The organism is Streptomyces sp. CNX435 (assembly GCF_059570575.1).
On record NZ_JCANTA010000001.1, the window covers coordinates 1 to 115,343 of the forward strand.

82 protein-coding genes and 2 rRNA genes (1 of these 84 running past the window's edge) are annotated in these 115,343 nt (G+C 74.0%); 55 read left to right on the forward strand and 29 right to left on the reverse strand.

Translation table 11 applies throughout. From position 1 onward, the window contains the following. The 3 genes from T328_RS00005 to T328_RS00015 form a co-directional block, all read left to right on the forward strand. A 23S ribosomal RNA gene (locus T328_RS00005) occupies positions 1 to 140 on the forward strand; the annotation flags it as partial. Between the two features lie 76 nt (positions 141 to 216). Further along, positions 217 to 333, forward strand: a 5S ribosomal RNA gene (rrf, locus tag T328_RS00010). Positions 334 to 417: 84 nt separating this feature from the next. Next, entirely contained in the window at positions 418 to 1,092 is a 675-nt protein-coding gene (locus T328_RS00015) for a cytidylate kinase family protein (protein ID WP_496493676.1), read from the forward strand. 61 nt (positions 1,093 to 1,153) lie between these two features. Here the strand turns inward: T328_RS00015 and T328_RS00020 are convergent, their stop codons facing one another. After that, positions 1,154 to 3,793 carry a SpoIIE family protein phosphatase gene (locus tag T328_RS00020; protein WP_496493677.1) on the reverse strand — a complete coding sequence of 880 codons (2,640 nt, stop codon included), beginning with the start codon at positions 3,791 to 3,793 and terminating at the stop codon, positions 1,154 to 1,156. Positions 3,794 to 4,013: 220 nt separating this feature from the next. Between T328_RS00020 and T328_RS00025 the strand changes: the two genes are divergently transcribed. From T328_RS00025 to T328_RS00060, 8 genes are all read left to right on the forward strand, one after another. Beyond that, positions 4,014 to 9,542: a HAMP domain-containing protein gene (locus T328_RS00025; protein ID WP_496493678.1), complete on the forward strand. Its 5,529-nt coding sequence runs from the start codon at positions 4,014 to 4,016 to the stop codon at positions 9,540 to 9,542. Between the two features lie 243 nt (positions 9,543 to 9,785). Then, a complete protein-coding gene (locus T328_RS00030) occupies positions 9,786 to 10,448 on the forward strand; it encodes a response regulator (RefSeq protein WP_496493679.1) in 663 nt (220 codons plus the stop codon). A 92-nt stretch (positions 10,449 to 10,540) separates the two neighbouring features. Then, positions 10,541 to 13,279: a DNA translocase FtsK gene (locus T328_RS00035; RefSeq protein ID WP_496493680.1), complete on the forward strand. Its 2,739-nt coding sequence runs from the start codon at positions 10,541 to 10,543 to the stop codon at positions 13,277 to 13,279. A 183-nt stretch (positions 13,280 to 13,462) separates the two neighbouring features. Further along, entirely contained in the window at positions 13,463 to 14,275 is an 813-nt protein-coding gene (locus T328_RS00040; protein ID WP_496493681.1) for a helix-turn-helix domain-containing protein, read from the forward strand. 144 nt (positions 14,276 to 14,419) lie between these two features. Next, positions 14,420 to 16,015 carry a 30S ribosomal protein S12 methylthiotransferase RimO gene (gene rimO, locus T328_RS00045; RefSeq protein ID WP_496493682.1) on the forward strand — a complete coding sequence of 532 codons (1,596 nt, stop codon included), beginning with the start codon at positions 14,420 to 14,422 and terminating at the stop codon, positions 16,013 to 16,015. After that, positions 16,012 to 16,614, forward strand: a complete 603-nt coding sequence (gene pgsA / locus T328_RS00050; protein ID WP_496493683.1) for a CDP-diacylglycerol--glycerol-3-phosphate 3-phosphatidyltransferase — start codon at positions 16,012 to 16,014, stop codon at positions 16,612 to 16,614. Before rimO ends, pgsA begins: the two co-directional genes overlap by 4 nt. Further along, a complete protein-coding gene (locus tag T328_RS00055) occupies positions 16,611 to 17,177 on the forward strand; it encodes a CinA family protein (RefSeq protein WP_496493684.1) in 567 nt (188 codons plus the stop codon). Before pgsA ends, T328_RS00055 begins: the two co-directional genes overlap by 4 nt. 90 nt (positions 17,178 to 17,267) lie before the next feature. Next, positions 17,268 to 17,639 carry a helix-turn-helix domain-containing protein gene (locus T328_RS00060; RefSeq protein ID WP_496493685.1) on the forward strand — a complete coding sequence of 124 codons (372 nt, stop codon included), beginning with the start codon at positions 17,268 to 17,270 and terminating at the stop codon, positions 17,637 to 17,639. Between the two features lie 102 nt (positions 17,640 to 17,741). Here T328_RS00060 and T328_RS00065 read toward each other — a convergent pair whose 3' ends face one another. Further along, positions 17,742 to 18,530: an Fpg/Nei family DNA glycosylase gene (locus T328_RS00065; protein WP_496493686.1), complete on the reverse strand. Its 789-nt coding sequence runs from the start codon at positions 18,528 to 18,530 to the stop codon at positions 17,742 to 17,744. A 149-nt stretch (positions 18,531 to 18,679) separates the two neighbouring features. On the opposite strand from T328_RS00065, the gene T328_RS00070 reads away from it, so the two are divergent. Both T328_RS00070 and T328_RS00075 read left to right on the forward strand, forming a co-directional pair. Then, a complete protein-coding gene (locus T328_RS00070) occupies positions 18,680 to 20,305 on the forward strand; it encodes a sensor histidine kinase (protein WP_496493687.1) in 1,626 nt (541 codons plus the stop codon). Between the two features lie 50 nt (positions 20,306 to 20,355). After that, entirely contained in the window at positions 20,356 to 21,009 is a 654-nt protein-coding gene (locus T328_RS00075; RefSeq protein WP_496493688.1) for a response regulator transcription factor, read from the forward strand. Between the two features lie 536 nt (positions 21,010 to 21,545). Here the strand turns inward: T328_RS00075 and T328_RS00080 are convergent. Then, a complete protein-coding gene (locus T328_RS00080) occupies positions 21,546 to 26,405 on the reverse strand; it encodes an ATP-dependent helicase (RefSeq protein ID WP_496493689.1) in 4,860 nt (1,619 codons plus the stop codon). Between the two features lie 47 nt (positions 26,406 to 26,452). Here T328_RS00080 and T328_RS00085 point away from each other — a divergent pair, with 47 nt between their 5' ends. The 3 genes from T328_RS00085 to T328_RS00095 all read left to right on the forward strand — a co-directional run bounded on the left by T328_RS00085 (position 26,453) and on the right by T328_RS00095 (position 28,524). Then, a complete protein-coding gene (locus tag T328_RS00085) occupies positions 26,453 to 27,304 on the forward strand; it encodes an AraC family transcriptional regulator (RefSeq protein WP_496493690.1) in 852 nt (283 codons plus the stop codon). 117 nt (positions 27,305 to 27,421) lie between these two features. After that, positions 27,422 to 28,219 (forward strand): AzlC family ABC transporter permease, encoded by a 798-nt coding sequence (locus tag T328_RS00090; protein ID WP_496493691.1) that lies wholly within the window; start codon positions 27,422 to 27,424, stop codon positions 28,217 to 28,219. Next, positions 28,216 to 28,524, forward strand: a complete 309-nt coding sequence (locus tag T328_RS00095) for an AzlD domain-containing protein (RefSeq protein WP_496493692.1) — start codon at positions 28,216 to 28,218, stop codon at positions 28,522 to 28,524. Before T328_RS00090 ends, T328_RS00095 begins: the two co-directional genes overlap by 4 nt. A gap of 119 nt (positions 28,525 to 28,643) precedes the next feature. Here T328_RS00095 and T328_RS00100 read toward each other — a convergent pair whose 3' ends face one another. Further along, positions 28,644 to 29,549: a hypothetical protein gene (locus T328_RS00100; RefSeq protein WP_496493693.1), complete on the reverse strand. Its 906-nt coding sequence runs from the start codon at positions 29,547 to 29,549 to the stop codon at positions 28,644 to 28,646. 90 nt (positions 29,550 to 29,639) lie between these two features. Between T328_RS00100 and T328_RS00105 the strand changes: the two genes are divergently transcribed. Both T328_RS00105 and T328_RS00110 read left to right on the forward strand, forming a co-directional pair. After that, positions 29,640 to 29,834, forward strand: coding sequence for a DUF3046 domain-containing protein (locus T328_RS00105; RefSeq protein WP_027752675.1), 195 nt, complete (start codon positions 29,640 to 29,642; stop codon positions 29,832 to 29,834). A gap of 162 nt (positions 29,835 to 29,996) precedes the next feature. After that, positions 29,997 to 31,202, forward strand: coding sequence for an AI-2E family transporter (locus tag T328_RS00110; RefSeq protein ID WP_496494278.1), 1,206 nt, complete (start codon positions 29,997 to 29,999; stop codon positions 31,200 to 31,202). On the opposite strand, the gene T328_RS00115 is transcribed toward T328_RS00110, so the two are convergent. Together T328_RS00115 and T328_RS00120 are read right to left on the reverse strand one after the other, a co-directional pair. Beyond that, positions 31,199 to 32,680, reverse strand: coding sequence for a HAMP domain-containing sensor histidine kinase (locus T328_RS00115; RefSeq protein WP_496493694.1), 1,482 nt, complete (start codon positions 32,678 to 32,680; stop codon positions 31,199 to 31,201). The genes T328_RS00110 and T328_RS00115 overlap by 4 nt on opposite strands. Positions 32,681 to 32,692: 12 nt before the next feature. Beyond that, entirely contained in the window at positions 32,693 to 33,448 is a 756-nt protein-coding gene (locus T328_RS00120) for a response regulator transcription factor (protein ID WP_496493695.1), read from the reverse strand. A 259-nt stretch (positions 33,449 to 33,707) separates the two neighbouring features. On the opposite strand from T328_RS00120, the gene T328_RS00125 reads away from it, so the two are divergent. The 5 genes from T328_RS00125 to T328_RS00145 all read left to right on the forward strand — a co-directional run bounded on the left by T328_RS00125 (position 33,708) and on the right by T328_RS00145 (position 38,858). Next, positions 33,708 to 34,487 carry an amino acid ABC transporter ATP-binding protein gene (locus T328_RS00125; protein ID WP_496493696.1) on the forward strand — a complete coding sequence of 260 codons (780 nt, stop codon included), beginning with the start codon at positions 33,708 to 33,710 and terminating at the stop codon, positions 34,485 to 34,487. Positions 34,488 to 34,523: 36 nt separating this feature from the next. After that, positions 34,524 to 35,369, forward strand: coding sequence for a glutamate ABC transporter substrate-binding protein (locus T328_RS00130; RefSeq protein ID WP_496493697.1), 846 nt, complete (start codon positions 34,524 to 34,526; stop codon positions 35,367 to 35,369). Positions 35,370 to 35,487: 118 nt separating this feature from the next. Then, positions 35,488 to 36,159 (forward strand): amino acid ABC transporter permease, encoded by a 672-nt coding sequence (locus T328_RS00135; protein ID WP_496493698.1) that lies wholly within the window; start codon positions 35,488 to 35,490, stop codon positions 36,157 to 36,159. Next, entirely contained in the window at positions 36,156 to 37,142 is a 987-nt protein-coding gene (locus tag T328_RS00140; protein WP_496493699.1) for an amino acid ABC transporter permease, read from the forward strand. The genes T328_RS00135 and T328_RS00140 overlap by 4 nt, the downstream gene beginning before the upstream one ends. A 129-nt stretch (positions 37,143 to 37,271) precedes the next feature. After that, positions 37,272 to 38,858: an FAD-dependent monooxygenase gene (locus T328_RS00145; protein ID WP_496493700.1), complete on the forward strand. Its 1,587-nt coding sequence runs from the start codon at positions 37,272 to 37,274 to the stop codon at positions 38,856 to 38,858. A gap of 26 nt (positions 38,859 to 38,884) precedes the next feature. On the opposite strand, the gene dapF is transcribed toward T328_RS00145, so the two are convergent. From dapF to miaA, 3 genes are all read right to left on the reverse strand, one after another. Beyond that, positions 38,885 to 39,751, reverse strand: a complete 867-nt coding sequence (dapF, locus tag T328_RS00150) for a diaminopimelate epimerase (protein WP_496493701.1) — start codon at positions 39,749 to 39,751, stop codon at positions 38,885 to 38,887. Between the two features lie 79 nt (positions 39,752 to 39,830). Continuing rightward, positions 39,831 to 40,289, reverse strand: coding sequence for a hypothetical protein (locus tag T328_RS00155; RefSeq protein WP_496494279.1), 459 nt, complete (start codon positions 40,287 to 40,289; stop codon positions 39,831 to 39,833). A 113-nt stretch (positions 40,290 to 40,402) separates the two neighbouring features. Beyond that, positions 40,403 to 41,341 (reverse strand): tRNA (adenosine(37)-N6)-dimethylallyltransferase MiaA, encoded by a 939-nt coding sequence (miaA, locus tag T328_RS00160; RefSeq protein WP_496493702.1) that lies wholly within the window; start codon positions 41,339 to 41,341, stop codon positions 40,403 to 40,405. A gap of 180 nt (positions 41,342 to 41,521) precedes the next feature. On the opposite strand from miaA, the gene T328_RS00165 reads away from it, so the two are divergent. After that, a complete protein-coding gene (locus T328_RS00165; protein ID WP_496493703.1) occupies positions 41,522 to 41,803 on the forward strand; it encodes a hypothetical protein in 282 nt (93 codons plus the stop codon). 88 nt (positions 41,804 to 41,891) lie between these two features. On the opposite strand, the gene T328_RS00170 is transcribed toward T328_RS00165, so the two are convergent. The 9 genes from T328_RS00170 to T328_RS00210 form a co-directional block, all read right to left on the reverse strand. Continuing rightward, positions 41,892 to 42,632 (reverse strand): class III extradiol dioxygenase subunit B-like domain-containing protein, encoded by a 741-nt coding sequence (locus tag T328_RS00170; protein ID WP_496493704.1) that lies wholly within the window; start codon positions 42,630 to 42,632, stop codon positions 41,892 to 41,894. A 342-nt stretch (positions 42,633 to 42,974) separates the two neighbouring features. Further along, complete coding sequence (gene miaB / locus T328_RS00175; RefSeq protein ID WP_496493705.1) at positions 42,975 to 44,504, reverse strand: tRNA (N6-isopentenyl adenosine(37)-C2)-methylthiotransferase MiaB; 1,530 nt, start codon at positions 44,502 to 44,504, stop codon at positions 42,975 to 42,977. Positions 44,505 to 44,596: 92 nt separating this feature from the next. Then, entirely contained in the window at positions 44,597 to 46,093 is a 1,497-nt protein-coding gene (hflX, locus tag T328_RS00180; protein WP_496493706.1) for a GTPase HflX, read from the reverse strand. Between the two features lie 182 nt (positions 46,094 to 46,275). Continuing rightward, complete coding sequence (locus tag T328_RS00185; protein WP_496493707.1) at positions 46,276 to 47,787, reverse strand: M1 family metallopeptidase; 1,512 nt, start codon at positions 47,785 to 47,787, stop codon at positions 46,276 to 46,278. Positions 47,788 to 47,844: 57 nt separating this feature from the next. Beyond that, on the reverse strand, positions 47,845 to 50,160 hold the full coding sequence (locus T328_RS00190) for a RelA/SpoT family protein (RefSeq protein ID WP_496493708.1): 2,316 nt from the start codon (positions 50,158 to 50,160) through the stop codon (positions 47,845 to 47,847). A gap of 97 nt (positions 50,161 to 50,257) precedes the next feature. Further along, positions 50,258 to 52,375, reverse strand: coding sequence for an ATP-dependent DNA helicase (locus T328_RS00195; protein WP_496493709.1), 2,118 nt, complete (start codon positions 52,373 to 52,375; stop codon positions 50,258 to 50,260). Positions 52,376 to 52,415: 40 nt separating this feature from the next. Next, positions 52,416 to 54,254: an IucA/IucC family protein gene (locus T328_RS00200; RefSeq protein ID WP_496493710.1), complete on the reverse strand. Its 1,839-nt coding sequence runs from the start codon at positions 54,252 to 54,254 to the stop codon at positions 52,416 to 52,418. A gap of 21 nt (positions 54,255 to 54,275) precedes the next feature. Further along, positions 54,276 to 55,001 (reverse strand): GNAT family N-acetyltransferase, encoded by a 726-nt coding sequence (locus T328_RS00205; protein WP_496493711.1) that lies wholly within the window; start codon positions 54,999 to 55,001, stop codon positions 54,276 to 54,278. A 40-nt stretch (positions 55,002 to 55,041) separates the two neighbouring features. Continuing rightward, on the reverse strand, positions 55,042 to 57,000 hold the full coding sequence (locus T328_RS00210; protein ID WP_496493712.1) for an IucA/IucC family protein: 1,959 nt from the start codon (positions 56,998 to 57,000) through the stop codon (positions 55,042 to 55,044). 363 nt (positions 57,001 to 57,363) lie between these two features. Here T328_RS00210 and T328_RS00215 point away from each other — a divergent pair, with 363 nt between their 5' ends. The 4 genes from T328_RS00215 to recX all read left to right on the forward strand — a co-directional run bounded on the left by T328_RS00215 (position 57,364) and on the right by recX (position 61,716). After that, positions 57,364 to 58,545, forward strand: a complete 1,182-nt coding sequence (locus T328_RS00215; RefSeq protein ID WP_496493713.1) for a trypsin-like serine peptidase — start codon at positions 57,364 to 57,366, stop codon at positions 58,543 to 58,545. Positions 58,546 to 58,707: 162 nt separating this feature from the next. After that, complete coding sequence (locus T328_RS00220) at positions 58,708 to 59,709, forward strand: TAXI family TRAP transporter solute-binding subunit (protein WP_496493714.1); 1,002 nt, start codon at positions 58,708 to 58,710, stop codon at positions 59,707 to 59,709. 210 nt (positions 59,710 to 59,919) lie between these two features. Further along, entirely contained in the window at positions 59,920 to 61,065 is a 1,146-nt protein-coding gene (recA, locus tag T328_RS00225) for a recombinase RecA (RefSeq protein WP_496493715.1), read from the forward strand. 3 nt (positions 61,066 to 61,068) lie between these two features. Continuing rightward, positions 61,069 to 61,716, forward strand: a complete 648-nt coding sequence (gene recX, locus T328_RS00230) for a recombination regulator RecX (RefSeq protein WP_496493716.1) — start codon at positions 61,069 to 61,071, stop codon at positions 61,714 to 61,716. 212 nt (positions 61,717 to 61,928) lie between these two features. On the opposite strand, the gene lexA is transcribed toward recX, so the two are convergent. Further along, positions 61,929 to 62,720 carry a transcriptional repressor LexA gene (gene lexA / locus T328_RS00235; RefSeq protein WP_496493717.1) on the reverse strand — a complete coding sequence of 264 codons (792 nt, stop codon included), beginning with the start codon at positions 62,718 to 62,720 and terminating at the stop codon, positions 61,929 to 61,931. Between the two features lie 508 nt (positions 62,721 to 63,228). Between lexA and nrdR the strand changes: the two genes are divergently transcribed. The 4 genes from nrdR to T328_RS00255 all read left to right on the forward strand — a co-directional run bounded on the left by nrdR (position 63,229) and on the right by T328_RS00255 (position 68,891). Further along, complete coding sequence (gene nrdR / locus T328_RS00240) at positions 63,229 to 63,822, forward strand: transcriptional regulator NrdR (RefSeq protein WP_496493718.1); 594 nt, start codon at positions 63,229 to 63,231, stop codon at positions 63,820 to 63,822. 147 nt (positions 63,823 to 63,969) lie between these two features. Continuing rightward, a complete protein-coding gene (locus T328_RS00245; protein ID WP_496493719.1) occupies positions 63,970 to 66,852 on the forward strand; it encodes a vitamin B12-dependent ribonucleotide reductase in 2,883 nt (960 codons plus the stop codon). Positions 66,853 to 67,137: 285 nt separating this feature from the next. After that, complete coding sequence (locus T328_RS00250; protein ID WP_496493720.1) at positions 67,138 to 67,743, forward strand: YdbC family protein; 606 nt, start codon at positions 67,138 to 67,140, stop codon at positions 67,741 to 67,743. 23 nt (positions 67,744 to 67,766) lie between these two features. After that, positions 67,767 to 68,891, forward strand: a complete 1,125-nt coding sequence (locus tag T328_RS00255) for an ADP-ribosylglycohydrolase family protein (RefSeq protein WP_496493721.1) — start codon at positions 67,767 to 67,769, stop codon at positions 68,889 to 68,891. A 245-nt stretch (positions 68,892 to 69,136) separates the two neighbouring features. Here the strand turns inward: T328_RS00255 and T328_RS00260 are convergent, their stop codons facing one another. Then, positions 69,137 to 70,684: an MFS transporter gene (locus tag T328_RS00260; RefSeq protein WP_496494280.1), complete on the reverse strand. Its 1,548-nt coding sequence runs from the start codon at positions 70,682 to 70,684 to the stop codon at positions 69,137 to 69,139. Positions 70,685 to 70,799: 115 nt separating this feature from the next. Between T328_RS00260 and T328_RS00265 the strand changes: the two genes are divergently transcribed. The 3 genes from T328_RS00265 (at position 70,800) to T328_RS00275 (ending at position 72,969) form a co-directional block, all read left to right on the forward strand. Further along, positions 70,800 to 71,438: a TetR/AcrR family transcriptional regulator gene (locus tag T328_RS00265; protein WP_496493722.1), complete on the forward strand. Its 639-nt coding sequence runs from the start codon at positions 70,800 to 70,802 to the stop codon at positions 71,436 to 71,438. Positions 71,439 to 71,523: 85 nt separating this feature from the next. After that, positions 71,524 to 72,237 (forward strand): ribonuclease HII, encoded by a 714-nt coding sequence (gene rnhB / locus T328_RS00270; protein ID WP_496493723.1) that lies wholly within the window; start codon positions 71,524 to 71,526, stop codon positions 72,235 to 72,237. 144 nt (positions 72,238 to 72,381) lie between these two features. Continuing rightward, a complete protein-coding gene (locus T328_RS00275) occupies positions 72,382 to 72,969 on the forward strand; it encodes a hypothetical protein (protein ID WP_496493724.1) in 588 nt (195 codons plus the stop codon). Between the two features lie 93 nt (positions 72,970 to 73,062). Here the strand turns inward: T328_RS00275 and T328_RS00280 are convergent, their stop codons facing one another. Further along, on the reverse strand, positions 73,063 to 73,743 hold the full coding sequence (locus T328_RS00280; RefSeq protein WP_496493725.1) for a hypothetical protein: 681 nt from the start codon (positions 73,741 to 73,743) through the stop codon (positions 73,063 to 73,065). Between the two features lie 354 nt (positions 73,744 to 74,097). On the opposite strand from T328_RS00280, the gene T328_RS00285 reads away from it, so the two are divergent. The 10 genes from T328_RS00285 to T328_RS00330 all read left to right on the forward strand — a co-directional run bounded on the left by T328_RS00285 (position 74,098) and on the right by T328_RS00330 (position 91,013). Beyond that, complete coding sequence (locus T328_RS00285) at positions 74,098 to 76,257, forward strand: RecQ family ATP-dependent DNA helicase (protein WP_496493726.1); 2,160 nt, start codon at positions 74,098 to 74,100, stop codon at positions 76,255 to 76,257. Positions 76,258 to 76,397: 140 nt separating this feature from the next. Then, entirely contained in the window at positions 76,398 to 77,702 is a 1,305-nt protein-coding gene (locus T328_RS00290) for a DUF4192 domain-containing protein (protein ID WP_496493727.1), read from the forward strand. 210 nt (positions 77,703 to 77,912) lie between these two features. Next, a complete protein-coding gene (locus T328_RS00295) occupies positions 77,913 to 80,210 on the forward strand; it encodes an amylo-alpha-1,6-glucosidase (RefSeq protein WP_496494281.1) in 2,298 nt (765 codons plus the stop codon). A gap of 78 nt (positions 80,211 to 80,288) precedes the next feature. After that, positions 80,289 to 81,047, forward strand: a complete 759-nt coding sequence (locus T328_RS00300; protein ID WP_496493728.1) for an NUDIX hydrolase — start codon at positions 80,289 to 80,291, stop codon at positions 81,045 to 81,047. 209 nt (positions 81,048 to 81,256) lie between these two features. After that, positions 81,257 to 83,242, forward strand: a complete 1,986-nt coding sequence (locus tag T328_RS00305; protein WP_496493729.1) for an ATP-binding cassette domain-containing protein — start codon at positions 81,257 to 81,259, stop codon at positions 83,240 to 83,242. A 67-nt stretch (positions 83,243 to 83,309) separates the two neighbouring features. Then, positions 83,310 to 84,308, forward strand: coding sequence for a FadR/GntR family transcriptional regulator (locus tag T328_RS00310; protein WP_496493730.1), 999 nt, complete (start codon positions 83,310 to 83,312; stop codon positions 84,306 to 84,308). Between the two features lie 498 nt (positions 84,309 to 84,806). Continuing rightward, entirely contained in the window at positions 84,807 to 86,393 is a 1,587-nt protein-coding gene (locus tag T328_RS00315; RefSeq protein ID WP_496493731.1) for an RNA polymerase sigma factor, read from the forward strand. Positions 86,394 to 86,669: 276 nt separating this feature from the next. Beyond that, on the forward strand, positions 86,670 to 87,623 hold the full coding sequence (locus T328_RS00320) for a patatin-like phospholipase family protein (protein ID WP_496493732.1): 954 nt from the start codon (positions 86,670 to 86,672) through the stop codon (positions 87,621 to 87,623). After that, positions 87,598 to 89,991: a protein kinase family protein gene (locus T328_RS00325; protein ID WP_496493733.1), complete on the forward strand. Its 2,394-nt coding sequence runs from the start codon at positions 87,598 to 87,600 to the stop codon at positions 89,989 to 89,991. Before T328_RS00320 ends, T328_RS00325 begins: the two co-directional genes overlap by 26 nt. Before the next feature lie 182 nt (positions 89,992 to 90,173). Then, positions 90,174 to 91,013, forward strand: coding sequence for a S1 family peptidase (locus tag T328_RS00330; RefSeq protein ID WP_496493734.1), 840 nt, complete (start codon positions 90,174 to 90,176; stop codon positions 91,011 to 91,013). A gap of 157 nt (positions 91,014 to 91,170) precedes the next feature. Here the strand turns inward: T328_RS00330 and T328_RS00335 are convergent, their stop codons facing one another. Further along, positions 91,171 to 91,401 (reverse strand): DUF7455 domain-containing protein, encoded by a 231-nt coding sequence (locus tag T328_RS00335; protein WP_496493735.1) that lies wholly within the window; start codon positions 91,399 to 91,401, stop codon positions 91,171 to 91,173. A 432-nt stretch (positions 91,402 to 91,833) separates the two neighbouring features. On the opposite strand from T328_RS00335, the gene T328_RS00340 reads away from it, so the two are divergent. From T328_RS00340 to T328_RS00350, 3 genes are all read left to right on the forward strand, one after another. Next, positions 91,834 to 93,948, forward strand: a complete 2,115-nt coding sequence (locus tag T328_RS00340) for a DNA gyrase/topoisomerase IV subunit B (RefSeq protein WP_496493736.1) — start codon at positions 91,834 to 91,836, stop codon at positions 93,946 to 93,948. A 294-nt stretch (positions 93,949 to 94,242) separates the two neighbouring features. After that, positions 94,243 to 95,202, forward strand: coding sequence for a ferredoxin family protein (locus tag T328_RS00345; protein ID WP_496493737.1), 960 nt, complete (start codon positions 94,243 to 94,245; stop codon positions 95,200 to 95,202). Positions 95,203 to 95,377: 175 nt separating this feature from the next. After that, a complete protein-coding gene (locus tag T328_RS00350) occupies positions 95,378 to 97,042 on the forward strand; it encodes an ATP-binding protein (protein ID WP_496493738.1) in 1,665 nt (554 codons plus the stop codon). Positions 97,043 to 97,131: 89 nt separating this feature from the next. Here T328_RS00350 and T328_RS00355 read toward each other — a convergent pair whose 3' ends face one another. The 3 genes from T328_RS00355 to T328_RS00365 form a co-directional block, all read right to left on the reverse strand. Continuing rightward, a complete protein-coding gene (locus tag T328_RS00355; protein ID WP_496493739.1) occupies positions 97,132 to 97,791 on the reverse strand; it encodes a DUF485 domain-containing protein in 660 nt (219 codons plus the stop codon). Between the two features lie 84 nt (positions 97,792 to 97,875). Next, positions 97,876 to 98,838, reverse strand: a complete 963-nt coding sequence (locus T328_RS00360; protein ID WP_496493740.1) for a threonine ammonia-lyase — start codon at positions 98,836 to 98,838, stop codon at positions 97,876 to 97,878. A gap of 184 nt (positions 98,839 to 99,022) precedes the next feature. Further along, positions 99,023 to 101,476, reverse strand: coding sequence for a DNA gyrase/topoisomerase IV subunit A (locus tag T328_RS00365; RefSeq protein WP_496493741.1), 2,454 nt, complete (start codon positions 101,474 to 101,476; stop codon positions 99,023 to 99,025). Positions 101,477 to 101,653: 177 nt separating this feature from the next. Here T328_RS00365 and T328_RS00370 point away from each other — a divergent pair, with 177 nt between their 5' ends. The 3 genes from T328_RS00370 to T328_RS00380 all read left to right on the forward strand — a co-directional run bounded on the left by T328_RS00370 (position 101,654) and on the right by T328_RS00380 (position 105,355). Continuing rightward, positions 101,654 to 103,042, forward strand: a complete 1,389-nt coding sequence (locus T328_RS00370) for a M16 family metallopeptidase (RefSeq protein ID WP_496493742.1) — start codon at positions 101,654 to 101,656, stop codon at positions 103,040 to 103,042. A 32-nt stretch (positions 103,043 to 103,074) separates the two neighbouring features. Continuing rightward, a complete protein-coding gene (locus tag T328_RS00375) occupies positions 103,075 to 104,439 on the forward strand; it encodes a M16 family metallopeptidase (RefSeq protein WP_496494282.1) in 1,365 nt (454 codons plus the stop codon). A 226-nt stretch (positions 104,440 to 104,665) separates the two neighbouring features. Then, the gene (locus T328_RS00380) at positions 104,666 to 105,355 is read left to right on the forward strand and encodes a GntR family transcriptional regulator (protein WP_496493743.1); all 690 of its coding nucleotides are present in this window, start codon (positions 104,666 to 104,668) and stop codon (positions 105,353 to 105,355) included. Between the two features lie 117 nt (positions 105,356 to 105,472). Here the strand turns inward: T328_RS00380 and T328_RS00385 are convergent, their stop codons facing one another. Next, on the reverse strand, positions 105,473 to 105,757 hold the full coding sequence (locus tag T328_RS00385; RefSeq protein WP_496493744.1) for an HPr family phosphocarrier protein: 285 nt from the start codon (positions 105,755 to 105,757) through the stop codon (positions 105,473 to 105,475). A gap of 223 nt (positions 105,758 to 105,980) precedes the next feature. On the opposite strand from T328_RS00385, the gene T328_RS00390 reads away from it, so the two are divergent. The 3 genes from T328_RS00390 to T328_RS00400 all read left to right on the forward strand — a co-directional run bounded on the left by T328_RS00390 (position 105,981) and on the right by T328_RS00400 (position 110,644). After that, positions 105,981 to 108,749, forward strand: a complete 2,769-nt coding sequence (locus T328_RS00390; RefSeq protein ID WP_496493745.1) for a bifunctional acetate--CoA ligase family protein/GNAT family N-acetyltransferase — start codon at positions 105,981 to 105,983, stop codon at positions 108,747 to 108,749. 87 nt (positions 108,750 to 108,836) lie between these two features. After that, complete coding sequence (locus tag T328_RS00395) at positions 108,837 to 109,427, forward strand: DUF5998 family protein (protein WP_496493746.1); 591 nt, start codon at positions 108,837 to 108,839, stop codon at positions 109,425 to 109,427. Beyond that, positions 109,427 to 110,644, forward strand: coding sequence for an alkaline phosphatase family protein (locus T328_RS00400; RefSeq protein WP_496493747.1), 1,218 nt, complete (start codon positions 109,427 to 109,429; stop codon positions 110,642 to 110,644). The genes T328_RS00395 and T328_RS00400 overlap by 1 nt, the downstream gene beginning before the upstream one ends. A gap of 203 nt (positions 110,645 to 110,847) precedes the next feature. Here T328_RS00400 and T328_RS00405 read toward each other — a convergent pair whose 3' ends face one another. Then, positions 110,848 to 111,609 (reverse strand): VOC family protein, encoded by a 762-nt coding sequence (locus T328_RS00405; RefSeq protein WP_496493748.1) that lies wholly within the window; start codon positions 111,607 to 111,609, stop codon positions 110,848 to 110,850. 186 nt (positions 111,610 to 111,795) lie between these two features. Here T328_RS00405 and T328_RS00410 point away from each other — a divergent pair, with 186 nt between their 5' ends. Next, on the forward strand, positions 111,796 to 112,632 hold the full coding sequence (locus T328_RS00410; protein ID WP_496493749.1) for a sulfurtransferase: 837 nt from the start codon (positions 111,796 to 111,798) through the stop codon (positions 112,630 to 112,632). 156 nt (positions 112,633 to 112,788) lie between these two features. Here the strand turns inward: T328_RS00410 and sepH are convergent, their stop codons facing one another. Then, positions 112,789 to 113,886, reverse strand: coding sequence for a septation protein SepH (sepH, locus tag T328_RS00415; RefSeq protein WP_496493750.1), 1,098 nt, complete (start codon positions 113,884 to 113,886; stop codon positions 112,789 to 112,791). A 496-nt stretch (positions 113,887 to 114,382) separates the two neighbouring features. Next, a protein-coding gene (locus T328_RS00420) for a D-arabinono-1,4-lactone oxidase (protein ID WP_496493751.1) crosses the window boundary here: on the reverse strand, positions 114,383 to 115,343 show its 3' portion. The gene runs 371 nt beyond the window's last position; the window shows 961 of its 1,332 coding nt (coding positions 372–1,332); its start codon lies beyond the right edge, outside the window; its stop codon occupies positions 114,383 to 114,385.

Consider the following 115,343-nt stretch of genomic DNA (forward strand, 5'->3'; position numbering starts at 1 on the left):
GGAAGCCTGCTTCGAGATGAGGACTCCCACCCCCTTGTAGGGGTTAAGGCCCCCTGTAGACGACGGGGTTGATAGGCCGGATCTGGAAGCCCTGTGAGGGGTGGAGGTGACCGGTACTAATAGGCCGAGGGCTTGTCCATAGCTGCTTGCGTCCACTGTGTTGGTTCTGAGACAACAACCCGCTTTGTTTGTTGCTGGTTGTTTGTTTCATTGTGTTTCGGTGGTCATAGCGTTGGGGAAACGCCCGGTCTCATTCCGAACCCGGAAGCTAAGCCTGACCGCGCCGATGGTACTGCATGGGGGACCGTGTGGGAGAGTAGGTCACCGCCGAACAATCTTTAGAACTCAACCCCCGGACACCGTCCGGGGGTTGAGTCATTTCCGGATCCCGTGCAACCTGAAGTAGGACGACAGGACATGGACCAAGGCACCCGCGACCAGGTGCTCGGCCGTCTGGCCGGGGCAGTCGGGTCTGTTACGGCCGCACACCCGACGCGAGTCGCCGTCGACGGGCCGCCCGCCGCCGGCAAGACCACGCTCGCCGATGAGCTGGCCGTCGTCCTGCGTGCGCAGGGCCGCGACGTCATCCGCGCGACGATCGACGATTTCCTCTCCCCCCGGGCGCGGCGGTATCGGCGCGGCGAGTACTCGGCCGAAGGCTGCTACTTCGACACCCACGACACCGAGGCGCTGAAGCGGGTTCTGCTCGATCCGCTCGGCCCGGGCGGAGACCGGCGTTTCCAGCACACGGTCTACGACCACACCTCGGATAGTGCGCTGTCCCCGCCGGTCACGACTGCCCCCGCCGACGCCGTGCTGGTCGTCGACGGCGTCTTCCTCATGCGTCCGGAACTGATTGATCGGTGGGACCTGCGCATCTTCGTGTCGACCGCACTTGAGAAGACCGTGAGTCGTGCCGTGAGTCGAGAGGGTCGGGTGTCATCTCCGGCGGAGGTCGAGCGGCGCTGGCGTGAGCGTTACATCCCCTCCCAGCAGTACTACTTCGCTGCGGTCCGCCCGACCGAGCGCGCCGACATCATCGTGCACAATGACGAGCCCCGGCGGCCGGTCTGGGAGGTGCGAACGCGTTGAACGCAGAGTTCCGGCGAGAGCGCGTATGGAAGAGCGGGCCCTCGGTCCCGGGCCTGCAGCCCTACTCCCCGTTTGCGTTCATCTGACCCGGTACCCGCATCGTCAGGATTGCCATGTCGTCCGACGCCGGCTCCGCCGCGAAGCGCTCCACGGTGCGCAGTACGCGGGCCGCCACCGCGCCCGCCGTGAGGCCCGTGCACGTGGTGAGGACGTCGACCAGGCCCTCGTCGCCGAGCATCCGGGTGCCTTCGCGGCGTTCGGTGACGCCGTCCGTGACGCACAGGAGGACGTCGCCCGGGTCGAGGACCAATTCTTCGCTGTGCAGCTCCAGGTCGTCCATGACGCCCAGCAGCGGCTGGGACTCCGTGGCCTGTTCCACCGTGCCGTCGGGGCGCAGGCGGAGCGGCGGCGGGTGGCCGGCGCAGACGGTTTTGAGGACGGCGCTGCCGTCCGGCTGGGGCCAGAGTTCGCCGTAGAGGAGGGTCAGGAAGCGGCCGCGCGCGCCCTCGTCGAGGATGGCGGCGTTGAGGCGCTCCAGTACCGCCGGGCCGCCGAAGCCCTCGCGGGCCAGCAGGCGGATGGCCGTGCGGGCGAGGCCCGTGACGGCGGCGGCTTCCGGGCCCGTACCGCAGACGTCTCCGATCGCGAAGCCGTATGTGCCGTCCCGGATTTCGAAGAGGTCGTAGAAGTCGCCGCCGACCTCGTTGCCCTCGCCCGCCGGGCGGTAGATGACCTCGACCTCGACCCCGGGGACGTCCGGCAGGCCCGGGGGCAGGAGGCTGCGCTGCAGGGACTGGCTAATGGTGGTGCGCTCGGAGTAGAGGCGCGCGTTGTCGAGCGCGAGGGCTGCCCGGCGGGAGAGGTCCTCGGCGAGTTCGAGGATTTCCTGGCGGAAGTGCTCGTCGGTCGGCTTGCCCAGGACGAGCATGCCGATGACGCGGTTGCGGGCGACGAGCGGCAGCACAACGGTTTCACCACCGACGGTGGAGGCCGTGGCCAGGGATGTCTCGGCGTCCTCGGCGAGGGTCGTGTTGCCGGCGATGCTGAGGCTGAGGAACGAGCTGCGCATCGCCAGCGTGTGCGCCGCGTCGCCGGGGCCGCGCCAGAGGCGGGCGCCGGGGACGAGGACGGCGTCCGGCGGGTCGATGCGGGAGAGCAGGGCGCGCAGGTCGTCGATGCGCTCCTCGTCCTCGTGCAGGACGTAGCTGAGTTCGGGCTCGGCCTGCTCGGGGAGGGTGTAGACGGCGCACCAGGTGGCCAGCGTGGGGACGATCATCTGGGCCATGAGAGCCAGTGTCTGGTCTCGGTCGAGGGTGCCGGCGAGCAGGTCGGACGCCTCGACGAGGAAGGACAGCGAGCCGCGGCGCAGCCGCTCCAGCTCGCCGAGGCGGGCGGATTCGACGGCGAGCGCGATGCGGTCGGCGGCGAACTGCAGCCGCAGCGCCTCCTCGTTGGTATAGCGGCCGGGCACCTCGGCGGCGACGCCGAGGGATCCGGTGAGCCGGCCCTCGACCTTCAGCGGTACGGAGACGACGGACCGCATGCCGGTGGCGGCCAGCAGGGGGACGGCGTCGGCGTCCGCCATGAGGTCCTCGTGGACGGCCGGGAGGCGGGCAGAGCCGTAGCGTCCGGCGCCGGTCTCGACGGGGACGCGGGCGAACCGCTGGCGGGCGGACGGCAGGCCGGTGGAGGCGCGTACTTCGAGCTCGGTCTCGTCGTCGGTGGCGAGCAGCAGGTACGCGGCGTCGCCGGCGAGCATGTCGCGGGCGCGCTCGACGGTGCGCTGCAGCAGGCCGTCGAGGTCGTCGGGGGAGGGGGTGCCGATGAACGCCTCGAAGGAGTCGCCACCGGGGAAGGCGTTGGTACGGCCCTCGCCGCCGGCGGTGTCGCCGGCGGAGGTGCGCAGCGGGCTCTGCAGGACGGCGCGTTCGCGGTCGCGGACCATGAGGCAGATCGTGGACGGGTCGCCGGCGGAGTTGCGCAGGCGCATGTGCGAGGCGTAGACGGGGGTGACGCGCCCGTCGTTGCAGCGGATGCCGTACGAGCCCTCCCAGCGGGACAGCCGGAGCGCCTCGACGAGCCCGGTGCCGGTGCCGGGGGTGTGGGGCCAGGCGGCGAGGTCGCCGAGGGGCTTGCCGACGACCTTCTCCGGTTCGTACCCGAAGAGGTCGCGGGCGTCGTCGTTCCACTCGCTGACGAGGCCGCCGCGGTCGATGCGGACGACCGCGACGCGGATGCGCTCCTCGGCCAGCGGCAGCTCGTCGACGGGCAGTTCGGGGCCGGCGGCGCGGGTGCCGGCGGGCGGCTCGGCGACGGAGAGCTGGAACCAGACGCGCTTGTGCTCCGCGGTGTAGTCGACGCCCCAGCGGCTGGCGAGGGCGGCGCAGAGCATCAGGCCGCGACCGCCTTCGCGGTCGAGGGGGGCGGGCTGCAGTGCGGGGCTGTGCAGGGGCAACTCGCGCTCGGCGTGCCGGTCCGCGACCTCGACCCGTACCGCGTCGGCCATCCGGATACACAGGACATCAACCGCCGTACCCGCATGAACTATGGCGTTTGTGACAAGCTCACTGGTCAGCACGACGGCGTCGTCTGTAGCCTCGGGATAGCCCCAGCCCTGGAGGGTGTCGCGGACGAAGGTCCTGGCCGCGGCGACGGAGCGCCCGACCGGCTCGAAGGTGGCCGCAGCCCGCGCGGTGGTCACCAGCTCTCCTCTCGATGTGCCACTCTCCCGGCTGAAGGGATGGACGGCGGATGCCAGGGTACTTACCTTCACCCTGCGGACAGATGCCGGATCCTTCTCTTAACACTCGGAAAGTGCGTCTTAGCCGCCGAACTGTTATGGCCTGCCAGGGCAGGGGTGAAACACTGGGAAGGCTTCGGAGGGAGCCCGAGGTGAACGTCGACCCTGCGGGAGGGACACAGTGGAGTCTGACGCGAGCGCGACGGGCGTGAGTCCGCGCACGAGGGGCGGACGCTCCCGGACGCCCTCCGGGACGACACAGGTCGATACGGCCTCGCTCTACCGCCTGCTGGGCGCGCTGGAGTCCATGCGCGACGGCAACTTCCGCAAGCGGCTCCGGGCGGGCGGCGACGGTCTGATGTCCGAGATCGCCGAGGTCTACAACGAGGTCGCGGAGCGCAACCTGCACGTCACCGGCGAGCTGTCGCGGGTGCGGCGCATGGTCGGGCGGGAGGGCAAGCTGGCGGAGCGGCTGGCCGCGGGGCCCTGCGAGGGGTCGTGGGCGGCGGCGGTCGACGCGTCGAACGCGCTGGTCGACGATCTCGTACGCCCCCTCGCGGACGTCGGCCGGGTGCTGACCGCCGTGGCGGACGGCGACCTGCAGCAGCGCATGGACCTGCGGCCGCAGGGCCAGGACGGCGCCCCGCACCCGCTCCGCGGCGAAGTGCTGAAGATGGGCCGTACGGTCAACGGGCTGGTGGACCAGCTCTCCGTGTTCACGGACGAGGTGACCCGGGTCGCCAGCGAGGTCGGCACCGAGGGCAAGCTCGGCGGGCAGGCGAAGGTGCGCGGGATGTCCGGGTCCTGGAAGGACCTCACGGACTCCGTGAACACCATGGCGTACCGGCTGACCGCCCAGGTCCGCGACATCGCCCTGGTCACCACGGCGGTCGCCAAGGGCGACCTGTCGCGCAAGGTCACCGTCCACGTCGACGGCGAGATGCTGGCGCTGAAGAACACCGTCAACACGATGGTCGACCAGCTCTCCGCGTTCTCCTCCGAGGTGACCCGGGTGGCCCGCGAGGTGGGCACCGAGGGCGAGTTGGGCGGGCAGGCGCAGGTCGAGGGCGTCGGCGGGGTGTGGAAGGACCTCACGGACAGCGTGAACCTGATGGCGGGCAACCTCACCGCCCAGGTGCGCGGCATCGCGCAGGTCACCACCGCGGTCGCCAACGGCGACCTGTCGCAGAAGGTGACCGTGAGTGCACGCGGCGAGGTCGCCCAGCTCGCGGACACGATCAACACCATGACCGAGACGCTGCGCACCTTCGCCGGCGAGGTCACGCGCGTGGCCAGCGAGGTCGGCGCGGAGGGGCGGCTCGGCGGGCAGGCGCAGGTGCCGGGCGCCGCGGGGACCTGGAAGGACCTCACCGACTCGGTGAACACCGCCTTCTCCGACCTCACCCGGCAGGTGCGCGAATTCGCGCAGGTGACGACGGCGGTGGCCAACGGCGACCTGTCGCAGAAGGTCACCGTGGACGTCTCCGGCGAGATGCTGGAGCTGAAGAACACCGTGAACACGATGGTCGATCAGCTGTCGGCCTTCGGCGCCGAGGTCACGCGGGTCGCCCGCGAGGTCGGCGCGGAGGGCGAACTCGGCGGCCAGGCGCAGGTGCCCGGCGCCGCGGGCACCTGGAAGGACCTCGTCGACTCGGTCAACACGGCCTTCCATAACCTGACCGGCCAGGTGCGCAACATCGCGCAGGTGACGACGGCCGTCGCGAACGGCGACCTGTCGCAGAAGGTCACCGTGGACGTCTCCGGCGAGATGCTCCAGCTGAAGAACACCGTGAACACGATGGTGGACCAGTTGTCCTCCTTCGCCGACCAGGTCACGCGGATGGCGCGGGACGTGGGCACGGAGGGCCGGCTCGGCGGGCAGGCGCGCGTCGAGGGGGTCTCGGGTACGTGGAAGGACCTGACCGACTCCGTCAACTACATGGCGAGCAACCTGACGCTCCAGGTGCGCAACATCGCGCAGGTGACGACGGCCGTGGCGCGCGGCGACCTGTCGCAGAAGATCGAGGTCGACGCGCGCGGCGAGATCCTGGAGCTGAAGAACACCATCAACACGATGGTCGATCAGCTCTCGTCGTTCGCCGAGCAGGTGACGCGGGTGGCGCGCGAGGTCGGCACCGACGGCCGGCTCGGCGGGCAGGCCCGGGTGCAGGGCGTGGCCGGCGTCTGGCGTGACCTGACGGACTCGGTCAACTTCATGGCCGGCAACCTGACCGGCCAGGTCCGCAGCATCGCCCAGGTCGCGACGGCCGTGGCGCGCGGCGATCTGTCGCAGAAGATCCATGTGGACGCGCGCGGCGAGATCCTGGAGCTGAAGAACACTCTGAACACGATGGTCGATCAGCTCTCGTCGTTCGCCGACCAGGTCACCCGGGTCGCCAGCGAGGTCGGCACCGAGGGCAAGCTCGGCGGCCAGGCGGAGGTCCAGGGCGTCTCCGGTACGTGGAAGGACCTCACCCAGTCCGTCAACTCGATGGCGAACAACCTGACCTCGCAGGTGCGCAGCATCGCCGAGGTCACCACCGCGGTGGCGCGCGGCGACCTCTCCAAGAAGATCACCGTCGACGCGCGGGGCGAGATCCTCGAACTCGTGACGACGGTGAACACGATGGTGGACCAGTTGTCGTCGTTCGCCGAGCAGGTCACGCGGGTGGCGCGCGAGGTGGGTACGGAGGGCCAGCTCGGCGGGCAGGCCCGGGTGCGCGGAGTCTCCGGCATCTGGAAGGACCTCACCGACAACGTGAACCAGATGGCGGTCAACCTGACCAGCCAGGTGCGCAACATCTCCCAGGTCGCCACCGCCGTCGCCAACGGCGACCTGACCCGTACGGTCACCGTCGAGGCCCGCGGCGAGGTCCAGCAGCTCGCCGCCACCGTCAACACCATGGTCAAAACGCTGTCGTCGTTCGCCGACGAGGTCACCCGCGTCGCCCGCGAGGTCGGCACCGACGGCCGGCTCGGCGGCCAGGCCCGGGTGCCCGGCGTCTCGGGTACGTGGAAGGACCTCACCGAGTCCGTGAACTCGATGGCCTCCAACCTCACCAACCAGGTGCGCAACATCGCCATGGTGACCACCGCCGTGGCCAGCGGCGACCTGTCGAAGAAGATCGACGTGGCCGCGCAGGGCGAGATCCTGGAGCTGAAGACCACGATCAACACGATGGTCGACCAGCTGTCGTCCTTCGGCGACGAGGTCACCCGGGTCTCCCGCGAGGTGGGCACGGAGGGCCGCCTCGGCGGGCAGGCGCGGGTGCCGGGGGTCTCCGGCATCTGGAAGGACCTCACGGAGTCCGTGAACCTGATGGCGAACAACCTGACCAGCCAGGTGCGGCAGATCGCCCAGGTGGCCACGGCGGTGACCCGCGGCGACCTCAACCTCAAGATCGACGTGGACGCCTCCGGCGAGATCCTGGAGCTGCAGGACCACATCAACACGATGATCGTGAAGCTCCGCGAGACGACCACCGCCAACAAGGAGCAGGACTGGCTCAAGGGCAACCTCGCCCGCATCTCCGGCCTGCTGCAGGGCCGCCGCGACCTCGCCGACGTCGCGCGGCTCATCATGAGCGAGCTGACGCCGGTGGTGGCCGCGCAGCACGGGGCGTTCTTCCTGGTGCAGCGCTCCGGCGCCGAGGCCGTCGTCGAGATCGGCGCGGCCAGCGGGGACGACGCGTACGAGCTGCGCATGATCCGTTCGTACGGGCACTCCGGCAGCGAGCTGCCGTACGTGCTGCGCCCCGGCGAGACCCTGGTGGGCACGGCCGCGCAGGAGCGGCGACCGATCGTCGTCGAGAACGTCCCCAGGGGTTATCTGAAGATCGCCTCGGGGCTCGGCGAGGCGCCGCCGGCCCACGTGATCGTGCTCCCGCTGATCTTCGAGGGCCGGGTGCTGGGCGTGGTGGAGCTGGCGTCGTTCCAGCCGTTCACCCAGATCCAGAAGGACTTCCTGGGCCAGATCGCCGAGGTCATCGCGACCAGCGTCAACACCATCAGCGTCAACTCCAAGACGGAGGTGCTGCTGAGCCAGTCCCAGGAGCTGGCGGCGCAGCTGCGCGACCGCCAGGGCGAGCTGGAGGTGCGGCAGAAGGCGCTGCAGGAGTCGAACGCCGAGCTGGAGGAGAAGGCCGAGCTGCTGGCCCGGCAGAACCGCGACATCGAGATCAAGAACGTCGAGATCGAGGAGGCGAAGGGGGGCCTGGAGGAACGGGCCGAGCAGCTTGCGGTCTCGATGCGGTACAAGTCCGAGTTCCTGGCGAACATGTCGCACGAGCTGCGCACGCCGCTGAACTCCCTGCTGATCCTGGCCAAGCTGCTCGCCGACAACGGCGACGGGAACCTGACGCCGAAGCAGGTGGAGTTCGCCGAGACGATCCACGGCGCGGGCTCCGACCTGCTGCAGCTGATCAACGACATCCTCGACCTGTCGAAGGTCGAGGCCGGCAAGATGGACGTGAGCCCCACCCGGATCGCGGTGGTCCAGCTCGTCGACTACGTGGAGGCGACGTTCCGGCCGCTGACGGCGGAGAAGGGCCTCGACTTCTCCGTACGCGTCTCGCCCGACCCGCCCGCGACGCTCAGCACCGACCAGCAGCGGCTGCTGCAGGTCCTGCGCAACCTGCTGTCGAACGCGGTGAAGTTCACCGACAGCGGGGCGGTGGAGCTGCTGATCCGCACCGCCCGGGACGACGTGCCGCGGGCCATCAAGGAACAGCTGCTGGAGCAGGGCGCGCTGCGCGACCCGGACGCCGAGCTGATCGCGTTCTCGGTCACCGACACCGGGATCGGCATCCCGGCCAACAAGATGGGCGTGATCTTCGAGGCGTTCAAGCAGGCCGACGGCACGACGAGCCGGAAGTACGGCGGCACCGGGCTCGGGCTGTCGATCAGCCGGGAGATCGCCCGGCTGCTGGGCGGCGAGATCCACGTCGACAGCGAGCCGGGCCGCGGCTCGACGTTCACGCTCTACCTGCCGCTGCACCCGACCGAGCTGCCGGCCCCCGGGCGGGCGGGCACGGGCGCCGCCGCCGCCGCGGACGCGCTCGCGGCGGCGGGGCGGGAGCACGCCGAGGCGGCGAAGGCCGCCGCGGGAGGTGCGGCCGACGTCGTGGCGCCGCCTTCGGGCCGTACGCGCCCGAGGAAGGCCGCTGACGGGCGCTCAGCGGCCGTGGGGCCGCCGGCCGGGCCCATGGACGACGGGCGCGTGACGGACGCCTCAGCGGCGCCTGGAGTGGCTTCCGGCGGCCTCTCCGCGGACGGCGGCGGGCCGGAGAAGGCGGCGGCGCAGCGGCAGGCGGCGGCGCGCTTCAAGGGCACGTTCCGCGGCGAGAAGGTGCTGATCGTCGACGACGACATCCGCAACGTCTTCGCGCTCACCAGCGTGCTGGAGCAGCACGGGCTCGCGGTGCTGTACGCGGAGAACGGCCGCGAGGGCATCGAGGTACTGGAGCAGCACGAGGACGTGGCCGTGGTGCTGATGGACATCATGATGCCGGAGATGGACGGCTACGCCACGACGGAGGCGATCCGCCGGATGCCGCAGTTCGCCGGGCTGCCCATCATCGCGCTGACGGCGAAGGCGATGAAGGGCGACAAGGAGAAGAGCATCGAAGCGGGCGCATCGGACTATGTCACCAAACCTGTCGATACCGACCGATTGCTCGCGGTTATGAGCGGCTGGGTAAGCGGAGAGTAGTCAAATCGCCGTGAAATCCTGCTCTTTGATGACTCAGTGTGTCCAAATGCGTGTGAGAACACGGGTTTCCGGGAACCAAACTGATCGCAGGCGCGTTGTCGCTGCGTTGGCGGTGACAACTCGGTGACAGGGTGTGGCGAGTCTCGGGGTGTGGATACGATGACCGGCACGAGGGCGGTGGGCACGGTGGGCGCGTCTTCCGCGACGAGGACCGGCACACCGCCGGGGCGAGGAGGGCAGGCCATGGTGCAGAAGGCCAAGATTCTCCTGGTCGATGACCGGCCGGAGAATCTGCTGGCGCTGGAGGCCATCCTTTCCGCGCTTGATCAGCACCTGGTGCGGGCGTCGTCCGGGGAGGAGGCGCTCAAAGCGCTGCTGACCGAGGACTTCGCGGTGATCCTGCTCGACGTGCAGATGCCGGGCATGGACGGGTTCGAGACCGCGGCGCACATCAAGCGCCGCGAGCGCACCCGCGACATCCCGATCATCTTCCTCACGGCCATCAACCACGGCCCGCACCACACGTTCCGCGGCTACGCCGCCGGAGCCGTCGACTACATCTCCAAGCCCTTCGACCCCTGGGTGCTGCGGGCGAAGGTGTCGGTCTTCGTCGAGCTGTACATGAAGAACCTGCAGCTGCGCGAGCAGGCCGGACTGCTGCGGCTGCAGCTGGAGGGCGCCCAGAAGGGCAACGGAGACGGGGCCGCGCAGACCGGGGTGCTCGCCGAGCTGTCCGCCCGGCTCGCCGCCGCCGAGGAGCAGGCCGAGGCACTGTCGAAGCAGCTCAGCGGGTCGAGCGCGGAGTCCGCCGTGGTCGCCACCGCCGCGCACCTGGAGCGGAAACTCACCGGGCTGCGCAAGGCGATTGACGCCCTGGAGCCCGGCTCCCGCCCCGACGCGGAGTAGCCCCGCCGGCCGGGTCGGGCCCGGGTGCGCGGGGGAAGCGTACCTGCACGTCCTACGTGTCCCGTGCGTGCGCTGCCGGTAATCTCGCACGTATGGCCTCACGTACCTCTGGCAGCGGCAACTCCCGGCAGCGGTCCGGAGGTAGCACGGCCAAAAAGGCCGCGGCGAAGAAAGCGCCCGCGAAGAAGGCACCCGCCAAGAAGCCGCCGGCGAAGAAGGCCGCGGGCGGGTCGAAGAAGGCGGCGGCGAAGAAGCCCGCCCCCTCGCCCACCGCGGGTGTCCTTCATCTGCTGCGCGCGATCTGGCTCGGCCTCGCCCACACCGTCGGCTTCCTCTTCCGCGGCATAGGGCGCGGCGCCAGGGGACTCGACCCCGCCCACCGCAAGGACGGCCTCGCGCTGCTGCTGCTCGGCATCGCCCTGATCGTCGCGGCCGGCACCTGGTCGAATCTGCAGGGCCCCGTCGGCGAGCTGGTCGAGATCCTGGTCACCGGCGCCTTCGGCCGCCTCGACCTGCTCGTGCCGATCCTGCTGGCCACCATCGCCGTACGCCTCATCCGCCACCCCGAGAAGACCGAGGCCAACGGCCGTATCGTCATCGGCCTGTCCGCCCTCGTCATCGGTGTGCTCGGGCTGGTGCACCTGGCCTGCGGCACCCCGGGGCGCGGTGAGGGCACGCAGACGATCAGGGACTCCGGCGGGTTCGTCGGCTGGGCCGTGTCCCGGCCGCTGGTCACCACCCTCGGCGACGTGCTCGCGCTGCCGCTGCTGGTGCTGCTGACCATCTTCGGGCTGCTCGTCGTCACCGCCACCCCGGTCGCGGCGATCCCCGACCGGATCCACGCCGCCGGCGTCCGGCTCGGCCTCGTACAGCCGCGCCCCGACCCGGCGGTGGCGGCCAAGGCGGAGGACTTCGACGACGACTGGCGCGACGGCCTGGTCCGTACGGACGAGGACGCCGACGACGAGCCGCCCCCGCCGCCGCGCCGCCGCCGTACCCGCAAGACGGCCCCCACGGCCCCCGCGGCCCCGGCCGGGCCCTCCGCCGCCGCGCGCCGCGCCGCCGCCGCCCGCGAGAACGGCGGCATGGACCCCATCGACGCGGCCGCCGCCGCGGCCACCGACCTCGACGGCGCCGTGCTGCACGGCGTCCAGCCGTCCCCGCTGCTCGCCGACCTCACCCACGGCGTCGCCGAGCGCACCGGGGGCGTACCCGCGGCACGCGAGGAGTCGGGCGCGGAGCAGGCCGTACGTACGGAGAACGCGGAATCCTCCGTCCCCGACCTCACCAAGCAGACCGCCGAGCCCGACCCCACCGTCCTGCCGCCTCGCGCCGAGCAGCTCCAGCTCTCCGGCGACATCACCTACGCGCTGCCGTCCCTCGACATCCTGGAGCGCGGCGGCCCGGGCCGTACCCGCAGCGCCGCCAACGACGCCGTCGTCGCCTCCCTCACCCAGGTCTTCACCGAGTTCAAGGTCGACGCCGCCGTCACCGGCTTCACCCGCGGCCCGACCGTCACGCGGTACGAGGTGGAGCTGGGCCCCGCCGTGAAGGTCGAGCGCATCACGGCGCTGACGAAGAACATCGCCTACGCCGTCGCCAGCCCCGACGTGCGCATCATCAGCCCCATCCCCGGCAAGTCCGCCGTCGGCATCGAAATCCCCAACAGCGACCGCGAGATGGTCAAGCTCGGCGACGTCCTGCGCTCCGCGGAGGCGGCCGGCGAGGACCACCCGATGCTCGTCGGCCTCGGCAAGGACGTCGAGGGCGGCTACGTCTCGGCGAACCTCGCCAAGATGCCGCACATCCTCATCGCCGGCGCCACCGGCTCCGGCAAGTCCTCCTGCATCAACTGCCTGATCACCTCCGTCATGGCGCGGGCCACGCCGGAGGACGTACGGATGGTCCTGGTCGACCCCAAGCGGGTGGAGCTGACCGCGTACGAGGGCATCCCGCACCTGATCACGCCCATCATCACCAACCCCAAGCGGGCCGCCGAGGCGCTGCAGTGGGTAGTGCGCGAGATGGACCTGCGCTACGACGACCTCGCCGCCTACGGCTACCGCCACATCGACGACTTCAACGCCGCCGTCCGCTCCGGCAAGGCCACCGCCCCGCCCGGCAGCGAACGGGACCTGGCCCCGTACCCGTACCTGCTGGTGATCGTCGACGAGCTGGCCGACCTGATGATGGTCGCCCCGCGGGACGTCGAGGACGCGATCGTACGGATCACGCAGCTGGCCCGTGCCGCCGGCATCCACCTGGTGCTCGCCACCCAGCGCCCCAGCGTCGACGTCGTCACCGGCCTGATCAAGGCGAACGTGCCCTCCCGGCTGGCCTTCGCCACCTCCTCCCTCGCCGACAGCCGCGTCATCCTCGACCAGGCCGGCGCCGAGAAGCTGATCGGCAAGGGCGACGGGCTGTTCCTGCCGATGGGCGCGAACAAACCGATCCGGCTGCAGGGCGCGTACATCGAGGAAGACGAGATCGCCGTCGTCGTGCAGCACTGCAAGGACCAGATGGCGCCGGTCTTCCGCGAGGACGTGGTGGTCGGCGGCGCGAAGAAGAAGGAGATCGACGAGGAGATCGGCGACGACCTCGACCTGCTCTGCCAGGCGGCCGAGCTGGTGGTCTCCACGCAGTTCGGCTCCACCTCGATGCTGCAGCGCAAGCTGCGGGTCGGGTTCGCCAAGGCGGGCCGGCTGATGGACCTGATGGAGTCGCGCGGCATCGTCGGTCCGAGTGAGGGTTCGAAGGCCAGGGACGTACTCATCAAACCGGATGAAATGGACGGAGTGCTCGCCCAGCTGCGGGGGCAGGATCACCCGTAGCGGCGATCCGGGCAACCGGTTCGGCGCCTGATGCGTCACACCCATGGGCCGGTCGGGTGAACCGCGGTCGGGCTGTACGTCTATCCCGATGGCCCATTAAGTGTGCTCGACCGGTTGGCCGATCCTTTTACCACCCCCCTAGACTGAACCCCCGGCAGGTGGCTCACCCCGAAAGGCGCCCACGTGTCCCTCGGCAACTCCCCCACAGGCGACCGTCCTTCCGTCGGCCGCGCGCTTCAGCAGGCTCGCCTTGACGCCAAGTTGTCCGTCGAACAAGTCAGCTTGTCCACGCGTGTGCGCATCCCGATCATCCATGCCATCGAACAGGACGATTTCTCCCGCTGCGGCGGGGATGTCTACGCCCGCGGGCATGTGCGAACCCTCGCGCGCGTGGTCGGTCTGGAGCCCGAGGGCCTCGTCGAGCAGTACGACGCGGAGCACGGCGGCCGGCCCGTGCCGACGCCCGCCGCGCCGATGTTCGAGGCCGAGCGCATCCGACCCGAGCCGCGCCGGCCCAACTGGACCGCCGCCATGGTCGCCGCGATCGTGGCCGTCGTCGGCTTCGTGGGCTTCACCGTCTTCAGCGGCGGCGACAAGGACGGGCAGGACGGCTCCGCGGTGGCCGAGGAGTCGCAGAACTCCGACAAGCCGAAGGACCCCGACTCCAGCAAGGACGCCGCCGAGGACAAGCAGCGCCCGCAGCCCTCGGAGAGCGCGGTCGCGGGCGCGCCGCCGGACAAGGTGACCCTGCGGATCGTCGCCGCGGACGGGCAGAGCTGGATCTCCGCGCAGGGCGCCGACGGGCGCGAGCTGGAGGAGACCGTCCTCGCCCAGGGCCAGTCCGTCACCGTGACCGACAGCGAGAAGATCTACGTCGTCCTCGGCAACGCCGGCGGCGTCGACCTCTTCGTCAACGGCAAGCAGATCGCCGAGGACTTCCAGCCCGGCGAGGTGGAGCGGCTGACGTACACGAAGGGCGATCCCGAGGCCGGCTGACCGGCCCGGCCGGGTGGCGCCGCGGGCCCGGCCTGCGGCAAGGCTCGTACGCCCGTACCCTCGCTCGCCCGTGCTTCGGACGGGCGTGCGGAATGCGGCTGGTCGGCGGCGGTTTGCGGGCGTGGGACGAAGTAGGCTGAGCCCATGTCTGAACGCCGTACCGTCGCCCTCGTCACGCTTGGCTGCGCCCGTAACGAGGTGGACTCGGAGGAGCTCGCCGGCCGCCTGGCGGCGGACGGCTGGGACCTCGTCGCGGACGCCGCCGCCGCGGACGTCGCCGTCGTGAACACCTGCGGGTTCGTCGAAGCCGCCAAGAAGGACTCCGTCGACGCCCTGCTGGAGGCCAACGACCTCAAGGACAGCGGCCGTACGCAGGCCGTCGTCGCCGTCGGCTGCATGGCCGAGCGGTACGGCAAGGAGCTGGCCGACGCGCTCCCGGAGGCGGACGGCGTCCTCGGCTTCGACGACTACGCCGACATCTCCGCGCGGCTGCAGACGATCCTCGCCGGCGGCGGCCACGCCGCGCACACTCCGCGGGACCGGCGCAAGCTGCTGCCGATCAGCCCCGCGGAGCGGCAGGACGCCGCCGCCCGCGGCGCGGCGGCGCTGCCCGGCCACGGCGACCCCGCCGCCCCGGCCCCGGAACCGGCCCCGGACCCCGCCGCGGCGTCCGCCGCGGCTTCCGCGCCCGCCGACCTGCCCGCCGGGCTCGCCCCGGCCTCCGGGCCGCGACCGCCGCTGCGCCGGCGGCTGGGCACGGGGCCGGTCGCCTCGGTCAAGCTGGCGTCCGGCTGCGACCGCCGATGTACGTTCTGCGCCATCCCCTCCTTCCGCGGCTCCTTCGTCTCCCGCCGGCCCTCCGACGTCCTCGGCGAGACGCGCTGGCTGGCGGAGCAGGGCGTACGGGAGATCATGCTCGTCTCCGAGAACAACACCTCGTACGGCAAGGACCTCGGCGACGTGCGGCTGCTGGAGACGCTCCTGCCCGAACTGGCCGCGGTGGACGGCATCGAGCGGATCCGGGTGAGCTATCTGCAGCCCGCCGAGATGCGCCCCGGGCTGATCGACGTGCTGACGGCGACGGAGAAGGTCGCGCCGTACTTCGACCTGTCCTTCCAGCACGCCGCCCCCGAAGTGCTGCGCGCGATGCGCCGCTTCGGGGACACGGAGCGGTTCCTGCAGCTGCTCTCGGAGATCCGCTCGCGGGCGCCGGAGGCGGGCGCGCGGTCGAACTTCATCGTCGGCTTCCCCGGTGAGACCGAGCGGGACGTCGAGGAGCTGGAGCGCTTCCTCGTGGGGGCACGGCTGGACGCCGTGGGGATCTTCGGCTACTCCGACGAGGAGGGCACAGAGGCCGCGGGCTACGAGTCGAAGGTGGCCCCGGAGGCGGTCGCGGAGCGGCTGGCGCACATGACCCGGCTGGCGGAGGAGCTGACCGCGCAGCGGGCCGAGGAGCGGGTCGGCGAGACGGTACGGGTCCTGGTGGACGCCGTAGAGGACGCCGCCCCCGACGCGTACGCCGCCGCCGGCGCCGGGGAGGTCGTCGGCCGGGCGGCGCACCAGGCGCCGGAGACCGACGGCGTGACGCTGCTCGCCGGCGGGACCGCGCGCCAGGCGGCGCTCGGGGCGCTGGTCACCGCCAAGGTGGTGGCGAGCGAGGGCGTGGACCTGGTGGCGGAGCCGATAGGCGAGCCCGATCGGCGGCGGCCCCGGGAGCCGGCCGAGGAGGCCGCGAGATGAGCCCCGCCCCGGCCGTCGGTCAGGCCGGTCTGTGGAACATCGCCAATGTCCTCACCATGGTGCGGCTCCTGCTCGTACCGGCGTTCGTGCTGCTCATGGCCGCCCACGGCGGGCATGACCCGGCCTGGCGCTCCGTCGCGTGGGCCGCCTTCACGGTCGCCATGATCACCGACCTCTTCGACGGGGAACTGGCCCGCCGCTACGACCTCGTCACCGACTTCGGCAAGATCGCCGACCCCATCGCCGACAAGGCGATCATGGGCGCCGCGCTGATCTGCCTGTCGGCGCTGGACGACCTGCCCTGGTGGGTGACGATCGTGATCCTGGTGCGGGAGATCGGCATCACCCTCATGCGGTTCTGGGTGATCAGGCACGGCGTCATCCCGGCCAGCCGGGGCGGGAAGCTGAAGACCCTGGCCCAGGGCGTGGCCGTGGGCATGTACATCCTCACCCTCACCGGACCGCTCGCCACGCTGCGCTTCTGGATCATGGCCGCGGCCGTGGTCCTGACCGTGGCGACCGGCCTGGACTACGTCAAGCAGGCGATCGTGCTCCGCCGCAGGGGGCTGGCCGCCGAACGGGAGCAGAGAGTCCAGTGACCACACAGAACACCCACGGGACCGCGGCCGACCTCCTCGCCCTGTGTGAGGAGCGCGGCGTCACCCTCGCCGTCGCCGAATCCCTCACCGGCGGTCTCGTCGCCGCCGAGATCACCGCCGTGCCCGGCGCCTCCCGGTCGTTCCGGGGCGCCGTCACCACGTACGCGACCGACCTCAAGCGGGACGTGCTCGGCGTCGACAGCTCGCTGCTCGCCGAGCGCGGCGCCGTCGACGGCGAGGTCGCCCGGCAGATGGCCTCCGGGGTGCGCTGGCGGCTCGGCGCGGACTGGGCGGTGGCGACCACCGGCGTCGCCGGGCCGGACCCGCAGGACGGGCAGCAGCCGGGTACGGTCTTCGTCGCCGTGGCCGGCCCCGAGGGGCGCAGCGAGACGCGGTCGCTGAACCTGGCGGGGTCTCGCACGGAGATCCGCACGGCCGCCGTGGGGGAGGCGCTGGCGCTCCTCCGGCGCCACCTGGACGCGGCGCCGAAGGGGCAAGACGGGCGGAAAAACCCGGAAAATCCTGATCAGGAGGCCCCGCATTCCTCGCTTGGCGAACGGTGAAGATGACTTCCGTCGCCGCACTGTCACGGTCCGAGGCGGTACGGTGGAGCAGAGAGGATCCGGATCCGAGGTCCTAGGAGGGAGCCACGCATGATTCTGCTCCGTCGCCTGCTGGGTGACGTGCTGCGCCGGCAGCGACAGCGCCAGGGCCGGACGCTGCGCGAGGTTTCCTCGTCAGCGCGTGTTTCCCTCGGCTATCTGTCAGAGGTCGAGCGAGGCCAGAAGGAGGCGTCCTCCGAGCTGCTCAGCTCGATCTGCGAGGCCCTGGACGTCCGGATGTCCGAGCTGATGCGCGAGGTGAGCGGCGAGCTCGCCCTCGCGGAGCTGGCCCAGTCCGCCGCGGCCACCGAGTCGATCCCGGCCCCCGTGCGGTCGTTCACTGTGACTTCGGTTACAGGGATGCCGGATGGCGAACGGACCACCATCAGGGCCCCGAAGGAGCCCGACCCCGTCGCGGCCTGAGCGAAGAGAGCCTGCGAGAGCCCGGTACCGCCCGCTGCGGACCGGGCTCTTGGCATGCGTGCCGCGTCAACCCCCGATCCCGTGGGCGGACTTCCCCGGCGCTCACCCGCCCGGCTGGCAGCGCGGGCACCAGTACGTCACCCTCTCGTCCGCCGTGTCCCCCTGCGCCCGCCGCCGCACCGCCGTGCCGCAGCGCAGACACGGCCGGCCACCGCGCCCGTAGACCCACAGCCGCCGGTCGGGGCGCCGGCTCGGCGTCGTCGTACGGGCCACGCGGTCGCGGTTCGCCTCCAGCAGTCGCCTGGCGGCGGCGACGAGCCGGTCGGGCTCGGGGAGCGCGGACACCGGGGCGTACGGGCTGACGCCGGCGAGGAAGCACAGCTCCGACTTGTAGACGTTGCCGATCCCGGCGAGGTTGCGCTGGTCCAGCAGCGCCTCGCCCAGCGGGCGGGCGGGGTCGGCGAGCAGCCGGCGCTCGGCCTCCGCCGGGTCCCAGTCGGGGCCGAGCAGGTCGGGGCCGAGGTGTCCGACGACCCGGTCCTCCGCGGCGGTGCGCAGCAACTCCAGCACGGGCAGCCGGTAGCCGACGGCCGTGCCGTCGGCGTTGCCGAGGACCGCGCGGATCTGGTGCCCGGGGCCGCCGCGCCAGGACTCCCCGGGCGCGTACAGCATCCAGGCGCCCTCCATCCGCAGGTGCGAGTGCAGCGTGAGGCCGCCCTCGACGCGGGTCAGCAGGTGCTTGCCGCGGGGGACGACCCCGGTGACCTCGCGGCCGGTGAGGTCGGCCGTGGCCAGCCTGGGCACGCGCAGGTCGCAGCGGGTCAGCCGGCGGTCCGCCAGCGCCTCGTGCAGCAGGCGCGCGGTGCGCCAGACGGTGTCTCCTTCGGGCACGCACCCATCGTGCCAGGGCGTGGGGCGTACGAGGTGCGCGTACGGGGGTGGGGCTGGACCCACCCCGGTCCGGGGGCTGCGGGGGCGGTGGCGGGGCTGCCACGCGGGACACGATGGGCGGCATCATGAGGACGGGACGGGGAGGCACCATGAGCAGGCTGCAGCCGTACGTGACCGCGCAGGGGCGCGCCGTCGTGCTGGTGGCGCTGGCGGCGGTGGAGGTCGTGGCGCAGGCGGTGATGCTCGGCTCGCTGGTGCTCACCTTCGGGCTCGGGCTGGCGCTCTTCCTCCCCTGGGGGGTGGCGGTGGCCCGTCGCGCCGCGGGCGCCGCCCGCGCGCTGACCGGCCGCTGGACCGGGCGGCCGATCCCCGAGCCGTACCTGCCCGCGCCGCCGCACCCCCGGCCCGGCCCCGACGGCCGCTACCGGCACCTGGGCATCAGCTACCGCGGCCCCGCCGTGCCGAAGTTCTTCGAGCGCGTCAACCGGCTGCTGTCCGACCGCGCGACCTGGCGGGACACGCTGTGGCTGGTCGCCGACCCGGTCGTCGGGCTGGCGATGGCCGCGCTGCCGCTGATCGCCGTCGGCTACGGGCTGTTCGGCATGGCGCTGCCGCTGCTGTGGGACCCGTCGTACCCCGGGGACACGCTCGCCGACTACGCGGGCGTCGAGGTCGCCTCGCAGGACACGGCCCTGGCGCTGGTACCCGTGGGGGCGGCGCTGTTCGGGCTCGGGCTGTGGGCCGGGCCGCGGGCGCTGGCGCTGCACGGGCGCTGGACGCGGTCCCTGCTGGCGCCGACGCGGGCGGCGGAGCTGACGCTGCAGGTCGCCGAGCTGGACCAGAAGCGCACCGCGGCCACCGACTGGCAGGCGGCGGAGGTGCGCCGCATCGAGCGCGATCTGCACGACGGCCCGCAGGCGCGGCTCGTCGCCCTCGGCATGACGGTCTCGGCGGCGGAGGAACTGGTCGACACCGACCCGGCGGCGGCGAAGGTGCTGCTGCGGCAGGCGCAGGACTCGTCGTCCGCGGTGCTGCGGGAGCTGCGCGGGCTGGTACGCGGCATTCACCCGCCGGTGCTGGCCGAGCGGGGCCTCGGCGACGCCGTACGGGCGCTGGCGCTGGACTGCGCGCTGGACGTACAGGTCGAGGTCGACCTGCGCGGGCAACTGCCGGACCCGGTGCAGTCCGCGGCGTACTTCGCGGTGGCGGAGATCCTCGCCAACACGGGGAAGCACGCCGGGGCGGACCGGGTGGACATCGACCTGTGGCACCGCGACGGGGTGCTGCGCGCGACGGTCACCGACGACGGGCGCGGCGGCGCGGTGCCGACAGCGGGGGGCGGGCTGCGGGGCGTGGAGCGGCGTATCAAGCCCTTCGACGGGGTGCTGGCGGTGAGCAGCCCCGCGGGCGGGCCGACGACGGTGGCGGTGGAGATCCCGTGCCCGCTGGGGGAGGAGTGCTGCGACACGGAGCCGGCGGCCGGTGCCGGCGCCGCCGCCGGGCCGGGGGGTACGCGGGGGCCGGCGGCGGGGCGGCGGGAGCTGTGGCTGACGGCGCTGGCACCGGTACTGTGTTCCGTCGCGCTGTTCCCGCAGGGGCTGGTCGCGGGGCTGCTGCTGGTCTTCGGCACGGACAACCGGTCGTGGTTCCTCGCGCTGTACATGCCGGAGCCGCTGCGCTGGCCGACGGCGCTGGCGATGGTGGCGCTGGGCCTGACCGGGTTGCCGCCGCTGCTGCGGCGGTGGCGGAAGGGCGGCGTGAGGCAGGGGTCTTGACGGGGGAACGTTCGGCCGGCCCGGTGGGCGGGGCGGAGAGGAGCGGGGCTGTGCGAGTCGTCCTGGCGGAGGACCAGTACCTGCTGCGGGACGGCCTTACGCGGCTGCTGCAGGCGCACGGCATGGAGATCTGCGCGGCGGTCGAGTCCGGCGAGGAACTGCTGGCGGCGCTGCGTGCCGAACGCCCGGACGTGGCGGTGGTCGACATCCGGCTGCCGCCGACGTTCACGGACGAGGGTCTGCAGGCGGCGCTGGCGGCCCGGCGGGAGCGGCCGGATCTGCCGGTGCTGATCCTCTCGCAGCACGTGGAGCAGCTGTACGCACGGGAGTTGCTGGCGGACGGGCGCGGGGCCGTGGGGTACCTGCTGAAGGACCGGGTGTTCGCGGCGCGGCAGTTCGTCGACTCGGTGCGGCGGGTGGCCGAGGGCGGCACGGCGATGGACCCGGAGGTCATCGCGAAGCTGCTGGCCAGCAACGCGCGGGACGAGCCGCTGGGGCGGCTCACGCCGCGGGAGCGGGAGGTGCTGGCGGGCATGGCGGAGGGCCGCTCCAACGCGGCGATCGCGCGTCAGCTGTTCCTCTCGGAGGGTGCGGTCAGCAAGTACACGACGAACATCTTCGCGAAGCTGGACCTGGCTCCGTCGGACGACGACAACCGGAGGGTGCGGGCGGTGCTGGCGTATCTGAACGGGCAGGCGGAGTAGGCGCGGAGCGCCTGCGGCGGGGGCGGCGGGTCCGGGTCGGTCGGCGGGTGGGCACGGCAAGCGCTCGGGCGGAACGAGGGCGGGAGATGCCCGGCTGCGGGGGCGGCCGGGGCTGCAGGGTGGCGGGGGCTGTGCCGGGCGGGGGCGGGTGGGCCGGTTCGGCCGGTGGGTGTCGGGCGTGGCCGTGGTGCGGAGCGCCTGCGGCGGGCGCGGCGGGTCCGGGTCGGTCGGCGGGTGGGCACGGCAAGCGCCCGGGCGGAACGAGGGCGGGAGATGCCCGGCTGCGGGGGCGGCCGGGGCTGCAGGGTGGCGGGGGCTGTGCCGGGCGGGGGCGGGTGGGCCGGTTCGGCCGGTGGGTGCCGGGCGTGGCCGTGGTGCGGAGCGCCTCCGGCACGCGCGGCCGGGTGCGGGGCGGTCGCCGGGCGTAGATGTGCCGCGGTTGCGTGGCGCGCGCCTGCGGCGCCGCCCGCGGGTGGGCGCTGGTGGCCGTCTCCGTGCCGCACCGGGCCTTGGCGGCAGCGCTCCCGCTTGCGCCGTCAGGCGCGGATGCGCAGGCCGCGGGGGGTGGCCAGGAAGCCGGACTGCTCCAGGAGCGTGCCCAGGGGGGAGTCCAGGGCCGGTGTGGCGTTGATGCGTTCCACCGTCGCCGTACGGCCCAGGGCGCCGCCGCGGGCCGCCGCCGCCAGCGCCTCGGCGGCCGTGGCGAGACGAGGGTCGTCCGCAGGGGGCCAGGCCAGGAGCGTGCGGCCGCCGCGCTCCACGTAAAGGGCGAGGTCGCCGTCGACCAGGACCACCAGCGCGCCGGCCTTGCGGCCGGGCTTGTGGGTGGTGCCCGGCGGGGGTTCCGGCCACGGCAGGGCCGCGCCGTACGCGTTTGCCGGGTCGGCGGCGGCCAGGACGAGCGCCCGCTGCCCGGTCCCGCCTCGGCCGGGGCCCCCGGCGCCGTACGCCCGCGAGGCCCCCGGCTTACCCGCGCCGCCCCTCGGCCGCCGGCCCGCGCGAGCGCCCAGGGTGCTACCGCCGTACGGGCCCGCCACCGCCTCGTCGTCCGCGAACTCGCCGCCGGCCCAGTCGTCGGAGCCGTCGGCGCCGGTGCTCGCGAGGCCGCCCGGCTCCGTGCCGCCGCCCGCGCCGGAGGCCGTGCGCTCCCGGCTCGTGGCCACCGCCCGCAGCCGGTCCACCGCGCCGTCCATCGCGAACTGCGCCGCGCCCAGCCCCTCCACGACGTAACCGCGGCGGGCCTGGCCCGTCTCCTCGAACGCCGACAGCACCCGGTACGCCGCCGAGAAGCCGCCCTCCACGCCCTCCGCCGACACTGCGCCGCGCGTCACCACGCCGTGCCGGTCCAGCAGCGTACGGGCCAGGGCGTGGGCGCGGTGCGTGGCGTCCGGTTCGCGCTCGGGCAGCAGCGACCAGCGGCCCGAGACCGTCGGCGGGCCGTTCCGCGACGCGGTGCGCGCGGCGCCGGCGACCGCGAGGCTGCCGTAACGCCCGCGCGGCGTCGGCCGCTTCGCGCGGTGCGCGGTGGCGCCCGCGGTGCGGCCCGAGCCGAGGAGGGCGCGCAGCGGGCCGAGGGTGTCGTTCGTCAGCCGGCCGGACCAGGCCAGGTCCCAGAGGGTGTCGGCGAGCTGCGCGTCGGTGGCGTCCGGGTGCGTGGCGCGCACCTGCTCGGCGATCTGCCGGAAGAACAGCCCGAATCCGCCGGTCAGCGCGGTCAGCACGGCCTGGTGCAGCGGCGTGACCTCCAGTGGATGCGGCTCGTGCAGCAGCAGCGGCGCGGAGTCCGCGGGATACAGGGAGATCCAGCCGTCCTTGCCGGGCAGCGCGCCGGCGCCGGCCCAGATCACCTCGCCCGAGTTCGTCAGCTCGTCGAGCATCGTCGGTACGTACCCCCCGACCCGCGACGGCAGCACCAGCTTCTCCAGCGCCGACGCCGGCACCGGCGCGCCCTGCAGCTGCTCCACCGCCCGGACGAGGCCGTCGATGCCGCGCAGGCTGTGCGTGCCGAGGTGCTGCCATTGCGGGAGGAACGCCGCGAGGGCGGCTGGGGCGACGGGCTCCAGCTCCTCGCGCAGCGCCGCCAGCGACCGGCGCCGCAGCCGCCGCAGCACCGCCGCGTCGCACCACTCCTGACCGATGCCCGCCGGATGGAACTCGCCCTGCACCGTCCGCCCCGCCGCCGCGAGGCGCTGGAGCGCGCCGTCGGTGACCGCCGCACCCAGGCCGAAGCGCGCCGCGGCCTGCCCGGAGGTGAACGGCCCGTGCGTACGGGCGAAGCGCGCCAGCAGGTCGCCCAGCGGGTCGCCCACCGGCTCCGTGAACGCCTCCGGCACGCCCACCGGCAGCGCCGTGCCCAGGGCGTCCCGCAGCCGGCCGGCGTCCTCGACGGCCGCCCAGTGCGCCGCCCCCGCCAGCCGCACCTGGATCGCGCGGCGGGCGCCCTCCAGTTCCCGTACCCACGCCGGCTCCGCGCCCCGCTCCGCCAACTCCTCGTCCGTCAGCGGCCCGAGCACCCGCAGCGCGTCCGCGACGCCCTCGACGTCCTTGATCCGCCGGTCGTCCGTACGCCACTGCAGCTCGCGCTCCAGCTCCGCCAGCACCTCGGCGTCCAGCAGCTCGCGCAGCTCCGCCTGCCCCAGCAGCTCGGCGAGCAGCCGGGAGTCCAGCGACAGCGCCGCGGCCCGGCGCTCGGCCAGCGGCGAGTCGCCCTCGTAGAGGAACTGCGCCACGTAGCCGAAGAGCAGCGAGCGGGCGAACGGCGACGGCTCCTGCGTCGTCACCTCCACCAGCCGCACCCGGCGGTTCTCGACGTCGCCCATCAGCTCCGTGAGCCCCGGGACGTCGAAGACGTCCTGCAGGCACTCGCGCACCGCCTCCAGCACGATGGGGAACGAGCCGAACTCGCTGGCCACCTGGAGCAGTTGCGCGGCGCGCTGCCGCTGCTGCCACAGCGGCGTGCGCTTGCGCGGGTCGCGGCGGGGCAGCAGCAGCGCCCGGGCCGCGCACTCGCGGAACCGGGAGGCGAAGAGCGCGGAGCCGCCCACCTGGTCCGTGACCACCTGGTCGACCTCGCCCTTGTCGAAGAGGACGTCGGCGGCGCCGACCGGTGACCGCCCGTCGTCACCGGCCGCGTCCGAAGCCCCGCCGCGGGCGGCCGGCGCCGGGTCGACGTCCAGCAGGTCGAGCCCCATCAGGTCGGTGTCGGGCAGCCGCAGCACGATGCCGTCGTCGGCGTGCATCACCTGGGCGTCCATCCCGTACCGCTCGGTGAGCCGGGCGCCGAGCGCCAGCGCCCACGGGGCGTGCACCTGCGCGCCGAACGGCGAGTGCACCACCACCCGCCAGTCGCCCAGCTCGTCCCGGAAGCGCTCCACGACGATCGTCCGGTCGTCCGGTACGTGCCCGCAGGCGGCGCGCTGCTCCTCCAGGTACGCGAGCACGTTCCCCGCGGCCCAGGCGTCCAGCCCGGCCGCCCGCAGCCGCTCCTGCGCCGCCGTACGGTCCATGCCGCTCAGCTCGCGCAGGAACGCGCCCAGCGCCCGCCCCAGCTCCAGCGGCCGGCCCAGCTGGTCGCCCTTCCAGAACGGCAGCCTGCCCGGCACCCCCGGGGCGGGGGAGACCAGCACCCGGTCCCGGGTGATGTCCTCGATGCGCCACGACGTCGTGCCCAGCGTGAAGACGTCGCCGATCCGCGACTCGTAGACCATCTCCTCGTCCAGCTCGCCGACCCGGCCGCCGCCCTTCTTCGGGTCAGCGCCGGCGAGGAAGACGCCGAACAGACCGCGGTCGGGAATCGTGCCGCCGGAGGTGACCGCGAGCCGCTGCGCGCCCGGGCGGCCCTTGACCGTCTGCGCCACCCGGTCCCACACCACGCGCGGGCGCAACTCGGCGAAGGCGTCGGAGGGATAGCGCCCGGCGAGCATGTCGAGCACGGCCGTGAACGCCGACTCCGGCAGCGCCGCGAACGGCGCCGCCCGCCGCACCAGCGCCAGCAGCTCCTCCACGTCCCACACGTCCATGGACGTCATCGCGACGATCTGCTGCGCCAGCACGTCCAGCGGGTTGGCCGGGATCCGCAGCGCCTCGATGGCGCCCTCGCGCATCCGCTCCGTGACCACCGCCGACTGCACCAGGTCGCCGCGGTACTTGGGGAAGACCACGCCGCGCGACACCGCGCCCACCTGGTGCCCCGCGCGGCCCACGCGCTGCAGCCCGGACGCCACCGACGGCGGCGACTCGACCTGCACCACCAGGTCCACCGCGCCCATGTCGATGCCCAGTTCCAGGCTGGACGTGGCGACCACGGCCGGCAGCCGCCCCGCCTTCAGGTCCTCCTCCACCTGCGCCCGCTGCTCCTTGGAGACCGAGCCGTGGTGCGCGCGGGCGATCACCGGCGGCGCACCCTGCGCCGCGCCCGACTGGGCCATGATCTCGGCGGGCGGCGGCGCGTCCTCCGTAAGAGGCTCGCCGACCGCACGCTCGTACGCGATCTCGTTCAGCCTGTTGCACAACCGCTCCGCGAGCCGGCGCGAGTTGGCGAAGACGATCGTCGAGCGGTGCTCCGCCACCAGGTCGACGATGCGCTCCTCCACATGCGGCCAGATGGACGGCCGGTCGGCACCCGCCCCCTCGTCCTGCACGGGCGAGCCGCCCAGCTCCCCCATGTCCTCCACGGGCACGACGACGGAGAGGTCGAACCGCTTCTCCGACGGCGGCTGTACGACCTCCACCCGCCGTCCCGGCGACAGGAACCGGGCCACTTCCGCCACCGGCCGGACCGTCGCCGACAGGCCGATGCGGCGAGCGGGCCGCGGCAGCAGCTCGTCCAGCCGCTCCAGGGAGAGCGCGAGATGGGCCCCGCGCTTCGTCCCCGCCACGGCGTGCACCTCGTCCAGGATCACGGTCTCCACCCCGGACAGCGCGTCCCGGGAGGCGGAGGTCAGCATCAGGAACAGCGACTCTGGCGTGGTGATGAGGATGTCCGGCGGACGGTTGGCGATCGAGCGGCGTTCGGCCGCGGACGTGTCCCCGGAGCGGATCGCCACCCGTACCTCCGGCTCCGGCCGGCCGAGGCGGGCGGCCTCCTGCCGGATTCCGGTGAGCGGGCTGCGCAGATTCCGTTCGACGTCCACGGCGAGCGCCTTCAGCGGCGACACGTACAGCACGCGGCAGCGCTTGCGCGCCTCCGCGGGCGGCGGGGTCGCCGTCAGCCCGTCGAGCGCGGAGAGGAACGCCGCCAGCGTCTTGCCCGAGCCCGTCGGCGCCACGACCAGCACGTCCGAGCCCTCGCCCAGCGCCCGCCAGGCGCCCTCCTGGGCCCCCGTGGGCGCGGCGAACGCGCCCTCGAACCAGGCCCGGGTCGCCGGGTCGAACGTCTCCAGCACCGATCTCGCCATGTGAACCATCGTGCACCCGACCACTGACACCCAGCACACTCGTCCCCATGGGGTCGCGTACGGCGCGGGCGTCGGGCGGCGCCGACGGCGAGTGGGCCCGGCACTGGCGCTACACCAGCCTGCCCGGCCTCGACCTGCTGCGCGCCCGCTACGTCGGGCACAGCTTCCCCGCCCACTCCCACGACGGCTACGTCTTCGGCGCCGTCACCGCCGGCGTGGAGGCCGTCGGCATGCCGGACGGCGTGCTCCTCGCCGGCCCCGGCACCGTCGTCATGATCAATCCCGAGGTGCCGCACACCGCCCGCGCCGGCGCCGCGGAGGGCTGGTCGTACGCGACGCTCTACCCGTCCGCCGCCCTGGTCGCCGAGGTGGCGGCGGAGGCCACCGCGATCCGCGGTACCGCGGGCTTCGGCGAGACGATGGTCGACGACCCCGGCGGCTCGCGGCTCATCGCCGAGGTGCACCGCGCCGCGGAGGAGGACAACCCGCTGGCCGCCGACAGCGTGCTGCGCGTCGTGCTGGCCCGCCTGCTGCGCCGGCACGGCGCGCGGCTCCCGGGGCGCGTGGCGGCGTCCGCGGGCGCGCGGACCGCCGCGCGGGCGCGGGCCCTGCTGTACGAGCGGATGGCGGCGCCGCCGACGCTGGGGGCGCTGGCGGCGGAGCTGGGCACGTCGCCGTTCGCGCTGCTGCGGGCGTTCAAGGAGGCGTACGGCACGCCGCCGCACCGCTGGCTGACCGATGCCCGGGTGCGCCGCGCGCGCCGGCTGCTGGACGAGGGGCTGCGGCCGGCGGAGGCGGCGGTGGCCGTGGGGTTCACCGACCAGCCGCATCTGAACCGGCATTTCACCCGCATCGTGGGCGTCCCCCCGGGCGCGTATCAGCGGGAGCGGGCCGGCTGAGCGGCCGGGCGTTCCGGGCCGCTTTCCGGGCCGCATTCCGGGGCGTTTCCGGGCCGTTTCCGGGACGTGCAAGAACGTACAAGACCGGTCGGACCCCGGCCGCATAACGTCCGGCGCATGGCCACAGAAGCGCAACCTCCGCCCACCGCCGATCGTGCGCCCGAGGGTCCTGCCCCCGAGGATCGTGCAGCCCTGCGCGACGGGCTCGGGGTCGGGGTCGCCGTCGGGCTCTCCGGGTTCGCGTTCGGCGTCACCGCGGCCGGCGCCGGGCTCAGCGCCGCGCAGGCGTGCGCCATGAGCCTGCTGATCTTCACCGGCGCCTCGCAGTTCGCCCTCGCCGGCGCGGTGGCCGCGGGCGGCGGCCCGTTCGCCGCCGCGGCCGGGGCGTTCTTCCTCGGCGTACGGAACGCGTTCTACGGGCTGCGCCTCGCCCCCATGCTCCGGCTGCCGCGGGCACTGCGCCCGCTCGCCGCCCAGTGGGTGATCGACGAGACCGCGGTCGTCACCATCGCCCAGCCCACCCGCCGCGCCCAGCGCATCGGCTTCGCCGTCACCGGGCTGACCCTGTACGTCTGCTGGAACGCCACCACCCTCATCGGCGTGCTCGGCGCCGAGGCCATCGGCGACACCGCCGCGTGGGGTCTGGACGCCGCCGGGCCGGCGGTGTTCCTGGCGCTGGTGGGGCCGATGCTGACCGGGACCGTGGAGCGGGCCACCGCGGTCGTCGCCGTGGTGCTCGTCCTCGGCACGCTGCCGACGCTGCCCGCCGGGACGCCGGTGCTGGTCGCCGCGCTGGCGGCGCCCCTGGTGCTGGCGCTGCACGGGCGCCGCATGCGCGGGCGTGCGCGGGGTGCCACGGCGGCCGGGGCGGACCGGCGGCAGTCGGATGCGCGGAAGACGGAGGGCGGCGCGTGAACACCTGGCTCGCGATCGGGCTGACCTTCGCCGGCTGCTACGCGGTCAAGCTGCTCGGCCTCTCCGTGCCCTCGGGCGCCCTGGAACGCCCCCTCGTGCGGCGCCTGGCCGCGCTGCTGCCGGTCGCCCTGCTGGCCGCGCTCACCGCGCAGCAGACCTTCGCGGACGGCACCACGCCGGTCCTCGACGCCCGGGCCGCGGGGCTCGCGGCGGCGGGGGGCGCGCTGCTGCTGCGGGCGCCGTTCCTGGTCGTCGTGGCCGCCGCGGTGGTCGTCACCGCCGCCGTACGGGCCGTGTCCGGCTGACCGACCCCGGGGCGTGCGCGGGCCGACAAGGGCCGGTGCCCGCACACGCCCCGGCCTGAAGCCCTCGCGGCGCACGCCCCGGGCCCGTCCCGTACGCCCTCCACTCCTCCCGAGCGCCCTCAAATCCGTCCGTACGCCCGCAGCGTCAGCAGCGCCTCCAGCGTCGCCAACGGCCTCGCCTCCAGCTCCGCCCCCGGCGACCAGCGCCGCCACGCCACCGGCCACCCCCCGTCCGCCCGCTGGTTCGCCGCCAGGAAGTCCAGCGACCGCGCCATCTCCGCGTCGCTGAACCAGCGCCGCGCCAGCGACCCCGGCCGCCGCGCGAAGTCGTGCGGGTGGTGGTGCTCGCCCGGCACGCGGCCCTCCGCCGCCGGCTGCGCGCCCGCCCGGCCCGGCTCCAGCAGCACCAGCCGCTCGGCGCGCACCAGCCGCCCCAGCCGGTCCGCGGCGGCCTCCGCCCGCCGCCGGTCGGGCACGTGGTCGAGGAAGGCGAGCGCGGCCTCCGCCTCGTACGGGCTGCTCCCGCGCAGCGTCTCGACGGCGTGCCAGCAGAAGTCGGTGGCGCGGAAGAGCCAGGCGTGCCAGACGTCGTTTCGGTGCAGCAGCCCCACGACCGGCGCGGTGGTCAGCAGCGCGCTCGGCGGGTCCGCCGGCACCGGCAGCCAGGGCGCGGCCGGGTAGCCGCGCAGCGAGGGGTGCACGGCGGGCAGGGCGCCGTCGGGGTTGGAGGCGGCGGTCAGGTAGCGGCAGACGTCCTCGGCGCGGCGGCTGGTGCAGCGGCCGAGGGAGTCGAGGACGCGCAGCGCGTGCACGGTGTGCAGCGGCTGGCTGACCGGGCCGCGCAGATCGGGGTCCAGGGCGTGCCCGTAGCCGCCGTCGGCGTTACGGTACGCCTCCAGCGCCTTGTCCACCCCGTCGGCGTCGGCGCCGCCGGGCGTGAAGTGGTGGGCGAACCGGCGCTGCTCCAGCACGCGGGCGGTCTGCCAGATGAACTCTGCGGCGCGGGCCTGCGGGGAGTCAGCCATGAGGCGACGTTACGAGCACGGCGCCACCGGCCGGGAGGCCAACGGGCGGGGAGCACTCTCAGGTGCACGTACGGGCGGGATAATGGACGCATGCGGTTGACGGTCTTCTGGCAGCGGATGCGCGACTACTTCGGCGAGCCCTACGTCGATTCCTTCGCCCGCGACCACGTGATGTCCGAGCTGGGCGGCCGTACGGTCCGCGAGGCGCTGGACGCCGGGTGGGACGCGCGCGACGTCTGGCGCGGGGTGTGCGCGGCGATGGACATCCCGGCGGAGATGCGCTGACCGCGCGGCGGTGGCGGTCGGCCACACTGTTCGTCCATGGCTGCATCTGCTGCTTCCGACGACACCGCCCGCGCACGAAAGACCCCTACCGCACCCGCGGCCCCCGCCGCGCCGGGCACGCCTCCCGGCGACGGCGCCCCGCCCGCGGCCCGCCGTGAGCGCATGCCTTCCTGGCTGCCCCGCGCGATCGTGCTCGTGCTGGCCCTGGTCGCCTGCTTCAAGGTCGCGGAGTGGGCCTTCCACGAGCTGTACGGGCTGCTGCTCAACATCGTGGTCGCCTTCTTCATCGGGCTGGCCTGCGAGCCCGCCGTCGACCGCCTCGCCGCCCGCGGCATGCGCCGCGGCGCCGCCACCGCGCTGGTGTTCCTCGGCATCGTGCTGGCCGCCGCGGCGTTCGTCGCCGCCCTCGGCTCGCTGGTCGCCGACCAGATCCGGCTGATCATCGAGAACTTCCCCGACTACGTCGAGTCCCTCGTCGAATGGATCAACGAGCGGTTCGGCACCGAACTGCGCGTGGACGACCTCCAGCAGGACTTCCTGAAGTCCGACGCCGTACGCGACTACCTGCAGCGCAGCGCCGACAACGTCTGGGGCATCTCCACCACCGTCCTCGGCGGTCTGTTCACCGTGCTGACCGTGGCGCTCTTCGCCTTCTACTTCACCGCCGAGGGCCCGCGGCTGCGCCGCGCGATCTGCTCCGTGCTGCCGCCGGCCCGGCAGGCGGAGGTGCTGCGCGCCTGGGAGATCGCGGTCGCCAAGACCGGCGGCTACCTCTACTCCCGCGGCCTGATGGCCATCGCCTCGGGCGTCGCGCACTACATCGTGATGGAGCTGCTGGACGTGCCGTACGCGCCCGCGCTCGCGGTGTGGGTGGGCATCGTCTCGCAGTTCGTGCCGACCGTGGGTACGTACATCGCCGGCGCGCTGCCGATCCTGCTGGCGTTCACCGTCGGGCCGTGGACGGCGGTGTGGCTGCTCGGCTTCGTGATCCTGTACCAGCAGTTCGAGAACTACCTGCTGCAGCCGCGGATCACCGCGAAGACCGTGGACATCCACCCCGCCGTGGCGTTCGGCTCGGTCGTCGCCGGCGCGGCGTTGCTGGGCGCGGTGGGCGCGCTGATCGCGATCCCGGCGACGGCGACGCTGCAGGCGTTCCTCTCCGCGTACGTACGCCGCTACGAGGTCGACGCCCGCGCCCACGGCGACCGGACCGGACGGCGCCGCCGCGGCCCGGCCAGGCTGGCCCGGATGCGCGCCGCGCTGCGGCGCCACCCCCGTACCGGCGCCGCGGACCCCGGCGACCCGCCCCGCGAAGACTCGCCCGACGACTCCGGTGAGCGCCCCGGCGAGGATCCCCGCGAGCCCTAGCCGCCCGCCGGCCCGTCCCCCGCCGACCCGTCCCCCGCCGACCCGTCCCCCGCCGGCCCGTCCTCCACCGGCGCGCTCCGCGGCACCGCGATCGTCACCCGGAGACCCCTCGGCTCGTTGCGTTCATAAGAGATGCGTCCCCCGCCCGCCGCCAGCAGCGCCCGGGCGATGGACAGCCCCAGCCCCGAGCCGGAGACGTTCTGATGCCGTCCGCTGCGCCAGAAGCGGTCGCCGATGCGGCCCAGCTCCTCGTCCGTGAGCCCCGGCCCGCCGTCGGCGACCACGACCGTCGCCGTGTCACCGTCCGCGTCCGCGGCAGCGGCCACCCGCACCTCCACCTCGCCGCCCTCCGGCGAGAACTTCACGGCGTTGTCGACGACCGCGTCCAGCGCGCTGGACAGCGCCACCGGGTCCGCCCAGCCGGTCACGGCCGGGGCGCCGGAGAGGAACAGCCGTACGTCCTGCGACTCGGCCAGCGGACGCCAGCTGGCGACCCGTTCCGCCGCCAGCCGCGCCACGTCGGTCGGCCGCAGGTCGGCGGGGGAGTGCTCGGCCTGCGCCAGGTCCAGCAGGTCGTCCAGCACCCGGGCCAGCCGGGTCCCCTCCGCCTGCACCGAGTCGATCTCCGCCGCGGCCCGCGGCGCCTCCAGCCGCAGCAGCTCGATGCGCAGCAGCAGCGCGGACAGCGGGTTGCGCAGCTGGTGGGAGGCGTCGGCGACGAAGGTGCGCTGCTTCTCCAGCACGTCCTCGACGTTGTCGGCCATCTCGTTGAACGACCCGGCGAGCCGGCGCAGTTCCGGCGGTCCGCCGGCGGCGGCGACGCGGGACTTGAGCCGGCCGGTGGCGATGTCGTGGGTGGCCTTGTCCAGCACGCGTACGGGCTTGAGCACCCAGCCCGTCAGCCGGTACGCCGCCGCCACCGCGACCGTCATCGCGGCGGTGATGCCGGCGCCGAGCCACAGCCAGCCGGTGAGGGTGCGCGAGCGCATGGCCCCGGTGGGCGAGTCGGTGACCACGACGGCGACCACGTCCCCGTCCCGTACGACGGGGGACGCGACGGTCAGCCGGCCGTTCTGCCAGGGCCAGACCTGCGGGGGGTCGTGGCTGCGGCGGCCGGCCAGGGCCTCGGAGAAGGCCGGCTCGCTCTGCCGGGCGGCCATGGCCCGCCAGCCGGCGGGGGCGGCGGCCATGGCGGTGCGGTCGCGGTAGTAGACGCCGGCGCGGATGCCGTAGAGGTCGTGGTAGCGGCGCAGCTCCTCCTGCAGCGCGCGCAGCCGCTCGTCCTCGACCGGCGCCCGGGCCTCGCTACGGGAGGCGACGTACTGCGCCAGCGAGGCGAAGCGGGCGGTGTCGTCGATACGGTCCACTATCACGCGCTGCTGCTCCTGCCCGGCGATCCGGTCGGCGAGCGGGAAGCCGAGCGCGAGCAGCATGCCCGCCATGAGCACGATGAGCAGCGGGAGCAGCCGGGTGCGCATACGGATCCGGCCTCAGCCGGCCGGCGGGGGGACGAGGCGATAGCCGACCCCGCGTACCGTCTCGATCAGCGCGGGCAGGCCCAGCTTGGCGCGCAGGGAGGCGATGTGGACCTCCAGGGTCCGGCCCGTCCCCTCCCAGCTGCTGCGCCACACCTCGCTGATGATCTGCTCCCGGCGGAACACCACCCCCGGGCGGGCCGCGAGCAGCGCGAGCAGGTCGAACTCCTTGCGGGTCAGCTGCACCTCCGCGCCGCCGACGCTGACCCGGCGCGAGTTCGGCTCCAGCGTCACGGGGCCCACGACCAGCGGCGCCGCGGGCTCGTCGGCCCGCTCGACGGCCCCGCCGGGCCCGGCCGCGCCCGTGCCGCCCGCCGCGCCGGCGGCCGGCTCGGGGTCGGCCGCGGCGGTGCGCCGGGCGACAGCGTGCACCCGGGCGAGCAGCTCGCCCGTGTCGTACGGCTTGACGACGTAGTCGTCGGCGCCCAGGTTGAGGCCATGGATGCGGGACCGGACGTCGGCGCGCGCGGTCACCATGATCACGGGCGTGCCGGTGAGCTTCCGGATCCGTCCGCACACCTCGAAGCCGTCCTGGTCGGGCAGCCCCAGGTCCAGCAGCACGACATCGAACGGGGCCAGCTCGCTGTGCAGCAGCTCCTGCAGCGCCTCCTGCCCGCTGTGCGCCTGGCCCACCTCGAAACCGTGCCGGGCCAGCACCGCGGAGAGCGCGGTGGCCACGTGGTCGTCGTCCTCGACGAGCAGCAGCCTCATCGACCCTCCCGTTCCCTCTCTCGCGTATCGTCTCAGCCCGCACAGGAATACACGCGGATACGGCCCTGCCCCGTCAAGTCCGGCCAGGTCACCGCGCGGTTTCTGTTATGTGACCGGCACGGTGAGCGGCGCCCCGATTCCACCCATTGTGTCCAATTGCAGCCGGATCGTTATGCTCAATTTCCCCTCAGATGTGATGACGCTGGTCGAGGCTGCTCACTAAGGTCCAGGCAACCGAAGAGGACGGAGCAAGACGCGGATGACCGAGGTTTCGACGGCCAAGGACGCCGTTCCGGCGACGGGCGAACCGCTGGTCGTGCTGGACAACGTCAACAAGCATTTCGGTGCGCTGCACGTGCTCCAGGACATCGACCTCACGATCACGCGCGGCGAGGTCGTCGTCGTCATCGGACCCTCCGGGTCCGGGAAGTCCACGCTGTGCCGCGCCATCAACCGGCTGGAGCCCATCGACTCCGGGCGTATCACCCTGGACGGCAAGCCGCTGCCCGCCGAGGGCCGTGAGCTGGCCAAGCTCCGCGCCGACGTGGGCATGGTCTTCCAGTCCTTCAACCTCTTCGCCCACAAGACGGTGCTGCAGAACGTGACCCTGGGGCAGATCAAGGTCCGCAGGAAGGACAAGTCGGCCGCGGAGACCTCCGCCCGGGCCCTGCTCGACCGGGTGGGCGTCGGCAACCAGGCGGACAAGTACCCCGCACAGCTGTCCGGCGGGCAGCAGCAGCGCGTGGCGATCGCCCGCGCGCTGGCGATGGAGCCCAAGGTGATGCTCTTCGACGAGCCGACCTCGGCACTCGACCCCGAGATGATCAACGAGGTGCTGGAGGTTATGCAGCAGCTCGCCCGGGACGGTATGACTATGGTCGTCGTCACACACGAGATGGGCTTCGCCCGTTCCGCCGCGAACCGGGTGGTCTTCATGTCCGACGGTCAGATCGTGGAGGAGACGACGCCCGACCAGTTCTTCACCAACCCTCGCAGCGACCGGGCGAAGGACTTCCTGTCGAAGATCCTGCACCACTGAGCTGCCGGCAACACACCAGACAGAAGGATGCTCACCATGAATCTCCGCAAGGTCAGCGCGGCCGCTGCCTGTGCCCTCGCCCTCACCGTCACCGCGGCCGCGTGCGGCTCCGACGACGACGAAGGCGGCGACAGCGGTGACGGCGGCGGCAAGGACTCGATCACCATCGGCATCAAGTTCGACCAGCCCGGTCTCGGCCTGAAGGAGCCCGACGGCTCGTACTCGGGCTTCGACGTGGACGTCGCCACGTACGTGGCCAAGGAACTCGGCTACTCCGAGGACCAGATCGAGTGGAAGGAGGCGATCAGCGCCGACCGCGAGACGATGCTGGAGCGCGGCGACGTCGACATGATCGCCGCCACCTACTCCATCACCGAGGAGCGGGAGGCGAAGGTCGACTTCGCGGGCCCGTACCTGCTGGCCCACCAGGACCTGCTGATCCGTGCCGACGACGACATCACCAAGGGCGAGGACCTCAACGGCAAGACCCTCTGCTCGGTCACCGGCTCCACCTCGGCGCAGAACGTCAAGGACACCATCGCGCCCAAGGCCCAGCTCGCCGAGCGCCCCGGCTACTCCGAGTGCCTCGACGCGGTCGCCAACGGCCAGATCGACGCCCTGACCACCGACGACTCCATCCTCGCCGGCTACGCCGCCCAGGAAGCCAACAAGGGCAAGTTCAAGCTCGCCGGGCTGAACCTGAGCAACGAGAACTACGGCGTCGGCGTCCAGAAGGGCGACGAGAAGATGAAGAACGACATCGACGCCGCCCTGGAGAAGATGGTCTCCGACGGCTCCTGGGACAAGTTCATGAAGGCCAACCTCGGCCCCGCGGACTACGACTTCGATCCCGCGCCGAAGATCGGCGACATCAAGCAGTGACCCCTCGCACCGCCGCCTCCCGGCGGCGGTGCGACCGCACAGTCGAAAGCGGTGGTGCGCCGCCCGGCACGGGTGGCACACCACCGCCTCCACTTAAGGCGAGAGCGCTGGACTGACGTTGGACATCATCTCCGATTACGACACACAGATCCTGGACGCGTTCTGGGTCACGGTGAAACTCACCCTGCTGTCCGGCCTGTTCTCCCTCGTCTGGGGGACGATTCTGGCGGGCATGCGGGTCAGCCCCGTCCCGCTCATGCGGGGTTTCGGCGCGGTCTACGTGAACGTGATCCGCAACGTCCCCCTGACGGTCATCATCGTGTTCTGCGCCCTCGGGCTCTCCGACGTCTTCGGGGTCACCCTGGGCGCGGGCATCGACTTCGACTCCAAGTTCTTCCGGCTGGCGGTGCTCGGCCTGTCCGCGTACACGGCCGCGTTCGTCTGCGAGGCGCTGCGCTCGGGCATCAACACCGTGCCCGTCGGTCAGGCCGAGGCCGCCCGCGCCATCGGGCTGAGCTTCAGCCAGGTCCTCACCCTCATAGTGCTGCCCCAGGCGTTCCGCTCGGTCGTCGGCCCGCTCACCAACGTCCTCATCGCCCTCACCAAGAACACCACGGTGGCCGCGGCGATCGGGGTCGCCGAGGCGGCCCTGCTCATGAAGGAGATGATCGAGACCGAGGCGCAGCTCCTGCTCATCTCGGCGATCTTCGCGCTCGGCTTCGTCGTGCTGACCCTGCCGACCGGGCTCCTCCTCGGCTGGGTCGGCAAGAAGGTGGCGGTCAAGCGATGAGCTCGGTTCTCTACGACGCGCCCGGCCCGCGGGCCAAGCGGCGCAACATCGTCTACACCGTGGTCTTCCTCGCCGTGCTGGCGCTCGGCGCGTGGTGGGTCATCGACCAGCTGAACGAGAAGAACCAGCTCGAATGGGCGCTGTGGAAGCCGTTCTTCACGGACTCCCAGGCGTGGACCACGTACCTGCTGCCGGGCCTCGGTGAGACCCTCAAGGCGGCCGGTCTCTCGCTGCTCATCGCGCTGCCGCTGGGCGCGCTCTTCGGCATCGCGCGGCTGTCGGACCACGCGTGGGTACGGGTGCCGGCGGGCGCGGTCGTGGAGTTCTTCAGGGCCATCCCGGTGCTGATCCTGATGCTGTTCGCGAACCAGTTCTACTCCGAGTACACCGACATCGACAGCGAGCAGCGCCCGCTGTACGCCGTCGTCACCGGGCTCGTGCTCTACAACGCCTCCGTGCTCGCCGAGATCGTCCGCGCCGGCATCCTCTCCCTGCCCCGGGGGCAGACCGAGGCCTCCAAGGCCATCGGCCTGCGTAAGGGCCAGATGATGGGCTCCGTGCTGCTGCCGCAGGCCGTCACCGCGATGCTGCCGGCGATCGTCAGCCAGCTCGTCGTCATCGTGAAGGACACCGCGCTCGGCGGCGCGATGATCGGCTTCAGTGAACTGCTCGTCGAGCGGCGCACGCTGGCGTCCAACTACTCCAACGTGTTCGCCAGCTTCATCGTCGTCGCGGTGATCTACGTCGTCGTGAACTTCATCCTGACGTCCCTCGCGAGCTGGCTGGAGCGCATCGTCCGACGCGGCAAGCGGACCACCGGCGCGGTGGTCGGGGTCGCGGCGGTCGACGACCTGAGCACCGGTGCCGCGGCCGGTGCGCTGGGCGCCGCGGGCGGCGCGGCCGGCGGTGCCGGCCTCGCGGGCGGCGGCGGTGGCGGGGGAGACGGCGGCGGCGGTGGCGGGGGAGGCGGCGGCGGGACGTAGCCCGAAGGCCGGCCGTCGGCCCTCAGCTTGACTGCGGTGTCCGGCAGTGGGTTGCATACCTCGTGTGATCGCGCACCGGGCTCCAACCCCCTTAGTACGTAGGCACCATGGCGCCGGAGGCGCATCACCGTGGACCCGGTGATCATCGTCGGGGCGGGCCCGGTCGGGCTCGCCCTGTCGTTGGCTCTGGCACGGCACGCGGTCCCCACCGTCCTCCTCGACGACCGGCCCGCCGGCGACGCCGAGGAGGACGGCAGGCCCGCCGGCCCGCGCCCGGCCCGTACCGCGGTGCTGCGCCCGCACACCACCGCGTTCCTCGACCGCCTCGGCGCCGCCGACGCCCGGGAGCGCGGCGCCCGCTTCACCGGCTGGCGCGTGCTGCGCGGCGGCCGGACGCAGGTGCGGGTGGAGTTCGGCGCCGAGGGCGAGCCGGCTCCGCTCCACCTCTCGCAGTACGCCCTCACCACGACGCTGGCGGCGCTCGCCGACAACTCCAAGCACGTCGAGGTCTTCCGCGGCAGCCGGCTGACGGAGCTGCGGCAGGAGCCGTACGGCGTCCACGTCCGCACCCGGGCCGGGACCTGGTGGCGCGGCAGCTGGCTCGTCGGCTGCGACGGCGCCAGATCGACCGTGCGCAAGCTGCTGGAGGTGCCGTACGCCGGCCGCACCGCCGTCGAGCGGCACGCCGTCGCCGCCGTACGGGCGGACCTGCCGTGGCCGGGCGAGGGCGTCCTGTACCGCGGCACCCCGCGCAGCGGGCCCGGCGCCGAGTGCGTCGCCCGGCCGCTCGGCGACGACCGGTGGCGGCTGGACTGGCTGCTGCCGCCCGGCGGCGGGGTCGTCACCCCCGAGGCCCTCGTCGCCCGGCTGGAGTCCACTCTGCGCGCGTGGACGGGCACCCGCCACCCTTCGTACGAACTCCTCGACACCGGCGTGCACACCGTCCACCACCGGCTCGCCCGCCGCTGGCGCCGCGGCCGGGCGCTGCTCGCCGGCGACGCCGCCCACCTCGTCGGCTCCCTCGGCACCCAGCAGCTCGACGAGGGCCTCGCCGACGCCGAGAACCTCGCCTGGAAGCTCGGCCGCGTCTGGCACCAGGCCGGCCGCGACGACTCCGGCGACGACCTCGTCGACACCTACGTCACCGAGCGCCGCGGCGCGATCAGCGCCCGGCTGCGCGCCGCCGACCAGGTCCGCCCGCTGCTGCGCCGCGCGGGCGGCCTGCGGGCGGCGGTGCGCGGCAGGTCGGCGGCGGAGCTGCTCACGGACGGCCACCTGGGCCGCGGCCGGGTAGGCGGTCCGCCCGTGTACGACACGGCGCCGGCCGGCCTGGACGGGGCGGTGGAGGTGGGCACGGCGCCCGGCGCCCGGGTCGCCGACGTCCAAGTGATCGCGCCGGACGGTTGGACGGGCCGGCTCTCCGAGCGGCTGGGGGGCGACCCGCTGATGGTGCTGGTCGCCCCGGGCACCCGCGTCTGGGACCGCGGCCGGTGGCTGCAGGCCGGCCTGATGCCGAAGCTGGTCCGGCTGGTGGGCGAACTCCCGGTACGCGCCCGGCTGCTGGTCGCGGAGGGCTACCCGGGTGCGGCGGCGCACACGGTGCTGTACATCCGCCCGGACGGCCATCTGATGGCGGCGGTGGCGGGGGTCCGTGAGGAGTCGCTGCGGCTGTGCGCGAACCGGATGCTGGGGTGGGCGGACGACGCGGCGGAGTAGCGCGCTGGCGGGCGAGCGGTGAAGGCCTACAGCCAGCCCGGGAACGTGTCGCCTTCGGCGACGATGGCCGCCGGGCCCGTCATCTCCACCTCGCCGTCGGGGTGTTCGGTCACCACGAGCCGGCCGCCCGGCACGTCGACCGTGTACGTCTCCGGGCGGCCCGTCGCCGCCGGGTCCACGCCGTCGCGGCGGGCGGCGGCGACGGCCACCGCGCACGCGCCCGTACCGCACGAGCGGGTCTCGCCGGAGCCGCGCTCGTGGACCCGCATCGCCACGTGCCGCGGGCCGCGGTCCACGACGAACTCCACGTTCACCCCCGCGGGATACGCCGACGCCGGCGCGACCCCCGGTGCCTCGTACAGCCGCCCCGCGTCGGCGAGGTCGGCGACGAACGCCACCGCGTGCGGATTGCCCATTCCGACGTTGCGCGCGGGCCAGCTCCGCCCGTCCACCGTGACCGTGACCTCGGCGTCAGGGCCTTCCGCGAGCGCCGCCCGGCCCATGCCGACCGTCACGTCGCCGTCCTTCGCCAGGTGCACCCGGCGTATCCCCGCGCGCGTGCCCACCGTGAGGTCGCCGGTCTCCACGAGCCCGGCGTGCTGCAGATAGCGGGCGAAGACCCGCACCCCGTTCCCGCACATCTCGGCGAGGCTGCCGTCCGCGTTGCGGTAGTCCATGAACCACTCCGCCCCGGCGGCCAGCCGCCGCCCCTCCGGGTGCGCGTCGGACCGTACGACCCGCAGCAGGCCGTCGGCGCCGATGCCCGCCCGGCGGTCGCAGAGGCGGGCCACGGCTGCGGCGGACAGGTCGATGAGACCGGCGGGGTCCGGGACGATCACGAAGTCGTTCTCGGTGCCGTGTCCCTTGAGGAAGTGCAGCTGCTCGGTGCTCACCCTGCGATCGTAACCGTCCGCGCCGACAGCGCCCCCACGTCCATGAGCGGGCCGGGCTCCGGCCCCGCGGGCGCGCCGCTCAGCGCAGCCGGGCAACCCGCCACACGGCGAGGGCGACGGCCGCCGCCACCGTGGCCGCGTACAGCAGGACGATCCGCCAGTCCGCCCGCCGCCCCGAGCCGCGCCGCGGCAGCCCCGGCAGCGCCAGCCCCACGCGGCGCGCGGCCATCATCGCCCACCCGGCCGCGCAGCAGCTGATCAGCAGCCCGAGCATCGCCACGACAGGACCGCCGCCGCCGAACTCGAAGGCCAGCGGGAACGCGAACATCAACGAGCCGAGCGCGGCCAGCGCGACGATGGGGGCGAGCTGCCAGAAACGCAGCAGCCGCGGCGGACGCAGTTCGCGGAACGACTCCTGGCCGACAGGCTCCGGCGCCTCGGTGAGGTCTCCCGCGAGGTCGTCCGCGGGCTCTGCCACGGGCCCGGCGATCCGGTCGTCCTGCGGCTCCCGTCGACTGTCACGAGGGCCGGCCTCCATAGCCACGCGCCCTCCCAACCTCCGGCGACTTTCAGGCTTCACAGCTCGTCTTGATGATGGCACGCCCGGGAACACCCGCAGTGCCACCGGGGCGTCCCGATGCCATGACGTGATCAGCCTGTGACCGACCGTTCGAGTAGGTCCCATGCGGTGTCCGGAAGCCGGTCACGATCGGCTTCCGCGCCGCTGATCCAGTGCACGCGCGGGTCGCGCCGGAACCACGTCTCCTGCCGCCGCGCGAACCTCCGGGTGGCCCTGACGGTTTCGTCGCGGGCCTCCGCTTCCGTGCACTCGCCGGCCAGGAACGACAGCACCTGCTGGTACCCCAGGGCCCTGGAGGCCGTACGGCCCTCGCGCAACCCTTCCGCTTCCAGCCGCCGCACCTCCGCCACCAGGCCGGCCTGCCACATCCGGTGCACGCGCCGCTCGATCCGGCCGGCCAGTTCGGGGCGCGGCACGGCGATGCCGATCTGGAGCGTGTCGTAAACCGACTCGTGCGCCGGGAGATTCGCCGTGAAGGGGCGGCCGGTCAGCTCGATCACCTCCAGCGCGCGTACGATCCGGCGGCCGTTTCCCGGCAGGATCGCCCGCGCCGCGGCGGGGTCGGCGGCGGCGAGCCGGGCGTGCAGCGGGCCGGGCCCGCCGGCCGTCAGCTCCGCCTCCAGCCGGGCGCGGACGGCGGGGTCGGTGCCGGGGAAGTCCATCGCGTCGACGGCCCCGCGTACGTACAGCCCGGAGCCGCCGACGAGCACGGCGGTGCGGCCGAGCGCGCCGAGCCGGTCGATCTCGGTGCGGGCCAGGCGCTGGTACTCGGCGACGCTGGCGGTCTCCGTGACGTCCCACACGTCGAGCAGGTGGTGCGGCACGCCCTGCCGCTCGGCGGGCGTCAGCTTTGCCGTGCCGATGTTCATCCCACGGTAGAGCTGCATCGAGTCGGCGTTGACGACTTCGCCGCCGAGCCGCCGGGCGAGCGCGATGCCCAGCTCGGACTTGCCGGCGGCCGTGGCGCCGACGACCGCGACGACCTGGGCCCTGGGTGTGGTGTCTGTCACGCGGCAAGTCTCGCAAACAACGGGATGCCCTCGAACGAGCGGCGTAACGCGGCGCCGTCGGCGTCGTTTGCCGTTCCGAGGTTCCGAACGCCGGTTGATGAACCGGGCGCCCGGGGTGGCGCAATGAGACGCTCCGGACGGCGCGGAATTTCGCCCCCTCAAGTCAGTTATGGAGTAGAAATGGGCGTTTTTGCCAGGCTTCTTCGTCGTGGCGGGACGAGCGGGGAGGGGCAGGCCGCAAACGAGCCGGCTCCGGCCGCCGAAGCGGAGACCGCCGGTGCGGCTGGTGCGGCCGGTGCCGGGGAGGCCGCGGCGGCCCCGGCACAGCCGGCGACCGGCGAGGAGCCGCCGGGCGCGGAGGCCGCGGAGGCCGCGGGTGCCGCGGGTGCCGCGGGGATCCCGAAGCAGCAGTCGGCCGAGGGTGCCGCGGACAGCGACGCGGGCGACGAGGCCCGTAAGTAGACCGGCAGGCAGGCCACCCGGGAGGCGCGCGGCACCGGCACCGGCACCGGCCGGGGCCCGTGGCCTCCGGGCCGTGGCTTTCCGCGGGTCAGGACCAGGTGGCGACGAAGTAACCCACGCCGTACGGGGCTTCGTTGTACAGAAGTGCTCCGCGCAGGCCGGTCTTCTCGGCCGCGCCCGCGGCGACCTGCCAGCAGGCGCGGCCCGTGGCCTGGAGGTCGAAGGCCAGCTCCGCGTCCAGGGCCGCCAGCGCCGCCGTGTCCGCCGCGCCGAGTGCGCGGGCCGCCTCCGCGTCGAAGCCGGCGGCGCGCTCGTCGTGGTAGCCGGGGGCCTTTCGGGTGCGGCGGGCGCTGCCGTCGCCCATGACCAGCAGCGCCACTCGCCGCGCCCCCGCGGCGATCTCCCGGCCCACCTCCGCGCACCGCTCGCCCGGCAGCGGCTCACCGACGCCCAGCCCCTCCACGGGCGCGCCGTTCCACTCCGCCCGGTCCAGCAGCCAGGCGCCCACCGCCAGCGACGGCGGCAGCTCCCGCTCGCCAGGCTCCGGCTCTGGCTCCGGCTCCGCCGCCGCGCCGTCCGCCGGCCCGAGCCGTACCGCCAGGTCCACGCCGAATCCCCGGAACGATCCCCGGGCCCCCCGCGGATGCGGACCACGTCCGGCCTTCTCCGCGGGACCGATCACGACCAGCACGTCCGGCCGCGCCGCCGCCAGCACCCCCACGGCGTCCATACACGCCGCTCTGAGGCCCTCCAGCTCGCCGGCGGCGCCCGAGGCCACCGCCGGTACCAGCAGGGGCGGACAGGGGCAGCAGGCGGCGGCGACGAGCATGAGCCGCAGCTTAGGCCCTGTCGTCGGTCTCCCGCCCGCGGCGCGGCCCCCGGCGCGCGCTCCCCACGGCGCTCAGGCGCGCGTGGGCGGAATGCGCAGCCGCATAGTCGGGATCGACCGACGAGGCCCCCTGCGCGGTCGACCCACCGCCCGCGATCGCACCCACCAGGCGCCGCGCACCCTCCGGCCGCCGGCGAACGTGCCGGTGCACGGCAGGATTGCGGCGCGTACACGCCGCGCGTGTCGTACGCCGCACCTCGGACAGGCATACGGCGACCGGGCCCCGGCGTACGGAGCCCGTGGAGTACGGTCAGCGCGCCGGCCGCACCCCGGCGGAGCCGCTCAGTGCGCCGCGCAGCCCTCCGCCGCCGGCAGCGGATCCGGGACGCCCACCTTCGGCAGCCCCAGCAGCACGCCCTTGCCGCCCGCCGCGCCCGCGGCCGGCCCGCCCTCCTGGCGCGCCGCCCAGGCGTCACCGGAGCGGGTACGCCGCACCGCCCGCGGCGGGGACTGGGCCAGCAGGTGGTGGGGCGCCGCGTAGGTGATCTCGACCGTCGCCATGTCGCCCGGTCGCACCGGCTCCTCCGGCCGTGCGAAGTGCACCAGCCGGTTGTCGGGCGCCCGGCCGGACAGCCGCCGCGTGGCGCCGTCCTTGCGGCCCTCGCCCTCCGCGACCATGACCTCCAGGACCCGGCCGACCTGCTTCTTGTTCTCCGCCCAGGAGACGTCCTCCTGGAGGGCCACCAGCCGCTCGTACCGCTCCTGCACGACCGCCTTCGGCACCTGCCCGGCCATCTCGGCCGCCGGCGTCCCCGGCCGCTTGGAGTACTGGAAGGTGAACGCCTGCGCGAAGCGCGCCTCGCGCACCACGTGCAGTGTCTCCTCGAAGTCCGCGTCGGTCTCGCCGGGGAAGCCCACGATGATGTCGGTGGTGATCGCGGCGTCCGGGATCGCGGCCCGTACCTTCTCGATGATCCCCAGGTACCGCTCCTGCCGGTACGAGCGCCGCATCGCGCGCAGCACCGTGTCCGAGCCGGACTGCAGCGGCATGTGCAGCTGCGGCATCACGTTCGGCGTCCCGGCCATCGCCTCGATCACGTCGTCCGTGAAGTCCCGCGGGTGCGGCGAGGTGAAGCGCACCCGCTCCAGCCCCTCGATCCGCCCGCAGGCCCGCAGCAGCTTGCCGAACGCCTGCCGGTCGCCGATGTCGGACCCGTACGCGTTGACGTTCTGCCCCAGCAGCGTGATCTCGCTGACGCCCTCCGCGACCAGCGCCTCGACCTCGGCGAGGATGTCGCCGCTGCGGCGGTCCTTCTCCTTGCCGCGCAGCGCGGGGACGATGCAGAACGTACAGGTGTTGTTGCAGCCGACGGAGACGGAGACCCACGCGGCGTACGGGCTCTCCCGCCGCGTCGGCAGCGTGGAGGGGAACGCCTCCAGCGACTCGGCGATCTCGACCTGCGCCTCCCGCGCCACCCGCGCGCGCTCCAGCAGCACCGGCAGCTTGCCGACGTTGTGCGTGCCGAAGACGACGTCGACGTACGGGGCGCGGCGCACGATCGTGTCGCGGTCCTTCTGCGCCAGGCAGCCGCCGACCGCGATCTGCATGCCGGGCTTCGCGGCCTTCTTCGGCGCGAGCTGGCCGAGGTTGCCGTACAGCCGGTTGTCGGCGTTCTCCCGTACCGCACAGGTGTTGAAGACGACGACATCCGGGGTGGTGTCGGCGGTGTCGGTGGTGTCGGAGCCCGGCTCCGCGCGGACGTAGCCCGCCTGTTCAAGCAGCCCGGACATCCGTTCGCTGTCGTGGACGTTCATCTGGCAACCGAACGTCCTGACCTCGTACGTGCGCGGCTGTGCGACTTCCTCGGGCATGCCAGCGATCATCCAAACGGCGACGGGGGTTCCGGACGGGCCGCCATGGCGGCGGCGGCCCGTCCGGTCAGTCTACGACCTCGGCGGCGGCCTCAGTCGGCCCGTACGGCGGGGGCGTACCGCCTCAGCTCGGCGGCCAGCTCCTCGTGCACCAGGGCCTTCAGCAGCGTGCCCGTGGCGGTGTGCTCCTCCGAGAGCACCTCGCCCTCGGTGTGCACCCGGGAGACGAGCGCGCCCTTCGTGTACGGCACCTCGGCCTCGATCTCGACCTGCGGGCGCGGCAGCTCGACGTCGATGAGCGCCTTCAGCTCCGCCACGCCGTCGCCGGTCGCGGCCGAGACCGCGATCGCCCGCGGCTCCATGCGCAGCAGCCGGCGCAGCACGTCCGGCTCGGCGATGTCCGCCTTGTTGATCACGACGATCTCGGGTACGGACGTCGCGTCCACGTCGCGGATCACCTCGCGCACGCTGACGAGCTGCTCCTCGGGCGCCGGGTGGGAGCCGTCGACCACGTGCACGATCAGGTCGGCGTCGCCGACCTCCTCCATCGTGGAGCGGAACGCCTCGACGAGGTGGTGCGGCAGGTGCCGTACGAAGCCGACGGTGTCCGTCAGCGTGTACAGCCGGCCGCTGGGCGTCTCGGCGCGGCGCACGGTCGGGTCGAGGGTGGCGAACAGCGCGTTCTCCACCAGCACGCCCGCGCCCGTCAGCCGGTTGAGCAGCGAGGACTTGCCCGCGTTCGTATAGCCCGCGATGGCGACCGACGGCACCTTGTGGCGCTTGCGCTCCTGCCGCTTGACGTCCCGGCCGGTCTTCATGTCCGCGATCTCGCGGCGGAGCTTCGCCATCTTCTCGCGGATGCGCCGACGGTCCGTCTCGATCTTCGTCTCGCCGGGGCCGCGGGTGGCCATGCCGCCGCCCGCGGAGCCCGAGCCGCCGCCGCCCATCTGCCGGGACAGCGACTGACCCCAGCCGCGCAGCCGCGGCAGCATGTACTGCATCTGCGCGAGCGCGACCTGCGCCTTGCCCTCGCGGGACTTGGCGTGCTGGGCGAAGATGTCGAGGATGAGCGCCGTGCGGTCCACGACCTTGACCTTGACGACGTCTTCGAGGTGGATCAGCTGGCCGGGGCTCAGCTCACCGTCGCAGACGACCGTGTCGGCCGCGGACTCGACCACGATGTCGCGCAGCTCCAGGGCCTTGCCGGAGCCGATGTACGTCGCGGGGTCGGGCTTCTCGCGGCGCTGCACCACGCCGTCGAGCACGACCGCGCCGGCCGTCTCGGCGAGCGCGGCCAGCTCCGCGAGCGAGTTCTCGGCGTCCCGGGCCGTGCCGGAGGTCCACACGCCGACGAGCACGACCCGCTCCAGCCGGAGCTGCCGGTACTCGACCTCGGTGACGTCCTCCAGCTCGGTCGACAGACCGGCGACGCGGCGCAGCGCCGCGCGGTCCTCGCGGTCGAACTGATCGCCGTCGCGATCTGCGTCGGATCCGGGACTCCACGCGGCTTCGGCTTCCATGAGGGCGTCGGCACGCAGGCCTTCCGGGAGACGCTGGTCGTCCTGGGGAAGGTGGGTAGGAGAAGTCATCGGATCCTTGTCTGTGAGATCGGTGTCTGGAGATCGTGTCTGCCTCTTCGACAACGCCCCGCAGACCGGGAGGATTCCCCGCACGGCGGGCGTCGCGGCATCCACGATGGTCGCACGCCGCCGTACGCGCGTCACCCGCTTTACGGCCCGTAAGCCCCGGCACGCCCGGGCCGCGCGCCGGCTCACCGCGCCGGTTTCGCCGGCTTCGCCGGCTTCCAGTCGGGGTGGCCCGGCATCGGCGGGGTGCGCTCGCCGTACAGCCAGGCGTGCAGGAAGTCCTCCAGGTCGCGGTCGGCGACCTCGGAGGCGAGGGCGACGAAGTCCGCCGTGCCGGCGGTGCCGTCCCGGTGGCGGGTCACCCAGGCACGTTCCAGCTCCGCGAACGCCGCGGTACCGATCTCCTGGCGCAGCGCGTACAGCACGAGCGCGCTGCCGTCGTAGACCACCGGCCGGAACAGCTCCAGCCGCCCGCCCGCCGCGGGCTTCCGCGGGGCGGCCGGCGGGCCGCCGTCGGCGCGCCAGCCGTCGGAGTGCTCGTACGCGGCGCGCATCCGGCGCACCAGGCTGCCGCGGTCGTGCCGCTCGTCGGTGAACAGCGCCTCGTACCAGGTGGCATGGCCCTCGTTGAGCCACAGGTCCGACCACCGGCGCGGCGTCACGCTGTTCCCGAACCACTGATGCGCCAGCTCGTGCACCAGCACGCCCTCGGCGCGCTTCGGGTGCTGGGCCACGGCCCGCAGGAAGTCGCGGCCGAAGACCGACAGGGTCTGCGTCTCCAGCGCGAAGCCCATGGGCGCGTCCACGGACAGCACGCCGTACGTCTCCAGCGGGTAGCGGCCCACGCGCCGCTCCATCCAGGCGATCTGCGCGGGCGTGCGGCCGACGACGGGGCGGGCGGTGCGCCGGTCGCGCTCGGGGACGACGTGGCGCAGCGGCAGCCCGTGCGGGCCGGTGTCGCGCAGCACGGCGGAGCGGCCGACGGACACCTGGGCCAGCTCGGTGGCCATGGGGTGCGCGGTGCGGTATGTCCACGTGGTCCGGGCGCCGGCGCGCTCGCGGGCGAGGCGCAGGCCGCCCGCGACGACCGTGAGGTCCTTCGGGGCGGTGACGCGGAAGGTGAAGCGGGCCTTGTCCGCGGGGTGGTCGTTGCCGGGGAAGACGCGGTGGGCGGCGTCGGCCTGGTTGGCCATCGCCAGTCCGTCCCTGGTACGGATCCAGCCGCCGCCCGTGCCGCGGGGGTCGCTGGTGTGGCGTACGACGATGCGCAGCGGCTCGCCGGGGGACGGGGGGCGGGCGGGGGTGACGACGAGGTCTTCGCCGGCGCGGACGTGGGCGGCGGGGCGCCCGCCCACGGTGACGTCGCGGACGGCGCCGTGGGTGAAGTCGAGGTTGATGCGGGGCAGCCGCTCGGTGGCGCGGGCGGTGATCGCGGTGCGGGCGGTCAGCGGGGCGTCGTTGCGGCCCGGGTAGGTGAGGGCGATGTCGTAGTCGAGGACGTCGTAGCCGGGGTTGCCGAGGTGCGGGAAGAGGGGGTCGCCGAGGCCGGCGGGGCGGGGCGGCGGCGGGGCGGCGTCCTGTGCGCCGGTGCCGCCCGGGGCGGCGGGGGCGGCGGCCAGGGTGGTGGGAGCGGCGAGGACGACGGCGGCGAGCAGGGCGTGGCGCAGCGGGCGGCGCCGGCGGACGGAGCGGAGCATGCGCTACCGCTATCAGCGGGCGGGCGCCGCGCGGGGCCGACGCGGCAGGGGTGCACTCTAACGAGTGCGGGTGCGCAGGCTGGGCGCCCGCTGAGCCGCGCCCGGCGGGTGCTGGGCGCGGGAGACGTCGTACACCCCGGGCACCCGGCGCATCGCGCGCATCAGGCCCGGCAGCTCCGCCGGGTCGGGGAGCTGCAGCGTGTACGTGTGCCGTACCCGCTGCTGGCGCGGCGGCTCGACGTCGGCGGCGACGACGGCGACGCCCTCGGCGGCGATGGCCTCGGTGAGGTCGGCGAGCAGGTGGGCCCGTACGAACGCCTCGGCCCTGAGCGTCACCCGCAGGTCGGCGGGCGGGGCACCCTCGGCCGTACGCCAGTGGACGCGCAGCTCGGCGCGGCCGGCGGTGGCCATCCGGGCGATGGCGGCGCACCCCACCCGGTGCACGGCGACGGCGCCGCCGCGGACGACGAAGCCGGTGACGGCGTCGGGGGGGACGGGCGTACAGCAGCCTGCGAGGCGGAGCGTGGCGTCCGGCAGGTCGGCGACGGCGGGCTCGGCGGCGCGCAGGTCGTCCGGCCGGGAGGCGTGCAGGTCGTCGGGCAGGACGTCGGGCATGTCATCGCGCTGGTCATCGGGCTGGTCGGCGGGCGTGCCGTTGGGTCGGGAGGCGTGCAGGTCGTCGGGCAGGGCGCCGGCGTCGGCGGCTGACGCGGCGGGGGCTGCGTTCTCCCCGGTGCCGTCGGTTGCGCTCCCGGTTGCCGTGGCGGCAGCGGGGGGCGACGGCGGGACGGGGAGCGCGGGCTCGGCCGGCAGCGCGTCGGCGGGCTGTGCCGCCGGGTGGTCCGCCAGCCAGCGTGTGATGGCGATCCGCGCCGCCGGCGTCTGCGCGTGGTCCAGCCACTCCGGCGCCGGGCCCGACGCCTCCGACGCCAGCAGCAGCGTCAGCGCGTCGCCGTCGGTCAGCCGCGTCCCGAGGCCGGCGAGCCGCCCGTTGACGCGCGCGCCCACGAGCGCGTGCGCCGTCTCGCCGTGCCGCGCGTACGCCGCGTCCACGCAACTCGCTCCCGCGGGCAGCACCAACGGCCCGCCCGGGTCGCAGAAGACCGTGATCTCCTGGTCCGGGGCGAGGTCTTCGCGTAAGGCGGACCAGAACGCGTCGGGGTCGGGCGTGGACCGCTGCCACTCCAGCAGCCGCTTCAGCCAGTCGCCCACCTGACCGGCCGCGGGCCGCGCCAGCGGGCTCGCCAGTGCCACCACCCCGGCCTCGGCGACGCGGTGCATCTGCCGGCTGCGTACCAGCGTCTCGACGACGTACCCGCGCTGGTCGGCGATGGCCGTGTGCAGCGACTGGTACAGGTTGAACTTCGGTACCGCGATGAAGTCCTTGAATTCCGCGGGCACGGGCTTGAAGCACGTGTGCAGCTCGCCCAGCACCGCGTAGCAGTCGGCCGCCTCCGGGACCAGCACGAGCAGCCGGCCGAAGTCCGTACCGCGCAGCTCCCCGCGCTTCTTCAGCGCGCGGTGCACCGAGACGATGTGCCGCGGGCGGATGGCGACTTCGGCGGTGATACCCGCGGCGTGCAGGACCTCGCGCAGCTCGGCCGCGGTCTCCTGCAGGGGGTCGGGACGGCCGGCGTTGGCGAGCAGCAACTCGCGGCTGCGCGCGTAGTCCTCGGGGTGGAGGACGGCGAACACCAGGTCCTCCAGCTCGGTCTTGATCGCCTGCACGCCGAGCCGCTCGGCCAGGGGGATCAGCACATCGTGCGTCACCTTCGCGATGCGCACCTGCTTCTCGCGGCGCATCACGCCCAGCGTGCGCATGTTGTGCAGCCGATCGGCGAGCTTGATCGACATGACCCGTACGTCGCTGCCGGTCGCCACCAGCATCTTGCGGAACGTCTCGGGCTCGGCGGCGGCCCCGTAGTCGACCTTCTCCAGCTTGGTGACGCCGTCGACGAGGTACGCGACCTCCTCACCGAAGCCCGACCGCACCTGGTCGAGCGTCACCTCCGTGTCCTCGACGGTGTCGTGGAGCAGCGAGGCCGTCAACGTCGTGGTCTCGGCACCGAGTTCGGCGAGGATCAGGGTGACGGCCAGCGGGTGCGTGATGTACGGGTCGCCGCTCTTGCGCATCTGGCCGCGGTGCGCGTCCTCGGCGAGCAGGTACGCCGTGCGCAGCGCGGCGATGTCGGCGTCGGGGTGGAAGCCGCGGTGCGCCTTGGCCACATGCTCCAGGGCGTGTGGCAGACCGTCCCGCGACGACGCGCCGCCCAGCAGAGCCACCCGGCCGAGCCGGCGGAGATCGAGGCGGGCCCTGCCGCGTCGGCGGGCGCCGCCCGCCGGATTGCCCGGACTGTGGACCTCTGCGCTCAATCGGCACCTCCGGCAGCTCACCGGCGCCCGTGCCGGTACTTGATGCTACCGAGCCGATCACGCGGTGCTGTACGGCTCTCGCCCGGCGTGGGCCAGATCACCCATTCGAGCGATCGGACCGTGCCGCCGCGTCGATCGAGGCCAGCGAACGCCGCACCTGATTGCGGTCGGTCGTGTACCAGAAGTCCGGCATGGAGGCGCGGAGATAGCTGCCGTAACGGGCCGTGGCCAGCCGCGGGTCGAGCACGGCGACGACGCCGCGGTCGCCCGTGGAACGTACGAGCCGGCCCGCGCCCTGCGCCATGAGCAGCGCGGCGTGCGTCGCCGCGACCGCCATGAAGCCGTTGCCGCCGGCCTTCTCCACCGCCTCCTGCCGGGCGGTGGCCAGCGGGTCGTCGGGGCGCGGGAAGGGGATGCGGTCCATCACCACCAACTGGCAGCCGGCGCCCGGCACATCGACGCCCTGCCACAGCGACAGGCTGCCGAACAGACACGTCTCCTCGTCCGCCGCGAAGCGCTTGATCAACTCGCCGAGCGTCTCCTCGCCCTGCAGCAGCACCGGGAGGTCGAGCCGGCCGCGCAGCTCCGTGGCCGCCGCCTCGGCCGCGCGCTTCGAGGAGAACAGCCCCAGCGTGCGCCCGCCGGCCGCCTCCACCAGCTCCGCCAGCTCGTCGAGCATGTCCTTACGCGTGCCGTCCCGGCCGGGCCGCTCCAGGTGCTTGGCGACGTACAGGATGCCCTGCTTGCGGTACTCGAAGGGGGAGCCGACGTCGAGGCCCTTCCAGACCGGGGCGCCCTCCTCGCCGCCGCCCTCCTTGGGCAGCCCCAGCGAGGCGCCGATCCCCGCGAAGTCGCCGCCCAGCTTGAGCGTCGCCGACGTGAGCGTCACCGACCGGTCGCTGAAGACCTTCTCGCGCACCAGCCCCGACACCGACAGCGGCGCCACTCGCAGCGACGCCCCGAACCGGTCGTGCCGCTCGAACCACACCACGTCGAACTCCGAGCCCTGCGTGATCCGCTCGGCGACCTCCTGCACGTTCTCCACGGAGGCCAGCGCGAGGCGGCGCACCGCGTCCTCGTCCTGCACGGAGGCGTCCCGCGTGGTGCCCAGCGCGGAGATGACCGTACGCGCGGCGTCCCGCAGCGCCAGCAGCGCGTACCCCAGGTCCTCCGGGACCGGCTCCAGCCGGCCCGGCAGCGCCAGCTCCATCAGCCGCTCGAAGCTCTCGGCCGCCGTCTGCAGGGCGTCCGCCGCCTGCTCGTTGACGAGCTTCGCCGACAGCCGCACCGCGCGGTTGACCCGACCCGGCGTCAGCTCGCCGGTGGCCACGCCGGTGACCCGGGAGACCAGCTCGTGCGCCTCGTCGACGATCAGCACCTCGTGCGACGGCAGCACCGGGGCGTCCTCCAGGGCGTCGATGGCGAGCAGCGCGTGGTTCGTCACCACCACCTCCGCCAGCTTCGCCCGCTCCCGTGCCGCCTCCGCGAAGCACTCCGGCCCGTACGCACAGCGGGCGGCGCCCAGGCACTCGCGCGCGGACACCGACACCTGCGACCAGGCGCGGTCCGAGACGCCCGGCGTCAGCGAGTCCCGGTCGCCGCTCTCCGTCTCGTCCGCCCAGTCGCGCAGCCGCAGCAGATCCTGGCCGAGCCTGCTCGACGGCTGCGACGACGCGCTCTCGAACGGGTCGAAGAGCCCGGCGCCCTGGTCAGGGTCGTCCTGCGGCACGCCCTCGTGCACCCGATGCAGACACAGGTAGTTCGACCGGCCCTTCAGCGTCGCGAACTCGGGGCGGCGGCGCAGCCGCGGGTGCAGCGCGTCCACCGTGCGCGGCAGATCGCGCTCGACGAGCTGCCGCTGCAGCGCCAGCGTCGCGGTGGCGATCACGACCCGCTCGCCGTGCGCGAGCGCGGGCACCAGATAGCCCAGCGACTTGCCCGTCCCCGTCCCGGCCTGCGCCAGCAGGTGCGAGCCGTCCGCGATCGCCTCCGCGACCGCCTCGGCCATCCGCACCTGGCCCTCCCGCTCCACACCGCCGACGGCGGCGACGGCGGCATGGAGCAGCTCGCGCAGCTCGCTGCGGTCGGCGGGGCCGTCGTGGCCGGCGGGGCCTGCTTGGTCTGCGTGGTCGGCCTGGCCGGCCTGGTCGGCCTGATCGGCGTGGTCGGGGGAGTCGGCGCCGTCGGCGGGCGCGAGGGCGTTCTGGTCTGCCATGGCTCGCAACCCTAAGGGGCGGCACTGACAGTGACGGCCGTCACGTCGAGTGAAGGGGGTTGGGTACGGTGCCGTCGACGGCGGCGTGCGGGCGGCGGGGGCGGTCGCGGTAGCCGTCGAGGTAGAGGCGGTTGCGGTTCAGGCACAGCCGGTCGATACGCGGCGCCAGCAGGTCGAAGAGCGCGAAGCGCTCCGCCAGCTCCGGGAACCGCCGCTGATACCGCAGGATCTCCGCCCGTACGAGGCCGAAGAACTCCGCCTCCGGCACGCCCAGCTCGTCCGCGCACAGCGGCGCCAGATAGCGGAAGACGCCGACGAACAGCCCGGAGTGGATGAACTGCGGCAGGAAATCCGGCGACTCGGTCAGCAGCGTGCGGCGCACCTCGTCGGGCATCCCGGCGTGCTCGGGCAGCGGCTTGGAGCTGACGTTGACGTCGTCGACGAAGTCCTTCACCGCCAGCCGCACCGGCACGTCCTCGCTGTCGAAGACCACGACGGCGTTCTCGCCGTGCGGCGAGAAGACGGTGCCGTAGCGGTACAGGAAGTGCAGCAGCGGCGGCAGCAGGGCGGCGAAGAGCCGCGCCAGCCACGCCGCCGGCGCCAGCCCCGAACGGCGTACCAGCTCCGCCGTGAGCGAACGCCCCCCGGTGTCCGTCCACAGCAGCGCCGCCAGCGTCCTGGCCCGTTCCCCGGCGTCCAGCAGCGGTCCGATCGGCTCCCGCCAGATGCAGCCGAGCAGCTCGCGGTACTGGTACGGGACGGTCGGGAGCGCGTCGTAGAGCGGATGGCGCACCGTCACGCTCGCCGTCTCGCCGAGCAGGACGACACGCGTCTGTTCGGCGAGGAACGGGTCGGCGTCACGGAGCCCGTGCACCCAGCGCGTGACGGCGGGGGCCGCGAGGGTGCGCTCCGTGGGCAGGCCGCGCCAGACCAGGGTGTTGAGCACGGACAGCGGTAGTTTGACGGAACGCGCCCGCGGGCGGCTGAGGTTGAGGAACGTACGGACCGACTGCTGCGGCAGCCACCTGTCGGACGGGCCGCCGTCGGCCGGCAGCGGGATCACCAGCCCGGCGCCGACCTGCGGCGCGTAGAGCGTGGCGACCGTCTCGTCCCACTGCCACGGGTGCACGGGCAGCCACAGGTACTCACCCGGGTCCCGGCCCGCCCCGGTGACCGCGTCGGCGAACACCGCGCGCGTGTCGGCGCTCAGCTCCTCCGCGTACAGCTGCTCGGCGTGGGCGAGGGCGGGCACACCGCGGTACTCGGCGAGGGAGCGGTGCACCGCCAGCCACGGCAGCCGCCGCGGGACGCGGGCCTCCGGGGCGTACGCGGCGGCGTCGGCCGCGGAGAAGCCGATGCGGCCCTTGTTCGCCACGAGCCACGGGTGGCCGGTCTGGTGGCCCTCCAGCTCCGCGTAGCCGAGGTCGGCGAGGCGGGCGGCGGACACGGCGCCGCGGGCGAGGCGGACGTCGGCGGCGAGGGTGGCGGTCAGCTCGCGGATGAGGTGGCCGGTGGTGTCGCCGGCCAGCCGCAGGAGCCCGTCGTGGGCGCGGGCGAGGAAGCCCAGCGGGTCGCCGTCGGGGGAGAGGGAGTCGGGGTCGACGCGCCAGTGGCCGTACGGGCCGCGGCGGGCGGTGAAGCGGTACGTGACGTTGTCGGCGACGGACAGGCGGTAGGGGCGCGGGGCGGTGTCGCCGGGCGCTGGTCCGGGACGGGGCCCGGGGCGGCCGGTGTCGGGGCCGGGATCCGGTTCGGGTTCCGGTTCGGGCTCCGGGGCGACTATGCCCTCGTAGGCGAACTCGCCCAGCATCTTCGCCAGCAGCCGGCGGGCGGCCAGATCCCAGTCGGCCCTGCGGATGGTGTTCGCGGCGTCGGACAAAGGCGTTGGCTCCTCTCCGTACTAAGGCTGGTCGGGCGGCCGGGGCGGCGGCGCGGGCGCCGCGCCCCTGTCACGCAGCGAGCGCTCGCGGACCATCAGCGCCGCCCGCTTGTCGGGCAGAGCCAGCTCCGCCCGGAAGCGGAAACCGGCGTTCAGAAAGGCGGCGACCGACGGCACGTTGTGCACGTCCGGCTCCGCGAGCACGCGCGCGCACGCCGCGTCGTTGTCGAACACGAGGTCGCTGATCGCGCGGATCAACAGGCTGCCCAGGCCGCGGCCCCGGTCGGCGCCGCCGCCGACGAGCAGATGGACGCCCGTGTCGTACGGACGCGCGGGGTAGTACCGGGCAAGCGGGTCGCGGTCGGCGCGGTACAGCTCCCAATAGCTCATCCGCACCCCGCCGAGTACGCCGAAGCAGGGCACGCTGTGCCCCGCGTCGACCTGTGCGCGCACATGCCGGGCGGTGACCTCCGCGGGGCCGGCGAGCTTCCAGAAGGCGGCCACGGAAGGGTCGTTCATCCATCGGTGCAGCAGCGCTATGTCGCGCCCCGGGCCGGCGGGGTCGACGGGTTCGAGGCGGAACGGGCCGGCCGGTGTGTCCGCGGGCGGCCAGCCGGCGACGTCGTACGGAGCGGAGGGCCGGGCGGCTGCTTCTTCAAGAAGCGGGACGAGGCCGACGCCGAAGTCGATGGTGTCGTCGGGGAGCGGCTCCGGGGGCCTGGTGGAGGTCGGGGGATCGGGTGGCACGGGGCCTCTTCTCGTCGTACGGAAGGGGGCTCGGGGGCGGTCAGCGGGCCAGCGGGTTGGGGACGGTGACGTACACGGACTGCGTGTCCACCGGGCCGACCAGCTCGTCCAGGCCGTGCACCCGGGTCAGCAGGTTCGCCTTGCAGCGCAGCGTTCCGCCGCCGAGCAGCCGGTCGGCCAGCGCGCAGCGGCCCCGGCCCGGGCCGCCGCCCGCGGCGGACTGCTCCAGGAAGCGGCGGAAGGCGGCGAGGAGCACGCGTTCGTCGACCAGCCCCGCGGCGCCGAAGGCGCCGACGAGGCCGAGGACGTTGTTGACGCCCAGGTAGTACGCGAAGCGCTCGTCGGTCACGTCGTCCGGGACGAACGTGTCGCTGGCGGCGCCGAGCCCCGGCAGCCGGCGCTCCAGGTCGGCGCGGTGGGACTCGCGGAAGTAGTACCCCTGGTTGTCCCGGTAACGGCCGCCGGCCGGCCAGCCGTCGGCGTCGAGCAGCAGCACGGTGTTCTGCTGGTGCGCCTCAAGCGCCACGCCGGCCTCGGAGTCCAGCCACATGACGGGCCGTACCACCACCTCCAGATAGCGCAGGAACCACTCGGCGGCCACCGCGCACGTCCCCTGCCCGGTGAGGTCGGCGAGCCGCTCGACGACCTCCTGCAGCCGCGAGCGCATCGCGCCCTTCGGCGACCGCGGCACCGGGGACGTCAGCGCCGCGACGCACACCGCGTCGTCGTGCGCCGCGAACGGCTGGTGCCGTACGACCGCGTCCAGACCCGCGACGGGCTCGCCGGCCGGGGTGTCGACGGCCAGCCACGCCGGATCGCGTACGACATCGAAGCCCAGCGCGCCGGGGAGGCCGCCGGGGAAGGACGCCTGCCACTCTTTGCCGAGGCCGGAGCGCAGCAGCCGGTGAACCTCCGTGCCGCGGTGCAACTCCTTACGGAGGTTCTCGCGGCGGGAGTTGGTGATTCGTACGCCCAGGGACAGCTTCAGCATCGCGGGCGCGCCGCGGCGGTACAGGGTCCGTACGGACGCCGTCGGGTGCCAGGGGTCGCCGTGCGGGCCGAGATCGCGCAGCAGGCCGGCGTCGAACAGCGCGCCGGCGTCGGGGCGTTCGCGCACCTCGCGGGCCTGCCACGGGTGCACGGGCAGCGGCGTGCAGCCCGGCGGCACCTGCAGCCCGGGGCCCGCCAGCCGGGCGGCCAACTCGCGTGCGGGCACGCCCTTGCCGCGCTCGGTCCACGCCGAGTCGCCGGCGAGGACGCTGTCGTGGACGGCCAGCCAGTGCAGCGGGAAGCTGCCACGCAGCTCCGGCGAGTAGCGCCGGGCCTCGGCCTCCGACAGCCCCTCGCGGCTCTTGGGGGTGGGGTGCAGCGGGTGGCCGAGGAGCAGGGACTGCTCGCCGGTCAGGAACGGGTCGGCGGTCGCGGGTGGCGTGTTCGCGCGGCGGGCGCTGAGGAACACCGCGGTCCGCCGCACGGAGTCGGCGACGCGGCCGACGAGGTCGGCGCCCCCGTCGGACGGGTCGGGGGCGGGGCGGGTACGGGTCCCGTCGGTGTCGGCGGCCCGCGCGGCGGCGTACGCGGCCTCCCGGCTCAGCAGCGCCGCCAGCGTCACGGCGTCCACCGGCGGCGCGTCCTTGGGGGCGCCGTGCAGCACGGGCCGTCCGAAGCGGTGCCAGCCGGCCGCCGACCAGTACCGCACGGGAACGCGCAGGCACGCCCCGCTGGCGGGCAGCAGCAGCCGCAGCGTGCCGCTCTCCGGCGCCGCCACGCCCTGTTCCCGCACCCAGCAGCGCAGCAGGTTCTCGGCGGCGGCAGCGTCGGCGGCGACCCGCGCGTCCGGGTGCTCCAGGGGGTCCGGCTCGGGCCGCCCGCCGCCGCGCCCGGCGCTCCGCCGGTACTGGCGGGGCACGGCGGGCTCGATGAGCCGGGCCAGCCGCCGGTGCACCGGGGGCCGGCCGCTGCCGGCCGGGAGTTCGTCGCTGGCGGGCTTCGCGTTCACAGACGTGCACCTCGTGAGGGGTCGCGTACGGGGCGAGCGCCCCAGGGCCGCGCGGAGGGGCCGGGGGCGGGGGCGGACGGACCGGTGCGTCGGGGCACGCGGGCCGCGCCGCGCGGTCGGCACACGCGCGCGTACCCGCCCGCTTCGCGAACCGTGGGCACAGCCCCACCCCCTCGCACCGGATACGGGTCTGCATCCCCCGCACTACCAACGACGCACCCGCCGCCGGAACACGGCCGCCGGCAAGATCCTTGGCCGTGCGGGAACCGCGGGGCCCGGTACGGCCGTCCACAACGGCACCGGCATAGTGGGGGCTCGTGTCCCGCCGGGACACCTGCGTCGAGAATCTGGGGGAGTCGATCCATGCCCGCCAACGGGAAACGTCGTATACCGAGGAAGGCGCTGGCCGCGGCGGCACTCGCCGTGACGCTGGCGATGACCGCAGGGGCCTGCGAGGACGGCGGGGGCGACAGCGGCGCCGACGACAAGCAGCAGGAACAGCAGTCGCAGGCCCCCGAGAAGGAGTTGACGCTCCCGGAGGGGATCCCGGACGCCCTGAAGGACATCGACCTGGACAAATGGCGGGACGGGGGCTGGGAGGACTGGGCCGAGGAGGAATGGCTGCGCGACGCGCGCGAGTTCATCAACCCGATCATCGAGGACCTGTGGGACCCGGACCGGATGTGGGACGCGGAGCAGCCGCCGACACAGATCGACGAGAACGACGTGTCGGAGGACCAGGGCGTCACCGACCCGGAGCCGCAGCCCGTGGACGCCGAGGAGGCGGCCACGCCCTACACGGACTCGAACCCGGCCGCGGGCAAGATCTTCTTCGACACGCCCGAGGGCCCCATGGTCTGCTCCGGCACCGTGGTCGCCGACCCCGCCAACCCGGGCAAGTCCAACCTGGTGGCCACCGCGGGCCACTGCGTGCACAAGGGCGCCGACGGCGGCTGGTGGCGCAACATCATCTTCGTGCCCTCCTTCAACCCCGAGGGCAAGACCGTGGCCGAGCTGGAGGCCGAGCAGGCGACGGAGGCGGAGATCGCGCCCAAGGGCACGTTCTGGGCCGAAGAGGCCCGTACGACCGACGAGTGGATCTCCGAGGGCAAGACGGAGGGCGGCGTGGGTGCCCCGTACGACTTCGCCGTGATGAAGGTGCAGCCGAAGGACGGCGGTAGCGAGTCGCTGGAGGAGACGGTCGGCGCCGCGCTGCCCGTGTGGTTCGACGCGCCGGCCGTGAAGGACGTCGGTGACGTGACCGCCACCGGCTACCCGCAGGCCGCGCCGTACGACGGCGCGCGCATGTACTCCTGCACCGACGCGCCGGGCCGGCTGTCGATCCAGGCGGCGCAGCCCACCATGTACCGCATCGGCTGCACCATGACCGCCGGCGCCTCCGGCGGCGGCTGGACCGCCTCGAACGACGGCGAGGAGCAACTGGTGTCCGTCACGTCCATCGGCCCGCTGCAGGCCACCTGGCTGGCGGGGCCGCGCCTCGACAAGGAGGCCAAGGGGGTCTTCGACCAGGTGAGCGGCGGCTAGCGTCCCTTTCCGTACGCCCGGTCCGTACGCCCTTTCCGTGCGGCCGGTTCGTACGGCCGGACGCGGCGGCGTCCGGCGCACAGAGGCCCGACGGCGCGCCGGGCTCCCACCGGGAGCCCGGCGCGCTGGCCGTTCCGCGCCCCGGTTTGGCAGGATCGCCGCGTGGTCCTCTCCTTCCCGCGCCGCCCCGGCCGGCGCCGGGCGCTGCAGGCCGCCGTGGCCACGGCGGCCGTCCTCGGGCTGCTCCTGTGGTGGTTGCTGCCGCTGGGCGGTGACGGACGTCCGGACGGCAAGGTGGTCTTCGCCACGGGGGTGCGCTCCGGCGTCTACGCGGAGTACGGCCGGCTGCTGCGCGAGGGGCTTGCCCGGGACGAGCCGGGCCTCGACGTCCGGCTGCACCCCAGCCAGGGGTCCATCGACAACCTGCGGCAGGTCACGACGGGGCAGGCCGACTTCGCCGTCGCCACTGCCGACTCCGTGGCCACGTACCGCCGCGACCGGCTGCCCGGCTGGCAGCGGCTGCGCGCGGTGGCCCGGCTCTACGACGACTACGTGCAGCTCGTCGTCCTGCGCGACTCGCCCGTCCGGCGCACCGCCGACCTGCGCAACCTCAAGGTCGGCGTGGGGGAGGACGGCTCCGGCGTCCAACTGATCACCCGGCGGCTGCTGTCGGCGGCCGGTCTCGACTTCGACGACGACGTCACGGCGGTGCGCGCGGGCCTGAACTCGATGCCGGAGCTGCTGCGTGAACGGGAGATCGACGCCTTCTTCTGGTCGGGCGGGCTGCCCACCGAAGCCGTCGAGCGCCTGGCGGGGCGGGCGGAGATCCAGCTCGTACCGCTCGGCGACCTGCTCGGGACGCTGCACGCCCAGGGCGAGCTGGCCCGCTACTACCGGGCCGCGGTGATGCCGCCCGACGCCTACCCCACGGTGCAGCGGGATACCGCGGTGCCGACGCTCGCGGTGGCGAACCTGCTGGTCACCACCGAGCGGGAGGACCCGCGGCTGACGGAGAGCGTGACGAGCACGGTGATAAGGGACCGGGACCGGATCGGCCGCGTGGTGCACGCGGCGCAGCGGGTCGACCTGCGCACGGCGGTGTTCACCGACCCGCTGGAGCTGCACGAGGGGGCGGCGCGCTACTACCGGCAGGAGAAACCGTAGGACCCGGCGCGGTGTGAACAGGTGCGAACGGCGGGAGCTGCGGGGCGCGTGTGTCGGGCGATGCGGGTTGACACCAAAATCGAACATCGATTCCCATGGTTGTTCCGGCCGGGTTTTCCACAGGCCGGGCAGACGCGGGGCGCGTTGTCAGTGGCAGGCGATAGCGTCGTTGACGTGAAGCGATCGACTCAGACATCCCGGGTGGAACCCATGGCAGCGACTGACCGCGAGAAGGCGCTCGACGCCGCACTCGCCCAGATTGAACGGCAATTCGGCAAGGGTGCCGTGATGCGTCTCGGCGAGCGGCCGAACGAGCCCGTGGAAATCATCCCCACCGGGTCGACCGCTCTCGACGTCGCGCTCGGCGTGGGCGGTCTGCCGCGCGGCCGCGTGGTGGAGGTGTACGGCCCGGAGTCCTCCGGCAAGACGACCCTGACGCTCCACGCGGTGGCCAACGCCCAGCGGGCCGGCGGCACGGTGGCGTTCGTCGACGCGGAGCACGCCCTCGACCCGGAGTACGCGAAGAAGCTCGGCGTCGACATCGACTCCCTCATCCTCTCCCAGCCCGACAACGGCGAACAGGCGCTGGAGATCGCGGACATGCTGGTCCGCTCCGGCGCGCTCGACCTGATCGTCATCGACTCGGTCGCGGCCCTCGTGCCGCGCGCGGAGATCGAGGGCGAGATGGGCGACTCGCACGTCGGCCTCCAGGCCCGGCTGATGAGCCAGGCTCTGCGGAAGATCACCAGCGCGCTGAATCAGTCGAAGACCACCGCGATCTTCATCAACCAGCTGCGCGAGAAGATCGGCGTGATGTTCGGCTCGCCCGAGACCACCACCGGCGGCAAGGCGCTGAAGTTCTACGCCTCGGTGCGCCTGGACATCCGGCGCATCGAGACGCTCAAGGACGGCACGGATCCCGTTGGCAACCGCACGCGCGTCAAGGTCGTGAAGAACAAGGTCGCGCCGCCCTTCAAGCAGGCCGAGTTCGACATCCTCTACGGGCAGGGCATCAGCCGCGAGGGCGGCCTGATCGACATGGGCGTGGAGCACGGCTTCATCCGCAAGTCCGGCGCCTGGTACACGTACGAGGGCGACCAGCTCGGCCAGGGCAAGGAGAACGCCCGGACGTTCCTGAAGGACAACCCCGACCTGGCGAACGAGATCGAGAAGCGGATCAAGGAGAAGCTGGGGATCGGCCCGAAGCCGCCGGAGAGCGCGGACGGCGAGCCGGGCGCGGAGGCGGCGGGCGACCCCGCGGCGGCGGCCGTGGACGGCGCCGCCTCCGCGGGGAAGAAGACGGTGCCGGCGCCGGCCAAGACCGTGAAGGCGGCCAAGGCCGCGGCCAAGAGCTGATCCGTGGTCCGGCGCACCGACTGGCCGCTCCCGCCCCCGGACGACGGCCGCCCGGCGTCCGCGGGCGGCCCGGAGGACGCCGCCGCCCGGCCGGCCGGGCGGCGGCGGTCACGGGGCCGGAGAGAGCCGTCCGAGGAGCGGGTGCGGGAGGCGTCGCTCAGCCCGGAGGAACGGGCGCGGGCAATCTGTCTGCGCCTGCTCACCGGGGCGCCGCGTACCCGCAGGCAGCTCGCGGACGCGCTGGCCAAGCGGGACGTCGACGCGGAGGTGTCGGTGGCCGTGCTCGACCGCCTGGAAGCGGCCGGGCTCATCGACGACGCGGCGTTCGCCGGCGCCTGGGTGGAGTCCCGGCACCACGGCCGCGGCCTCGCCCGCCGCGCGCTCGCGCGCGAACTGCGCACCCGGGGGGTGGCGTCCGCGGTGGTGGACGAGGCGGTGGGCCGGCTCGACGCGGACACCGAGGAGGAGACGGCACGCGAGCTGGTCGCCCGCAAGCTCCGCGCCACCCGCGGCCTCGACCGGGAGAAGCGCATCCGCCGCCTGGCGGGCATGCTGGCCCGCCGGGGGTACGGGGAAGGGCTCGCGCTCCGTGTCGTCCGCGAGGCGCTGGAGGCGGAGGGCGAGGATACGGAGAGCCTGCTGGAGGACTGACCGGCGCGGGGGTCTGCCGGCGGCGCCGGGGCCCGCTCCGTGAGCGGCGCCGGATACGGCCGCCGCGCGGTCGAGTCGTGTCTTCGACTCCGCGTGGTTACGTCTTCGAGTTCGCGTGTCCGGCCGCCGCCGCGGCCGGTTCGCGACACTCCACGCCGCACAGGGCGGCGGGCCCGGGGCCAGGTGCCCGGGCCGGATTCTCCGTGCCGGGCTCAGACCCGGCGGAGGACCGCCACGACCTTGCCGAGGATCGTGGCCTCGTCGCCGGGGATCGGCTGGTACGCGGCGTTGTGCGGCAGCAGCCACACGTGGCCGTCCTCGCGCTTGAACCGCTTGACCGTGGCCTCGCCGTCCAGCATCGCGGCGACGATGTCGCCGTTCTCGGCGACCGGCTGGCGCCGGACCGCGACCCAGTCGCCGTCGCAGATCGCCGCGTCGATCATCGAGTCACCGACGACCTTCAGCACGAACAGCTCACCGTCTCCGACGAGCTGCCGCGGCAGCGGGAAGACGTCCTCGACCGACTCCTCGGCGAGGATCGGCCCGCCGGCGGCGATCCGGCCGACCAGTGGCACGTACGACGCGGCGGGCTTGCCCGTGGTGTCGGCGGCGGCCTGGCTGGCGGGCGTCTCCGCGCCGCGCACCTCGTACGCCCGCGGCCGGTGCGGGTCCCGGCGCAGGAAGCCCTTGCGCTCCAGCGCCATCAGCTGGTGCGCGACGGAGGAGGTGGAGGAGAGCCCCACGGCCTGGCCGATCTCGCGCATCGACGGAGGGTAGCCACGGCGCTGCACCGAGTCGCGGATGACCTCGATGACCCGGCGCTGCCGCTCGGTCAGCCCCGAGCTGTCGGCCCTGATGCCCGGCGGGCGCCCCGGCATGGAGCGCTTGGGTGGCTGCGCGTCGCCCTCGCGGCCGTCCCCGGGCGCCGGCGCGAGCTGCTGCTCGGCTGCCTGCGGGGGCCGTTCGTCGGCGGCGATGGCGGCGGTGTCTGCGGTGGTGGTCACGTCTTCGGCCCCTCTCGAGACAGGTCTCTCTCTCGTTAGAGACAACGGTAGTTGCTTTCGAAAGGTTGCGCCAAACACACGTTCGAGTGAAAAACTTCGTTTTCGCTACCGTGATCCATCAGCTGGGTGTAGGGCGCTGGCCCGGCGGCTGCTCGCCGCTCGCCCCGGTCCGCCCTGTGGCCCCGTCCCCACGGCCGTCGTCCAGTTTGTCACCCTCGCCCCACCCGTGTCGCCGTCCGCGCGCTCCCGTAGGCTGGCCATCTCCCGCCCGCCGCCCCGCCCGGTGCCGGCCCGATCTCGCGGCGCGGCAACACTCACCGCCCTCAATGGCAGCCAAACCCCAGATCTAGTGGTTAGATGGGTGTCAGCGGCCCACAAGTTGTGGTCCCCCTTCCTCTCAGCGGAAGGGCATCCCATATGCTTGGGGCCTGCTCCGGCGGACCGCGGGGGGTCGCCGGACCGACGTGCCGTGCGCGAGACATGCGCGAGAAGGGGAGGCTGGAGAACGATGCACTGCCCCTTCTGCAGGCACCCCGACAGCCGGGTGGTCGACAGCCGCACCACCGACGACGGCGCAGCAATCCGCCGCCGCCGGCAGTGCCCCGACTGCTCGCGCCGCTTCACGACGGTGGAGACCGCGTCCCTGATGGTCATCAAGCGCAGCGGGGTCACCGAGCCCTTCAGCCGCGCCAAGGTGATCACCGGAGTGCGCAAGGCGTGCCAGGGCCGCCCCGTCACCGAAGACGCGCTGGCCCAGCTCGGCCAGCGGGTCGAGGAGGCGATCCGGGCCACCGGCAGCGCCGAGGTCTCCAGCCACGACGTCGGGCTCGCCATACTGGGCCCGCTGCAGGACCTCGATCTCGTCGCCTACCTGCGTTTCGCCTCCGTCTACCGCGCCTTCGACTCCCTTGAGGACTTCGACGACGCCATCACGCAGTTGCGGACCGCGGACAGGCCCCCCGCCGACGGTGGCGGCCCGGACGTTCAGGACGGCCAGGCCCCATCTCCCGCGCCGGGCGACCCCGGCGCGCCCGGCCCCGGCCGCGGTTCCGGCCGCGGCGAGGCCCCCGGAGTCCCGTCACCCGGCAGAGCGGCCGGCTGACGCCCTCCGCGGGCCTCCCGTCATCCACACCCGGCCGGCGTGCGGCGCAGCGCGCCGAATCCGGCGTAACAAGCAGATCAAGAACAGGCACCGTGCCCGGGAAGACGCGGGCACACCAGGGCGTTCACGCCCGTAGAGGGAGGCGGCATGACAGAGACGACGAGCGGCCCGGCGCGTAGTTCCCGCAAGGGCGGCGCCAAGGGGAACAAGGGCCTGCGCATCGAGCGAATCCACACCACCCCCGGCATGCACCCGTACGACGAGGTGGAGTGGGCGCGCCGTGACGTCGTCATGACCAACTGGCGCGACGGTTCGGTCAACTTCGAGCAGCGCGGCGTGGAGTTTCCCGAGTTCTGGGAGGCCAACGCCGTCAACATCGTCACGAGCAAGTACTTCCGCGGTGCGGTGGGCACCCCCAAGCGGGAGACCAGCCTCAAGCAGGTCGTCGGCCGGATCGTGAAGACGTACCGCAAGGCCGGCGAGGACCACAAGTACTTCGCCTCGCCCGCGGACGCCGAGATCTTCGAGCACGAGCTGACCTACGCCCTGCTGCACCAGATCTTCAGCTTCAACTCGCCGGTGTGGTTCAACGTCGGCACCCCGCAGCCCCAGCAGGTCAGCGCCTGCTTCATCCTCTCCGTCGACGACTCCATGGAGTCGATCCTCGACTGGTACAAGGAAGAGGGGATGATCTTCAAGGGCGGCTCCGGCGCCGGACTCAACCTCTCCCGTATCCGCTCCAGCAAGGAACTGCTCTCCTCCGGCGGCAACGCCTCGGGACCCGTCTCGTTCATGCGCGGCGCCGACGCCTCCGCCGGCACCATCAAGTCCGGCGGCGCCACCCGGCGCGCGGCGAAGATGGTCGTGCTCGACGTCGACCACCCCGACATCGAGGCGTTCATCGAGACCAAGGTCAAGGAGGAGGAGAAGATCCGCGCCCTGCGCGACGCGGGCTTCGACATGGACCTCGGGGGCGACGACATCACCTCCGTGCAGTACCAGAACGCCAACAACTCCGTGCGCGTCACCGACGACTTCATGAAGGCCGTCGAGAACGACGCGCAGTTCGGCCTGCGTGCCCGTATGACCGGCGAGGTCATCGAGGAGGTCGGCGCGAAGAAGCTGTTCCGGCAGATGGCCGAGGCCGCGTGGGCCTGCGCCGACCCCGGCATCCAGTACGACGACATCATCAACCACTGGCACACGGCGCCGGAGTCGGGGCGTATCAGCGCCTCCAACCCGTGCAGCGAGTACATGCACCTGGACAACACCTCGTGCAACCTCGCCTCGCTGAACCTGATGAAGTTCCTCAAGCAGGACGCGGACGGCCGGCAGAGCTTCGAGGTGGAGCGCTTCGCCAAGGTCGTCGAGCTGGTCATCACGGCGATGGACATCTCCATCTGCTTCGCCGACTTCCCGACCCGGAAGATCGCCGAGAACACCCGTGCCTTCCGCCAGCTCGGCATCGGCTACGCCAACCTCGGCGCCCTGCTCATGGCCACGGGCCACGCCTACGACTCCGACGGCGGCCGTGCCCTCGCCGGCGCCATCACCTCCCTGATGACCGGCACCGCCTACAAGCGCTCGGCGCACCTGGCCGCCGCCGTCGGCGCGTACGACGGCTACGCCCGCAACGCCGCCGCCCACAAGCGCGTCATGCGGCAGCACGCGGACGCCAACGGCGCGGCCAAGCGGATGGACGACCTGGACACCCCCGTCTGGGCCGCCGCCACCGAGGCCTGGCAGGACGTGGTCCGCCTCGGCGACAAGCACGGCTACCGCAACGCCCAGGCGTCGGTGCTGGCCCCCACGGGGACCATCGGCCTGGCGATGTCGTGCGACACGACGGGCATCGAGCCGGACCTGGCGCTGGTGAAGTTCAAGAAGCTGGTCGGCGGCGGTTCGATGCAGATCGTCAACCAGACGGTGCCGATGGCGCTGAAGCGGCTGGGTTACCAGGAGGAGCAGATCGAGGCGATCGTCGCGCACATCGCCGAGCACGGCAGCGTGGTGAACGCCCCGAGCCTCAAGCCCGAGCACTACGAGGTCTTCGACTGCGCCATGGGGGAACGTTCCATCTCCCCGATGGGGCACGTGCGGATGATGGCGGCGGCGCAGCCGTTCCTGAGCGGCGCCATCTCCAAGACGGTCAACATGCCCGCGACGAGCACCGTCGAGGACGTCGAGGAGATCTACCTCCAGGGCTGGAAGCTGGGCGTCAAGGCCCTCGCCGTGTACGTGGAGGGCTCGAAGGTCGGCCAGCCGCTGTCGGCGAAGAAGAAGGAGGCCGACAAGGCCGCGGACAAGGCGGAGGAGACGATCCGCGAGGCCGTGGAGAAGGTCGTCGAGTACCGGCCGGTGCGCCGCCGCCTCCCCAAGGGCCGCCCCGGCATCACCACGTCCTTCACGGTCGGTGGCGCCGAGGGCTACATGACCGCCAACTCCTACCCGGACGACGGGCTGGGCGAGGTGTTCCTGAAGATGTCCAAGCAGGGCTCGACCCTCGCGGGCATGATGGACGCCTTCTCGATCGCGGTCTCGGTGGGCCTGCAGTACGGGGTGCCGCTGGAGACGTACGTCTCGAAGTTCACGAACATGCGCTTCGAGCCGGCGGGCATGACGGACGACCCCGACGTGCGGATGGCGCAGTCGATCGTCGACTACATCTTCCGCCGGCTGGCGCTGGACTTCCTGCCGTTCGAGACCCGCTCGGCGCTGGGCATCCACTCCGCGGAGGAGCGCGAGCGGCACCTGGAGACGGGTTCGTACGAGCCGACGGACGAGGAGCTGGACGTCGAGGGCCTGGCCCAGTCGGCCCCGCGCGAGCCGGCGCCCCTCCCGGCCCCGCCGGTGACGATCGAGCAGGCCAAGCCGGCCCCGCAGGAGGCGCACACGTCGGCGGAGCTGGTGGAGATGCAGCTCGGCATCCAGGCGGACGCGCCGCTGTGCTTCTCGTGCGGCACGAAGATGCAGCGGGCGGGCAGCTGCTACATCTGCGAGGGCTGCGGCTCGACCAGCGGCTGCAGCTGAGGCGGCGCGGGCCGGCAGCGCGCCGGCCGGCGGCGTGACGCGCGTACGCAGCTGAACAGCACGTCCCGGAGGGGACCGGCCGCCGGCCGGTCCCCTCCGGCACGCGTGCGCCGGGCGCAACGGGCGGCGGCGAGGTCGCGGTGGGCGTCGGCGGGCCGGTCCCCCTGCCCTGGTCGAGGTAGAGGCCGAGGTCGAGGTCGTCGCCGCGGTGACCGGCGCGTCGGGGGCGTGAACTCGCCTGCGCACGCCGGTGATCGCCGCTGGGCCAGGCCGTACGATGGCGCGGTGCTGGTCAAGTGGATTCGCTGCACCGTAGTGGACCGCCGGGGTTTCGAGCGGGGGCAGCGAAAGTGGGCGGGGCTGCTCGGCGAACCGGGCTTTCGGGGGCAGGGCGGGGGCTGGAGCCGGGCGCGCGAGGGTGTCGTGCACCTCGTCGCCTTCTGGGAGAGCAGGGCGTTGTACGACTCGTTCATGGCGCGCTCCCACGACCGGCTCGCGGCGGCCCAGCTCGGCACGTTCAAGGACATGCGGGTGCGGCTCTTCGAGCACCGCATGGACGTGAAGCTGGGGTTCGAGCCGCGGTTCGAGGGCGCTGACGTGATGCGGCTCGCGTACTGCCGGGTGCACGAGGAGCGGGTGGAGCACTTCACGCTGATGCAGGAGAAGGTGTGGAACCCGGCCATGGCGGGGTCGCCGGGGATGCTGCGCGGGGTGCTGGGGCAGTCGGGGGAGGGCGAGTTCCTGGTGCTGTCGCTGTGGTCGTCGGCGGCGGAGCACGGCAAGTACCGCGAGGAGCGGGTGGAGCGGCTGGCGCTGCGCGCGCAGACCGCGGCGGACGTGGCGGCCCTGGCGGGGGACGTGGTGGATCTGGAGTCGTCCTGGACCGTCTGACCGGGCGCCCCGGCCGCTACGCTGTGCCCGAGATGACACCGGATCCCGCTCCCGCCCCGTCGCCGGACCCGTTCGCGGCGCCGGCCCTCGATCCGTCGCCTGCCGCGGCCCAGGACCCTGCGCCTGCGCCGGCCGGCCCGGGCCGGGGTACCGGCGTGCCCGACGCTCCTCCGGGCGCGCTCGTGCCTGACGCGCGCCTTGCGCGCGCCCTCGCGAGCCTGCGCGGGCTGGCCGTCGGCGACGCGCTCGGCTCCCGGTACTCCGAGCCCGGCAACTACCCGCTCCTGGCCCGCCGCGAGCTGCCGCCCGCGCCGTGGCGCTGGACGGACGACACCGAGATGGCGTCCTCGGTGGTGGCGGTGCTCGCCGCGCACGGCCGCGTCGAGCAGGACGCCCTGGCGGCGTCGTTCGCCGGCCGGCAGAACGCCGGCGGCCCCCGCGGCTACGGGCGCGCGGTGAACCGGATCCTGGGCCAGGTGCGCGACGGCGAGGACTGGCGCCGGCTCGCCGCCGCCCTCTTCGACGGGCAGGGCTCCTGGGGCAACGGTGCGGCGATGCGGGTGGCGCCGCTGGGCGCCTGGTACGCGGAGGACGTCGAGGAGGCGGTGCGGCAGGCGGAGGTCTCGTCGTACGTCACCCACCAGCACCGCGAGGCCGTCACCGGCTGCATGGCGGTGGCCGCGGCGGCGGCGCTGGCTGCCGGCCGGCCGGGCGGCACCACCGAGGCCGCGCCGGGCGGCACGGGCACCGCCGACGCCGGCTCCCGCGTATCCGGACTGGCCGCCGGTGCCGCCCTGCTCGACCAGGTGATCGCAGTGGTGCCGCGCAGCGCCGTCGCCCAAGGGCTGTGCCGCGCGCGGGACATGCTCGACTACGACGACGTCGCCACCGTCGCCGCCGTGCTGGGCAACGGCCGCCGCACCAGCGCGCACGACACCGTGCCGTTCGCCCTGTGGTCGGCCGCCCGGCACCTCGGCGACTACCCGGGCGCGTTCTGGGCGACGGCGCAGGCCGGCGGGGACGTGGACACCACGTGCGCGATCGTCGGCGGCGTGCTCGCGGGTACGGCGGCCGGTGCGCCGCCGGCGCGCTGGGTACGGGACGCGGAGCCGCTGCCGGAGTGGGTGCCGGCGCTCCCGGAGCCATGACGCACCCCGGCCGCGCCGGTACGGCGCGACCGCGGGCCCGCGCGTTATCGGCGCGGGCCCGCGGCGTGACGGAGACGGCCGGGTGCGGAGCGGTGTCTCCTCGGCACGTAGCGGAGACGGCGGGGTACGTCACCGGGACTGCGACGTGCGTACCGGCCGCGACGGTGTATGGGGTGGGGCGGGTGGGGTACCCCGGTGGCCCCGCCCCGCTACTGGCGGGGCCACCGGCTTCCGGGAGCGCCGCGTCAGGCGGCGCCCGGTCCCGCCATGCCGGACAGGGCCTCCAGGTCGCTCTTGCGCACCTTGATCGCCACCACGGCGACGATCACGGCGAGCACGACCATGGCCGTACCGGCGAGGAACGCCTGGGACATGCCCTGCGCGAGCACCTCCTGGCCCCACGGCGGCGGCAGCTCGCCGGTTTTCTCGAGGACCGCCTTCTGCTCCGGCGTGGCCTCCGCCATGAACGACGGGATCTGCTTCTCCGCCTCGTCCCTGCTGGCGGTGCCGAACACGGTGGTCAGGATGGACAGGCCGAGCGAACCGCCGACCTGCTGCGTGGCGTTGAGCAGGCCGGAGGCGGCGCCCGCCTGGTGCTGCGCCACACCGGAGACGGCGGTGATGGTGAGCGTCACGAAGATCATCCCCATGCCGAAGCCGAAGATGATCTCGGGCCCGAACACCCCGGCCATGAACGAGCTGTCGGTGTCCAGCAGCACCATCCAGCCCATGCCGACCGCGGTGATGGCCGAGCCGCCGACCATGAACGGCTTGGGCCCGAGCACCGGCAGGAACCGCTGCGCGATGCCCGCGCTGATGACGATGGCCACGGTGATCGGCAGGAACGCCACGCCCGACTTGATCGGGCTGTAGCCGAGGACGTTCTGCACGAACAGCACCAGGTAGAAGAAGATGCCGAACATGGCGGCGGACAGGCTCAGCATGATCACGTACGTACCGGAGCGGTTGCGGTCCGCGAACATGTGCAGCGGCGTGATGGGGTCCTTCGCACTGCGTTCGACGAAGACGAACGTGACGAGCAGGACCGCGGCCGCCACGAACGAGCCGATGGACAGGCCGTCCCGCCAGCCCTCGTCGGCGGCGCGGATGAACCCGTAGACGAGCGCCCCCATGCCGAGGGTGGACGTCAGCGCGCCGGAGATGTCGAAGCGTCCGGGGTGCCGCTCGGATTCGTTGATGTACAGCGGGACGGCGGCGATGATCAGGATGCCGATGGGCACGTTGACGAAGAGCACCCAGCGCCAGTCGAGCCACTCGGTGAGCATGCCGCCGGCCAGCAGGCCGATGGCACCGCCGCCCGCGGAGACCGCCGCGAACACTCCGAACGCCCGGTTGCGCTCGGGGCCCTCGGGGAATGTGGTGGTGACGAGCGCCAGCGAGGTGGGCGACGCGATGGCGCCGCCGGCGCCCTGCAGCGCGCGGGCCACGAGCAGCTGCCAGGGCTCCTGCGCGAAGCCGCCGAGCAGCGAGGCCGCGATGAACAGTGCGATGCCGAAGGTGAAGACGCGGCGCCGGCCGAGGATGTCCCCGGCCCGGCCGCCGAGGAGGAGCAGGCCGCCGAAGGTGAGGGTGTATGCGCTGACGACCCAGGTCAGGCCGGTGGTGGAGAAGTCCAGGGAGTCCTGGATGTGCGGAAGCGCGATGTTCACGATCGTGACGTCGAGAACGACCATCAGCTGGCAGGCCGCGATGATGAGCAGCGCCATGTTGCGCCGGTCACCACGGGGAGCCTTGCCCGCCTCCGGCTCGTTCGCTAGTTGAGAGGTTGTCACCATGTTCCCCATACATGTGAAATAGTGAACGGTAGCGTTCACTGAATGGAATGAGCGTAGGAGTCCCCAAGAGGGAACGCAAGCGTTCACTATGACCGCTGACGGAGAGACCGATATGGGTAGTTCGCGCCGGACCGCTCCCGGAGCGTGCACCGAGACCAGTCAGAACCAGCCGGGCGGCGTGCGCCGCCGCGGCGACGTACTCGAACGCGCCATCCTGGACGCCGCCTTGGAGCAGCTGGGCGCCGCGGGCTGGAAGGGGCTGACCATCGAAGGCGTCGCCGCCCGCGCGCAGACCGGGAAGGCGGCCGTCTACCGGCGGTGGGCGTCGAAGTCGGCGCTCGTCGAGGACGCGCTACGGGCCGGGGTCCCGCCGCTGGAGACGCAGCCGGACCGGGGCAGCCTGCGGGCCGACCTCACCGAGTTCTGCCGGGCGCTCCGCGACCGGATGTACTCCAGCGGCGGCCAGGCGCTGCGCGCCGTGCTCGACGAGTGCGACCGCGAGCAGGCGGAGCAGTTCCACGAGGTGGTCATGGGGCAGATCATCGAACCGGGCAAGGAGATGATCGCGGAGCTGCTGCGCCGCGGGGTCGAGCGCGGCGACGTGCGGCCGGAGGTGAACGGGGACCTGGTGCTCGACGTGCTGCCGGCGATGATGATGTACCGGCACAAGACCACCGGGCGGGACCTCAGCGACGAGGACATGGACGAGATGGTCGACCAGGTGATGGTGCCGCTGCTGCACGCCCGGTGACGGGCGGCCGTGACCAGCTGCCGTGACCAGCTGCCGTGACGGGAGGCCGTGATGGGCGGCCGGGACCGGGTCGTAGGCTGGCCTTATGAGTCCCTACGAGCCGCCCACCCACCGCGTCGAGCGCTCCCTGCGCGCCACCACGGGCGCCAGGATCGTCGCCGGCGTCGACGAGGTCGGCCGGGGCGCCTGGGCCGGGCCCGTCACCGTGTGCGCGGCCGTCACCGGCCTGCGCCGCGCGCCCGAAGGGCTCACCGACTCCAAGCTGTTGACGGTCCGGCGGCGCGAGGAGCTGGCCGCCCAGCTCACGGGCTGGGTCACCGCGCACGCGCTGGGCCACGCCTCGTCGCAGGAGATCGACGAGCTGGGCATGACGGCGTGTCTGCGGCTCGCCGCGGGCCGGGCGCTGGCCGCGCTGCCCGTACGGCCGGACGCGGTCATCCTCGACGGCAAGCACGACTACCTCGGGCCGCCCTGGCGGGTCCGTACGGTAATCAAGGGCGACCAGTCGTGCGTCGCGGTCGCCGCCGCCTCCGTGCTCGCCAAGGTCCACCGCGACGCCCGCATGGCCGAACTGGGCGCCGAGCGGCCCGAATACGAGCCGTACGCGTTCGGGGACAACGCCGGCTACCCCTCGCCCGTGCACCGCGCCGCGCTCAAGGAGCACGGGCCGACGGGCCACCACCGGGTCTCCTGGGCGTACATGGACGCGCTGGCCAAGTGGCAGCACCTCAAGCGGCGGCGGGTCGTGCCGGAGACCGCGGAGCTGGAGGCCGCCGGGCAGCTGGGGTTCGACATCTGACGTGCGCGGCCCCGCGGTTCGGGCCGCGAGGCCGCCGCGGCGGCGCGCACGGAGCGCCGGGGCGGCGGCGGTCCGCGGGCCACGGGGCCTTCAGTTGCCCACCCGCCGACGTGCTTGTCACCTCCGTTTGATAGACATGCGCCCATGCCTCTCCCTGCCGAGGACTCTCCCACCCACGAGACCGTCCCGGGCCGCAGTGCGCCCCCTCGTCCCATCCCAGGCCCCCGCCCCGTACGGCCGCGTGGCGGATCCCGTTCCGGCCCCGGCGGCCGCGGCCCCGGCGCCACCGCGCCCGGCGCCCGTCCTGCACCCTCCGGCGGCCAGGGCAGGCCCGCCGCCGCCGGGCCGCGGCTGCAACTGATCCCCGCGACGCCCGACGGCGCCGTCGACGCCGCGGACGAAGCCGTGGACCTACTGCTGGAGTCCGGCCGTCCGCCGGCCGAGATCCTCGTGCTCACCACCGGCGAGCCGCACCCGTGGGCGGCGCATGAGCTGTCGTTCGGTGAGGACGGCTACTGGGCACAGGAGGCCGCGGGGGACGACGTGTTCTACGCCGACGCCGCGTCGTCGGCGCGGCTGGCCCGGCGGCAGGTGGTCGTCGTCGCCGTCAACGGCGGTGGCGACGAGGCGACGGCCGCGGCGCTGCCGGCGGCGATGACGCGCGCGGCGGCGCTGCTGATCCTCTGCGGCGACGCGGACTACATCAACGGCGTCCTGGGCGTCTCCGCCTGAGGTGCGTGCCCCGTCCGCGGGCGGGGTGCGGCGCCACGGCCCGCAGCAGCAGCACCGTGCGGCCGGGGCGCGGGCGGGGCGCGGGCGGGCGGCTCAGACCGCCCACGAGACGCTCGGCTCCGCGTCCGTCCCGGCCCCCGCCGCTGTCTCCGCCTCCCGTGATACGGCGTCCGGCGGCTGCCGCGCCCGCGGGCCCGGGGCCGTCCTGACCTGCGCCCCGACGGCCGCGGCCCCCGCGCCGGAGTCGGCGTCCGCGGGCGGGTCGTCCGCGTACGGGCGCCGGCCGCCGCGGTCCTCGCCCAGCACCTGCCAGCCGCCGCCGGTAAGCGTGATGTACGCGCCGCAGCGCAGCCCGTGCAGCGTGCAGGCGTCCCGCAGCCCCCACATCCAGGCGCCGTCCTCCTCCGTCCAGCCGGCGTCCCCGGCGCGGCAGTTCAGGAGCACGGCCGTACGGACGGGGAAGCGGCGGCGCAGGTCGTGCGGGATGACCCGGCGGAGCCGGTCCAGCAGCGCGTTGCGCAGGTCCCAGCCGTCCGCGGCGGCGTCCGGGCGGCCCGCCTCGCGGCGCGACAGCGACGCGCTCGCGCGCAGCCGCTCGTCGGGGTCGAGCACGGCGAGCACCGCCGTCTCCGGCGCGGGCCGGTGGCGGGCGTGCAGGCCGGTGACAATCTCGCGGGGGTTGCGCAGCAGCGGGATCCCGGCCGCCGCCCACTCGGCTGGTTCGAGGATGCGGCCGGACGGGCCGGGGTCGCCGGTGGCGGGGCCGAAGACCAAGGGCACTCCCTGAGGGCTGGGGGCGTACGAACGCACGGCGGGGGCGGACGGGCGTGAGCGCGCAGCGTCGAGCAGCCCGGGGGCCGGGCCGGCGCTGGGAGCGATCTCAATTCTCCCCGCCGAAATGGCCTGCGGCAATGCGGCATTGTCGACAGATCAATCTCCGGGCGAACGCATGACTGCCGCATGACCACCGCACGACGGCCGCACAAGGGCGTCGCGGCCGTGTTACGGGCCGCGGCCCGCCCGCCGCGGCCGGCCGGGCTGCTGTCCAACTGCTGTCCAACCGCTTCTCCGCAGCAATCACCGTGCGCGAGGTGGCTGACTGTCGGTGCCATCGGGTTGCATGGGGGCATGGACGATCAGGAGCTGCGCGCCGAAGCCGACGCCGTTCTCGCCGGGCTCGTCGGCGACCCCGGCGGCCCGGCCCGGCTGCGGGAGGACCAGTGGCAGGCCGTGGCGGCCCTGGTGCGGGAGCACCGCCGCGCGCTGGTGGTGCAGCGCACCGGCTGGGGCAAGTCGGCGGTGTATTTCGTGGCCACGGCGCTGCTGCGGCGCCGTGGCGCGGGGCCCACGGTGATCGTCTCGCCGCTGCTGGCGCTGATGCGCAACCAGGTCGAGGCCGCCGCACGGGCCGGCATCCGCGCCCGTACGATCAACTCGGCCAACCCGGAGGAGTGGGGAACCATCCACGAGGAGGTCGAGCGCGGCGAGACCGACGTGCTCCTCGTCAGCCCCGAGCGGCTGAACTCCGTGGACTTCCGCGACCGGCTGCTGCCCGAGCTGGCCGCCACCACCGGCCTCCTCGTCGTCGACGAGGCCCACTGCATCTCCGACTGGGGGCACGACTTCCGCCCCGACTACCGCCGGCTGCGCGCGATGCTCGCCGACCTGCCCGAAGGCGTCCCGGTGCTGGCGACCACGGCGACCGCAAACGCGCGCGTGACCGCCGACGTCGCCGAGCAGCTCGGCACCGGCGGCGGCGAGGCCCTGGTGCTGCGCGGCCCGCTGGACCGGGAGAGCCTGCGGCTCGGCGTCGTCCGGCTGCCGGACGCGGCGCACCGCCTCGCCTGGCTCGCCGAGCATCTGGAAGAGCTGCCGGGATCCGGAATCGTCTACGCCCTCACCGTCGCCGCCGCCGAGGAGGCCGCCGCCTTCCTGCGGCAGCGCGGCTTCCCCGTCGCCTCGTACACCGGACGCACGGAGAACGCCGACCGGCTCCAGGCCGAGGAGGACCTCCTGGCGAACCGGGTCAAGGCGCTCGTCGCGACATCGGCGCTGGGCATGGGCTTCGACAAGCCGGACCTGGGCTTCGTCGTCCACCTAGGCTCGCCGTCCTCCCCGATCGCGTACTACCAGCAGGTGGGCCGCGCCGGCCGCGGCGTCGACCACGCCGACGTGCTGCTGCTGCCCGGCCGCGAGGACGAGGCGATCTGGCGCTACTTCGCCGACACCGCCTTCCCGCCCGAGACACAGGTCCGCCAGACCCTCGCGGCGCTCGCGGACGCCGGCCGCCCGCTGTCCGTCCCGGCCCTGGAAGCGGCCGTCGACCTGCGGCGCACCCGACTGGAGACGATGCTGAAGGTGCTGGACGTCGACGGCGCGGTCCGGCGGGTCAAGGGCGGCTGGACCGCCACCGGCCGGGACTGGGACTACGACGCCGAGCGGTACGCGTGGGTGGCGCGGCAGCGCGCGGCCGAGCAGCAGGCCATGCGGGACTACGTGAGCACGTCCGGCTGCCGGATGGAGTTCCTGCGCGGGCAGCTGGACGACGAGGGGGCGGCGCCCTGCGGGCGCTGCGACAACTGCGCGGGGGCCTGGATCGACGCGGTCGTGTCGGCGGAGGCGCTGACGGGAGCCGAGAAGGAGCTGGACCGGCCGGGGACCGAGGTCGAGCCGCGGCGGATGTGGCCGACGGGCATGCCCGCGCTGGGCATCGGCCTCAAGGGCCGTATCCCGGCCGGCGAGCAGTGCGCCACCGGCCGCGCCCTGGGACGTCTCTCCGACATCGGCTGGGGCAACCGGCTGCGGCCACTGCTCGCGGAGAACGCCGCCGACGGTCCCGTCCCGGACGACGTGCTGCGGGCGGCGGTCGACGTCCTCGCCGACTGGGCGCGCACCCCGGGCGGCTGGGCGTCGGACGGCCCGGAGGCGGCGGCGCGGCCCGTCGGCGTCGTGGTCGTGCCGTCCATAGACCGGCCCCTCATGGTCGACTCGCTCGCCCGGGGCATCGCGACCGTCGGGCGCCTGCCGTACCTCGGTACCCTGGCATACACGGGCCCGGACGGCGGTCACGGCCCCCGCCGCAGCAACTCCGCCCAGCGGCTCGCCACCCTGACCGCCGCCTTCGCCGTCCCCGACGAACTCGCCGCCGCCCTGGCCGGCACCCCGGGCCCGGTGCTGCTCGTCGACGACTACACCGACTCCGGCTGGACCCTCGCGGTCGCGGCCCGCCTGCTGCGGCGGGCGGGCGCCGAGGGGGTGCTGCCGCTGGTCCTCGCGGCGACCGGCTGAGGCGAAGCGGCCGGCCGGCGCGGCAACGGCGGGGCGCACCGGCGGTGGGATTCCCCAGCTCGGGGAGGGTGATGACATGGCCCGATCAGGAGTTATCCACAGGGGTCGCGAAACTCGCGGAGACACGAAACCCTCATGCCATGACATCGCACAACGAAACGCAGGTCGTGCTGCGCAGCCCGGCTGAGCTGGCGGACGCCCTGCCGTACTTGATGGGGTTCCACCCGGACGACAGCGTCGTCCTCGCCGCGCTGCACGGCGAGCGGGGACGGTTCGGCGGCCGGCTGCGACTCGGCATCCCGCCGGACCGCGACGGCTGGCCGGACGTCGCGGCGCAGCTCGCCGAGTGCCTCGTCGAAGGCAGCGCCAAGCGGGGCGACAAGCCGGACGGCATCGTCGTCTTCCTCTGCCAGGACCCCGCGACGGGAGAGCGGCCTCAGGAGGTCATGGAGCGCCTGCGGCCGCTCGCGCAAGGGCTGCGCGTGGCCTGCGGACGGCTGGAGGTGCCGGTCGTGGAGGCGCTGTGCATCTCCGCCGGGCGCTTCTGGTCGTACCTCTGCCCGGACCAGCGCTGCTGTCCCCCCGAGGGGACGGCGCTGGCACCGCCCGGCCGTTCCGCCCTGGCCGCCGCCGCGGCGTACGCGGGCATGCAGCGGCCCAGGTCGCTCCGCGCGCTGGAGGGCAGGCTCACGCCCCGGCACCCGGACGTCGACCGGCAGACGCGGGCGCTCGACGCGGCCGGCGGCGCACTCGTACCCCGAATCCTCGCGCAGGCCGGCCGCGAGACGGTGCGCGAGGACACCGTGCGGCTGGCGGACCGGCTGATCGCCCGCCTCACCGAGGCTCCGCCGCCCGCGGGGGAGGCGGCGGCGGACACCGACGCGCGGGACGACACGCTGCTCACCGACGCCGAGTGCGCAGACCTCATCGTCGGCCTGCAGGACCGGCTCACCCGCGACCGCGCCGCCGAGCGGATGGAGGGCGCGGAGGCCGCCGGGGCGCTGCGGCTCTGGCGGGCGCTGGCCCGCCGCTGCGTCGGGGCGTATGTGGAGCATGCCGCGGCGCCGCTGACGCTCGCCGGATGGGTGGCGTGGTCGAGCGGCGACGAGGCGGCGGCCCGGGTCGCCTTCGGCTGCGCCCTGGAAACCGACCCGGAGTACCTGTTCGCCCGGCTGCTCCACCAGGCGGTCAACGAGGGCCTGGACCCCGAGCCGTTGCGCCGCTCCCTGCGCCGTCAGCGCCAGGCCCGGGAGTCCGCGTCGGCTCCGTCGGCCCCGGAGCAGCCGCCGGCGCCGTCGTCCGCGGCGGCGCCGTCCAGTCCGCCGACGCGACCGTCGTCCCTGCCGCCGGCCCAGCCGCCGTCGACCGGCGGCTCCCGTCGCCCGCCCGGCCGCCGCACGTCGCGCCGCACCGCTCGGCGCCGGGACGTGCGGAGCAGGGAGTAGCGAGGAAGAGGTGGTGGAGCGGCGCGCGGCCGGCGGGTCAGGCGGCGTGACCTGGAGGGGCTTGCGGGCGTTCTCAGGGCGGCGGCCGGCCGCCGCCACGTCCGTCCACGGCTTCCCCGAGAGGACTGCCGCGTGTCTCCCACCTCCCGCTCCCCGCGTCAGCGGCCGCCCGCGCCGAGCCCCGCGCACGACGCCCTCGTCTGCGTCGCCATGCCGGCGTTCGCCGTCTCCGCGCGCCATGGCCAACTCGACGGCCACGGGCTCGAAGGGTTCTACCGGGCGGGGCGCCGGCTGGTCGGACGGCTGCGGCTGCGGGTGGGCGGAGTCGAGCCGCTGCCGGTGCAGGGGCGGCGGGCGGGGGCGGACCGGGTGCGCTTCGTGGGCACCGTGCGCACCGGCACGGAGTCGGGGCCCGACCCGGCCGTGGTGGTGGAGCGGGTGCGGCACGCCGCCGGCATCGAGCGGATCACGCTGCACAGCAGCGCCAGCCGGATGCTCAGGCTGACGCTGGAGGCCGAGCTGGGCACGGACCTGGCCGAGCTGAGCGCGGTCGCCGCCGGTCGCGAGCGTCGCGAAGTCCCGGCCAGCGTCCACGAGTCGGGCCTGCGCTGGCGTCCGCTGCCGGCGGCGGACCCCGACCGGGAGCCCGGCCCGGGTCCCGAGGGGAGCGGGGGAGCGGGAGCGACCGCCGCGGACCCCGAGCGGTGCGGCGCCGCGCAGGGCGGCGGCGCGAGTGGCGGCACGACGCATGGCGGCACGACGCATGGCGGCGCCGCGCGTGGCGCCGCGGCGCGTGGCGTCGGCACGGCCGGCAGCGGTACACGAGCCGGCGGCGGTGGAGGAGGGGGTGGGGGTGGGGCCCCCGGGAACGGGATCGGGAGCGGGGTGCTGGTGACTGCGGAGCCGCCGCCCGACGACGTGATCGCCGCGGCGGGGCTGCTGCGGTGGCGGCTGGAGTTGGCCCCGGGCGCCTCCCGCACGCTGGAGCTGCGGATCGGGACGGACACGGACCAGGCGCGGCCTCGGGAGTTGCCTCCAGCACCGTGGTCCCCGGCCGCCGCGGCGGCGGGCGACGACCCGGCGGTGGCTCCGCTGCTCGGCACCGCTCTCGACGACCTGCGGACCCTGCTGCTCCGCGACCCCGCCGAGCCGGCCGACGTCCACCTTGTCGCCGGGGTGCCGTGGCGCTGCGCGCCGGCCGCCGCCGACGCGCTCTGGGCGGCCCGCATGCTCCTCCCGCTGGGTACGCGCCTGGCCGCCGGCACCCTCCGCGCCGTCGCCCGCACCTGGCCGCCGCCCCCCGGAGCCGGGGCCCCGGACCCCGGCCGGCTGCCCGGCACCCTCCGCGACTCCGGCCCGCACCTGCCCCCGGCCGCCACCGGCGTCGAGGCCACCCTCCTCTTCCCCGCCGTGCTCGCCGAGGCCCGCCGCTGGGGCCTGCCGGAGCGGGACGTCGACGGGCTCCTGCCCGTCGCCGAGCGCTGCCTCGCCTGGCTCCGCACCGCCGTGGACGACCGCGGCTACGTCCCCGACCCGGCCCCCGGCGGTCCGTACCGCTGCGAGACCCAGGCCCACGCCCACCGTGCCGCCCTCCTCGGCGCCGAACTCCTCGACGCCTGCGGCCGCCCCGGCGCCGACGAGTGGCGGCAGTGGGCCGCCGGGTTGCGCGAGCGCTTCCGCGCCGGCTTCTGGACCGAGGACGTCGCCGGCGGCAGACCCGCGGCGGCCCTCGCCGCCGACGGCCGCCCGCTCACCCATCTCGGCAGCGCCGCCGCCCACCTCCTGCCCACCGCCGCGGACACCCTCCTCCGCGGCCCTGCCCGCCCCGGCCCCGCCCGCCCCGGCGCCCGCACCGGCCCTGACGTCAGCCCCGCCACCGCCACCACGGCCACCACCGCCGGCGCTCCGGGCGACGGCCCCGGCCGCCCGGCCACGGCCGCCGCCTCCGCCCCCGGCCTGCTCGACAAGACCCAGGCCGGCCAGCTCGCCCGCCTCCTCTCCAGCCCCGCCCTCGACTCCGGCTGGGGCCTGCGCAGCCTCGGCGCCGCCGAACCCGGTTTCAACCCCTTCGGCCACCGCGCCGGCGCCGTACACGTCCACGAGACCGCCGTCGCCGTCGCCGGCCTCTTCACCGCGGGCTACGACAAGGAGGCCGGCGCCCTGCTCCGCGGACTCCTCGACGCCGCCGGCCACTTCGGCCACCACCTGCCCGAGATGTACGCCGGCGACCAGCGCACCGCGGGCGGCGCCCCGCTCCCGCACCCGGCCGCCTGCCGCCCGTCCGCCGTCGCGGGCGCCGCCGCCGTGCACGTCCTGGCCGCCCTTGCCGGCCTCGCCCCCGACGTCCCCGCGGGCACCGTCTCCGCCCGCCCGCCCGGCACCGCCCCGCTGGGCGCGCTTCAGCTGACCGGCTTACGGCTGGCCGGCGAGCCGTTCGCGGTACGGGTCAGCCGTCTCGGCCTCGCCGTCGTCGAGGAGGCCGCCCCCGGCCTCCGACTCGGCTCCTGAAACGCCGCCCGCGGGCCGTCCGGCCCGTCTCCGCACGAAGTCCTGATTATCGTCAGGCAGACGACTAAGATCCCCGCCATGCCCCCCTACGAGCCGTCCGCCTACCCGCCGTTCGCCGTCACCGTCGACCTGGTCGTGCTCACCGTGCGCCGGCACGCGCTGAGCGCGCTGATCGTCCGCCGCGGCGAGGCCCCGTTCCAGGGCCGGTGGGCGCTGCCGGGCGGCTTCGTACGGGCGGAGGAGGACCTGGCCGAGGCGGCGGCCAGGGAACTCGCGGAGGAGACCGGCCTGCACGCGCACGGCCCGGTGGAGGAAGACACCCCCGCGCACGCCGCGCACCTCGAACAGCTCGCCACGTACGGCGATCCCAAGCGCGACCCCCGCATGCGCGTGGTGAGCGTCGCGCACCTCGTGCTGGCCCCGGACCTCCCCGCGCCCCGCCCCGGCGGCGACGTCGGGGGCGCCCGCTGGGCGCCGGTCGAGACCCTCATCGGGCCCTCCGCCGACGACGAGGCGGAGCACCCGCCGCTGGCCTTCGACCACCGCCGGATCCTGGCCGACGGCGTGGAGCGGGCCCGGTCGAAGATCGAGTACTCGTCGCTGGCCACGGCCTTCTGTCCGCAGGAGTTCACGGTCGGAGAGCTGCGTCGGGTGTACGAGGCGGTGTGGGGCGTCGCCCTCGATCCCCGCAACTTCCACCGCAAGGTGACCGGCACCCCCGGCTTCCTGCTGCCCACCGGCGGCACCACCACCCGCCAGGGCGGCCGTCCCGCCCAGCTCTTCCAGGCGGGCGGCGCGACGATCCTCAATCCGCCGATGCTGCGCCCCGAGGTCTGACCCCCGGCCGCACCCGCACGGCACCGTCTGCGCCGCGCCACCAGAGCCGCCCCGGGCTTCCCGCCCCGGCACCCGGCAGCACGGCCATACGCCCGTACGTCCACACATCCGCGACGCAGCACCGCGTCCGGGCGTGAAATCCCGGCCCCGGCGCACCCCCTGCGCAATCATCCCTATATGTCGGATATCAACCGATTTCGGGAGGCGTCGTGATCCAGGCCATCGGACTCACGAGCAGGCCCCGCAGCGGCCGTCCGCCGACCGTGCGCGACCTCACGTTCGAGGCGCTGGCGGGCACCGTCACCGCGCTGCTCGGCGAGCCGGGCGCGGGCAAGACCGCCGCGCTGCGCCTCATGCTCCAGTTGGACGGCGGCCGGGGCGTCACGCTCTACGACGGCCGCCCGCTGAGCCGGCTCACCGCCCCCGCCCGCGAGGTCGGCGCCGTGCTGGGCGACGTCTCCGGCCACCCCGCCCGCACCGTCCTCGGCCACCTGCGCATGCTCGCCGCCGCCGTCGGCGTTCCCGCGGCCCGCGCCGACGCCCTGCTCACGCACGTCGGTCTCGACGCGCTCGCCGACGACCGGCTCGACGCCCTCTCGCTCAGCATGGACCGCCGCCTCGGCCTCGCCACCGCGCTCCTCGGCCAGCCGCACTCCCTGCTGCTCGACGACCCCGTACGTGATCTGCCCCGCCGCGAGGCGGCGTTCTACTACGGGCTGCTGCGCGAACTGGCCGCCGCCGGCGTCTGCGTCGTGCTCGCCACCGCCCAGCCCCGGGTCGCCGCCCGCTTCGCCGACCGGGTGCTGACGCTGCGAGCCGGCCGGCTCGTCGCCGACGAGGAGGCCGACGACTTCGCCCGGCTGCGGCTGCGCCCCTGCGTCATCATCAGAACGCCGCAGGCCGAGCGGTTCGCCAGCTATCTGACGCGGCAGGCCAGCACGCCGGATCGGCGCATCGAGGTGGTCCGCCGGGACGGCGGCGCCCTCGCCGTCTACGGGACCGACAGCGCGGCCGTCGGTGAACTGGCGTACCGCAACGGCATTCTGCTGCATCAACTCACCTCCTCTTCCCACGAGTCCGTCCTCGCCGGCGCCCCGGGAGCCGATGCCCGGGCCGCCGGCACCACCCCCACCGCAACCGCCACGGCCACCCTAGAGCCCGGCACTGACACCGCCCCCGACCCCGACACCGCCCCCGATCCCGGCCTCGGCCTCCATGCCACCCCCGACACGGGCACCGCCACCGACACCGCGGACCGCGCCGACCACACCCCCGCCCCCCGCGCCGCCCCCGACGCCGCCCCTCGCGCCGCTCCCCTCGCCGGCCCGCTCAGCCGCCGCTGGCTCCCCGGCCCCGCCCACCCCCTGCGCTACGAACTGCGCCGCACCGCCTCCGGCTCCCGGCTGCCCCGCGTCGCCGCCATCGGCACCCTCGCCGCCTCCGTCGCCGGCGCCGCCCTCTTCGCGCACGCCGCCGGCGGCTCCGCCGTCTCCGACGCCCCTGCCGTCCGCATGCTCACCGGCTGGGCGCCGGTCCTCCCGCTGCCGCCCGCCGCGATCGGCGCCGGGCTGCTCGGCGCGCACGCCTTCGGCCAGGAGTTCAGCTTCCCCTCGCTCACCCCCGCGGTCGGCGCCGTGCCGCGCCGCCTCGGCCTGCTCTTCGCCAAGCTCGCCGTGAGCACGGCCGTGGCGCTGCTGCTCTTCGCCGCCGTCCTGCTCGCGGACGCCACGGCGCTGCTCGTGCTCTTCGGCGACGTCGTGGACATGCCCGCGGACGGCGGCCTGCAACTGCTGAGCTGGGCGGGGGTGACGGTGGGCTGCGCGTGGACGGGGGTACTGGCCGCCGGGCTGTTCACGTCGGCGTCGCTGGGGCTGGCCGCCGTGCTCACCGTGCCCGTCGGCGTCGCGCCCGGCGTGCACGCGCTGGCCGACACCGACGCCGTACGCCGCCTCGGGGAACTCCCACCGCAGCTCATGCGCCTGCTGCACATCCCGTGGCCCGGCGGCGGACCGCACCTCGGCGGCGTGCTCAGCGTGCCCGCCCAACCCTTCGGGCACGCACTGGTGTTGTCCCTGGGCGCCCTCCTCTGCGCGTACGTCCTCACCGCGGGCCGGGCCCGCTCCCTGGGGCGCGCGCTGCAGCGGAGCGGGTGTCCGAATCTCGTACGGAAGGTTTTTAACTCCCCCGGTGATTAGCCGGTTTCCCACCGGTTTGATGCACTACCGGCGTCAAGGGAAGGGCGCTGGGCGATCACCCTTTCGTGTGCTTTTCACCAAAGCCCTCAAGGTGGCCGGGAGGTCCGCCGACAAAGGTTTCGTGAGTACCCTTGCGCAGACCATGATGACGGCCCGATCCTCCGAGTCCGGCTTCGCCGGCCACGGGGATCTCGACCGCTACCCGTACGCGGACGGCCACGCGGCCCCCGCTCCCGCCGCCGTCCCCCCGGCCGCCGCCCCCGGTCCCGCCGCGCCGGCCGCTCCCGCGCCGACCGCGTGGGACACCGGGGAGCCGGAGATCGGCCGCGTCGGCCGCCGCGCGGCGACCAGCCGGGGCCGTGGGCTCCACGGCCAACTCGTCCAGCAGCTCGGCCAGATGATCGTCTCCGGCGATCTGGGCGCCGACCGTCCGCTCGTGCCCGAGGAGATCGGGCAGCGCTTCGAGGTCTCGCGCACGGTGGTGCGCGAGTCCCTGCGGGTGCTGGAGGCCAAGGGCCTCGTCAGCGCCCGCCCCAACGTCGGCACCCGGGTCCGCCCGGTCAGCGACTGGAACCTCCTCGACCCGGACATCATCGAGTGGCGGGCCTTCGGCCCGCAGCGCGAGGACCAGCGCCGCGAGCTGTGCGAGCTGCGCTGGACGATCGAGCCGCTGGCCGCCCGGCTCGCGGCCGGGCACGGCCGCGCCCCCGTCCAGCAGCGGCTGACGGACATGGCCGAGATCATGAGCCACTCGCTGGTGCAGGGCGACACGGTCACGTTCGCCCGCGCCGACGCCGAGTTCCACGGGCTGGTCCTGCAGGCCGCGGGGAACCGGATGCTGGAGCACCTGGCCGGCGTGGTCACCGCGGCGCTGCAGGTCTCCGGCGGTCCCGCCGGCGGCTGCGACCGCCCGAGCGAGGCGGCCGTCGCCCACCACGTGCACATCGTGGAGGCGCTCGGCAGCGGCGACGGCGCCGCCGCCGAGTCGGCCATGCGGCAGCTGCTCGCCGTGCACGCCGAGATCGGTGCGGGCGACCGCGTCGTGCCGGCGCCGCGCGAGCACTGACTGCGGGGCACGGGCGCGCGGCACCACCGGCCGCGCGCCCCCGTCGGTACGGGCACCGACACCGCCGCCGGCCCCGACGGGGGACGGCGGCGCCGTGCTCCGGCCGGACCCGGCCGGACGAAGAACCCGGTCGGACGACGGGCACGCCCGGCCCGTACGCACCCCCGGCCCCCCGGCACGTACGCACCCCCGGACCCCCCCGGCACGTACGCACCCCGGCCCCCCGGCGCACAACGGTCAGCAATCGGGCGCACGACACCCACCGCACGGGCGCCCACGCGCCCCTGAGGCGCCCGGATGGGCGGGCGCCCGCCCGGTTGCCTTCGTGCAGCCGGGCCGGTGGCGGTAGATTGTGACCTGGGCCACGTGGATTGGGCGTAACGCTGTGCGGGAAGGCGCGATGACCTAAGAGGTGGTGGCGCACGTATCGCGGTTCCGCCCCAACGCCGGTGGTCCATCCCCGCCGCCGGTCGTTCCCATCGTTTCGAGAGGTTGTTCGTGTCGGCCAGCACATCCCGTACGCTCCCGCCGGAGATCGCCGAAGCTGAGTCCGTGATGGCACTCATCGAGCGGGGGAAGGCCGAAGGGCAGATCGCCGGTGATGACGTGCGTCGTGCCTTCGAGGTTGACCAGATTCCGCCCACCCAGTGGAAGAGCGTCCTGCGCAGCCTCAATCAGGTCCTCGAAGAGGAGGGTGTGACACTGATGGTAAGCGCCGCCGAGGCGCCCAAGCGCACCCGCAAGAGCGTGCCGGCGAAGACCCCGGCGAAACGGACCGCCACCAAGGCGGTCGCCAAGCAAGCCGTCCCCGCCAAGACCGCGACGAAGAAGCCGACGGCCACGGTCGCGGCGCACGCGGTCCAGGAGGCCCCCATGGACGATCCGGTGCCCGCGGGCCTGGGCGACCCGGCGGACGAGCCGGAGAAGAAGGCCGCCGCCAAGAAGACCACCGCCAAGAAGGCGGCCGCCAAGAAGACCGCGGCGAAGAAGGCCCCGGCCAAGAAGGCCGCCGGCAAGAAGGCCGGGGCGAAGGACGGCGAGTCCGGCCCCGAGGGCCGGGAGGACGGCTCCCTGGGGAAGGAGGAGCCGCCCGCCGCCGAGGCCGAGGCGGAGGGCTTCGTGCTCTCCGACGAGGACGAGGACGACGCCCCCGCCCAGCAGGTCGCCGCCGCCGGCGCCACCGCCGACCCGGTCAAGGACTACCTGAAGCAGATCGGCAAGGTCCCCCTGCTCAACGCCGAGCAGGAGGTGGAGCTCGCCAAGCGCATCGAGGCCGGCCTCTTCGCCGAGGACAAGCTGGCCGCCGCGGACAAGCTGGCGCCCAAGCTCCGCCGCGAGCTGGAGATCATCGCCGAGGACGGCCGCCGCGCCAAGAACCACCTGCTGGAGGCCAACCTCCGCCTGGTGGTCTCGCTCGCCAAGCGCTACACGGGCCGCGGCATGCTCTTCCTGGACCTCATCCAGGAGGGCAACCTGGGCCTGATCCGCGCCGTCGAGAAGTTCGACTACACCAAGGGCTACAAGTTCTCCACGTACGCCACCTGGTGGATCCGGCAGGCGATCACCCGCGCGATGGCCGACCAGGCCCGCACCATCCGCATCCCGGTGCACATGGTCGAGGTCATCAACAAGCTCGCCCGTGTGCAGCGCCAGATGCTCCAGGACCTGGGCCGCGAGCCCACGCCGGAGGAGCTGGCCAAGGAGCTGGACATGACCCCGGAGAAGGTCATCGAGGTCCAGAAGTACGGCCGTGAGCCGATCTCCCTGCACACTCCGCTGGGCGAGGACGGCGACAGCGAGTTCGGCGACCTCATCGAGGACTCCGAGGCGGTCGTCCCCGCCGACGCGGTCAGCTTCACCCTGCTGCAGGAGCAGCTGCACTCCGTCCTCGACACCCTCTCCGAGCGCGAGGCGGGCGTGGTCTCCATGCGCTTCGGGCTCACCGACGGGCAGCCCAAGACCCTCGACGAGATCGGCAAGGTCTACGGCGTCACTCGTGAGCGCATTCGCCAGATCGAGTCCAAGACCATGTCGAAGCTGCGGCACCCGTCGCGCTCGCAGGTGCTGCGCGACTATCTGGACTGAGGCGGACCGCCTTCGGCGCCCCTGACCTGCTACGCCGCGGGTCGGGGGCGTTTTCTTCGGCGCCGCGCGCCGTCGGCCGCCGCCGCCGCGATACGCGCGGAAGACGGTACGTATCCGTGAACTCTCCGGGAATTGACGCCACTTGCCGGGCGTGACAATCTCGGATCCTCAGGGAGGATATGACTCATGAGTAGTGCCATGCCGTGGCACGCGGACCATCCTGTGCTGACTGCCTTACGTCGTCGCCGGGAAAAGGGACATACGCACGACAAGCCCGTGGACGACCTCAAGATCGGGCTGGCCGTCGAGGGGGGCGGCATCCGGGGCGTGGTCTCGGCCGCCATGCTCTGCGCCCTGGAGGATTGCGGACTCAATCAAGCGTTCGACACCATATATTCCGCGTCTTCCGGTGCCATCAACAGCGCGTACTTCCTCAACGGCGAGACCTGGTATCCGCTTTCGATCTACTACGACGACCTCGCCACCCGGACGTTCGTCGACTTCCGGCGCGCGCTGCGCGGCCGCATCATGGACCTGGACTACGCGTTCGAGGTCGTCGACAACGTCAAGCCCCTGGGGTACGAGAAGGTCATCGCCTCCCCGACCAGGCTCCACGTCGCCGTCACCCTCGTCGACGAGATCCGCACCGCCGCCGTCAACGACTTCACGTCGCGCGCGGACCTGCGCTCCGCCCTCGTCGCCAGCGCCTGGCTCCCGGTCGCGCTGCGCGGTACGGCCGACTTCCGCGGCTCCCGGGCGGTCGACGGCGGCGTCCTCACTCCGCACCCGTACAAGCTGGCGCTGGAGGACGGCTGCACGCACGTGCTGTCTCTGAGCACCCGCCCCATCCAGTCGCCGTCGCAGAAGCTCTCGGTTTCGCAGCGCTGGGCGATCCGTCATCTCGACCGCATCCGCGCCGGCCTCGGCCGGGGCTACGGCGAGGCGATCGTCCGCTACCGGGACGAGCGCGTCACGCTGCAGCGGCGGATGACGGAGCCGGGCGACGCCCCGTACGTGCTCGACCTCGCGCCCATGTCGTGGATGCCGCAGGTCAAGCGGCATGAGCTGGATTCCGGCCGGATCCTCAGCGGCGCCCGCGGCGGGTACGAGGTGATGTTCTGTGCCGTCGAGGGCAAAGACCCCGAGCTGATAAAGAACGGCCGTATTCGTGCCGTACCCCAACTGACCATCGTGACGAAGGACGATGCCAACAACCGGCAGCGCGCGTAATCTCCGCGCGATCATCCGAGCCTTATGTCCGGTTTCGTCCGCACCGGGCGGCGCCGGGGCGGCGACCCGGGAAGAGAACGAGTTATGCGCGTGGCGCCGGGAGGACTGGAGCAGGGTCCTTTTCGGCCTGCCGTTCGAGGCGCACAGCTTTAGCGGCGAGTTCGAGCAGTCGTGGGAAACGGTCATCGAACAGGTGGCCCGCTGGCGTACGGAATTCGCCTCGCGACCGGAGCCGTTTCGCAGCGAGTTCCGTGCGGTCAACGGATATCTCGGGCTACTCCTCCTCACCCTGGCGTCGCTGGCTCACTCCTACCAGCGCCGCTACGACCAGGGTGAGCGGACGCCGCACGACTGCGCGGCCCTGTGCGCACCGGCGGTGGCGGACCCGGCCGTGCGGGAGGCGATACGCACGCTGTACGCGCCCGACACCCCCCTACCCGACGTGGAGGGCAGCGCGGACGAGGACGCCGTGACCCTCGACGCCTGGCGCGACGTCGACATCGAGACGCTGCACTTCCACCGCCACGGCACGACGTCGTTCATCCTCACCGGCCTCCCGCTGCGCCGGGCGCACGGCCGGCGTATCCCGTTCGCGCTCAAGTGCATCGTCTTCCCGTACCTGCGGGTGCCGACCATCGTCCGGGCCACCCGCGACTACCGCGCTGCTTACGGCGACGTCCGCGCGGGGGAGGATGCGGCGACCGAGGCGCTGCCGATGGCGCGCGCCTGGGCGAGCAGCGGGCGGTGGATCCTGATGGACTTCGTGCCGGGCGAGACGCTGGCGGAGTACCTGAGCCACCAGCCGGACAGCCCGCGTATCCGGCTCGATCTGCTACGCGACCTCGGGCCCCGGCTGCTCGGGGTGCTGGACGAGCTCGACCGGTGCGGCCTGCGGCACGGCGACCTCTCCCCGTCCAACGTCATCCTCAGCGGCTCCGGTTCCGGTTCCGGCTCCGGTTCCGGCTCCGGCTCCGGGCCGGGCAGCGGTACGGGTGCCGGGGGCCGCCGCTTCGTCCTCATCGACCTCGGGGTCAACTACCTGTACTCCCACGCGGTACCCGGCTCCGGCGGCCCGGACGCGGCGTTCGTCGCGCCCGAGGTGCGCAGCGAGACCATGGTGGTCGACCCCCGGCAGGCCGACCTGTACTCCGTCGGGCAACTCCTCATCGCCATCGGCGGCGGGCACCGGGAGACGGCCGGAGCCGGCGCCGTGACCGTACCCGACGCCTTCTACGCCGAGACGCCGCTCCTGGCCCGCTTCATCGAAGACCTCACCGACCGCGTCCCGGAGAACCGGCTGCTGCTGTTCCGGCCCACGCCGGGGGAGCGGCTCTACCCGCAGTTGCTGCACTTCTACGAAGAGGAGCTGGCGGCCGTCGAGGCGACCCGCGCGCAGAGCGCCGGCACCCGCTTCGTCCGCCTGTACACGCCGCTCGCCGGGGCACCGCGGCAGCAGCTCCAGATGTGGCGGATCCGGCGCACCCAGTCGCTCTACAGCGACCCGCACCGCGGTATGCACGTGCGCTGGCTGCTGTTCTTCTCCTGGTTGTCGGCCGCGGCCTGGTACGTCGCGGCCAGCATCGTCATCACGTACTGGCTGCGCGACCTCAACTGGAGCTGGGGCAACAACTACATCACCCTGCTGCAGCGCACCAACAGCGCGGGCGAGGAGGAGCTTCCGCTGCTCGACGCGCTGCGGCTGGACGGCTACACCATCCCCGACCACTCCGCCAACGCACCCGTGCGCATGGTCGCCATGAGCTTCCTGCTGGCCGGTGCCCGGTACTACCAGAACCTCTTCGCAGGCCTCACCCCGCTCGTCGCCGGCCGGCAGCAGGGGAGGCTGAGCCGGCGGGCCGTGCTGGCGGAGGTCGCGATGCGGCTGTTCACCCTCGTCCCAGCCGTCCTGGTGTTGTCGGCCACGCTGTTCCACCGCGACTGGTGGCCCATCTGCACCGCGATCGGCATCCTCTCCACCGCGTTGTGCAACGCCGCCTGCCTCGCCTTCGCCCGCGCGTCCATCGCCGAGGCCCGCGGCAGGCAACTGGGCACGGTGCCGCAGGGCCGGATCGCCGGCCTCGACGCGCTCTACAGTTGGACGCTGACGGCCGGCTTCTACGCCGTCGCCTGCTGGGGCATCGGGCTGTCGATCTACGTGGACACCGCGAAGGACGTCCCCATCTACGCCGGCTCCGTGGCCGCCATCAACGTCGTGATCTTCTACTTCGCCCGGTGCAGCGGCAGCCCTGCCGACGAGGTACGCACCATCCTGACCCGCGCCTGTCTCGCCTCCGAACGGCTGCGCCACCTGACGGCGGCGACGGCGACCCAGGCACCCGGGGCACCCGCGGCGCCGGCGACGCCGTGACCGCGGGGCATTCCCCAGCCGCGGGTAGTTCGGATGCCACGCCGCGCCCGGACCCGTGTCGCCGCAGGTCAAGCGCTGCGCCCCGGGTCCCGCGGCCGGTGCGACCGAGGTGCGGGCCGCGCCCTGCTGACTGAGGCTGAGTGGAACGACCACTCGAAGTCTCACGTCGTCAGGGAGACCCCATGCGCCTGCGTCCACACTCGATAGCCGCCGCCGTCGCCGTGCTGCTGCCCTCAGCCCTGCTCGGGCAGGCGTCGCCGGCGGCGGCGGACGGAGTGGTGGTCGGGGGGCGTCCGGTACGGATCGACGACAGCCCCTGGACCGTCGCGCTGACCAGCCGGAAGCTCTTCGGCGACGAGCGGTCGGGGCAGTTCTGCGCGGGCGTGCTGGTGTCTCCCGAGGTCGTGCTGACGGCCGCGCACTGCCTGGCCGAGAAGACGCTCGGCGTGCCCTGGAGGAAGGTCGGCGACCTGGCCGTCGTGGCCGGCCGCGGGGACCTCGGGAGCACCGCCGGGCGGGAGCTGGCCATCGAGCGGGTGTGGTTGCACCCCGACTACGACGGCAGGACCAACGCCGGCGACCTCGCCGTGCTGCGCCTGGCGCGCCCGGCGAAGGCCGGGCGCTTCCTGGAGCTGGCGGCGAAGCCGGACGACCCGGCGTACGAGCCGGGTTCGCCGGCCCGGGTCTACGGCTGGGGGGACACCGAGGGCGACGCCAGCTACCCCACGGCGCTGCACGCCGCGGACGTCGAGGTGCTGCCGGACGCCGCCTGCGAGCGGGCGTACCCGGGCAGCTCCGACGGACGCTACGTCGCCGCGTCCATGGTCTGCGCGGGGCTGATGCGCGGCGGCCGGGATGCCTGCCAGGGCGACAGCGGCGGCCCGCTGGTCGTACGGGGACGGCTGGTGGGCCTGGTCTCGTGGGGGCAGGGCTGCGGGCAGAAGGGCCGTCCGGGGGTCTACACGCGCATCTCCGCGGTCGTGGAGACCGTCAGGGAGCACCTGCCCGCCAAGGCGCCCTGAAGCCGTGGAGGCGCCGCCCACGGCCGCCCCGCACATCGACGCCGGCCACGGCCCGGTCGGCCGCCCCCGTAAACCGACGAGGCGGCCACCCCCACCGGGGTGACCGCCCATGTCCGGCCCGGGGCCGGACGAGGCTCGTCGGGCTGACGTCGAGACGTCAGCGTTCGTCGGCGGGCGCCGACGCCGGAGCGGCCTGCAGCCGCTCCGTCTCGTCCTGTATCTCGGCAGCGATCTTCTTGAGCTCCGGCTCGAACTTACGGCCGTGGTGCGCGCAGAAGAGCAGGTCGCCGCCGCTCGTCAGGACAACGCGCAGGTAAGCCTGGGCTCCGCAGCGGTCGCACCGGTCGGCGGCCGTCAGCGGGCTTGCGGGAGTCAGAACAGTAGTCACGTCGCCTCTTCTCTAGCTCGACGAGCTGTCGTACCAGGGTCAACATCCAACCAGGCCGAAAACGTTCCCGCTCGTGGGTCGGAATCGGGAAAGCCTCCGTCACCAGGGCCGATGTCGCCAGGTGGCGGCGGATGAGCCGTAGTGCTTGTCGTGCTTGTGCTGTATTGAGCGCCTTTGGTCCTCGTTGGCCTCCCCGGCCGGGTCGCCGGTTGTTCAGGAGGACGTGCCCGGAGCCTAAATGGTTCATGCGTGTAAGGGAACGTGATAAACGAATCACCCCTCCGAGGGATCGAACATGTACTCGAAACGGGACTAGTATCGACTCACATGCGGGTGGCTGCGTACCGGCTCTATAGAGCCTCGGTACCCTCTGACCGGCAGATGAGGCCCGCCACCGCCACCCGGGCCCGAATTCAGCGAGGAGCGAACTGAGTGACCGCCGACACGTCCGTGCCGTCCGTGCTGGCCGCCGCCGAGCGCGACGGTTCCAACTACACCGCGCGGCACCTGCTCGTTCTGGAGGGACTCGAGGCCGTCCGCAAGCGGCCCGGCATGTACATCGGCTCCACCGACAGCCGCGGGCTCATGCACTGTCTGTGGGAGATCATCGACAACTCGGTCGACGAGGCTCTCGGCGGATACTGCCGGAACATCGAGGTCCTGCTCGCCGCCGACGGCTCCGTGCAGGTCGGTGACGACGGCCGCGGCATCCCCGTCGACGTCGAGCCGAAGACCGGCCTGTCCGGCGTCGAGGTCGTCATGACCAAGCTGCACGCCGGCGGCAAGTTCGGCGGCGGCGCGTACGCGGCCTCCGGCGGCCTGCACGGCGTCGGTGCCTCCGTGGTCAACGCGTTGTCCGCCCGGCTCGACGTCGAGGTCGACCTCTCCAGCAGGACGCACGCGATGAGCTTCCGCCGCGGCGTCCCCGGGCGGTTCTCGGGCCAGGGCCCCGGCGCCGCCTTCGAGCCGGCCAGCGGCATGGTCAAGGGCAAGAAGATCCCCAAGACCAGGACCGGCACCCGCGTCCGCTTCTGGCCGGACCGGCAGATCTTCCTCAAGGACGCCGAGCTGTCCCTCGACGACCTGCACGCGCGTGCCCGGCAGACCGCCTTCCTCGTCCCCGGCCTCACCCTCGTCGTGCGCGACGAGCGCTCCGCCGACAAGGGCGAGCACACCGCGGAGACCTTCCGCTACGACGGCGGGATCAGCGAGTTCTGCGAGTTCCTGGCCTCCGACCGCCCCGTCTGCGACGTGCTGCGGCTGTCGGGACAGGGCACGTTCAAGGAGACCGTCCCGGTGCTCGACGACCGCGGGCACATGACGCCCACCGAGGTCACCCGCGACCTCGGCGTCGACATCGCGCTGCGCTGGGGCACCGGGTACGACACCACGATCCGCTCCTTCGTCAACATCATCGCCACCCCCAAGGGCGGCACCCACGTCACCGGCTTCGAGCGCTCCCTGACCCGCACGGTCAACGACGCCCTGCGCGGCCTGAAGCTGCTGCGCGTCGCCGAGGACGACATCGTCAAGGACGACGCGCTGGAGGGCCTGACCGCGGTGGTCACGGTCCGGCTCGCCGAGCCGCAGTTCGAGGGCCAGACCAAGGAGGTGCTCGGCACCTCGGCGGCGTCCAGGATCGTCTCCCAGGTCGTCGCCAAGGAGCTGAAGGCGTTCCTGACCTCCACCAAGCGGGACGCCAAGCAGCAGGCGCGCGCGGTGCTGGAGAAGGCCGTGGCCGCCGCCCGTACCCGGATCGCCGCCCGGCAGCACAAGGAGGCGCAGCGCCGCAAGACCGCGCTGGAGTCCTCATCGCTGCCCGCCAAGCTCGCGGACTGCCGCAGCGACGACGTGGAGCGCTCCGAACTGTTCATCGTCGAGGGCGACTCCGCGCTGGGCACGGCCAAGCTCGCGCGCAACTCCGAGTTCCAGGCGCTGCTGCCGATCCGCGGCAAGATCCTCAACGTCCAGAAGGCGTCGGTCGCGGACATGCTCAAGAACGCCGAGTGCAGCGCGATCATCCAGGTGATAGGGGCCGGCTCCGGGCGGACGTTCGACATCGACCAGGCGCGCTACGGCAAGGTGATCTTCCTCGCCGACGCCGACGTCGACGGCGCGCACATCCGCACCCTGCTGCTCACCCTCTTCCAGCGCTACATGCGCCCGATGGTCGAGGAGGGCCGGGTCTTCTCCGCGGTGCCCCCGCTGCACCGCATCGAGCTGGTCCAGCCCAAGAAGGGCCAGGACAAGTACATCTACACCTACTCGGACAGCGAGCTGCGCGAGACCCTGCTCGACCTGCAGCGCAAGGGCACGCGCTTCAAGGACTCCATCCAGCGCTACAAGGGCCTGGGCGAGATGGACGCCGACCAGCTCGCCGAGACCACGATGGACCCGCGGTACCGCACGCTGCGGCGGATCAACATCAGCGACCTGGAGGCCGCCGAGCAGGTGTTCAACCTGCTGATGGGCAACGAGGTCGCCCCCCGCAAGGAGTTCATCACCAACTCGGCGGCCACCCTGGACCGTTCGCGGATCGACACCTGAGGCGCGGCCGGGCCAGGTGCACGGCCCTCGGAGCGGAAGTGCGTCGGGTCGGCGATGGGGTCCCGCGGCACCGCCGCCTCCGGCAGGCCCGGCTCCTCACCCTGGTACAGGCAGGCGGAGCCGCGGCTCGTCCGGGCGCAGGTAGCGGGAGAAGCGCTCCGGCTGAGGGAAGCGCTCGCGGGAACACGGCGGGCAGCAGCATGGGGCGGCGGTGTGGTGCCAGAGGCGTACGGGATCACCGGGACGGACGGGCCGCGCGGGACGGGGCGTTGAAGAACGGTTAGGCTCACCTTCGTGAGTACGTGCGCGACCGCTTCCGGGGAGCTGGCCGAACCGCTCGCCGGGACCGCGGCCGTCGCCGCGACCTGGCTGCTCGTCGAGCAGACCGGCCCGTGGGGGAACGAGGCGCTGACCCAGAGCCACCTCGACCCCGAGGTCGGCCGCGCGCTGGAGGAGCGCGCCGAGGGCACCGGCGTGCGCGTCGCGCTCATCCGCCAGCCCGGCCGGCACGCCGACGTCCGCCGCCCCGCCAGCCGCCGCGTCCTCGCCGCCCACACCGCCCCCGGCGGCACGTGGATCCGCGCCACCGAGGTCCGCGACCCCGCGCACCTCACCGGCCTCGACCTCGCCGCCCTCGGCCGCGGCGAGCACGCCGGCTTCGACGCCGCCCTCGGCGCCGGCCCGTACCGCGGCGACCCTCCGGTGTTCGTCTGCACCAACGGCCGGCGCGACCGCTGCTGCGCGCTCCTCGGCCGCCCCCTCGCCGCCGACCTGCACGCCGCCGGAGGCACCGAGACCTGGGAGATCACCCACATCGGCGGCCACCGCTTCTCGCCCACGCTGCTCCTCCTGCCGCACGGCTACGCCTACGGCCGCATGACCCCACACGGCGTCAAGGAGGTCGTCGAGTCGCTCGCCTCCGGGCTGGTCGTCCCCGACGGCTGCCGCGGGCGCTCCACCTGGGACCGGCCCGGGCAGGCGGCGGAGCTGGCGGTGCGCCGGGCGACCGGTGCGTACGGCGCGGACGACCTCGCCGTCGTACGCACCGAAAGCGATGGCGACGGGGACGGGGGCGCGGACAGCGGCGGTGACGGTGACGGTGCCGGCTGGCGCGTGACCGTCGCGCACCGCGACGGCCGCGGCTGGGACGTGCCCGTCGCCCCGCACGCCGCCGCGGTGGCCACCCCGGCGAGCTGCGGCGCCGCGCCGCTGGCCCAGATCCATATGGCCGCGGGGACGCCGCACCCGCACTGAGCGCCGGGCGGCTGCCCTTGGGTGGGCGTGCGGGGAGAGTTTGGGAGGGCTTCGGGCTGGCGCCGGGGCAGCACCGTGGCCAGCGCCGGGGCGGGGCCGGAACGTTCGCGGTCGGTAGCGCGATACGCGTCCGGGGGAGTGCCCGTAGCGTCCCGGTCGGTTACGGTTCGCGCTCATGGGCGCAACGTCGACCGCACGCCGCGGCGAGCACCGCGGCCCCGGCCGGCGGCTCGGCTGGCCGCGGCGGGTCTCGTCCCAGATCCTGCTCATGCAGCTGGCCCTGGCCACCGGTGTCACGATCCTCGCCGCCGCACTGTTCCTCGCGCCGTACAGCGCCGAGCTGGACCGGCAGGTGATGCGGCGCGCGATGGCCATCGCGCAGAGCACCGCCGTCGAACCCGGCCTCGCCGAGGCCGTGCTGACCACTCCCGCCACCCCGGACGGCCCCGTGCAGCGCCGCGCCGAGCGGATCCGGAAGGCCACCGGTGCCGAGTACGTCGTCGTGCTGGACAACCGCGGCGTGCGCTGGTCCCACACCCGGCCCGACCGCGTCGGCCACCGCGTCTCCACCGATCCCTCCGTCGCGCTGGCCGGCCGGGAGTGGATGGGCATCGACACCGGCACCATGGGGCGCACCGCCCGCGGCAAGGTGCCGCTTTACGACCGGGAGGGCAGGATCGTCGGCGCGGTCTCGGTCGGCATCCCGTACGAGGGCGTGCGCGACCGGCTCATCGCGGCGGTGCCCGGCGTGCTCGCGTACGCGGGGGGCGCGCTGGCCGTCGGGGCGCTGGTCGCCTTCGCGCACTCCCGCCGGCTCCAGCGCCGCACCCGGGACCTCGCGTTCTCCGACATAGCCGCCCTCCTCGACGAGCGCGAGGCCATGCTGCACGGCATCCGCGAGGGCGTCGTCGCGCTCGACGGCGGCGGGCGGCTGCGGCTGGTCAACGACGAGGCCGCCCGGCTGCTCGGCATCGACCCCGCGCACACCGGCCGGCCGCTGGACGACGTGCTGCGCCCGGGCCGTACCGCGGACGTGCTCGCCGGCCGGGTCGCCGGCTCCGACCTGCTGACGGTCAGCGACGGGCGGGTGCTCGTCGCCAACCGCATGCCCACCGCCGACGGCGGCGCCGTCGCGACCCTCCGCGACCGCACCGAGCTGGAGCAGCTGGGCCGCGAACTCGACTCCACCCGCGGCCTCATCGACGCGCTGCGCGCCCAGGACCACGAGCACGCCAACCACCTGCACATCCTGCTCGGACTGCTGGAGCTGGGCATGACGGAGGAGGCCACCGAGTACATCGCCGAGGCCGCGGGCGGGCACCGGGCCACCGCGGAGCAGGTGACCGGCCGGATCCGCGACCCGCTGCTGGCCGCGCTGCTCGTCGGCAAGGCGACCGTCGCCGCGGAGCGGGGCGTGACGCTGGCGCTGACCGGAGAGCTGCCGGACCGGGCCGTCGACCCGCGCGGGCTGGTCACCATCGTCGGCAACCTCGTCGACAACGCCCTGGACGCGGCGATCGGTTCGCCGGCCGCGCGGGTCGAGGTCGACCTGCGGGCCGACGGCGACACGGTGCGGCTGCGGGTCGCCGACTCCGGGCCGGGGGTGCCGGCGGAGCGGCGGGAGCTGGTCTTCGCCGACGGCTGGACGACCAAGGAGCCGCCCGCGCACGGCAAGCGGGGCATCGGGCTTGCGCTGGTGCGGCGGCTCGCGGAGCGGCACGGCGGCGGCGCGGAGGCCGGCGAGCGGGCGGGTGGCGGCGCGGAGTTCACCGTCGTGCTGCCGGAGGCGCTGGCGCCGGCGGCCGGGCCCGTACCGGCGCGGCGGCTGCCGGCCCCGTAGAGCGCGCTTCCGCCGCTACGCCGCCCCCCGTCCCCGTCAGCGCCACGAACGCGCAGAACAGCGGCAGCGCGAGCGGCGGCACTCCCCGGTCACCAGCGCGGCTCCCGCCGCAGGGCGGAACGGCACCCGACGTAGCCGTCGGAGCGGCGGGTGCGCATGGCCATGTCCCAGCGCAGGTCGAGTGCGGCGGGGTCGCGGCGCGGCCGGGTGTGCCTGGCGTACGCCCAGATGAGCACGAAGGTGGTCGCGAACTGGCCGACGCCGGTGAGCAGCGCGACGTTGACCGGGCCGACGACCCGGCGGCCCATCAGCTCGGGGGCGACGGTGGCGGCGACGACGTACGACAGGTACCAGGCGAGGAACGCGAGCGCGGCCGGAACGACGAAGCGGAGGTACCAGCCGCGTACGCGCTGGAACTCGGGGGCCGCGTGGACGGCGAAGTACACGTCGTCGTCCGGCGCGGACTCCGCCACCGAGCCGCCGGTGCCGTCCGCGCCGGCGCCCGCGGGCGCCGCGGTGCGGCGGCCCGCGGCCCGGGCCGGCGGCACGGGCGAGCCGGCCGGCACGGGCTCCGGCTCCCAGCCGTCCCAGGCCCGCTCCCGTGCCGGGGCGTCGGCCGCGTAGAGCTGCTCGCGCCGGTCGCCGGGGACGGGCCGGCCGGTCCACGCGCGTACGTCGTCCGGCCGGTCGGACCAGGGATCGTGGGGCGGGGCTGCCGGGGCCCTCTCGGGCCCCTCGGGGTTGTTCACCGGGTGCTCTCCTCGCTCGGCGGGGTTGCCGCCCGCCCAGAATGGGCACGAGGGGGAGAGCACAGACAGGGCATTCCCGGTCCTTCACACCTTCAGGTGAATGACCCCGGCAATCTCCGCTTCCTGGGCGTTCCCTCCCGTACAGACGACCGCGACGCGCTGTCCCGCGAAGGCGTCCGGGTGCGCGTGCAGCGCCGCGTACGCCGCGGCGCCCGCGCCCTCCGCCAGCGTGTGCGCGTCGCGTATCAGGCTGCCCTGGGCGCGGGCGATGTCCTCGTCGTCGACGAGGAGGAAGTCCGCGAGCCCGGCGCGCATCAGCGCCTGCGGCAGGGCGAAGCCGGTGCCGGTGGCCAGGCCCTCGGCGCGGGTGCGGTTGGGGCGCTCCACGAGGCGGCCCGCGCGCCACGATTCGTACGCCGCCGGGGAGGCCGCGGACTGCACCGCCACCACCCGGCAGCCCGGGGCGACGGCCGCGGCCACCAGGCACGCGGCGGCGGCCCCGCTGCCGCTGCCGACCGGGACGAGCACCGCGTCCAGGTCCGGCGCCTGCTCGAACAGCTCCAGGTACGCGGTGGCCACCCCGGCGACGATCTCCGGCTCGTCGGCGGCGCTGACCAGCCGGGCGCCGCGCTCGGCGGCCAACCGGGCGGCGTACGGGCCGGCTTCGTCGAACGTCGCGCCGTGCTCGATCAGCTCCGCGCCGAGGGCGGTGACGGCGCGCGCCTTGCCGTGATTGGGGTGCTCCGGCATCACGATCGTGCACGGTGCCCCGTGCCGGGCGGCGGCGTAGGCGAGGGACTGGGCGTGGTTGCCCGTGGAATAGCCCACGATGCCGCGGGCGCGCTCCGCGGCGGACATCGAGGCGAGCAGGGTGAGGCCGCCGCGTACCTTGAACGCGCCCGTCGGCTGGGTGTTCTCGTGCTTGACGAGCACGGCCGCGGCCGCACCCCGGTCCAGCGCGGGGTACGACCACAGGGGGGTCGGTGGCAGCGCGTCGCGGAGCAGCCGGCGGGCGAGCAGCGCGTCGGTGACGGTCGGAGTCCTCATGGCACCCCACGCTCGCAGCCGGTGACCGGCGGGTCGAGCGCTTTTACGGAGCACGCGGACGGCCGGACGCCCCGCGCCCGACGCCCCGTACCGCCAACGCCCGCCAACGCCCGCGCCCGCCAACCCCCGCGAACCCCGCGCCTGCGACCCCGCGCCCGGGCCCGCGACCCCCGCGCCCGCGGGTCTACACCGGGCCCGCCATCGCCGTCACCGCCTTCGTCAGCGGCGTCCCCGAGCCGTCCCGGCGCGGGTCCGGCTCCGGCAGCTCCACCGGGCCCCCCGTGCGCCCCGCCGCGCGGGCCGGCACCGGGCCCGCCCAGGCGAACGTCAGGCAGTCCTCGCCCTTCAGGAACCGCTGGCAGCGCACGCCGCCCGTCGCCCGCCCCTTCCGCGGGAACTGGTCGAACGGCGTCAGCTTCGCCGTCTGCACCCACGCCCCGTCCAGCGCCCCCGAGGACCCCGCGACCGTCAGCACCGCCGCCTCCACCGCCGGGTCGACCACGTGGAACGAGACCACCTTCGCCCCCGCGCCCAGCTTCACGCCCGCCATGCCGCCCGCCGGCCGGCCCTGCGGCCGCACCTGGCCCGCCGGATAGCGGAGCAACTGCGCGTCGCTGGTGACGAACACGAGGTCCTCCTCGCCCGTGCGCAGCTCCGCCGCGCCGACGATCCGGTCGCCGTCCCGGAGCGAGACGACCTCCAACTCCTCCTTGTTCGCCGGGTAGTCCGGGACCACCCGCTTCACCACGCCCTGCTCCGTGCCCAGCGCCAGGCCGGGCGAGGACTCGTCGAGCGTGGTGAGGCAGATGACCTTCTCGCCGTCCGCCAGCGTCAGGAACTCCGCGACCGCCGCGCCGCCCGCCAGACTGGGCCGGGCCGCGGTCTCCGGCAGCACCGGCAGGTCGATCACCGACACCCGCAGCAGCCGCCCCGCCGAGGTCACCGCCCCGATGTGTGCCCGCGACGTCGTCGGCACGGCGGAGACGATCACGTCGTGCTTGACCCGCTTCGCCGGCGCCGGCTCGCCGAACGGATCGCCGTTGGCGGTACGGGCCAGCAGCCCCGTGGACGACATCAGTACCCGGCACGGGTCGTCGGACATCTCCAGCGGGACCGCCGCGGCCGGCTCCCCGCCGGCCTCCAGCAGCACCGTACGGCGCTCGCTCCCGTACTTCTTCGCCACCGCCGACAGCTCCCCGGACACCAGCTTGCGCAGCTCCGCGTCCGACTCCAGGATCCGCGTCAGCTCGGCGATCTCCGCCGTCAGCCGGTCCCGCTCGGCCTCCAGCTCCAGCCGGTCGAACTTCGTCAGCCGGCGCAGCGGCGTGTCCAGGATGTACTGCGTCTGGATCTCGGAGAGCGAGAAGTGGCCGATGAGCCGCTCCTTCGCCTGCGCGGCGTTCTCGCTGGCCCGGATGATGCGGATGACCTCGTCGATGTCGAGCAGCGCGACGAGCAGGCCCTCCACCAGGTGCAGCCGGTCGCGGCGCTTGGTGCGCCGGAACTCGCTGCGCCGCCGCACCACCGTGAAGCGGTGGTCGAGGAAGACCTCCAGCAGCTCCTTCAGGCCCAGCGTGAGCGGCTGGCCGTCGACGAGCGCGACGTTGTTGATGCCGAAGGTCTCCTCCATCGGCGTCAGCTTGTACAACTGCTCCAGCACGGCCTCGGGGTGGAAGCCGTTCTTGATCTCGAAGACCAGCCGCAGGCCGTGCACGCGGTCGGTGAGGTCCTTGAGATCGGCGATGCCCTGCAGCCGCTTCGCCCCGATGAGGTCCTTGACCTTGGCCCTGATCTTCTCCGGGCCGACGGTGAAGGGCAGCTCGGTGACGACGATGCCCTTGCGGCGCGCGGAGACCTGCTCCACCGTCGCGGTGGCGCGGATCTTGAAGCTGCCGCGGCCCGTCTCGTACGCGTCCCGGATGCCGTCGAGGCCGACGATCCGGCCGCCGGTGGGCAGGTCGGGGCCCGGGACGTGCCGCATCAGGGTCTCCAGGTCGGCGCCGGGGTGCCGGATGAGGTGCCGCGCGGCGGTGATGACCTCGCCGAGGTTGTGCGGCGGCATGTTGGTCGCCATCCCGACCGCGATCCCGGAGGCGCCGTTCACCAGCAGGTTCGGGAACGCGGACGGCAGGGCGACGGGCTCCTGTTCGCTGCCGTCGTAGTTCGCGGTGAAGTCGACCGTGTCCTCGTCGATCGACTCGACCATGAGCGTCGCGGCGGGCGCCGGGCGGCACTCGGTGTAGCGCATGGCCGCGGGCGGGTCGTCGTTGCCGAGGGAGCCGAAGTTGCCGTGGCCGTCGACCAGCGGCAGCCGCATCGAGAACGGCTGTGCCATGCGCACCAGCGCGTCGTAGATGGCGGAGTCGCCGTGCGGGTGCAGCCGGCCCATCACCTCCCCGACGACGCGCGCGCACTTCACGTACGAGCGGTCGGGGCGCAGGCCCATCTCGTTCATCTGGTGCAGGATGCGGCGGTGTACGGGCTTCAGGCCGTCGCGGGCGTCGGGGAGCGCGCGGGAGTAGATGACCGAGTACGCGTATTCAAGGAAGGAGCCCTGCATCTCGTCCACGACGTCGACGTCGAGGATCCGCTCTTCGAACTCCTCTGGCGGCGGGGCACTGCTTCTGCGGCGGGCCATCTCGGCTGCTGCTCCTCATCGGCTCGTTCACGGGCGGTCGGCGTGCGCCCCCATTGTGGACCCACGCGCCGACATCGCCGACCACGACCCGGCGCACCGCCCCCGGCATACAGTGGGGGCGCGACACCGGACGTCCGGTGTGCCGCGTACAGCAGCGATCGAAGGGACTCCATGCCCATGGGTCACACGGCCACCCCGCAGGCCAACTCAGGCGGACTGACACTGGAAGAACACCGCTTGGACAACGGGCTGCGGGTCATCCTCTCCGAGGACCATCTCACGCCCGTCGCCGCGGTGTGCATCTGGTACGACGTGGGCTCGCGCCACGAGGTGGCCGGCCGCACCGGCCTCGCCCACCTCTTCGAGCACCTCATGTTCCAGGGCTCGGCGCAGGTCTCCGGAAACGGCCACTTCGAGCTGGTGCAGTCCGCCGGAGGTTCGCTCAACGGCACCACCAGCTTCGAGCGCACCAACTACTTCGAGACCATGCCGGCGCACCAACTGGAGCTGGCGCTGTGGCTGGAAGCCGACCGCATGGGCTCGCTGCTCACCGCGCTCACCCAGGAGAGCCTGGACAACCAGCGCGACGTGGTGAAGAACGAGCGCCGGCAGCGGTACGACAACGTCCCGTACGGCACGGCGTTCGAGAAGCTCGCCGCGATGGCGTACCCCGACGGCCACCCGTACCACCACACGCCCATCGGCTCGATGGCCGACCTGGACGCCACCTCGCTCGCGGACTGCCAGGAGTTCTTCCGTACGTACTACGCGCCGGGCAACGCGGTGCTCTCCGTCGTCGGCGACATCGACCCCGCGCAGACGCTCGCCTGGGTGGAGAAGTACTTCGGCTCCATCCCGGCGCATGACGGCAAGCAGCCCCCGCGCGACGGCTCGCTGCCCGACACCCTCGGCGGCGCGCAGCGCGTGCCGGTGGCCGAAGAGGTGCCGTCGCGGGCGCTGATGGCCTCGTACCGGCTGCCCGAGGACGGCACCCGCGAGGCCGACGCCGCGGACCTGGCCCTGACCGTGCTCGGCGGCGGCGAGTCCTCGCGGCTCTACAACCGCCTGGTGCGCCGCGACCGGCTCGCCGTCACGGCCGGGTTCGGGATGCTGCGGCTCGCCGGTGCGCCGTCGCTCGGCTGGCTGGACGTCAAGGCGTCCGGCGGCGTCGAGGTGCCCGCCATCGAGACCGCCGTCGACGAGGAGCTGGCCCGCTTCGCCGAACAGGGGCCGACGCCTGAGGAGATGGAGCGGGCCCAGGCGCAGCTGGAGCGCGAGTGGCTGGACCGGCTGGCCACCGTCGCCGGCCGGGCGGACGAGTTCTGCCGCTACGCCGTGCTCTTCGGTGACCCGGAGCTCGCGCTCGGCGCGGTGGAGCGGATCCTCGGCGTCACCGCCGCGGAGGTGCAGGCCGTGGCCAAGGCGCGGCTGATCCCGGAGAACCGCGCCGCGCTCGTGTACGAGCCCACGGCCCAGGAGGCGGGCGCCGACGACGCCGACGACACCGACGAGAACGCCGGCGCCGCGGGCGCCGCGAGCACCGAGGAAGACGAGGTTCAGGCGTGACCGCCGAGACGACCAGCACGACCGGCCCGACGATGAACTTCCACTCCCGGCCGCAGGGCGGCGAGGCGCGGCCCTGGGCGTTCCCGGCCCCGGACCGTGGCACCCTCGGCAACGGGCTCACGGTGCTCACCTGCCACCGCCCCGGCCAGCAGGTCGTCGCCGTCGAGGTGTGCCTGGCCGCGCCGTTGGACGCGGAGCCCGCCGGCCTGGACGGCGTCGCCATGATCATGGCGCGCGGGTTCTCCGAGGGCACGGACGAGCACAGCGCCGAGGAGTTCGCCGCCGAGCTGGAGCGCTGCGGCGCCACCATGGACGCGCACGCCGACCACCCCGGCGTCCGCGTCTCCCTGGAGGTCCCCGCCTCCCGGCTGCACCGCGGCCTGGCGCTGCTCGCCGGCGCGCTGCGCGCGCCCGCCTTCCCGGACGACGAGATCGAGCGGCTGGTCGCCAACCGGCTGGACGAGATCCCGCACGAGCTGGCCAGCCCCGGCCGGCGGGCCGCGATGGCGCTGTACGCCGAGCTGTTCGACGCCGGCGACCGCCTCTCCCGCCCCCGCTGGGGCACGGAGGAGTCCGTCGCGCGGATCGACGCCGCGTCCGTACGCGCCTTCTACGCCGCCCACGTCCGGCCCGCCACCGCCACCGCCGTGGTCGTCGGCGACCTGACCGGCGTCGACGTCGACGACGCGCTGGCCGGCACCCTCGGCGCCTGGACCGGCACCCCCGCCGAGGCCCGCCCGCTGCCGCCGGTGGCCGCGGACGACACCGGCCGGGTCGTCGTCGTCGACCGCCCGGGCGCCGTCCAGACGCAGGTGCTCGTCGGCCGTGTCGGCGCCGACCGGCACGACGCCGTCTGGCCCGCCCAGCTGCTCGGCACGTACTGCCTCGGCGGCACCCTCACCTCGCGCCTGGACGTCGTGCTGCGCGAGGAGAAGGGCTACACCTACGGCGTGCGCGCCTCCGCCCAGTCGCTGCGCTCGCCGGCCGACGGCACCGGCGCCGCCCTGCTGGCCATCGGCGGCTCGGTGGAGACCGACGTGACCGGCCCGGCGCTGGCGGACACCTGGCAGGTGCTGCGCTCGCTGGCCGACGGGCTGACCGACGCCGAGCGGGACGCGGCGGCCGACTTCCTGGTCGGTGTGGCCCCGCTGCGGTACGAGACCTCGGCCGCGGTCGCCGGCACGCTGGCCGACCAGGTCGAGCAGCAGCTCCCGGACGACTACCAGGCCACGCAGTACGCCCGGCTCGCCGCCACCGGCACGGTGGAGGCCACGGCGGCGGTGCTGAGCGCGTTCCCCACCGACCGGCTCGTCACGGTGCTCGTCGGCGACGCGGAGAAGATCGCCGAGCAGGTGCGGGAGCTGGGCATCGGCGAGGTCCGGGTCGTCGCCGGCTGAGTGCCGGGACGGCGACTGCCGAGACGGTGACTGCCGAGACGCCGACCGCCGAGAAGCCGACTGCCGGACGCCCGCCGGCTTCTGCGTTTCGCGGTAAAAGGCCGGTGGGCCCGTAGCAGACCGGAAAGAGCCCGGCGGCGCCGCCGGGCTCTTTCCCGTTCCTGCCGGAATTCGTCCACCGCTGCCATACTGTTCACCCGGGCGGCTGAGGGGTGTGGATTATGCGGTGTGCGCGGTGAACGGCGGAATTTCCCAGGCGGTGTGTACGGCCATCCGCGACGACATCGTCTCGGGTTTCTTCCCCCAGGGCGGCCGGCTCACCGAGGAGCACCTCGCCCGCCGGTACGGGGTCTCGCGGGTGCCGGTCCGCGAGGCGCTGCGCACGCTGGAGTCGGAGGGCTTCGTCACCGCTCGGCGGCACGTCGGCGCCTGCGTCGCCGAGCCCACCGCGCAGGACGCCGCCGACCTGCTGGAGATACGCGCGCTGCTGGAGCCGCTGGGCGCGGCCCGGGCGGCCCAGCGGCGTACGGAGGCCCATCTGAAGGTGCTGCACGGCCTCGTGCGGCTCGGCAGGGAGCGGGCGCAGCGCGGGCACGTCGCGGAGCTGCCGTCGCTGAGCACGTGGTTCCACGAGACGCTGGCGCAGGCCACCGGCAGCCGGAACCTCACCGTGCTGCTGGTGCAGCTGCGCCGGAAGGTGTCCTGGCTGTACGGGGCCTCGCCGGCGGCCCGGTCCGTGGAGTCGTGGGACGAGCACGGCGCGATCGTCGACGCCGTCGCGCGCGGTGACGCGGAGCGGGCCAGAGGGCTGGCCGTGGCGCACGTGGAGCGCTCTGCGGGCTCGTACGAATTGCGCAGGACCGTGCGTGTGAGTTCCCGGAAACATGCCGTAAACACGGGAAGCGACCAGCCGTAACAATGTCGTGCGCCGCGGAAATGCAGGGTGCCGGGAAATTGCCGGCCCCGGGGAAATGCGATCGTCGGTAATCGGCCATTTCGGCCGGTCCCGTCGGCGGATTTGCTCGGATCGTCCTCAGACCGTCTCGGGCAGCTCGTCCAGCCCCTCCTGCACCAGCTTCGCCAGCCGGTCGAGCGCGACGTCGGAGGCGTCGTCCTCCGAGGCGAGGATGATCTCGTCGCCGCCCTTGGCGCCCAGCCCCAGCACGGCCAGCATCGAGGCGGCGTTGACGGCGTTGCCGTCGGCCGCCTTCGCGATCGTCACCGGTACGCCGGCGGCGGTGGCCGCCCGCACGAAGATCGACGCGGGACGGGCGTGCAGCCCTTCGGTCCAGCCGACGGTGACGCGGCGCTCAACCATGGTGTTGCCCTTCCCTTGCTAGTTGTCTAGACCATTCTTGCACGCGCGCCGAGCCGGCCGGACCCCGCCCGGCCGGTGCGTTACGTCCCCGGAGCAGGGCTCCGCTCACCGCCGGCCCAGCCCGCCCCGGCCGCCCCGCGGTGCCCGGCACGCTCCGCGGTCACCTCAGACTGCCCTGCCGCGCCCGCTCCCGCCAGCGTGCCCGGACCGTAACCTGGGCCCCATGGCCACCCCGGCGGCACCCGAATATCCCACCCACTGGGAAGCCGATGTCGTGTTGCGCGACGGCGGCACCGCACAGATCAGGCCGATCGTCCCGGACGACGCCGACCGTCTCGTGGCGTTCTTCGACCGGGTCTCCGACGAGTCCAAGTACCTGCGCTTCTTCGCCCCGCACCCCCGGCTGTCGGCCAAGGACGTGCACCGCTTCACCCACCACGACTACGTCGACCGGGTGGGCCTGGCCGCCGTCGTCGGCGACGCCTTCATCGCCACCGTCCGCTACGACCGCATCGAGCCGGCGGCCGACAGCACACCGCAGGCCGAGGTGGCGTTCCTCGTCCAGGACGACCAGCAGGGCCGCGGCGTCGCCTCCGCGCTGCTGGAGCACATCGCCGCCTGCGCCCGCGAACGCGGCGTGGGCCGCTTCGTCGCCGACGTGCTGCCCGCCAACAGCCGCATGATGAAGGTGTTCACGGACGCCGGCTACACCCAGAAGCGCAGCTTCGAGGACGGCGTCGTCCGGCTGGAGTTCGAGCTGGAGCCCACCGAGCGGTCGCTGGCCGTCATGCACGCCCGCGAGCAGCGCGCCGAGGCCCGGTCCGTACAGCGGCTGCTCGCCCCCCGCTCCGTCGCCGTCGTCGGCGTCGGCCGCCGCCCCGGCGGCGTCGGCCGCACCGTCCTCGCCAACCTCCTCACCGCCGGCTTCACCGGCCGGGTCTACGCCGTGAACCGCGCGTACCCCGAGGGCCAGGACCGGCTCCTGCCCGAGGACGTGCCCGCCCGCCGCTCCGTACGGGACATCGACGAGCCCGTCGACCTCGCCGTCGTCGCCGTGCCCGCCGCCCGCGTCCCCGACGTCGTCGACGACTGCGGCGAACAGGGCGTGCAGGGACTCGTCGTGCTCTCCTCCGGCTACGCCGAGGCCGGCGCCGCCGGCCGGGCGCGCCAGCGCGACCTCGTACGGCAGGCCCGCGGCCACGGCATGCGGGTCATCGGCCCCAACGCCTTCGGCGTCCTCAACACCGCCCCGCCCGTACGCCTGAACGCCACCCTCGCCCCCGAGCCCGCCGGCCCCGGCCGCATCGGGGTCTTCACCCAGTCCGGCGCCATCGGCATCGCGCTGCTGTCCGGGCTGCACCGGCGGCCGGACGCGGCGCTCGCCGGGGTGTCCACGTTCGTCTCCGCCGGCAACCGCGCGGACGTCTCCGGCAACGACCTGCTGCAGTACTGGCACGACGACGCCGCCACCGACGTCGTCCTCATGTACCTCGAATCCCTCGGCAACCCGCGCAAGTTCACCCGCCTCGTCCGCCGCACGTCGGCGGAGAAGCCGGTCGTGGTCGTCAAGGGCGCCCGGCACAGCGCCAGCACGCCGCCCGGCCACGCCGTACCCGGCACGTCGATGCCCGCCGAGACCGTCGGCGCGCTGCTGCGCCAGGCCGGGGTCGTCGCCGTCGACACCGTCACCGAGCTCGTCGACACCGGGCTCCTGCTCGCCGCCCAGCCGCTGCCCGCCGGGCCCCGCGTCGCGATCGTCGGCAACTCCGACTCCCTCGGCCTCCTCGCGTACGACGCCTGCCGCGCGGCCGGGCTTCGCCCGCTGCCCCCGCGCGACCTGACCGCCGCGGCGGCGCCGGAGGACTTCCGGGCCGCGGTCGCGGAGGCGCTGGGGGCGGAGGGCTGCGACGCGGTGCTGGTGACGGCGATGCCCTGGGGCCCCGGGGACGCGGGCGCCCTCGCGGACGCGCTGCGCGCGGCGGCGGACGGTGCGACGAAGCCGGTGGCCGTCGTCCACCTGGAGATCGAGGGCCTGCCGGAGGCCCTGGCGGCCCCGCCGGACGGCATCCCGGCGTACCCGGCGGGGGAGCGGGCGGCGCGCGCCCTGGCCCAGGCGGTACGGCACGCCCAGTGGCGCCGCCGCGCGGCGGACCCGGGGCAGGTGCCGGAGTACGAGGACCTGGACCCGGCGGGGGCGGCGGCGGACATCGCGCGGCTGCTGGGCGAGGAGCGCCCGGCGGCGGGCGCCGGAGACGGGGGCCCGCCGGGCCGGGCGCCGGGAGGGGCACGGCGGGCGGAGGGCGTGCCCCTCGACGTACCCGAGCAGGCCGCCGCGCGCGTACTGGGCCGGTACGGCATCACCGTGCTGCCCGTGCTGCCCGCCCCCGACCCGGACGCCGCCGCGGACGCCGCCGCCCGGCTCGGCTACCCCGTCGCGCTCAAGACCACCGCGGTCCACCTGCGGCACCGCCCCGACCTCGGCGGCGTGCGGCTCGACCTCGCCGGCGAGGAGCAACTGCGGCTCGCCCACGCCGAGCTGACCGGCACCCTCGGCGACCCGGCCGAGCTGCAGCCGGTGGTGCAGGCCATGGCGCCGCGCGGCGTCGACACCGTCGTACGTGCCACCGTCGACCCCGGCGTCGGAGCGGTGCTGTCCTTCGGCCTGTCCGGCGCGCCCTCCGAACTGCTCGGCGACCTCGCGCACCGGCTCGTGCCGGCCACCGACCGCGACGCCGCCGAGCTGATCCGCGCCGTCCGGGGCGCACCGCTGCTCTTCGGCTGGCGCGGCGCGCGGCCGGTGGACACGGCGGCGCTGGAGGAGCTGCTGCTGCGGCTGTCGCTCTTCGTGGACGAGCACCCCGAGGTCGTCGCCGTCGAGCTGTCCCCGGCGGTGGTGGCCCCGCAGGGCGTCAGCGTGCTGTCCGCCGCCCTCCGCCTGGCCCCGCCCCCACCCCGCGTCGACCTCGGCGCCCGCCGCATGCCCCGCTACTGACGGCGGCCCGGGGCGGTCGCCCCGGGTGCCGGGGGCCGCCGCACGGCTGTGGGCCATGCGGGGGTCCCCGGGCCGTAGGATGGGCGCATGGCTAAGACCGGGACCGCGACCAAGGGGCTGCGCGCGGCGATCGAGCGCAGCGGCTACTACCCCGCCCTCGTGGCGGAGGCGGTGGAGGCCGCCGTCGGCGGGGAGCCGGTGTCCGCGTACCTGGTTCACCAGGAGACGACGTTCGACGCCAACGAGGTCCGGCGGCACATCACCGTGCTCGTGCTCACCGACAGCCGCTTCATCGTCAGCCACACCGACGAGCAGGCCGCGGACACCACCTCCCCGACCCCGTACGCCACCACCTCCAGCGAATCCGTCAAGCTGGCCCGGATCTCCTCCGTCGTCCTCAGCCGCGTCGTCGGCAACCCCGAGGCGTACACCCCCGGCACCCTGCCCCGCGAGGTCGTGCTGACCGTCGGCTGGGGCGCCGTCAGCCGGCTCGACATGGAGCCCGCCACCTGCGGCGACCCCAACTGCGACGCCGACCACGGCTACACCGGCTCGGCCACCGCCGACGACCTGAGCCTGCGCGTCAGCGAGGCCGGCGACGGCCCCGAGACCGTACGGCAGGCCCTGGACTTCGCCCAGGCGCTCTCCGAGGCCACCGCCGCCGGTCCCGAAGCCTGATGCCGGCCACGGGGGGGACCGGGGGCCACGGGACACCGGGCGCCGGGACACCGGCCCACGGCACCGACTGGCCCGCGCCGCTCGACCCCGCCGCCGCGCCCGCCCCCCGCTACGGCACCGGCTCCCTCGCCGACCTGCTCCCGACCGCCGCCGCCGGCCTCGGCGTCCCCGGCTTCGTACCGACCCTCGCCGGGGTCCAAGCGGCCGACCGCGTCTGCGTGTTCCTCATCGACGGCCTCGGCTGGGAGCAGTTGCTCGCCCACCCCGCGGACGCCCCGTTCCTGCACGGCCTGGCCACCGGCGAGCCGCTGACCGCCGGCTTCCCCGCCACCACCGCCACCTCCCTCGCGTCCGTCGGCACCGGCCTGCCGCCCGGCGCCCACGGCCTGCCGGGCTACGCCGTGCTCGACCCCGGGACCGGCGAGCTGATGAACCAGCTGCGCTGGCAGCCCTGGACGGCGCCGCGCGAGTGGCAGCCGTACCCCACGGTCTTCCAGCTCGCCCACGACGCCGGCGTGCACACCGCGCAGGTCTCCTCGCCCGCCTTCGAGACCACCCCGCTGACGACGATCGCGCTCAGCGGCGGCACCTTCCACGGCCGGCTGTCGGGCGAGGAGCGCATGGACGTCGCCGCCGCGCAACTCGCCGCCGCGGACCGCACCTTGGTCTACACGTACTACAGCGAGGTCGACGGCAACGGCCACCGCCACGGCGTCGACTCCGACGCCTGGCGCGGCCAGCTCGGCTACGCCGACCGCCTCGCCCGCCGCCTCGCCGAGCAACTGCCGCCGCGCGCCGCGCTCTACGTCACCGCCGACCACGGCATGGTCGACATCCCCTTCACCGAGGACGCCCGCTACGACGTCGACGAGGACTGGGAACTGCGCGCCGGCGTCCGGCTCCTCGGCGGCGAGGGCCGCGCACGGCACGTGTACGCCGTCCCCGGCGCCGCCGGCGACGTGCTCGCCGTCTGGCGCGAGGTGCTGGGCGAGCGCGCCTGGGTGGCCGGCCGCGACGAGGCCGTCGCGCTGGGGTGGTTCGGACCGAAGGTCGACGACCGCGTACGGGACCGGCTCGGGGACGCCATCGTCGCCGCGGCCGACGACATCGCGATCGTCGCCACCCGCACCGAGCCCAAGGAGTCCGCGCTCGCCGGCATGCACGGCTCGCTGACCCCGGCGGAGCAGCTGGTCCCACTGCTGTCCGTACGCTCCTGAAGCCGCGGCGGTCGCCCGCGGCCCCGCGGGTGGCGGCTGAACGCCCTCGGTGACGTCCGGCGCCGGCGCCTGCGCCGCGTGCCGCGCCCGTGCGCCCCCCGCTTTCCCGCCCCCTGGCTTTCCCGCCCCCCGGATCCCCGCCGGGCGGGCGGACACCGAACGGCGCCGGGCACGGAAGGCACCGCCGCCCCCGCCGCAGGCGCTCAGCGCGCCGACCGCACCACCGTGAACCGCGCGCCCTCCAGGTCCGCGACCTCCGCCAGCCGCCCCGCCGGCGTCTCGTGCGGCTCGCGCACCCGGCGCCCGCCCAGCTCCTCCGCGCGGGCCACGGCGGCGTCCACGTCGGTGACCTCGAAGTACGTCATCCAGCGCGGCCCCGTCTCGCGCAGTGTCTCCTCGTCGGCGCCGCAGATCGACGCCACGGGCCGGCCCTGGACGTACAGCGTCGCGACGTCGCCCTCCGAACGCACGTCGTAGCCGAAGACCAGCTCGTAGAACTTCGCGACCATCGCTGGCTCCGCCACCAGCAGCTCGTTCCACACCGGCGTGCCCGGCCGGCCGTGCCGTTCCACCCCGCTGTGCCGCCGCGGCTGCCAGAGCCCGAACACCGCCCCGGCCGGGTCCGAACAGATCGCCTTCCGGCCGGCCGCGTCGGCGTCCAGCGGCCCCACCCCCACCGTCCCGCCGCAGCAGCGCACCAGCTCGGTGGCGGCGTCGGCGTCGTCGGTCGAGAGGTACGGCGTCCAGGCGACCGGCAGTCTGGTGTCCGGCGCCATCGCCCCGATCCCGGCGACCTGGCCGCCGTCCAGCCGTGCCAGCCGGTACGCGCCCAGCGCGCGCGGGCCCTCCTCGAAGACCCAGCCGAACAGGCCCCGGTAGAAATCCTCGGTCGTTTCCAGCCCGTGCACCAGCAGGCTCACCCAGCACGGTGTGCCCGGCGCGCTGAGAATCGCTCCCTCGGACATGGCAGCCCTCTCTGACCATCGAAAGGTGGCGGTGAGTGACGTTCCGGTGACGCCTGCGTAGATGTTTCCATTCCCCTTGCTGCAGTGCGCCCCCTCTGCGCCGATCCGTCTGAAGAAATTGTCCGTCTCGCTGGTAGATGTTCGTTTTCGGGGCGGGTCAGGAAGCCGGCGCGACTCTGCGCCAAGATGGCCTCCATGGATGCCATCATCTCCGGAACCGAACTCGCGAGCGACCTGGCGGGCCCCCGGCCGCCGGTCGTGCTCGACGTGCGCTACACGCTCGGCGGCCCACCCGGCCGTCCCGAGTACGACGCAGGCCACATCCCCGGCGCCGCCTACGTCGACCTGGACGCCGAGCTGGCCGCCCCGCCCGGGCCGGAGGGCCGCCACCCGCTCCCCGACCTCGCCGTCTTCGGCGCCGCCATGCGCCGCGCCGGCGTCTTCGCCGGCCGCCCCGTGGTGGTGTACGACGGCGGCCAGGGCTGGTCCGCCGCGCGCTGCTGGTGGCTGCTGCGGTACACCGGCCACCGGGACGTCCGCGTCCTCGACGGCGGACTGGCGGCCTGGCCCGGCGAGCTGTCCCGCACGCCGCCGGCCGGCGGCGCGGGCGACTTCACCCCGGAGCCGGGTGCGCTGCCGGTGCTCGGCGCCGGCGAGGCCGCCGCGCTCGCCCGTCGCGGCGTGCTCTTCGACGCCCGCGCGGGGGAGCGCTACCGCGGCGAGGTGGAGCCCATCGACCCGGTCGCGGGCCACATTCCCGGGGCGGTCTCGGCGCCGACCACCGAGAACCTCGCCGCCGACCGGACCTTCCGGCCCGCGGCCGACCTGGCGGCGCGCTTCCGCGCGCTCGGGGCCGCGCCGGGCACGGAGGTCGGCGTGTACTGCGGCTCGGGCGTCTCCGCGGCCCAGGAGGTCCTGGCGCTGGAGATCGCCGGCATCCCCGCGGCGCTGTACCCGGGGTCGTGGTCGGAGTGGGTGGCGGATCCGGCCCGGGAGGTGGCGACGGGCGCGCAGCCGGGCTGACGGAAGGGGCCGCCGGGGCCTTCCGTCAGCGGGTGACGCCGGCCGCGTACCCGGTCAGCGGGCGCGTGGCCGGCGTCCTTCTACCCTGCGGGCGGCGGCAGACCGGGGCGCGGTTCGTACGGACGACTCCGTACGAACCGCGCCCGATCCCGACGGCTACTCCGGCTTCTTGCGCCGGCTCCCGAACACGATCTCGTCCCAACTCGGCACCGCGGCCCGCCGGCCCGGCCGCACGCCGTCGGCCTCCGCCTGCCGGTCCGTCTGCCCCGTCAGCCGCTCCCGGTGCGCCGAGACGCTCCGCGGCATCAGCACGTCCGCGTACGCGGACCCCGCCGCCCCCGCGCTCGCCGCGGGTGCCGGAGGCTCCTCCTCCACCGCGGGCGGCTCGGGCTCCTCCTCCGGCGGCGGTCCGGGCACCGGCCCGTGCACCGGACCGGGCTTGGGTCCGGCGCCCGCCGCCCCGGCCGGCCCGTCGGCAGTGGCGGCCGGCGCGGGCGTGGACTGGTCCGGCACCACCAGGTCGCCCCGGAAGCTCGGCACCGCCTCCAGCAGGCTGGTCAGGGAGTCCCCGCGGTCCTCGCCGGAGGCGTCCCTGTCCCCGCGCCCGCCGTCGGCCGGCCGCTCCGGACTCCGCGGCAGCCGCGCGATCTTCGGCACGAACGGCAGGCTCGGCTCCGGCGTGGCGTCGGTCTCGCCGATCAGCCCCCGCGCCTCGTCGTCGACGGGCTGTACGAGCCGCCGCGGCGGGTCGTACGTCCAGCCGGCGTTGTGCGGCTCACCGGCGACGCGGTAGACGAGGAGCACCTCCCAGGTGCCGTCGTCCCGCCGCCAGGAGTCCCACCGCGCCGAGTCCTTCTCCGCGCCACGCATCATCAGCCGCTCGGCGACCGCCTCGCCCAGCGCCGGACCGGCGCTCTCGCCGGGGCGCCGGATGGGCGTCTTGCGGGCCCGCTCGGCCATGAACGCCCGCTCGGCCAGCACCGGCCCCTCGAAGCGCCGCACGCGGTCGACGGGGATCCCGGCGAGCGCGGCGACCTCCTCCGCCGACGCACCGGCCCGTATCCGCGCCTGGATGTCGCGGGGGCGCAGGTGGTTCTCGACCTCGATCTCGATCTGGCCGAGCCGCGCACGGTCGTTGCGCACCGCGGCGCGCAGACGCTCGTCAATCGGAAGGGTGTACTCCGTACTGTCCGCAGCCTTCAGCACCAGCCGTGTGCCGTCGTTACTGACCGCCACGACACGCAGTTCGGGCATGGGAACCTCCCGGTGGTGCCTGCCGACGTTCGGTGCGTCGCTGCTCTTTCCGCTAGTCGAGTGTGGCCTGCCCGGGTGCAGCCTGCCACAACTTTGCTGAGTTGCCCGGCGTGTCGGGCCTTGGGGCCCGATACGCCGTGATGACACGGTTACGCATGTGCAACGCAGCGGCCGTGATCGCCGCCGTCGGACGGACACCTGAGCACTGGCTCGCCCACAGTACTCCATTCGAGCCATGCGGGTGGACCGGCGCGCCACCGAACGCGGAACGCTGCAAGGCAGTTGAGTCTGCCTGTTCCGCCCCGGTTCGATCAAGAGGTGCGTTGCATCACAGAATCCCCGGAATCGGAACTATCGGGTCCGTCCGCGGGGTTCGTTCCTGTGGGCGGGAGGCCAACGGGGCGGTCTCGGGAGCGAGATGCGGAGCTCGGCGGACAGGGTCTCGGCGGACGACGCGACTCAACTCCCGCCCGGCGCACGGCCCGCGGTAAGGCGCTCAGTCCCCCAGCACCCGCCGCAGGTAGTCGTTGCCGAACACGCGCCCGGGGTCCAGCCGGTCCCGTACCGCCGTGAACTCCCCGAACCGCGGGTAGACCCCCGCCAGGTACTCCGCGTCCCGGCTGTGCAGCTTCCCCCAGTGCGGCCGGCCCCCGTGCGCCGTCATGATCCGCTCCACCGCCGTGAAGTACGCGTGGTGCGGCGTCCCCCGGTACAGGTGCACCGCGACGTACGCCGTGTCCCGACCCGACGCCGTCGACAGCGGGATGTCGTCCGCGGGTGCGACCCGTACCTCCACCGGGAAGCTGATCCGCAGCCCCGACCGGTCGACCATCGCCTTCAGCTCCCGGATCGCCGGGACCGCCGCCTCCCGCGGGACCGCGTACTCCATCTCCACGAACCGCACCCGCCGGGGGCTGGTGAAGACCTTGTACGGAATGTCCGTGTACGTACGCGCCGACAGCGCCCGGCTGGAGACCGCCGCGATGCCCGGGATCGTCGCGGGCACCGCCCGCCCCACCGCGCACGCCGCCGCGAACACGCCGTTGGACAGCAGCTCGTCGTCGATCCACCCGCCGATCCGGCCGAGCGGCGCCGCGGGGCCCTTGCTGCGGTTGTTGCGCTTGGTGTTGCAGCGGCCGGTGTGCGGGAACCAGTAGAACTCGAAGTGCTCGTTGCCCTCCGCCAGTTCGTCGAAGGACGCGAGGACGTCCGTGAGCGGCATCGGCTCCTCCCGCGCGGTGAGCAGGAAGACCGGCTCCACCGCGAAGGTGAGCGACGTGACCACGCCCAGCGCGCCGACGCCCAGCCGGGCCGCGGCGAAGACCGCCGCGTCCTCGCCGGTGTCGTCCGCCGTGTACGTACGCGCCCGGCCGTCCGCCGTGACCAGCTCCAGCGCGGTGATCTGGGCGGCCAGCGAGGCAGAGGAGCGGCCGGTGCCGTGGGTGCCGGTGGCGGTG

Excerpts from the sequence above, each read along its gene's own strand:
- T328_RS00140 (WP_496493699.1), top strand. The coding sequence starts at position 36,156 with ATGAGCTCGGTTCTCTACGACGCGCCCGGCCCGCGGGCCAAGCGGCGC.
- T328_RS00360 (WP_496493740.1), bottom strand. The coding sequence starts at position 98,838 with ATGAGGACTCCGACCGTCACCGACGCGCTGCTCGCCCGCCGGCTGCTC.
- T328_RS00290 (WP_496493727.1), top strand. The coding sequence starts at position 76,398 with ATGACATCGCACAACGAAACGCAGGTCGTGCTGCGCAGCCCGGCTGAG.
- miaB (WP_496493705.1), bottom strand. The coding sequence starts at position 44,504 with ATGCCCGAGGAAGTCGCACAGCCGCGCACGTACGAGGTCAGGACGTTC.
- nrdR (WP_496493718.1), top strand. The coding sequence starts at position 63,229 with ATGCACTGCCCCTTCTGCAGGCACCCCGACAGCCGGGTGGTCGACAGC.
- T328_RS00105 (WP_027752675.1), top strand. The coding sequence starts at position 29,640 with ATGCGGTTGACGGTCTTCTGGCAGCGGATGCGCGACTACTTCGGCGAG.
- T328_RS00400 (WP_496493747.1), top strand. The coding sequence starts at position 109,427 with ATGCCGGCCACGGGGGGGACCGGGGGCCACGGGACACCGGGCGCCGGG.
- hflX (WP_496493706.1), bottom strand. The coding sequence starts at position 46,093 with ATGACTTCTCCTACCCACCTTCCCCAGGACGACCAGCGTCTCCCGGAA.
- rnhB (WP_496493723.1), top strand. The coding sequence starts at position 71,524 with ATGAGTCCCTACGAGCCGCCCACCCACCGCGTCGAGCGCTCCCTGCGC.
- T328_RS00080 (WP_496493689.1), bottom strand. The coding sequence starts at position 26,405 with ATGGCGAGATCGGTGCTGGAGACGTTCGACCCGGCGACCCGGGCCTGG.
- T328_RS00100 (WP_496493693.1), bottom strand. The coding sequence starts at position 29,549 with ATGGCTGACTCCCCGCAGGCCCGCGCCGCAGAGTTCATCTGGCAGACC.
- T328_RS00375 (WP_496494282.1), top strand. The coding sequence starts at position 103,075 with ATGAACTTCCACTCCCGGCCGCAGGGCGGCGAGGCGCGGCCCTGGGCG.
- T328_RS00035 (WP_496493680.1), top strand. The coding sequence starts at position 10,541 with ATGGCCTCACGTACCTCTGGCAGCGGCAACTCCCGGCAGCGGTCCGGA.
- T328_RS00015 (WP_496493676.1), top strand. The coding sequence starts at position 418 with ATGGACCAAGGCACCCGCGACCAGGTGCTCGGCCGTCTGGCCGGGGCA.
- T328_RS00385 (WP_496493744.1), bottom strand. The coding sequence starts at position 105,757 with ATGGTTGAGCGCCGCGTCACCGTCGGCTGGACCGAAGGGCTGCACGCC.
- T328_RS00300 (WP_496493728.1), top strand. The coding sequence starts at position 80,289 with ATGCCCCCCTACGAGCCGTCCGCCTACCCGCCGTTCGCCGTCACCGTC.
- T328_RS00215 (WP_496493713.1), top strand. The coding sequence starts at position 57,364 with ATGCCCGCCAACGGGAAACGTCGTATACCGAGGAAGGCGCTGGCCGCG.
- T328_RS00275 (WP_496493724.1), top strand. The coding sequence starts at position 72,382 with ATGCCTCTCCCTGCCGAGGACTCTCCCACCCACGAGACCGTCCCGGGC.
- sepH (WP_496493750.1), bottom strand. The coding sequence starts at position 113,886 with ATGCCCGAACTGCGTGTCGTGGCGGTCAGTAACGACGGCACACGGCTG.
- T328_RS00330 (WP_496493734.1), top strand. The coding sequence starts at position 90,174 with ATGCGCCTGCGTCCACACTCGATAGCCGCCGCCGTCGCCGTGCTGCTG.
- T328_RS00125 (WP_496493696.1), top strand. The coding sequence starts at position 33,708 with ATGACCGAGGTTTCGACGGCCAAGGACGCCGTTCCGGCGACGGGCGAA.
- T328_RS00245 (WP_496493719.1), top strand. The coding sequence starts at position 63,970 with ATGACAGAGACGACGAGCGGCCCGGCGCGTAGTTCCCGCAAGGGCGGC.
- T328_RS00295 (WP_496494281.1), top strand. The coding sequence starts at position 77,913 with ATGCCGGCGTTCGCCGTCTCCGCGCGCCATGGCCAACTCGACGGCCAC.
- T328_RS00265 (WP_496493722.1), top strand. The coding sequence starts at position 70,800 with ATGGGTAGTTCGCGCCGGACCGCTCCCGGAGCGTGCACCGAGACCAGT.
- T328_RS00350 (WP_496493738.1), top strand. The coding sequence starts at position 95,378 with ATGGGCGCAACGTCGACCGCACGCCGCGGCGAGCACCGCGGCCCCGGC.
- T328_RS00085 (WP_496493690.1), top strand. The coding sequence starts at position 26,453 with ATGGGGTCGCGTACGGCGCGGGCGTCGGGCGGCGCCGACGGCGAGTGG.
- T328_RS00285 (WP_496493726.1), top strand. The coding sequence starts at position 74,098 with ATGGACGATCAGGAGCTGCGCGCCGAAGCCGACGCCGTTCTCGCCGGG.
- T328_RS00030 (WP_496493679.1), top strand. The coding sequence starts at position 9,786 with ATGGTGCAGAAGGCCAAGATTCTCCTGGTCGATGACCGGCCGGAGAAT.
- T328_RS00155 (WP_496494279.1), bottom strand. The coding sequence starts at position 40,289 with ATGGAGGCCGGCCCTCGTGACAGTCGACGGGAGCCGCAGGACGACCGG.
- T328_RS00170 (WP_496493704.1), bottom strand. The coding sequence starts at position 42,632 with ATGCTCGTCGCCGCCGCCTGCTGCCCCTGTCCGCCCCTGCTGGTACCG.
- T328_RS00130 (WP_496493697.1), top strand. The coding sequence starts at position 34,524 with ATGAATCTCCGCAAGGTCAGCGCGGCCGCTGCCTGTGCCCTCGCCCTC.
- recA (WP_496493715.1), top strand. The coding sequence starts at position 59,920 with ATGGCAGCGACTGACCGCGAGAAGGCGCTCGACGCCGCACTCGCCCAG.
- T328_RS00090 (WP_496493691.1), top strand. The coding sequence starts at position 27,422 with ATGGCCACAGAAGCGCAACCTCCGCCCACCGCCGATCGTGCGCCCGAG.
- T328_RS00325 (WP_496493733.1), top strand. The coding sequence starts at position 87,598 with ATGCCAACAACCGGCAGCGCGCGTAATCTCCGCGCGATCATCCGAGCC.
- T328_RS00395 (WP_496493746.1), top strand. The coding sequence starts at position 108,837 with ATGGCTAAGACCGGGACCGCGACCAAGGGGCTGCGCGCGGCGATCGAG.
- T328_RS00110 (WP_496494278.1), top strand. The coding sequence starts at position 29,997 with ATGCCTTCCTGGCTGCCCCGCGCGATCGTGCTCGTGCTGGCCCTGGTC.
- T328_RS00405 (WP_496493748.1), bottom strand. The coding sequence starts at position 111,609 with ATGTCCGAGGGAGCGATTCTCAGCGCGCCGGGCACACCGTGCTGGGTG.
- rimO (WP_496493682.1), top strand. The coding sequence starts at position 14,420 with ATGTCTGAACGCCGTACCGTCGCCCTCGTCACGCTTGGCTGCGCCCGT.
- pgsA (WP_496493683.1), top strand. The coding sequence starts at position 16,012 with ATGAGCCCCGCCCCGGCCGTCGGTCAGGCCGGTCTGTGGAACATCGCC.
- T328_RS00120 (WP_496493695.1), bottom strand. The coding sequence starts at position 33,448 with ATGAGGCTGCTGCTCGTCGAGGACGACGACCACGTGGCCACCGCGCTC.
- T328_RS00185 (WP_496493707.1), bottom strand. The coding sequence starts at position 47,787 with ATGCTCCGCTCCGTCCGCCGGCGCCGCCCGCTGCGCCACGCCCTGCTC.
- T328_RS00070 (WP_496493687.1), top strand. The coding sequence starts at position 18,680 with ATGAGCAGGCTGCAGCCGTACGTGACCGCGCAGGGGCGCGCCGTCGTG.
- T328_RS00060 (WP_496493685.1), top strand. The coding sequence starts at position 17,268 with ATGATTCTGCTCCGTCGCCTGCTGGGTGACGTGCTGCGCCGGCAGCGA.
- T328_RS00165 (WP_496493703.1), top strand. The coding sequence starts at position 41,522 with ATGGGCGTTTTTGCCAGGCTTCTTCGTCGTGGCGGGACGAGCGGGGAG.
- T328_RS00115 (WP_496493694.1), bottom strand. The coding sequence starts at position 32,680 with ATGCGCACCCGGCTGCTCCCGCTGCTCATCGTGCTCATGGCGGGCATG.
- T328_RS00195 (WP_496493709.1), bottom strand. The coding sequence starts at position 52,375 with ATGGCAGACCAGAACGCCCTCGCGCCCGCCGACGGCGCCGACTCCCCC.
- T328_RS00365 (WP_496493741.1), bottom strand. The coding sequence starts at position 101,476 with ATGGCCCGCCGCAGAAGCAGTGCCCCGCCGCCAGAGGAGTTCGAAGAG.
- T328_RS00370 (WP_496493742.1), top strand. The coding sequence starts at position 101,654 with ATGGGTCACACGGCCACCCCGCAGGCCAACTCAGGCGGACTGACACTG.
- T328_RS00390 (WP_496493745.1), top strand. The coding sequence starts at position 105,981 with ATGGCCACCCCGGCGGCACCCGAATATCCCACCCACTGGGAAGCCGAT.
- T328_RS00410 (WP_496493749.1), top strand. The coding sequence starts at position 111,796 with ATGGCCTCCATGGATGCCATCATCTCCGGAACCGAACTCGCGAGCGAC.